91 protein-coding genes and 1 pseudogene (2 of these 92 cut by a window edge) are annotated in these 115,343 nt (G+C 46.7%); 42 read left to right on the forward strand and 50 right to left on the reverse strand.

Features of this window, described 5'->3' with window-relative positions; all coding sequences use genetic code 11:
* Nucleotides 1-470: the 5' portion of an acyl-CoA dehydrogenase family protein gene (locus tag GWP43_RS05205; RefSeq protein WP_162663229.1), read on the reverse strand. Its footprint begins 700 nt before the window's first position; 470 of the gene's 1,170 nt are visible here — the first part of the coding sequence; its start codon is at nucleotides 468-470; its stop codon lies off the left edge, out of view.
* A gap of 606 nt (nucleotides 471-1,076) precedes the next feature.
* Here GWP43_RS05205 and GWP43_RS05210 point away from each other — a divergent pair.
* The 6 genes from GWP43_RS05210 to GWP43_RS05235 all read left to right on the forward strand — a co-directional run bounded on the left by GWP43_RS05210 (nucleotide 1,077) and on the right by GWP43_RS05235 (nucleotide 8,055).
* Complete coding sequence (locus tag GWP43_RS05210) at nucleotides 1,077-2,546, forward strand: sigma-54 interaction domain-containing protein (RefSeq protein WP_162663231.1); 1,470 nt, start codon at nucleotides 1,077-1,079, stop codon at nucleotides 2,544-2,546.
* Nucleotides 2,547-2,879: 333 nt separating this feature from the next.
* Nucleotides 2,880-3,683 (forward strand): enoyl-CoA hydratase-related protein, encoded by an 804-nt coding sequence (locus GWP43_RS05215; protein WP_162663233.1) that lies wholly within the window; start codon nucleotides 2,880-2,882, stop codon nucleotides 3,681-3,683.
* 50 nt (nucleotides 3,684-3,733) lie between these two features.
* On the forward strand, nucleotides 3,734-5,062 hold the full coding sequence (locus GWP43_RS05220) for a GntP family permease (RefSeq protein WP_162663235.1): 1,329 nt from the start codon (nucleotides 3,734-3,736) through the stop codon (nucleotides 5,060-5,062).
* Between the two features lie 62 nt (nucleotides 5,063-5,124).
* Nucleotides 5,125-6,366, forward strand: coding sequence for a CaiB/BaiF CoA transferase family protein (locus GWP43_RS05225; RefSeq protein ID WP_162663237.1), 1,242 nt, complete (start codon nucleotides 5,125-5,127; stop codon nucleotides 6,364-6,366).
* 11 nt (nucleotides 6,367-6,377) lie between these two features.
* Nucleotides 6,378-7,520 (forward strand): acyl-CoA dehydrogenase family protein, encoded by a 1,143-nt coding sequence (locus tag GWP43_RS05230; protein ID WP_162663239.1) that lies wholly within the window; start codon nucleotides 6,378-6,380, stop codon nucleotides 7,518-7,520.
* On the forward strand, nucleotides 7,513-8,055 hold the full coding sequence (locus GWP43_RS05235) for an electron transfer flavoprotein subunit alpha/FixB family protein (RefSeq protein WP_162663241.1): 543 nt from the start codon (nucleotides 7,513-7,515) through the stop codon (nucleotides 8,053-8,055). Before GWP43_RS05230 ends, GWP43_RS05235 begins: the two co-directional genes overlap by 8 nt.
* 106 nt (nucleotides 8,056-8,161) lie before the next feature.
* Here the strand turns inward: GWP43_RS05235 and fliJ are convergent, their stop codons facing one another.
* The 10 genes from fliJ to hslV all read right to left on the reverse strand — a co-directional run bounded on the left by fliJ (nucleotide 8,162) and on the right by hslV (nucleotide 17,348).
* Complete coding sequence (gene fliJ, locus GWP43_RS05240) at nucleotides 8,162-8,611, reverse strand: flagellar export protein FliJ (protein ID WP_162663243.1); 450 nt, start codon at nucleotides 8,609-8,611, stop codon at nucleotides 8,162-8,164.
* A gap of 6 nt (nucleotides 8,612-8,617) precedes the next feature.
* Nucleotides 8,618-10,057 (reverse strand): flagellar protein export ATPase FliI, encoded by a 1,440-nt coding sequence (fliI, locus tag GWP43_RS05245; RefSeq protein WP_162663245.1) that lies wholly within the window; start codon nucleotides 10,055-10,057, stop codon nucleotides 8,618-8,620.
* A 3-nt stretch (nucleotides 10,058-10,060) separates the two neighbouring features.
* Nucleotides 10,061-10,999, reverse strand: coding sequence for a flagellar assembly protein FliH (gene fliH, locus GWP43_RS05250; protein ID WP_162663247.1), 939 nt, complete (start codon nucleotides 10,997-10,999; stop codon nucleotides 10,061-10,063).
* Between the two features lie 41 nt (nucleotides 11,000-11,040).
* Nucleotides 11,041-12,102, reverse strand: a complete 1,062-nt coding sequence (fliG, locus tag GWP43_RS05255) for a flagellar motor switch protein FliG (RefSeq protein WP_162663249.1) — start codon at nucleotides 12,100-12,102, stop codon at nucleotides 11,041-11,043.
* Nucleotide 12,103: 1 nt separating this feature from the next.
* Nucleotides 12,104-13,810, reverse strand: coding sequence for a flagellar basal-body MS-ring/collar protein FliF (gene fliF, locus GWP43_RS05260; protein ID WP_162663251.1), 1,707 nt, complete (start codon nucleotides 13,808-13,810; stop codon nucleotides 12,104-12,106).
* Nucleotides 13,811-13,985: 175 nt separating this feature from the next.
* Nucleotides 13,986-14,348, reverse strand: a complete 363-nt coding sequence (gene fliE, locus GWP43_RS05265; protein ID WP_162663253.1) for a flagellar hook-basal body complex protein FliE — start codon at nucleotides 14,346-14,348, stop codon at nucleotides 13,986-13,988.
* Nucleotides 14,349-14,365: 17 nt separating this feature from the next.
* A complete protein-coding gene (gene flgC / locus GWP43_RS05270; protein ID WP_016524168.1) occupies nucleotides 14,366-14,821 on the reverse strand; it encodes a flagellar basal body rod protein FlgC in 456 nt (151 codons plus the stop codon).
* A gap of 10 nt (nucleotides 14,822-14,831) precedes the next feature.
* Nucleotides 14,832-15,251 (reverse strand): flagellar basal body rod protein FlgB, encoded by a 420-nt coding sequence (gene flgB / locus GWP43_RS05275; protein WP_162663255.1) that lies wholly within the window; start codon nucleotides 15,249-15,251, stop codon nucleotides 14,832-14,834.
* Between the two features lie 75 nt (nucleotides 15,252-15,326).
* Nucleotides 15,327-16,787 carry an ATP-dependent protease ATPase subunit HslU gene (gene hslU, locus GWP43_RS05280; protein WP_162663257.1) on the reverse strand — a complete coding sequence of 487 codons (1,461 nt, stop codon included), beginning with the start codon at nucleotides 16,785-16,787 and terminating at the stop codon, nucleotides 15,327-15,329.
* 21 nt (nucleotides 16,788-16,808) lie between these two features.
* A complete protein-coding gene (gene hslV, locus GWP43_RS05285) occupies nucleotides 16,809-17,348 on the reverse strand; it encodes an ATP-dependent protease subunit HslV (RefSeq protein WP_162663259.1) in 540 nt (179 codons plus the stop codon).
* Between the two features lie 231 nt (nucleotides 17,349-17,579).
* On the opposite strand from hslV, the gene GWP43_RS05290 reads away from it, so the two are divergent.
* A complete protein-coding gene (locus tag GWP43_RS05290) occupies nucleotides 17,580-18,914 on the forward strand; it encodes a C1 family peptidase (protein WP_162663261.1) in 1,335 nt (444 codons plus the stop codon).
* Between the two features lie 310 nt (nucleotides 18,915-19,224).
* Here the strand turns inward: GWP43_RS05290 and yihA are convergent, their stop codons facing one another.
* The 4 genes from yihA to dpaL form a co-directional block, all read right to left on the reverse strand.
* A complete protein-coding gene (yihA, locus tag GWP43_RS05295) occupies nucleotides 19,225-19,866 on the reverse strand; it encodes a ribosome biogenesis GTP-binding protein YihA/YsxC (RefSeq protein ID WP_162663262.1) in 642 nt (213 codons plus the stop codon).
* A 24-nt stretch (nucleotides 19,867-19,890) separates the two neighbouring features.
* Nucleotides 19,891-21,465 carry a glucose-6-phosphate isomerase gene (locus GWP43_RS05300; RefSeq protein WP_162663264.1) on the reverse strand — a complete coding sequence of 525 codons (1,575 nt, stop codon included), beginning with the start codon at nucleotides 21,463-21,465 and terminating at the stop codon, nucleotides 19,891-19,893.
* Nucleotides 21,466-21,505: 40 nt separating this feature from the next.
* Nucleotides 21,506-22,588, reverse strand: coding sequence for an MraY family glycosyltransferase (locus tag GWP43_RS05305; protein ID WP_162663266.1), 1,083 nt, complete (start codon nucleotides 22,586-22,588; stop codon nucleotides 21,506-21,508).
* Between the two features lie 144 nt (nucleotides 22,589-22,732).
* Nucleotides 22,733-23,944, reverse strand: a complete 1,212-nt coding sequence (gene dpaL, locus GWP43_RS05310; RefSeq protein WP_162663268.1) for a diaminopropionate ammonia-lyase — start codon at nucleotides 23,942-23,944, stop codon at nucleotides 22,733-22,735.
* Nucleotides 23,945-24,223: 279 nt separating this feature from the next.
* On the opposite strand from dpaL, the gene GWP43_RS05315 reads away from it, so the two are divergent.
* The 4 genes from GWP43_RS05315 (at nucleotide 24,224) to rlmB (ending at nucleotide 30,199) form a co-directional block, all read left to right on the forward strand.
* Nucleotides 24,224-24,436: a hypothetical protein gene (locus tag GWP43_RS05315; RefSeq protein ID WP_044015951.1), complete on the forward strand. Its 213-nt coding sequence runs from the start codon at nucleotides 24,224-24,226 to the stop codon at nucleotides 24,434-24,436.
* Between the two features lie 187 nt (nucleotides 24,437-24,623).
* The gene (locus GWP43_RS05320; RefSeq protein WP_162663270.1) at nucleotides 24,624-27,818 is read left to right on the forward strand and encodes a hypothetical protein; all 3,195 of its coding nucleotides are present in this window, start codon (nucleotides 24,624-24,626) and stop codon (nucleotides 27,816-27,818) included.
* 114 nt (nucleotides 27,819-27,932) lie between these two features.
* Nucleotides 27,933-29,339, forward strand: a complete 1,407-nt coding sequence (locus tag GWP43_RS05325) for an MBL fold metallo-hydrolase RNA specificity domain-containing protein (protein WP_162663271.1) — start codon at nucleotides 27,933-27,935, stop codon at nucleotides 29,337-29,339.
* A gap of 2 nt (nucleotides 29,340-29,341) precedes the next feature.
* Nucleotides 29,342-30,199 (forward strand): 23S rRNA (guanosine(2251)-2'-O)-methyltransferase RlmB, encoded by an 858-nt coding sequence (gene rlmB, locus GWP43_RS05330; protein WP_162663273.1) that lies wholly within the window; start codon nucleotides 29,342-29,344, stop codon nucleotides 30,197-30,199.
* A 9-nt stretch (nucleotides 30,200-30,208) separates the two neighbouring features.
* Here rlmB and GWP43_RS05335 read toward each other — a convergent pair whose 3' ends face one another.
* The 4 genes from GWP43_RS05335 to cfpA all read right to left on the reverse strand — a co-directional run bounded on the left by GWP43_RS05335 (nucleotide 30,209) and on the right by cfpA (nucleotide 37,012).
* On the reverse strand, nucleotides 30,209-30,973 hold the full coding sequence (locus tag GWP43_RS05335) for a TrmH family RNA methyltransferase (RefSeq protein WP_162663275.1): 765 nt from the start codon (nucleotides 30,971-30,973) through the stop codon (nucleotides 30,209-30,211).
* 62 nt (nucleotides 30,974-31,035) lie between these two features.
* The gene (locus GWP43_RS05340; RefSeq protein WP_162663277.1) at nucleotides 31,036-33,714 is read right to left on the reverse strand and encodes a putative PEP-binding protein; all 2,679 of its coding nucleotides are present in this window, start codon (nucleotides 33,712-33,714) and stop codon (nucleotides 31,036-31,038) included.
* 9 nt (nucleotides 33,715-33,723) lie between these two features.
* Nucleotides 33,724-34,749 (reverse strand): hypothetical protein, encoded by a 1,026-nt coding sequence (locus tag GWP43_RS05345; protein WP_162663279.1) that lies wholly within the window; start codon nucleotides 34,747-34,749, stop codon nucleotides 33,724-33,726.
* Nucleotides 34,750-34,957: 208 nt separating this feature from the next.
* Entirely contained in the window at nucleotides 34,958-37,012 is a 2,055-nt protein-coding gene (gene cfpA, locus GWP43_RS05350) for a cytoplasmic filament protein CfpA (protein WP_162663281.1), read from the reverse strand.
* A 200-nt stretch (nucleotides 37,013-37,212) separates the two neighbouring features.
* Here cfpA and GWP43_RS05355 point away from each other — a divergent pair, with 200 nt between their 5' ends.
* Together GWP43_RS05355 and GWP43_RS05360 are read left to right on the forward strand one after the other, a co-directional pair.
* Entirely contained in the window at nucleotides 37,213-37,875 is a 663-nt protein-coding gene (locus tag GWP43_RS05355; RefSeq protein WP_162663283.1) for a vWA domain-containing protein, read from the forward strand.
* Nucleotides 37,876-37,907: 32 nt separating this feature from the next.
* Complete coding sequence (locus GWP43_RS05360) at nucleotides 37,908-39,341, forward strand: pallilysin-related adhesin (RefSeq protein WP_162663285.1); 1,434 nt, start codon at nucleotides 37,908-37,910, stop codon at nucleotides 39,339-39,341.
* Between the two features lie 120 nt (nucleotides 39,342-39,461).
* On the opposite strand, the gene GWP43_RS05365 is transcribed toward GWP43_RS05360, so the two are convergent.
* Nucleotides 39,462-40,670 carry an acetyl-CoA C-acetyltransferase gene (locus tag GWP43_RS05365; RefSeq protein ID WP_162663287.1) on the reverse strand — a complete coding sequence of 403 codons (1,209 nt, stop codon included), beginning with the start codon at nucleotides 40,668-40,670 and terminating at the stop codon, nucleotides 39,462-39,464.
* A gap of 296 nt (nucleotides 40,671-40,966) precedes the next feature.
* Between GWP43_RS05365 and GWP43_RS05370 the strand changes: the two genes are divergently transcribed.
* Together GWP43_RS05370 and metG are read left to right on the forward strand one after the other, a co-directional pair.
* Entirely contained in the window at nucleotides 40,967-41,368 is a 402-nt protein-coding gene (locus GWP43_RS05370; protein ID WP_162663289.1) for a DUF1284 domain-containing protein, read from the forward strand.
* Between the two features lie 194 nt (nucleotides 41,369-41,562).
* Nucleotides 41,563-43,950 (forward strand): methionine--tRNA ligase, encoded by a 2,388-nt coding sequence (metG, locus tag GWP43_RS05375; RefSeq protein ID WP_162663291.1) that lies wholly within the window; start codon nucleotides 41,563-41,565, stop codon nucleotides 43,948-43,950.
* Between the two features lie 326 nt (nucleotides 43,951-44,276).
* Here the strand turns inward: metG and GWP43_RS05380 are convergent, their stop codons facing one another.
* Nucleotides 44,277-45,392, reverse strand: a complete 1,116-nt coding sequence (locus GWP43_RS05380; RefSeq protein ID WP_162663293.1) for an ABC transporter ATP-binding protein — start codon at nucleotides 45,390-45,392, stop codon at nucleotides 44,277-44,279.
* 302 nt (nucleotides 45,393-45,694) lie between these two features.
* On the opposite strand from GWP43_RS05380, the gene GWP43_RS05385 reads away from it, so the two are divergent.
* The 9 genes from GWP43_RS05385 (at nucleotide 45,695) to GWP43_RS05425 (ending at nucleotide 56,170) form a co-directional block, all read left to right on the forward strand.
* Entirely contained in the window at nucleotides 45,695-47,650 is a 1,956-nt protein-coding gene (locus tag GWP43_RS05385; RefSeq protein WP_162663295.1) for a hypothetical protein, read from the forward strand.
* A 1-nt stretch (nucleotide 47,651) separates the two neighbouring features.
* A complete protein-coding gene (gene tgt / locus GWP43_RS05390) occupies nucleotides 47,652-48,791 on the forward strand; it encodes a tRNA guanosine(34) transglycosylase Tgt (protein ID WP_162663297.1) in 1,140 nt (379 codons plus the stop codon).
* Nucleotides 48,772-49,047: a cyclic pyranopterin monophosphate synthase MoaC gene (locus tag GWP43_RS05395; RefSeq protein ID WP_230978080.1), complete on the forward strand. Its 276-nt coding sequence runs from the start codon at nucleotides 48,772-48,774 to the stop codon at nucleotides 49,045-49,047. The genes tgt and GWP43_RS05395 overlap by 20 nt, the downstream gene beginning before the upstream one ends.
* Before the next feature lie 217 nt (nucleotides 49,048-49,264).
* The gene (locus tag GWP43_RS05400) at nucleotides 49,265-50,509 is read left to right on the forward strand and encodes an ABC transporter substrate-binding protein (protein WP_230978081.1); all 1,245 of its coding nucleotides are present in this window, start codon (nucleotides 49,265-49,267) and stop codon (nucleotides 50,507-50,509) included.
* Nucleotides 50,510-50,537: 28 nt separating this feature from the next.
* On the forward strand, nucleotides 50,538-52,670 hold the full coding sequence (locus GWP43_RS05405; protein ID WP_162663301.1) for a methyl-accepting chemotaxis protein: 2,133 nt from the start codon (nucleotides 50,538-50,540) through the stop codon (nucleotides 52,668-52,670).
* 258 nt (nucleotides 52,671-52,928) lie between these two features.
* Nucleotides 52,929-53,933 (forward strand): TAXI family TRAP transporter solute-binding subunit, encoded by a 1,005-nt coding sequence (locus GWP43_RS05410; RefSeq protein WP_162663303.1) that lies wholly within the window; start codon nucleotides 52,929-52,931, stop codon nucleotides 53,931-53,933.
* A gap of 12 nt (nucleotides 53,934-53,945) precedes the next feature.
* A complete protein-coding gene (locus GWP43_RS05415) occupies nucleotides 53,946-54,485 on the forward strand; it encodes a DUF1850 domain-containing protein (RefSeq protein ID WP_230978082.1) in 540 nt (179 codons plus the stop codon).
* A 278-nt stretch (nucleotides 54,486-54,763) separates the two neighbouring features.
* Nucleotides 54,764-55,540: an exodeoxyribonuclease III gene (locus GWP43_RS05420; RefSeq protein ID WP_162663305.1), complete on the forward strand. Its 777-nt coding sequence runs from the start codon at nucleotides 54,764-54,766 to the stop codon at nucleotides 55,538-55,540.
* Nucleotides 55,541-55,624: 84 nt separating this feature from the next.
* Nucleotides 55,625-56,170, forward strand: a complete 546-nt coding sequence (locus tag GWP43_RS05425) for a hypothetical protein (RefSeq protein ID WP_162663307.1) — start codon at nucleotides 55,625-55,627, stop codon at nucleotides 56,168-56,170.
* Here GWP43_RS05425 and GWP43_RS05430 read toward each other — a convergent pair.
* From GWP43_RS05430 to GWP43_RS05475, 12 genes are all read right to left on the reverse strand, one after another.
* Nucleotides 56,151-56,561 carry a YbaN family protein gene (locus GWP43_RS05430; RefSeq protein WP_162663309.1) on the reverse strand — a complete coding sequence of 137 codons (411 nt, stop codon included), beginning with the start codon at nucleotides 56,559-56,561 and terminating at the stop codon, nucleotides 56,151-56,153. The two genes, GWP43_RS05425 and GWP43_RS05430, sit on opposite strands and share 20 nt — an antisense overlap.
* Nucleotides 56,562-56,570: 9 nt before the next feature.
* A complete protein-coding gene (gene lptB, locus GWP43_RS05435; RefSeq protein WP_203232462.1) occupies nucleotides 56,571-57,302 on the reverse strand; it encodes an LPS export ABC transporter ATP-binding protein in 732 nt (243 codons plus the stop codon).
* 176 nt (nucleotides 57,303-57,478) lie between these two features.
* Nucleotides 57,479-58,183 carry an LptA/OstA family protein gene (locus GWP43_RS05440; protein WP_162663313.1) on the reverse strand — a complete coding sequence of 235 codons (705 nt, stop codon included), beginning with the start codon at nucleotides 58,181-58,183 and terminating at the stop codon, nucleotides 57,479-57,481.
* 51 nt (nucleotides 58,184-58,234) lie between these two features.
* Entirely contained in the window at nucleotides 58,235-60,940 is a 2,706-nt protein-coding gene (locus tag GWP43_RS05445; RefSeq protein WP_162664750.1) for a heavy metal translocating P-type ATPase, read from the reverse strand.
* A 198-nt stretch (nucleotides 60,941-61,138) separates the two neighbouring features.
* Nucleotides 61,139-63,898, reverse strand: a complete 2,760-nt coding sequence (gene ygfK, locus GWP43_RS05450; RefSeq protein ID WP_330997107.1) for a putative selenate reductase subunit YgfK — start codon at nucleotides 63,896-63,898, stop codon at nucleotides 61,139-61,141.
* Nucleotides 63,810-64,046, reverse strand: coding sequence for a hypothetical protein (locus tag GWP43_RS14730; protein ID WP_230978083.1), 237 nt, complete (start codon nucleotides 64,044-64,046; stop codon nucleotides 63,810-63,812). The genes ygfK and GWP43_RS14730 overlap by 89 nt, the downstream gene beginning before the upstream one ends.
* The gene (locus GWP43_RS14735; RefSeq protein WP_230978084.1) at nucleotides 64,021-64,170 is read right to left on the reverse strand and encodes a hypothetical protein; all 150 of its coding nucleotides are present in this window, start codon (nucleotides 64,168-64,170) and stop codon (nucleotides 64,021-64,023) included. Before GWP43_RS14735 ends, GWP43_RS14730 begins: the two co-directional genes overlap by 26 nt.
* A 252-nt stretch (nucleotides 64,171-64,422) precedes the next feature.
* Nucleotides 64,423-65,748, reverse strand: a complete 1,326-nt coding sequence (gene ssnA, locus GWP43_RS05455; RefSeq protein ID WP_162663315.1) for a putative aminohydrolase SsnA — start codon at nucleotides 65,746-65,748, stop codon at nucleotides 64,423-64,425.
* Between the two features lie 394 nt (nucleotides 65,749-66,142).
* Nucleotides 66,143-66,877 carry an alpha/beta hydrolase gene (locus GWP43_RS05460; RefSeq protein ID WP_230978085.1) on the reverse strand — a complete coding sequence of 245 codons (735 nt, stop codon included), beginning with the start codon at nucleotides 66,875-66,877 and terminating at the stop codon, nucleotides 66,143-66,145.
* A complete protein-coding gene (locus GWP43_RS05465; RefSeq protein WP_162663317.1) occupies nucleotides 66,840-67,781 on the reverse strand; it encodes an ABC transporter substrate-binding protein in 942 nt (313 codons plus the stop codon). Before GWP43_RS05465 ends, GWP43_RS05460 begins: the two co-directional genes overlap by 38 nt.
* A 105-nt stretch (nucleotides 67,782-67,886) precedes the next feature.
* Nucleotides 67,887-68,651 carry an ABC transporter ATP-binding protein gene (locus GWP43_RS05470; protein ID WP_006189453.1) on the reverse strand — a complete coding sequence of 255 codons (765 nt, stop codon included), beginning with the start codon at nucleotides 68,649-68,651 and terminating at the stop codon, nucleotides 67,887-67,889.
* A 1-nt stretch (nucleotide 68,652) separates the two neighbouring features.
* Nucleotides 68,653-69,696: a FecCD family ABC transporter permease gene (locus GWP43_RS05475; protein WP_162663319.1), complete on the reverse strand. Its 1,044-nt coding sequence runs from the start codon at nucleotides 69,694-69,696 to the stop codon at nucleotides 68,653-68,655.
* A gap of 288 nt (nucleotides 69,697-69,984) precedes the next feature.
* Between GWP43_RS05475 and GWP43_RS05480 the strand changes: the two genes are divergently transcribed.
* The 3 genes from GWP43_RS05480 to GWP43_RS05490 all read left to right on the forward strand — a co-directional run bounded on the left by GWP43_RS05480 (nucleotide 69,985) and on the right by GWP43_RS05490 (nucleotide 73,538).
* The gene (locus GWP43_RS05480) at nucleotides 69,985-71,211 is read left to right on the forward strand and encodes an SPFH domain-containing protein (protein ID WP_162663321.1); all 1,227 of its coding nucleotides are present in this window, start codon (nucleotides 69,985-69,987) and stop codon (nucleotides 71,209-71,211) included.
* A 282-nt stretch (nucleotides 71,212-71,493) separates the two neighbouring features.
* Nucleotides 71,494-72,642: a TFIIB-type zinc ribbon-containing protein gene (locus tag GWP43_RS05485; RefSeq protein ID WP_162663323.1), complete on the forward strand. Its 1,149-nt coding sequence runs from the start codon at nucleotides 71,494-71,496 to the stop codon at nucleotides 72,640-72,642.
* Complete coding sequence (locus GWP43_RS05490; protein ID WP_162663325.1) at nucleotides 72,636-73,538, forward strand: TPM domain-containing protein; 903 nt, start codon at nucleotides 72,636-72,638, stop codon at nucleotides 73,536-73,538. The genes GWP43_RS05485 and GWP43_RS05490 overlap by 7 nt, the downstream gene beginning before the upstream one ends.
* A gap of 271 nt (nucleotides 73,539-73,809) precedes the next feature.
* On the opposite strand, the gene GWP43_RS05495 is transcribed toward GWP43_RS05490, so the two are convergent.
* Complete coding sequence (locus tag GWP43_RS05495; RefSeq protein WP_162663326.1) at nucleotides 73,810-74,703, reverse strand: Rpn family recombination-promoting nuclease/putative transposase; 894 nt, start codon at nucleotides 74,701-74,703, stop codon at nucleotides 73,810-73,812.
* 220 nt (nucleotides 74,704-74,923) lie between these two features.
* Between GWP43_RS05495 and GWP43_RS05500 the strand changes: the two genes are divergently transcribed.
* Both GWP43_RS05500 and GWP43_RS05505 read left to right on the forward strand, forming a co-directional pair.
* Nucleotides 74,924-80,539 (forward strand): alpha-2-macroglobulin family protein, encoded by a 5,616-nt coding sequence (locus tag GWP43_RS05500; protein ID WP_162663327.1) that lies wholly within the window; start codon nucleotides 74,924-74,926, stop codon nucleotides 80,537-80,539.
* Nucleotides 80,540-80,879: 340 nt separating this feature from the next.
* Nucleotides 80,880-81,239: a hypothetical protein gene (locus GWP43_RS05505; protein WP_162663328.1), complete on the forward strand. Its 360-nt coding sequence runs from the start codon at nucleotides 80,880-80,882 to the stop codon at nucleotides 81,237-81,239.
* Nucleotides 81,240-81,361: 122 nt separating this feature from the next.
* Here the strand turns inward: GWP43_RS05505 and GWP43_RS05510 are convergent, their stop codons facing one another.
* From GWP43_RS05510 to GWP43_RS05575, 14 genes and pseudogenes are all read right to left on the reverse strand, one after another.
* The gene (locus GWP43_RS05510) at nucleotides 81,362-82,234 is read right to left on the reverse strand and encodes an Rpn family recombination-promoting nuclease/putative transposase (RefSeq protein WP_162663329.1); all 873 of its coding nucleotides are present in this window, start codon (nucleotides 82,232-82,234) and stop codon (nucleotides 81,362-81,364) included.
* A 156-nt stretch (nucleotides 82,235-82,390) separates the two neighbouring features.
* A complete protein-coding gene (locus tag GWP43_RS05515; protein ID WP_414162720.1) occupies nucleotides 82,391-83,059 on the reverse strand; it encodes an RNA-directed DNA polymerase in 669 nt (222 codons plus the stop codon).
* Between the two features lie 201 nt (nucleotides 83,060-83,260).
* Nucleotides 83,261-83,611, reverse strand: coding sequence for a hypothetical protein (locus GWP43_RS05520; RefSeq protein ID WP_230978087.1), 351 nt, complete (start codon nucleotides 83,609-83,611; stop codon nucleotides 83,261-83,263).
* Nucleotides 83,574-84,038 carry an HRDC domain-containing protein gene (locus tag GWP43_RS05525; protein WP_230978088.1) on the reverse strand — a complete coding sequence of 155 codons (465 nt, stop codon included), beginning with the start codon at nucleotides 84,036-84,038 and terminating at the stop codon, nucleotides 83,574-83,576. The genes GWP43_RS05520 and GWP43_RS05525 overlap by 38 nt, the downstream gene beginning before the upstream one ends.
* 267 nt (nucleotides 84,039-84,305) lie before the next feature.
* Nucleotides 84,306-84,431 (reverse strand): annotated as a pseudogene (locus GWP43_RS05530) (SUMF1/EgtB/PvdO family nonheme iron enzyme); the annotation flags it as partial.
* A 138-nt stretch (nucleotides 84,432-84,569) separates the two neighbouring features.
* Nucleotides 84,570-85,604, reverse strand: coding sequence for a formylglycine-generating enzyme family protein (locus tag GWP43_RS05535; RefSeq protein WP_162663331.1), 1,035 nt, complete (start codon nucleotides 85,602-85,604; stop codon nucleotides 84,570-84,572).
* Nucleotides 85,605-86,669: 1,065 nt separating this feature from the next.
* Nucleotides 86,670-87,722, reverse strand: a complete 1,053-nt coding sequence (locus GWP43_RS05540) for a KamA family radical SAM protein (RefSeq protein WP_162663332.1) — start codon at nucleotides 87,720-87,722, stop codon at nucleotides 86,670-86,672.
* A 13-nt stretch (nucleotides 87,723-87,735) separates the two neighbouring features.
* Nucleotides 87,736-88,971, reverse strand: coding sequence for a M20 family metallo-hydrolase (locus tag GWP43_RS05545; RefSeq protein WP_162663333.1), 1,236 nt, complete (start codon nucleotides 88,969-88,971; stop codon nucleotides 87,736-87,738).
* Nucleotides 88,972-89,087: 116 nt separating this feature from the next.
* A complete protein-coding gene (locus tag GWP43_RS05550; RefSeq protein WP_162663334.1) occupies nucleotides 89,088-90,902 on the reverse strand; it encodes a DNA topoisomerase IV subunit B in 1,815 nt (604 codons plus the stop codon).
* 185 nt (nucleotides 90,903-91,087) lie between these two features.
* Entirely contained in the window at nucleotides 91,088-94,186 is a 3,099-nt protein-coding gene (locus tag GWP43_RS05555) for an insulinase family protein (protein ID WP_162663335.1), read from the reverse strand.
* Complete coding sequence (locus GWP43_RS05560) at nucleotides 94,174-95,235, reverse strand: flagellar motor switch protein FliG (RefSeq protein WP_162663336.1); 1,062 nt, start codon at nucleotides 95,233-95,235, stop codon at nucleotides 94,174-94,176. The genes GWP43_RS05555 and GWP43_RS05560 overlap by 13 nt, the downstream gene beginning before the upstream one ends.
* 168 nt (nucleotides 95,236-95,403) lie before the next feature.
* Nucleotides 95,404-97,542 (reverse strand): methyl-accepting chemotaxis protein, encoded by a 2,139-nt coding sequence (locus tag GWP43_RS05565; protein ID WP_162663337.1) that lies wholly within the window; start codon nucleotides 97,540-97,542, stop codon nucleotides 95,404-95,406.
* Between the two features lie 42 nt (nucleotides 97,543-97,584).
* Entirely contained in the window at nucleotides 97,585-97,734 is a 150-nt protein-coding gene (locus GWP43_RS05570) for a hypothetical protein (RefSeq protein WP_162663338.1), read from the reverse strand.
* 316 nt (nucleotides 97,735-98,050) lie between these two features.
* Entirely contained in the window at nucleotides 98,051-98,404 is a 354-nt protein-coding gene (locus GWP43_RS05575; RefSeq protein WP_162663339.1) for an ISAs1 family transposase, read from the reverse strand.
* Between the two features lie 188 nt (nucleotides 98,405-98,592).
* On the opposite strand from GWP43_RS05575, the gene GWP43_RS05580 reads away from it, so the two are divergent.
* The 4 genes from GWP43_RS05580 to GWP43_RS05595 are packed head-to-tail and all read left to right on the forward strand — an operon-like array spanning nucleotide 98,593 to nucleotide 102,763.
* Entirely contained in the window at nucleotides 98,593-98,847 is a 255-nt protein-coding gene (locus GWP43_RS05580; protein ID WP_162663340.1) for a hypothetical protein, read from the forward strand.
* Nucleotides 98,848-98,871: 24 nt separating this feature from the next.
* Nucleotides 98,872-99,843, forward strand: coding sequence for a TRAP transporter TatT component family protein (locus tag GWP43_RS05585; RefSeq protein ID WP_162663341.1), 972 nt, complete (start codon nucleotides 98,872-98,874; stop codon nucleotides 99,841-99,843).
* Nucleotides 99,844-99,889: 46 nt separating this feature from the next.
* Nucleotides 99,890-100,921, forward strand: coding sequence for a TRAP transporter substrate-binding protein DctP (dctP, locus tag GWP43_RS05590; RefSeq protein WP_162663342.1), 1,032 nt, complete (start codon nucleotides 99,890-99,892; stop codon nucleotides 100,919-100,921).
* Nucleotides 100,922-100,936: 15 nt separating this feature from the next.
* Nucleotides 100,937-102,763 (forward strand): TRAP transporter large permease subunit, encoded by a 1,827-nt coding sequence (locus GWP43_RS05595; protein ID WP_162663343.1) that lies wholly within the window; start codon nucleotides 100,937-100,939, stop codon nucleotides 102,761-102,763.
* Nucleotides 102,764-102,784: 21 nt separating this feature from the next.
* Here the strand turns inward: GWP43_RS05595 and pcnB are convergent, their stop codons facing one another.
* Nucleotides 102,785-103,972: a polynucleotide adenylyltransferase PcnB gene (pcnB, locus tag GWP43_RS05600; protein WP_162663344.1), complete on the reverse strand. Its 1,188-nt coding sequence runs from the start codon at nucleotides 103,970-103,972 to the stop codon at nucleotides 102,785-102,787.
* Between the two features lie 260 nt (nucleotides 103,973-104,232).
* Between pcnB and GWP43_RS05605 the strand changes: the two genes are divergently transcribed.
* From GWP43_RS05605 to GWP43_RS05635, 7 genes are all read left to right on the forward strand, one after another.
* Nucleotides 104,233-104,751 (forward strand): bacteriohemerythrin, encoded by a 519-nt coding sequence (locus GWP43_RS05605; RefSeq protein ID WP_162663345.1) that lies wholly within the window; start codon nucleotides 104,233-104,235, stop codon nucleotides 104,749-104,751.
* A 130-nt stretch (nucleotides 104,752-104,881) separates the two neighbouring features.
* A complete protein-coding gene (locus GWP43_RS05610; protein WP_162663346.1) occupies nucleotides 104,882-106,939 on the forward strand; it encodes an alpha-amylase family glycosyl hydrolase in 2,058 nt (685 codons plus the stop codon).
* Nucleotides 106,940-107,094: 155 nt separating this feature from the next.
* Nucleotides 107,095-108,324: a sugar ABC transporter substrate-binding protein gene (locus tag GWP43_RS05615; RefSeq protein WP_162663347.1), complete on the forward strand. Its 1,230-nt coding sequence runs from the start codon at nucleotides 107,095-107,097 to the stop codon at nucleotides 108,322-108,324.
* A gap of 125 nt (nucleotides 108,325-108,449) precedes the next feature.
* On the forward strand, nucleotides 108,450-110,357 hold the full coding sequence (locus GWP43_RS05620) for a glycoside hydrolase family 13 protein (RefSeq protein WP_162663348.1): 1,908 nt from the start codon (nucleotides 108,450-108,452) through the stop codon (nucleotides 110,355-110,357).
* Nucleotides 110,335-110,529 carry a hypothetical protein gene (locus GWP43_RS05625; RefSeq protein ID WP_162663349.1) on the forward strand — a complete coding sequence of 65 codons (195 nt, stop codon included), beginning with the start codon at nucleotides 110,335-110,337 and terminating at the stop codon, nucleotides 110,527-110,529. Before GWP43_RS05620 ends, GWP43_RS05625 begins: the two co-directional genes overlap by 23 nt.
* Before the next feature lie 54 nt (nucleotides 110,530-110,583).
* Nucleotides 110,584-111,966, forward strand: a complete 1,383-nt coding sequence (locus tag GWP43_RS05630; RefSeq protein ID WP_162663350.1) for a carbohydrate ABC transporter permease — start codon at nucleotides 110,584-110,586, stop codon at nucleotides 111,964-111,966.
* Complete coding sequence (locus GWP43_RS05635; protein ID WP_016524050.1) at nucleotides 111,966-112,850, forward strand: sugar ABC transporter permease; 885 nt, start codon at nucleotides 111,966-111,968, stop codon at nucleotides 112,848-112,850. Before GWP43_RS05630 ends, GWP43_RS05635 begins: the two co-directional genes overlap by 1 nt.
* 97 nt (nucleotides 112,851-112,947) lie before the next feature.
* Here GWP43_RS05635 and GWP43_RS05640 read toward each other — a convergent pair whose 3' ends face one another.
* The gene (locus GWP43_RS05640; protein ID WP_230978089.1) at nucleotides 112,948-113,565 is read right to left on the reverse strand and encodes a DUF4143 domain-containing protein; all 618 of its coding nucleotides are present in this window, start codon (nucleotides 113,563-113,565) and stop codon (nucleotides 112,948-112,950) included.
* 294 nt (nucleotides 113,566-113,859) lie between these two features.
* On the opposite strand from GWP43_RS05640, the gene GWP43_RS05645 reads away from it, so the two are divergent.
* Both GWP43_RS05645 and GWP43_RS05650 read left to right on the forward strand, forming a co-directional pair.
* Nucleotides 113,860-114,939, forward strand: coding sequence for a leucine-rich repeat protein (locus GWP43_RS05645; RefSeq protein ID WP_162663351.1), 1,080 nt, complete (start codon nucleotides 113,860-113,862; stop codon nucleotides 114,937-114,939).
* Nucleotides 114,940-115,081: 142 nt separating this feature from the next.
* Nucleotides 115,082-115,343 carry the 5' portion of a hypothetical protein gene (locus GWP43_RS05650; protein WP_162663352.1) on the forward strand. 329 nt of this gene lie beyond the right edge of the window, so the window shows 262 of its 591 coding nt (coding positions 1-262); it begins with the start codon at nucleotides 115,082-115,084; the stop codon falls past the right edge of the window.

Raw genomic sequence — 115,343 nt, forward strand, 5'->3', positions numbered from 1 at the left:
TTTGAACCGTTCAGAATATAATTGGTTCCGTCATCGATATATTCGGTTTCGGTGCCGCCGGCGTCGCTGCCTGCATTGGGTTCTGTCAAACCGAATGCACCGATTTTTTCGCCCTTCGCAAGGGGAATCAAATATTTCTGCTTTTGCGCTTCCGTACCGAACTCCGCGATCGGATATGCGCCTAACGACGTATGAGCTGAACAGATTACGCCGATACCGCCGTCCACGCGGGAAAGTTCTTCAACAACAATCGCATAACTGATAACATCGAGTCCTGCTCCGCCGTAGTCCTTTGAATAGGGAACTCCAAGCCATCCGTGAGCAGCCATTTGCTTTACCTGATCTTCCATCCACGCCTCTTCAACCGGGCCGCGGTCTTTTTCGAGCACGATCGGTTTTACTTCTTTTTCCGCCCATTCACGAACTTGCTTTCGCAAGGCTTCGTGTGCTTCTGTCGTTTTGAATAACATAATACCTCCTGATTAGGGGCAAACGCATCAGATACTTTCTGAATAACCAAGCAGAATAATAGGTCGGTCAACCAGAGTTGAACCTCTCCACGGTTTAAATGGTCTCCCAACCTATTATTCTGCGATTTGCTGCTACACTATCTGGTGCGTTTGCCCCTTTTTTACAATAAAGTGCATGAAATTTGTGAAAACTTTATGCAATGCATTATGAAGTTGCACTTCATTCTTATTTTAAAGCAGGTATAAAAGATTTGTCAAGTAAAAATTAAGAATTGTTCTTATTTTTTAAATCCTCGGTGTTATTCGTGCGCTTTAATTCTTCGATGATCTGCGCTGTGGTTGTTGATTTAAAAATATCGGATGGGGCAATTTTTTGATGTATTTTGATATGGACTAAGAGTATAAGTTTTGGTTTTTTCTATATTCGCGGGCATTGACGATGTACTCACCTCCTGTTTGTTCCAGTTCTTCAGAGAAGGTCGCTCGAAAGCGATCGTAAACGGTACGAACTTGTTGACAGATATGGTATGTGCCTTCTAAGATTGAAAGAAATAGAAGAATTATAATCCGGCAGCACACAGAAATGCGGGAAAGGATTCGGGTAATATGATGGAAATGGAATTTTACAAAATTATTTTTGAAGAAGTGCTTCGCCTCTCGGACGACGGCTTTATCGTGGTGGATAAGCATGCAATCGTCACGGACATCAACGATCGCTACAGCGCCTTTTTAGGAAAACCTAAGGAGGAAATCATCGGCAGGCCGATCACAGACGTGATTCCCAACAGCAAGATGGCGGATATCATGCGGAACGAGTACAGGGAGGAGCTGGCCATGCACAAATATATACCGGGCTATGTGCGGGATGCAACCAACGACTTTGTACTGGTAAGCCGTACTTATGTGAAAGATTCGGCGGGCGACACGATCGGCGGTGTAGCGCAGGTCCATTTCCGTGAGCAGGCGATACAATCTGCAAGACGGATGCTCAAAGAGTATAACGAACTTGAATTTCTGCGCGAGCAGTATAAGCAGTTCAATGGATTCCAGTTGGGATTCAAAGACATCATCGGCAAAAGTACTGCGATTCAAAGTAAGAAGCGGGAGGCAATGCGGGCGTCTAAAACAAACTTCTCCGTGCTGATCACTGGAGAAAGCGGCACCGGAAAAGAAGTGTTTGCAAAAGCGATCCACTACGCCAGCCGTCGTTGCCGTCGGCCGTTTGTAAGCGTAAACTGTGCAGCCATACCAGGGGAGCTTTTGGAAGCCGAGTTATTCGGCTATGAGGAGGGGTCGTTCACAGGGGCTAAGAAAGGCGGCCGCAAGGGCAAGTTCATCCAAGCAGACGGCGGAACCATCTTTCTGGATGAAATAGGGGATATGCCGCTCGTGATGCAAGCGAAAATATTGCGTGTCCTACAGGAACGCGAAGTGGACATGGTGGGAGGAACAAAACCTATCCCAGTGGATATTCGCGTGATTTCGGCAACAAGGAAAAATTTGGAGAACATGATCCGCGAGGGAACATTCCGCGAGGATTTATACTACCGGTTGAATGTAATCAATATTCATTTGCCGCCGCTGCGAGAGAGAACCGAGGACATCCCCTGTCTGGTTCAATATTATATGGACAAACTGAACAGAGAATACAAGCGGAATGTGGGAATATCCAAGAAGGTGATCGAAGCCTTCTACCGCCACAGTTGGAACGGAAATGTGCGAGAGCTTGATAATGTCATCAAAGGGGCTTATGCCGTTTGCGATGATTTGGAAATCCTTCCTTCCGATCTTCCGACTAAATTTGAGTTCAAAGATGAAAATGAACCAGAGAAAAAGATACCCCAGACAGCGCCTCCACCGGAACGGACAGGAAAGCCAAGAGAGGGAACGCTGGAAGCTGTTCGTATTGCAGGATCTATGAAGGAATTTTTGAAAAGTCAGGAAAAGGAAATGATCTTAGCCGCCTATGAAAAATTTCATACCGTGCGCAAAGCCTCGGCCTATCTAGGCATGAGTATGCCAACCTATGTCAGAAAGAGGCGGGAATATTTGAGCGAAGAGGAAATGACTGTCTAGGCATCTTTAGCAAGAAAAGAATCAATACCCCCGCACGAATAGATCGCTCCATTTTTAAAGCGCTTCAAATTTGATTGCTTTAAAAATGGAGCGTTTTTTTTGTTTTGCACATCTTTTACACCTTTATCAAAAAAAATAACAGGGATTATTCATTGAAATGCACGATTTTCAAGCTCCGGCAAAGAAAAGAAGTTGGTATAACAATTGCTATCTATAATTTAATAGCGAGTCACGGGCGCAAAGTATCCGGAGCTTGCGGGAATCCGTGACGCAGGACATGTCTGGCAAAATCAATGCCGCCCGGCCAGGCGGCATCAAAACGGAGCGTAGAAAATGAAGTTTACAGAAGCGGCAAAAACAACAGAGTTTGTGAAAGCGGAACTGGAGGGAAAGCTCGCGGTACTGACAATGAACAGGCCAAAGGCTTTGAATGCACTGAATGACCAGACGCTTGACGAGTTGGAGAGGCTGTTTACAGCGATCGAAAAAGACCGTGAGGTACTTGGCGTCATCCTAACTGGCGAAGGGCGTGCCTTTGTTGCAGGTGCGGATATCTCGCAGATGTCCGGCTATGGCGTGGAAGAAGGTCGTCTTTACTCAGATAGAGCGCAGAAGCTTTTCAACAAAATCGAGATTTTGGAAAAGCCGGTAATCGCAGCGGTGAACGGGTTTGCACTGGGCGGAGGCTGCGAGTTGGCTATGAGCTGCGATATTCGCATCGCTTCCGAGCAAGCGATTTTCGGGCAACCGGAAGTCAATTTGGGACTTATGCCCTGTTTTGGCGGAACTCAGCGTCTTCCCCGACTGGTTGGTACTGGCATTGCCAAGGAACTTATCTACACCTGTCGCCAGGTGAAGGCGCAGGAGGCAAAGGAAATCGGTCTTGTCAACAAAGTAGTGCCAGCCGAATCTCTGCTGGGGGAGGCAAAGACCATGATGGCGATGATCCTTTCCAAATCTCCCATTGCGATCGGCTATTGTAAGGCGGCCATCAACCGCGGGGCAGATACAGACCTTCGTAATGGCCTTGAAATCGAAAAAGAATGTTGGGCGATCGTGTTTGGTACCAAGGATAAGGAGGAAGGTATCAGTGCCTTCTTGGAAAAACGCATGCCCCAGTTCCCAAATCAATACTGAGAGAACAAAATGATTTCGTCCTTTCGGGCGAATGAAAAAGGAGATCTTATATGAACGCAATAAATATATTGGGGATAGTAGGGATTATAGCGGCATTTATTTTGCTAACGATTCTCATCATGAAAGGCCTCAACATTTTTCTGACTGTATTTATCTGTACTCTTGTGGTTGCAGTTACAACACGTATGCCTATTTATGGAGCCTTCAAAACAAATTTTATGGTTGGTTTTAGTAGCTTTTTCCAGAATTATTTCCTGTTGTTCTTAACAGGCTCGCTACTGGCGAAGGCCATGGATATTACCGGTGCCGCCAAGTCGATCGCAAAAGCGATCATTAAGCTCATGGGCGTCGATTTGGCTTTTGTATCTGTGCCCCTTGCATGCGGTGTGTTGGCATACGGCGGTGTTACCGCCCATGTGTGCGCTTTCTGTGTGTTTTCGATTGCGCTGCAGGTGTTTCGGGCGGCGGATATTCCTCGAAGGATAATTCCCGGTGCCCTCTGCTTTGGATGCTCTACCTTCGCTATGATCTCGCCAGGTGCCGTACAAATCCACAACGCAGTACCTGCCAATAACTTGGGCACACCGTACACGGCAGGGTTTGTGAACGGCTGGATTTCATGTTTATTCATGCTGGTTATGGGGCTTATCTGGTTGAGCATGTACATCAAAAAGGCAAAGGCAAACGGTGAGCACTTTGCCCCCATTGCAGGAGATGATATCTCCGATGATCCCAATGAGAGACTGCCCGCCCCTCTTCTCGCTTTGCTTCCCCTCATCGTTACCATCATACTTGTGAATATTAAAAACGGAAAAGGGGCTGCGTTGATTCCGGTGGAAGTTGCGGTATTGGCTGGAACCGTTTTTGCAGTTGTAGTGATGTACCCGTTTGTAAAAAAAGGAAGCCTCGGCAAAACTTTTACGGATGGTGTTCAGATGTGCTTAGTCTCAGTAACAGCCACCAGCGCGGTGGTGGGCTTTGGTTATGTCGTTTCCCATTCGGCTCAGTTCTCGCTTATTACAAATGCTATGATCAACGTCCCCGGTCCGAAATTGCTGTCACTCTTTATAGGAACGACAGTTATTGCGGGCGTCTGCGGAAGCGCTTCCGGTGGCTTGGGCATTGCGGTACCGATTCTTGGGTCGGTTTACACGAAGTTGGGGCTTTCTGCCGCGTCGGTTCACCGCGTGATGGCCTTGTCCTCCTCGGCGCTGGATTCTCTGCCGCACAACGGCTATATCGTCACTGTAACAAACGGTCTATGCCGCGAAACGCACAAGGCTTCTTACGGACTTACCTTCCGACTGACGGTGGTCGTTCCGTTTCTTGGCTCGCTGCTCGGCGTGCTGCTGTTTACGCTATTCCCCAATCTGCCGTAACCTAAAAGGGGAAAATATTCAAGTGCCGGCTGTAAGCCGGCCACATCGAAAGGAGAAAAATCATGTTTAAACCATTGACGGGTATAAAAGTTATTGATCTGACCTATTTCATTGCAGGACCCGGTGCTGCCAAGATTCTTGCGGACTGGGGCGCTGACGTTATCAAAGTAGAGCCGGTGTTCGGCGATCCGGGGCGCACAACGGGTAAGCCTATGTGCATGCCTACTGAGGACGATTGCAATATCCTTTATAACATCTACAACGCGAATAAGAGAGGACTTTCCTTGAACCTAAAGGCAGAGGATGGAAAAGCTGTTTTGGAAAAAATTCTGGAAACGGCGGACGTCTTTGTAACCAGCTACAGAACGGGTGCACTTAAACGTCTTGGACTGGATTACGAGGCTATGCACGCCAGGTATCCGCATATCGTATGGGGGCAAATCAACGGCTATGGAGATTTCGGTCCCATCAAGGATAACCCCGGTTTTGATACGGTTGCTTTCTGGGCTAGAAGCGGAGCCATGATGGATCTTGTCGAGAAAGGAACTTCTCCGGTTAATCCGCTGATCGGTTTTGGAGATGCCACAACGTCTTGCTCTCTTGCTGCCGGTATCTGCGGCGCGCTGTATAATAAAGCAAAGACCGGCGAGGGGTGTAAGGTCATGGTATCGTTATTTGGGCAAGCGATTTGGAGTGGGAGCGCCGGTGTAGCATCGACGCAGTATGGTGACAGTTATCCTAAGACCCGACTTATCCCCGGGACACCCGTTATGAACACCTACAAGAGCTCGGACGACATTTGGTTCTACATGAGTATTCTGGAGCCGGATCGGTACAATCCTTTGCTTCTCAAAGGGCTGGGCAGGGAGGAATTGATCGCGGATCCCGCCTATGGAACGGCCGCCTGTAAGGAAAATGCAAGGAATATGACAAAGATGCTCTCGGAGGCGTTTGCCGAATACACTTATGTCGAGATCGATAAAATGCTGACGGATGAGGACATCGCGCATGAAAAAGTACAGGGCTTCCATGATATTGCTACCGATCCGCAGGCAGTCGCAAACCTGTTTGTTGCGCCGGTGAAAGAGTGGAACGGCACGGAAACTCAAATGGCTATGACCCCTGTTCGCTTTACACAAGTTGAACCAAAGACCGTACAGGATATTGCACCAACTGTGGAACGCACTGCGCCTAAGGTGGGAATGCATTCCGTGGAGATTCTAAAAGAATATGGCTATACGCAGGATCAGATCGATGCTCTTTTGGCATCGGGCGCAGTAGCTGTGAATATCCAGAAAAAGTAAGGAGGATAAATATGTATAATTTTGAACTGACAGACTACCAGAAAGAGATTCGGCGGCGTGCCGAAACATTTGCGCAGAAGGAACTGCTTCCCGGTGTGATCGAGCGAGATAAAACGGAAACGTACGATATGAGTATTGTAAAAAAACTGGGGGAGGCAGGGCTGATCGGCCTGCAATTCGATCCAAAGTATGGGGGTCACGGTAACGATTACCTTGCGTTTCTAATCGTGGTAGAAGAATTGTGTAAGGTGGATTCGGCCTTCGGCATTTCCTATGCAATCTCATCTACTTTTACAACGGGCATCGACTCCTTCGGCAACGAAGAACAAAAGATGCATTGTATGCCGCGTCTCTTTGCCGGAGATGCAATCGGCTGCTTTGCACTGACGGAGCCGGACGCAGGTTCCGATGCGGGTTCTGCTAAAACGCAAGCGATTCGTGATGGAGATAACTTTATTTTGAACGGCAAAAAGCACTATATTACCAATAGTGCCGTTGCCGACTACTGTATGCTGATTGCAAACACAGATCTTTCTAAGGGCTCAAAGGGTTTGACTGCCTTCCTAGTAGACATGAAGAATACGCCAGGTATTAGCATCGGACATATTGAAAGTAAGTGTGGTATCCGTTCGGCCAAGGTTGCGGAGATCAACATTGAAAACGCAGTGATTCCTGCAAGCCGCATGATCGGCACGGAGGGGAAGGGATTCCGCTATGCACTAAGCGCGCTCAATGCCGGCAGGCTCGGTGTAGCAGCGCAGGGGCTAGGCATTGCGCAGAGCTCCTTTGATATCTGCAAAGATTACATGAAGGAGCGCATGCAGTTTGGTAAACCAATCTATAAGAACCAGTATCTGGCTTTTAAGATGGCCGAACTGCAAACGGAGATCGATATGTGTCGTCTTTTGCTTTATAAGGGAGCATGGGAACAGCAGCAGGGAATGGATTTCTCCATATCGGCCTGTAAAGCAAAGCTTGCCTGCTCAAATCTGGCCATGAAGGTCACCACGGAGTGTATCCAAAATATGGGCGGGGCCGGATATATGCGCGAAAATCATGTAGAACGAATGTTCCGCGATGCGAAGATAACCCAGGTCTACGAAGGAACGAATGAGATACAAAGGCTGATCATCAGCGGCGCTATCTTTGGCTGATCGTAGTAGTAGTACGGTAATACCAACCGTACAAAGCGCAGGGCTGACGGTTTTTCACCCCAGCCTTGCGGGAAATCCGCATACAGCCGCCGTTGTGCTGGCTGCCGGCAGGGGGCTGAAAACCACCGCCTGTTTTGAAAAAATGCTTACTCTGGCAGACGCTTTGCAGGGACAGGTGGTGGGCACCAGAGGGGCGGTGGATATGGGCTGGATTCCCGCCTCTAGGGAGGTCGGGCTCAGCGGCCTCCGCCTTGCGCCGCGGATCTATTTTGCGCTTGGTGTTTCGGGAGCCAATTTCCACACAATCGGAATGTATCGCTCTAAGCTGATCGTTGCCGTGAACATTGAGGAGAATGCCCGGATTTTTTATATGGCGGATTACTGTATTTGTGCAGAGGCGGAAACGGTTTTAGATGGACTATTGGCAGCTTTGCCCGGTAGGACGTTTCAAGGGACGGACAAGATCGAAACCTTTCTCTTGACGCAGCTGCAAGCCTACCCGTTCCGGTATAATCCAGTGCGTAAAAACGAATGACGTGTCGTATCCATGCAAGGAAAATCAACAACCCCGACGCTTGCGTCGGGGTTGTTGATTTAAAAATATCGGATATATCGGTTTTTTTGATGTATTTTGATATGAACTAAGAGTATAAGTTTTGACTTTTTCTATATTCGCGGGCATTGACGATGTCGTCGAGGATTGCATCTTGCTGTTTCAGCCCCTCAGCTTTCCATTCGACTTCTTTCCGCTCCCGCAGCTTCGTTACGATGAGCCGCTTCTGATGTGCTTTGATATAGATTTTCCGCATTTTTTCGATGACGAGTTCCGCCTCTACCAATGCTTTTTCTTGCTTTTCGCGGTCGATACGGAGCCGTTCCAAGTAGTTTTCGTGCAAGGTGAGCTCAGCAGGGGTTTTAAGGCTTACCCCGAGCGATCGACGAGTTTTTATTTCTTCCTGTGCGATTTCGGTAAGGCGCAACACAATCGCTTCGCGGGCGGCAACGGCACGTCCGAGGTTGGTTTCCGCTTCTTTTTCGCGGAAGGTTCGGATATCCAAGAGCTTTTGAAGCGAAAACTGAAATTTCTTCATAGGGGATTATTCTTCCGCGTAATCTTCAGGCGGCTTTTCAATTTCGGCTTTGTACAGGTCGGCGGCTTCCGACGGCATCAGGTATTTTTTTGCCGCACCTGCCCCCGCTTGGAAGCTTTCTTCATTTGGTATGTCGATGTGGGTAATGGCGCTGAGTTGTTCCAGCGTTTTTTCGATGGGTGCAGGATCGTTTACCTCTTGCTGTAAAAAAGTTTCGATTTTATCATGGTGTGCGATCGCCTCGTCGATGGCGGGATTGCTGCCTTTTTGATACGCTCCGACTTGAATCATATCTTCGGCATCGGCATAGACTGCCATCAATTTACGCATATACTGTGCTGCTTTTTTACTGCATTCCCCTGCGACGCGGTTTGCCAAACGGGAAATACTGCCGAGTACGTCGATGGCAGGGTAGTGCCCGCGCTGTGCAAGTTTCCGGTTAAGCACAATGTGCCCGTCCAAAATACCGCGTACCGCATCGGAAATAGGCTCGTCCATGTCGTCGCCGTCAACGAGTACGGTATAAAACCCGGTAATCGAACCTTTTGAGGAAGTTCCGCTCCGCTCGAGCAGTTTAGGCAGCACCTCAAAAACGCTCGGAGTGTAGCCGCGGGTTGCCGGCGGTTCCCCAATTGCGAGGCTGATTTCGCGCTGCGCCTTGGCAAAGCGGGTAACCGAATCGAAAAGGAGCATCACATCCTTTCCTTGGTCACGGAAATACTCGGCGATTGCCGTTGCCGTATATGCGCCGCGGATACGGGCGAGCGGGCTGGTATCCGATGTAGCGGTTACTACAACCGAATGCTTTAAACCTTCCGGCTCGAGGTCGTGTTCCAAGAAATCGTTTACCTCGCGGCCGCGTTCGCCGATAAGCGCAATGACGTTGACGTCGGCGCTCGTGTTTCGCGCAATCATGCCCATCAAGGTTGATTTACCGATACCAGAACCGGCAAAGATACCAATACGCTGCCCTCTGCCGACGGCAAGGAGCGCGTCGATGGCGCGGATACCGGTTACGATTCGTTCTTTAATGGGACGCCGTTCCAGTGGGTCAGGTGGCGAAGCAAGGATAGGGTAGTGAAGGGGAGAGTAGGGTTCCTGTTTGCCGTCCGCCGCCCTTCCGAGTGAATCAACGACACGGCCGAGCAGTACCGAACCGACTGGTACGGAAAGCATCGTTCCGCTCGCGATAACATCACAGCCGATTTCCACTCCCTGTATATCTTCGTAGGCCATCAACTGTACGGTTGAACCGTTTAAACCGATAACCTCGGCGATGATACTCTCTGTGTTATCTTTCAGATTGATTCTGCATAATTCCCCGACGGAGGCTTGCGGGCCGCGACTTTCGATAAGGAGCCCTTGCACCCGGCTAACAACACCGGTGCGCTTAATGGGTTCCGTTTCGGAAACTGCGTCAAGGTATTTATCAAAAGGCGACGTCATAAGCTACTTTCGATTTGAAGATCCGTCGGAGGAAGCCGCCCGCGTCCGTATCGGAGATATTTCGAGGATGCGTTGTTCAAGTTCATGCAGCTGGGAGGCGATACGTGCATCTACCGAACCGAAGTCGGTTTCGATAATACAGCCGCCCGCATCGACCGATAGGTCTTCCACAACGGTGATGTTTTTGATATTCTCTGCCGCTGCCAAGAAATCCTTGGTATGCTCGCTCGTTAAACCGACATCGGCGAGGTTTACCCGTATAATGACATCGGCGCGTCCCTTTACCTTGCGCAGCGCATGGATAATATTCGATGTTACGACATTCCGCTGATTTTCTGAGATTACTTTTACAATCTTGCGGGTCATCAACAGCACGAGGTCAACAATCTGCTGTTCCGTCTGCGCTAAAATCTCCTCGCGTTTATCCATCGTACGTTCGATCATCGTATGGAGACGTTCTATCAAACGGGTTACTTCGACTTTTCCTTCTTTGAATCCCGCTTCCCGTCCGGCATCGAAACCTTCGGTAAAAGCTTTTTTCTGCGTAGCCGCTTCGGTTTGTTCGGCCTTGTCGACAATGTCTGCGGCTTTTTTTTCCGCTTCGCTGACGAGTTCTTGTGCTTGATCGCGAGCTTTTTGCGCATCAATCTGAGACACGTCCATCTGTCGCTTTGCTTCTTCAAAAGCGGTTTTCTTTGCGTTTTCGATAATTTCATCGGCTTCGCGGTGAGCGTCGGCTATGAGCTGCTCTTTTTCAATTTCCCACTGACGTTTAAATTCTTCCGCTTCGTTTTTGAGATCTTCAAGTGTCGGCCCCTCGGGAACCGGAACGGCTTCTACCACCTCGGTAGTAGTTTCCGGTTCAAAGGTTTTCTCTAAGGTGAGTACCATGTCTCCGCTGAGTTTTTTAACTTCAAAATCGTGAAAAATATTTTTAGCCACTTTCAGAATCTCCTTTTGCCGATTTGATTATGCTGTTTTGGTTAGACAATCATCTCGTCTTCGTCGGAACGTGCAATAACAATATCGCCGTTGTCCTCCAAGTGCCGGATAATCGAAACAATCTTCTGCTGCGCTTCTTCGACGTCCTTCAAACGAGTCGGCCCCATGTATTCCATTTCTTCTTTTAACATGCTTGCCGCACGTTTGGACATATTTCTGAATATCTTATCCTGTACTTCGGTATCGACAATCTTAAGCGCTTTTGCAAGCTCTTCACTGTTAACCTCACGCAGCACCTTCTGAATGGAACGGTCGTCGAGCATAACAATATCTTCGAACACGAACATTCGCTTCTTGATCTCTTCCGCCAGGTCGGGGTCTTGATCTTCAAGCGATTCGATAATCGACTTTTCGGAAGACCGGTCGACAAGGTTGAGGATTTCAACGATGCTTTCGACACCGCCCGCTGCCGTATAATCTTCGCTGGAGAGGGTAGAAAGCTTCTTTTCGAGTACCCGTTCAACCTCGCGCAAAACATCGGGCGAGGTTCTATCCATCGTTGCGATACGGCGGGCTACGTCGCTCTGAATTTCATCGGGCAGGTTTTGCAAAATGACTGATGCTTTCTGCGGTTCCAGATACGCAAGGATCAGCGCAATGGTTTGCGGATGTTCCTGCTGGATAAAGTTTAAAAGATGCGCCGGATCGGTACGCCGGATAAAGTCGAAGGGACGTACTTGTAGCGAGCTGGTGAGCCTATTGATGACCTCAATTGCCTTTTGGCTCCCTAAAGATTTCTCCAATAATCCGCGCGCATAGTCGATACCGCCGGTCGTAATGAAGTTTTGAGCTGCCATGAGCTCTTGGAACTCTTGTAATACCGCTTCTTTCAGCTCGGATTCAACCGTTTCGGTACGAGCGATTTCGAACACGAGTTTTTCGATTTCGTCCTCGCGCATCTGTTCCATGATTTTAGCCGAGATTTCCTCTCCGACTGCAACCAAGAAAATTGCCGCTTTTTGACGTCCGTTCAGTGATTTTATATCTTTCTGCTTTTTACTGTTTGCTGCATTCGTTTTTCCTTTTGCGGGTGATACTGCCATACTATTCCTCCATCAACCATGTGCGTAGCAGCAATGCAACATCTTCAGGATGCTCACGCGCATTGTTTATCACATTTTCCAACAGTTCGCGCCGTTTCATCTCTTCTACGGACATTGAAACTTCCATACCGGCCTGTTCAGCCTCCCACAGTGCTTTTTCGCGTTCAAGCTGATGCTGCCGCAAAAGCTCTTCTTCACGGAGCCGCTTTCTACGTTCAATTTCGCGGCTGACAATACGGTAGATAATAAAGACGAGTAACAGGAATGCCAAGCCTGCTAGGCTGATCAGCAATATCCATCGCCGTTGAACGGCTCTAAAATAAGCTTCATCTTCTTTTTCAAATTCTGCCATGCGGTCGAATTGAATATTGAGGACGCTTACCGAATCGTTCCGGAGTGCATTGTATCCGATTGCGTTTTGTACCGCTTGTGTCGCTTTCTGCAATTCTTCATCTGAAATTGGGATATACTCACGCTCAATCTGTCCGTCTTTAATGATGAGATTGCCGTTTGCATCTTTCTTTTTACGCCATTGCCCGTCGATATTGACCGATACGGTACGGCGTCCCATTTCAGGACTGACAATCTCGGATGTTCTCCGACTACCGATTTCTTCATTTGTCTTTACAATCGACTGCGTAGACAAACCTGTTAAATTGCTGGTATCCCGATATGAAGGAGCTGTTTGTCCTTCCACACCGGCGGGGCCTTCGGGATTAAAGCCTGTCCCCTGATAGGTTGTTGTTGCCGTTTCCGAAGAGCGGGTTACCGAAGCGCGAACCTCGGATTCATCGTATGGGGTTTCAGGATTGTCCGGTTTCAGCTGGAAGGGCAGGAATTCTACCGTTTCTGCGGTCTTTTCCGACATATCCATATCGATTTTAATGCTGAGGTCCCTGACACGATCGATTCCATACGTCTGCTTTAAGAGATTGAGTATTTTTGCCTCATACTTCATTTCCAGTTGTGAGATAATCTTCTGCTGCTTCTCTATAATGGATAAGCGATCAAAGTCTTTCATGCCGCCAAAATCGTTGAGGATATTCCCGTTGTTATCGGCTATGGAAATATTCTCATCTTTTAAGTCCGAAACGGCATATTTAAGCAGCTTTTGAATGCCTTCAATTTTTTTGCGGTTTGTGCTGATGTCGCTGCCCGGCTTAGGATACAGTATAACGCTGGCAGTCGCAGGCACTTCTTCACCTTTCAGAACGGTTTCTGTTTGAGCAGGGTTGATAACAACATTTACATCATCGATGTCATCCAATGCTTTAATGTGTTTGCGGATTTCTTCGGTGATGGCGCGCCGCTTATCGATATTGCGTTCAAAGTCCGTCCGTGTCCAGCGCTCTACATCGAACAGTGCCCACGGGTCGGTATTTTGCGGAATAAGGTCTTCACGCAAGAGAATGGCACGCATCCGGCGGGCGGTTTGCTCGTCGTTTACTGAAATAACACCCGATTGCGAAACGGTTGCTTTTACATTCTCTTCGTTGAGCCTGAGAATAATGCGTTCCCTCACCGTTGCATCCGTTACCGGAGTATCGATGAGCGGTACGAGCGATGGTTTAGCCGACCATGAAGTAAGCAAGACGATAATGACAATCGCTGCAACGACGACAGCTGCCAATATCCCTTTTTGAATAGGCGTCCACTTACTCCACAGTGTTTTGATTTGCGTTACTGTCTTTTTAAACCATTCGTTCATGTGTCCTCCCCCTTACTGAACGAACCTGCTACAATAGACCTGTTCGATAACTCTGTTGTCGAACAGGTCGACGAGTTTTAAATCGCGCAAATAGCACGATTTAAAACATCGCATTCCAAGGAACCTGCTCTGAAACTGAAGTTTCCGAACACGTTTAGTAATTATAACAGCTCCATTATCTGGTTATGGTAATATCATTCCAACTTTTTACGACGCGGTCGATCAGCGTCTGTGCAATTTTCAGCGACATGCCGGCTTCCGCCATTGCGATGGTAATATCGTGTACATCTACGGATTCCGGATCGACAATCATTTGTTGTCCGAGTTCCGCAGTCCGCTGCTGTTTTGCATTTACTTCGTCAAAGGCCTTGAGCAGGGTTTGCTCAAAACTCATGGCTTTTTTATTTACTGCCGTGTCAACTAAATCCGTATCCGAAACCATGCGGCTGCGGAAGTTATCGACGGCGATCGGCGTTATTGCCGGATTTTTCATAATAGCCGGAATCTTATACAAGGTTGCCGTATTGGTAATAGTCATAGGTGCCCCTTATCTCGCTAGCGTCCAATCTCGAGCGCACGCTGAAACATTTCTTTTGAACCCTGAACAACTGCCGCATTCGCTTCATACGAGCGGGAGGCGGAGATCAGGTCAACCATTTCCGTTACGATATTCACATTCGGATATTCCACGTAACCCGCTTTCGGCCCAGAAAGTATTGCATGGGGATGGTCGGGTTCATAGGAAAGCCGCGGTTCGGAGTTATCTTTTTCGATACCGGTTACACGAACCCCCGTTCCGACACCTCTATCCATATCGGAAGAAACAAAGGGAAGCCGCCAATCGATGCCGTCGTTTTTCTGCGCAAGAACGACGCGGCTGCGGCGGAAATAGCCGCCTTCCTGTGAACTGGTAGTGGAAGCATTGGCGATATTATCGGAAATAACATCCGTCCGTAACCGTTCGGCGCTCATGCCGGTCGCCGCTATGTTTATACTGCTGAAGATACCCATTTACTGCTCCTTATTTCAATACCGACTGTACTTGGCTGTACTGAAAACCGGTCATCTGACTCAACAGTTGATACTGCATCTGAATCTTGAGGATATTCATCGCTTCTTCTTCAGCATCTACGTTGTTGCCGTTCGCCTTTGCCGTTGTCATGTAATCCAATACACGCCGCGGAGAAACCGAACGATAGTCGATAACGCCGTCCGACTTAATATGACGGGGATCGGTTACCGCTAACTGAAACTGACCTGCAGCCCGTTTTTCGGAATCGAGCGCATGTTTTAACTCCGTTTCAAAATTGACCGATGTCCGCTTGAAATCCGGTATCTCCGAGTTTGCAAGGTTATTTGCCGACACGGTATAGCGAAGGGCGTTTACATCAAGCGCACGGTGTAAAAGATCAACTGTCTTTTGAAAACTGTTTATGTGCATCTCAACTCCTCTTTATTTCTATTAAGCTATTCGTATACTCATATATCGGCATTATAAAAATTCCCTTGAGAAACGTTACAGGATATAACGGGATAAATCTTGATCCTGTACGATGTCCTTCAACCGTTCGTCGACGTATGCGCGGTCTATTTCGATGGTTTTTTCGTTCATATCGCTTGCGTTAAACGAAATATCCTCCAGCAACATTTCCATAATCGTGTGGAGGCGGCGGGCACCGATGTTTTCCATTGTCGAGTTGACTTCCGCTGCGAGATTGCTCATGCGGTCGATTGCTTCATCCTTAAAGATGATGGTCAGCCCTTCGGTTTCGAGCAGCGCTTTGTACTGTTTGGTTAATGCGTTCTTAGGTTCAAGCAGAATCCGCTTAAAGTCTTCCGCATGGAGTGATTCCAGTTCCACCCGCAGCGGGAAGCGTCCCTGAAATTCGGGAATAAGGTCGCTCGGTTTTGAAATGCTGAAAGCCCCCGCCGCGATGAACAGGATGTGACGGGTATCGACGACGCCGAACTTCGTGTTGACTTTGGAGCCTTCTACGATTGGAAGGATGTCGCGCTGTACGCCTTCACGGGATACGTCGATGCCGCTGCTCCGCTCGCTTTTGGAAGCAACTTTATCGATTTCGTCGATAAAAATGATGCCCATCTGTTCAACTCGCTCTTTTGCTTCTTCTACAATCTTGTCGTGATCGACGAGCTTATCGAGCTGATCGTTCATAATGATCATACGGGCTTCTTTTACGCTGGTCGTTTTACGCTTGTTCTTACCGGCGCCCATCAGCATACTGCTGATATTCGACATCGCGCTTTCGAGGTCTTCCATGCTGGAACCGCCGGCAAAGATTTCAAAACTCGGCATACCGGACTGCTGTACGGAAACTTCTACCATTTTATCTTCAAATTTGCCGTCTCGCAGCATCTTGCGGAACTTTTCCCTTGTTTCGTGCATATCGTCTTCAGCTTGATTGTCGTCTTCTGTCGAATTGACTTCCACTCGAATTTCCCTGCTGTTTTCATCCTCTGCATCATGTTCCGATCCGGCGATTAAAAGCGGCTTAGGGCTTTCTTTCCGGTTTCGCTTCTTTTTGTTGGAGCCCGGCAGTAAAAGGTCGAGGAGAATTTCCTCCGTGTTTTTTTCCGCCTGTGCTTTCAGCGTTTCTTGCATCTCGCTTTTTACCATAGAATAGCCGACAGCCATCAGGTCACGGATCATCGATTCAACGTCGCGGCCGACATAGCCGACTTCGGTGTACTTTGTCGCCTCTACTTTAAGGAACGGCGCTCCTGAAAGTTTTGCAAGGCGTCGGGCAATTTCGGTTTTACCCACACCGGTCGGCCCGATCATCAGAATATTCTTAGGCGCTATTTCTTCGCGGATTTCTTCGCTCAATTTGAGCCGCCGTGTCCTATTCCGCAGGGCGACGGCGACGGCCTTCTTTGCCTTTGTCTGCCCGATAATATATTTGTCAAGCTCCGCCACAATGTGCGGAGGGGTGAGTTCATCCAAGTTGATTGTCATAATCGTATTTTCCTCTCGTTATCAAATTTCTTCTATATGTACGTTTTCGTTGGTGTATACGCAAATCTGTCCGGCGATATTTAAGCTCTTTTCAGCAATTTCGCGGGCTGATAAGTCCGTGTTGCGGAGTAAGGCGAGTGCTGCGGCATACGCATAATTGCCGCCCGATCCGATAGCGAGTACATCTTCCTGCGGTTCAATGACATCTCCGTTTCCGGAAATCAGCAAAATAGTCTTTGCATCCGCAACCAACAGCAGCGCTTCAAGATTTTTCAGCATTTTATTGGTGCGCCACTCTTTGGCAAGTTCAACCGCAGCGCGGGTAATGTCGCCTCCGTATTCCTTGAGCCGCCCTTCAAACTTTTCGAGCAGTGTAAAGGCATCTGCCGTTGCACCGGCAAAACCGGTCATCACTTTGCCGTCGTAAATCTTGCAGACCTTGCGGGCATTGCCTTTCATCACCGTTTGCCCCATCGTAACCTGCCCGTCACCTGCCATCGCAACCTTTCCGTTGCGTCTGACGGCAATAACGGTTGTACTCCGCACCTTCGTGTTTCCCATGTATAACCTCATCAGCAATATTAAAATACATTGATATCGCTTTCCATTATACCATACTATACTTCTTTTGAAAATATACGGCATATCTGCGTTGGCTCTTTTCAAAAGTGCTGGGCTGGATACGGCGCAGTCGATGTGCTGCATTGCTAAAAGGTTGATTTTATAGCCTATGCGATGTATTATGATTACCATCAGTTTACATACGGTACATCAAACCGAGAGGAGTTATATATGAATATTTCACCTGAACTTTTAAAAAAGTTTGAAAGTGACTATCGTGCAGACCCGTCGAATGCGATTATTGCAGGGGCTGTCGCCAAGAGCGGTATTGAGGATGCTTCGTTTAACTATGATGTCCGCCGCCGTCACAATTTTTGTTTTTCTCACGAGACAAAACGCGGAGAAATTACCAATCAAAAAAAGAGCGGACGCTGTTGGATGTTTGCTTCACTAAATGCCGCCCGTGTAGAAATAATGAAAAAGCTCAACTTGGAAACCTTCGAGCTTTCCCAGAACTACACGTTGTTTTGGGATAAACTTGAAAAATCCAATTACTTTTTTGAAAGCATTTTGGAAACCCTTGACGAACCGCTCGAAGGGCGGCTGATGGCTCACCTGCTCGACGCGCCTATTCAGGACGGCGGACAGTGGGATATGTTCTCCGGTATTCTGCAAAAATACGGCGCTGTGCCTAAGGATGTGATGCCCGAAACCTTCCATTCTTCCGATACGCGCTTCTTTGTTGCCGAATTAACCCATCGCCTTCGCAAATATGCGCAGCTGTTGCGGGACGGGCACAAGGCAGGAAAGTCTATCAAAGAGCTCCGCGCAGACAAAGAAACCTATCTTTCGCATGTATATAGCTTTTTGGTTAAGGCGCTCGGCGAACCGCCGCGCGTATTTGACTTTGAATGCCGCGATAAGGATAAGAAGTTTCATAAGGCAGAGCAGATTACGCCGCAGCAGTTCTTTAAGGAATATGTCGGCTGGGATTTAAACAATAAAATCAGCTTAATCAATGCGCCGACGGCGGATAAGCCTTACGGCAGAGCCTACACGGTAAAGTTTCTCGGTACCGTGAAAGAAGCAGAACCTATTCACTACATCAACGTACCGATTGATGTGCTTAAAACGGCGGCTATTGAATCGATTAAAGCCGGTAAACCCGTCTGGTTCGGCTGCGATATGGGGCCGTATATCTGCCGCCCCGAAGGCATTATGGATACTGAAGTATACCTCTACGATAAAACACTCGGCGAACTGCCTGAGTTCACCAAAGCGGAACGGCTCGATTACGGCGACAGCCTTCTTACCCACGCAATGGTACTGACCGGCGTCGATCTGGATAAATCAGGAAAGCCGATTAAATGGCAGGTAGAAAATTCGTGGGGTGATGAATCAGGCAAAAAAGGGATGTTCTCGATGTCCGATGCGTGGTTCGATGAGTATACCTATCAGATTATGGTAGAAAAGACCTTTGTCGATCAAAAATGGCTTGACGCCTTAAAGCAGCCGCTCGTACAGCTTGAGCCGTGGGATCCGATGGGCGCGCTGGCACGGGTATAGGACGCTGCTCTCATATACACAAAGGCAACCGCATCAAAAATATTTTAGGCGGTTGCCTTCCCTCTATGTGAAATTTTAGATAAAATTTCGTATATTTTTTTAATAGGCTGTCTAATGCATCAGGCAAATATGGGGTGTGTCTGTTAAGACAAGCTTTTCCGTTAGCCTTTTAAAAATAGAGATGCCGGATACAAGGCGCCAGCAAAAATAAAGCAGAGACGTACTTGTTGTACGTTGAGTATTTATTTTTGTGCAGCAACGCCGTAGACGGTATGCATATTTTTAAAAGGAAAGGGTTGGCCAGCCTATATTATTTTGCGGGACTGCTAAAAACGTCCTGATGCGTTAGACAGGCGGAGAGATGCTGCAACAGCTTTTCTCTGCCCGTTTTTTTTGTAGCAGAGGTTACGATTATTTTATCCTTGCTGCATTCAAAAAAGGACGCAAGGGCAAGGAGCTGTTTTGTCTGTTCGTTTTTACTGAGCTTGTCGGCTTTGGTTGCCGTCAAGACAGCGGGTATGTTGTGCTCCCGGAAAAACTGCAAGGTTTGCAGTTCTATTTCAGCAGGATCCCGCCGGATATCCATCAATAAAAATACCGTTTTAAGTGTGGAGCGGGTTGTGCAGTAATCATACAGCATAGCGTCAATCCGCTTCCGTTCCGCTTGGGATACTTGCGCAAAGCCGTAGCCCGGTAAGTCGGCAACACAAAACGATTCCGCGCTTGGCGGCTTACCCGCAGGGGCATTCACCGCAAAAAAATTGATTTCGCGTGTCATGCCCGGCTTTGAGCCTGTTTTTACGAGGTTCTTTCTATTAAGGAGCATATTGATGAGCGAGGACTTTCCCGCATTGGAGCGTCCGAAAAAAGCAAACTCGGGAACGCCTATCTGCGGGAACTGCTTACTGTTAATTGCCCCTTTGATGAACTCGGCGGATACGATCTTGAGCATACCGGTTGTGCTAATTCCCTCAGCCTATAGTCCGAAGAGGCGGGCGTAGGCGGCGAGTTCGGGCGGCATATCGTGCGATAAGACTTTTTTGGCAAGCACCTTACCGAGCTGAACCCCTTCTTGATCAAAGCTGTTGACATTCCAGATAAAGCCTTGAAACATAACCTTGTTTTCGTAGTGTGCAAGCAGCGCACCGAGCGCTTCCGGCGTAAGCGCCTTTCCGTAGATAAGGCTTGAAGGCCGCCCTCCGGCAAAGCTCTTATTCGCATTTTCATCCTGTTTACCGAGCGCAAAGGCCGTTATCTGCGCGGCGACATTGGCAAGCAGCTTTTGCTGACTGGTGGAACCTTCCACGGTAATGTCTTTGCCGTATTGACTTTCTTCAAAGCCGATAAACTGGAGCGGCACAATATCGGCGCCTTGGTGCAGCAGCTGATAGAACGAGTGCTGCCCGTTGGTTCCCGGTTCCCCAAAGATAACCGGCCCTGTTTTATAGTGAACCAGTTTGCCGAAGCGGTTCACCGACTTTCCGTTGGATTCCATGTCGAGCTGCTGCAGATGAGCAGGGAAGCGGGAAAGCGCTTGGCTGTAGGGCAGAATAGCGGTGCTGCCGTAGCCGAGGATATTCCGTTCATAGACACCGATCAGCGCATCCATGAGGGCGGCATTTTCGGTATGGCTCGGATCGAGGGCTTGCTTGTCCGCTGCGGTGGCTCCGGCGAGGAGGACGTCAAAGGTATCTGCTCCGAATGCCAACGAAAGCACCGCACCTCCGCATACAGAGGTGGAAGAGTACCGCCCGCCGATAAAGTCATCCATATAGAAGGATGCGAGGTATGAAGGATTGTTGGCAAGCGGACTGCTTTCGCTCGTTACGGCAACCATTTGCTTTGCAGGGTTTAGTCCCGCCTCCTGCAAAAATTGCCCGACGAAGCGCTCATTGGTGAGCGTTTCGAGCGTGGTACCGCTCTTTGAAACCAAGATAAACAGCGTTGTCGATAAATCCAGCGCGGAAAGTACTGCCGCCGCATCGTCAGGGTCTACATTCGATATAAAGTGAGCGCGGAGTTTGAGCTTGTTATGCCGCTCCCCCCATGCTTTTAGCGCAAGGTACAACGCGCGCGGGCCGAGATCCGAACCGCCGATACCGATCTGTACAACATCGGTGAAAGGCTTACCGGACGGAGCGGTAATGGAACCGTTTCTGATAGCTTCGGAAAACTCACGGACTTTCTTCTGTTGTTCCAAATAAAAGGTACGCATATTTTTGCCGTTGTAGATAACATCGTCGCCAAGCTGTCCGCGTGTCAGATGATGCAGAACTTTCCGGTGTTCTCCCGTATTGACTTCTTCGCCTTCAAGCAGCTGTTGATATTTTAGTATCAGCTGCTGTTCGTCTGCGAGTTTTTGAAGTAAAGACAATAGTGTATCGTCAACCTGTTTAGCCGCGTAATTGTAGTGCATACCGGCAGCCATCGGTATGGAGTATCGCTCGATTCGGTTTGCTCCGCTCTCTCCTTTCAGGCACTGTCTTAGATCAGGTATTTGTGCTTCCTGTAAATCTCGAAACAGGGAACATTCGTCTAAATTTTTCCACATAATCGTCTCCTTTGCAGCCGTGGCCTACAGATGGAAGCTCTTAAAAACTATCGCTTTTCAGGTGTTTTTCCTTTTCACAATGAATAAGCGTAAAAAATAATATTCCCACCAGTAAAAGCCCGATAAGCGTTACCAGCGCCATAAGCCCTTGCAAAATGATGGCAAGCGTTACGAATATATCTATAATAATCTGTAAAATCATCACAGTAACCAATGCGCCTCGCGGCGAATAGCCGATGAGCATCAGCTTATGATGGAGATGCATTCTGTCGCCTTCCCGTATCGGTTTTTTATCCCGTAGCCGCCGCCAAATTGCGGCGATCATATCGAAAATAGGCAGCATCATAAAAATAATTGCGAAAGGGATCGCTACGGTTTCGGATCCGGCATTGTTTGGTACGAGTGGAAGTACTGCAAGCACAAAGCCGAGAAACTGAGAGCCGGCATCGCCCATAAATACCTTTGCATGAGGGCGAGAAAGATTAAAAATTAAAAAGCCTATAAGCGTAGCAGCCAATATAATGCAGGTGTAAGTCATAGAAAAATGAGGCGGCAAATCTTTAAAAAATAAAACGATATAGCTGATTAGCAATGAAACACTCAAACAGCCTACTTGGCCATCGATACCGTCCATTAAGTTTACGGCATTGGTAACCCCTGCAATCCAGAGCACCGTTATCGGATATGCAAAAATGCCAAAGGAAATGAAAAGACCAACGGGGGCAAAGCTGATACGGGTAAAGCGGAAACCCGCATAGGCAACGATACATCCTGCAATTAATTGAACAATAAGTTTATAGATAGCCCGCCAATTTTTTAGATCGTCCCATAGTCCCATAAAAAAGATTAAGAGACCTCCGATGATAATGGCCGTGAATTGGCGGGTTATAACGATACTGCCCGGAAATTTGAAGTAGATGATAAAAATGCTCAATACAAAGGCGGAAAAGAAACCGATACCGCCTAGACGGGGAATTTTCCCCGAATGAATTTTTCTACCGCCGACATCATCGTATAAGTTGTGCCGTTTTGCAAAAAGGATTACGAGGTACACAAAGAAGGCTGATATGGCGCAGGGAATTAGCATTGCAAATATAATAAGCTGCATATTAGTCAGTTGCATTAAAACCTCAACGGAAACATTAACTTTTTTACCTGTATCCAGAGATACTGCAAATCATGAGATACGCAAAACTCTGTGCGGGATATGATAGCCGATTAAGCCGCAAGATACAAGTATCATGGCTTAACCGACTTTTACATTTTGTTATAGTGATGGATAGGCGCCTTCCCAGACGATTTTTTTGTACATGTCGGGATCGGTATCACCTTCCGTAGAAAAGCACAATATTTTTGAGTTCTTGTCGAGCTTTAACGCTGCGCGTAAATCCTTCATATCGTCGTGCTGCATAATTGTAGATAACAGGCCGAAGGGGACGGCGCCCGATTCTCCTGAGGTAACCGGCGAATCTCCTTTAATGGGAGCAGCGAGCATACGCATACCGCGGGCAGAAACCCAATCGGGCGCGGAGACGAAGCAGCTAGTATTATTCTTGAGAATATCCCAAGAAATGGTGTTCGGTTCGCCGCATGCGAGCCCTGCCATAATGGTTTTCAAGTCTCCTGTGACAAAATGCGGTTTACCGTCTGCCGCCGTTGCCGACCGATACAAGCAGTCTGCAGCGCGAGCTTCCACTACGACGGTAATGGGGCAATTGTCGGGGAAAAGGTTTTTAAAATAGCCCTGTATAGCTCCTGCAAGCGAACCGACCCCCGCCTGTACAAAGATATGGGTTGGCCGGTCTACGCCTGCCGCTTTGAGTTGTTCTGCGGCTTCAAGTGCCATGGTGCCATAGCCCTGCATAATCCATGCGGGAATTTCTTCGTATCCTTCCCATGCAGTGTCCTGTACCATAACACCGTGTTCCGTTTTTGCGGCAAGCGCGGCAGCCATACGTACACATTCATCGTAGTTGACGTTTTCTATAGTAACCTTTGCGCCTTCTTTTGCGATATTATCGAAGCGGGTTTTAGTAGAGCCTTTGGGCATCAGCACGACCGATTTTTGACCGAGTTTATTTGCAGCCCAGGCCACGCCTCGTCCGTGATTTCCGTCGGTTGCGGTAAAAAACGTAGCCTGCCCGAATTCTTTCCGCAGTTTTTCGCCGGTTAATACATCGTAGGGGAGTTCCGAAACATCTTTTTTAAGCTGCTTTGCAATATACTTTGCCATCGCAAAGGAACCGCCGAGTACTTTAAAAGCATTTAAACCGAATCGCCATGATTCGTCTTTGATAAATACCGACCCGACGCCGAGCATATCCGCCATATTTTTTAATGGAACGAGCGGTGTCGGTGCATACTGCGGGAAGCTTTTATGAAACGCATGTGCCTTATTGATTTCGTCTAAAGCCATTACCGCGAGCTGTTTGTTGTCCGTTTTCGGAAGCTTATTTTCCGACCAAAGAATTTTTTCCATAGATAACTCCTTTCAATCGAGAGTGAGGTTGTTCCAAAAACTTTCATTTTTGGACAAGGTTCTTAATGTTAAGCGCGATTCTGATGCAAAAAAAAATTGTTAGAATCAAAATATTTATGAGCTAATCATAGCACAGATACAAGATATGTCAAGTTTCTCTGTGGTCTAAAGCTCTTTGAGGCGGTGCCGAAACTATAAATAGATGCCGTCTGCTGCAAGCGAATAATTTTATGGAGAGCGGCACACTGCATCGTTTTTCGTTATAGTGGAGGGTAATGTATGAAATTGTATTCGATTAAAAGTAATCCTGGTGATGTATCCTATTTTTCAATTCTGAACGAAACGGATAAAGGATATTTTATCCGCATCTGCCATGATAAAGAAGGATATGAGAAAATCAGCGAAGAATTTCTTGATAATGATATGTTTGCACTCTGCCTGCGTACCGGATATATCAGCGAAGTTCCTGCCGAAGCTCACGGAGTCGCCTAATTGGTTAACAATGCTGCACCTCTCTAAACACCGAAGCTTTTAGAGGGGGTCGGGTATACACGGCGGAAACGCCGAAATTCTTATCTTTTTCTCTTGTCATTTGTATAAAAATAGTACATAGTAGGCCGTAATACGGCTATTTTATCAGCATCATTGTCAAAAAAACGGGTAAAAGAAAGGAGCGTGTATGCGTAAACTTTGTACTATTATAACAGGAATATTTTTAACTCTTTTATTTACAAACTGTCAGCCGTTTAAAGACAATATAGAAGACTATTTAAGTTATTGGTCGGCGGAGGTGATCGCTACGGACTACCGCATCAATCCGTCGTATTCAACGAATGCTGCCGGTGTATTGTGTGTGCCGTCCATTGCTGCTAATGGATCCGATACCGATGTAACGGTTACGGTTAACCTGCACAATCCTAAAAACTTTACCCTCAAGACGCCGTCCTCCTCCGCCGATGCAGGAAAGGTTATCCGCTTTCCCGGGCTTTCGACTCAGCCGACGTACGGCGATACAAAGGACTATAGCTTAACGCAAACGGCACTCGATACGCTTACCCTCACGTATAAAAGCAGCTTTTTAAAAAAGTATGAATGGGGTACCGGAGATATCAGTCCCGAAATTACCTTTCGCACTGCCGATAACGACAGAGTATTCCGTCAGAAGTTCCGCCTAAACCTCAAGGCTGACACTGTCCCTGCTTTGGAGTACAAAGGTGTCGGGAAAACACTGGTAGACGGCGAACGGTACTATGTGCTCATATTCCAAGCGAAGGGCATGGATGCTATGATAGGTACGGAGTATGTACACAGAGACATTAAAAAGCTGCACATTACAAAAGAAGGCGGAGCAAGCGCTGTTTACACCATTCAAAATATTAATTTTAGCTCCCAAACATTCAGCTGGAGCCTCGGTGATCCGTTTTTAAATACTGCAGATGACTTAGAGATTGGTGACTATGAGGGCTCCAAGCCTCCTTTCCCGGCGCCTACGGATAAATGGCTCATATACTATAAAACGGATATCGAAATATCTCCTTCGTCGGCGGCAAAAACATACACCGCACAGCTCAGCGATGCGGCGGGGCTTCGTTCAAACGAGGTTGAATGCAGTACCGTTAAATGGAAAGTCGGATTTATAGACCTTGTCGTAACAAATCCATCTTCGTATCTTCCTCAATCCGGAGAAACCGGCGAACATGATCAGCCGTATAGCGTAAGATGTGATGAAAACGGTGCAATACTCCAAGCAACATGCAATACGCCGCCCGGCGTTACTATTTCGTACACGGTTTACGACATAACAAGCAGTCCAGCGGTAGAAACAGAAACAAGCAAGGGTTCGGGTGCTTCGCCGCTTACGGGGATACGGCTTATCACGCCCGCCACTGTTGGGGGCACAAAGAACTATAAAGTTGCTCTTAAAGCAACGGCGCCGGGATTTACCGAATACACCCGTGATGTGTACTACACACTGACCCGTGCAGGAGCCGTAACTATAGACGCTAGTAGACTTAGGGAAAATGAAAAATGGAAAAAACTGAGAGAGGCTGTTGAAAACGCTACCGCAGGCGACATTATCACCATAAAGGGAGAAATTAAGGCAACGAACGATACCGGTAACTATGGTGAAATTACCATCAATAAAGACCTCACGATACGGGGCAAAAGCGGCAAGGAGACCGATATTCTCAATGCAGATACGGCTGCAACCGGCAAAACACACCGTATTTTCAACGTGCAAACAGGTAAAACACTCACCCTAAGCGGTCTGACACTCAAAAATGCTACGGCTTCCTCAGGCGGAAACGGCGGTGCCATTTTGGTTAATATCACCAACGGCAAGGTAGTGCTTTCAAATTGCACGATTAAAGACTGCAAAGCAGGTACCAACGGAACCGGCGGCGGCATTTTTGTTCAGAGCAGCGGAAGGGCAGAGCTTTCAAACTGCACGATTGAAGGCTGCAACGCGAATGGGGGCAGCGGCGGAGCCATTGGAAGTCAGGGAGGAACCGTTACCATAACCGGCTGTACGCTTACCGGTAACTCGGCGACTGACGGCGGCGCCGTGTATGTAACCTCCAGCGGGGTATTCACCATGCATAGCGGCACCATCAGCGATAATATGGTGCAATCGACGGCTTCAAAGACGAGGGGCGGCGGTGTATTCGTTAGCGTCGGTGCAACCTTTACGATGAAAGGCGGCACGATAAGCGGTAATACGGCAACTACACAAGGAAGCACCGGTACAAAGGCCATGGGAGGCGGGATCTGCGTCAGCGGGGACGGACAGCTCACTAAGTTCATTATGGAAGGGGATTCCCCTAAAATTACCGGCAACAAAGTTAAAACGGCAGCCGGCTCGAACCTTTCGACAATAGGCGGCGGTGTGTGTGTATATGATGGTGCAACGTTCGAGATGAAGGCCGGTTCTATAGAAAACAATGAAGCGCGTGATGGAAATGCACAATACTTTGGGCATGCAGGTGGCGGCGTATGCGTAGGGGACAGTGTAGCAGGCGGTACTACCGGTGCTTCGTTTACAATGACAGGCGGTACCATCAGCAAAAACAAAGCCGGATATGGCGGCGGTGTTGCCGTTACAAGTAAGAGCACCTTTACCATGAAAGGCGGCACTATCGGCGGTGCCAATGAGGATGATAAAAATACGGCAACAACCGAATCGGGCGGCGGTGTTGCCGTTATGCACGGTACCTTTACTATGGAAGGCGGTATGATCAGCAAAAACACAGCTGCCGGATATGGCGGTGGCATACACAGCATGAATTTTAACGGCAACAAGGGCGTCATTACCGTGAAAGGCACGAGTGTTATTAGCAACAACACGGCAAACAGCGGCGGAGGCGGAATTTCTTCAAGCCATCAGCTTACTATTGAACCTATAGATAGCAACTCGCCGGTCATAAAAGAAAACACAACCGGTTCTTACGGCGGTGGAATATATCTCCCCTACAATAGCACATTGACCTTTACCGGCGGCACCGTAACCGATAATACCGCTTCCAGTCATGGAAGCGGTATATACCTGCAAGATAAGACGACGACTGTTAAAATGTCCGGCACCGCAACAGTTAAAGCAGGTAATGATGTGTATTTGGGTGGTACTACTAGCGATTATTCGTTTATCACCGTTACTGGAGCGCTTACAGGACAACAGGCGGCAATGCTCACAATGCAGAACGATAATGCTGGTTACAATGAGGGGCGGGAAGTTGTAAAAGGAAGCAGCTCTTATACGCTTGGGGGGGAGAATGTTAACAAGTTCCCTATAACCAAACAGACCGTGCCAAGTGAGCAGAAATGGACGACGGAACTGGGCACCAATGCGCTCAAGCTGAAAAAGAAGACATCATAAATCAACATACCCCGACGCAGAGCGCCGGAGTATGCCGATTCAAAATGATGAATGCGTGATGTAAGGGATTTTTTAAAAATTGACATTTTCAAAAAATCCCTGTATCATTTTTTTATGAGCATCAACGTGTATTCTCTGGGAGCCGCAGAGGAAGTAACCGGTTCAAAGCATATTCTCGATGTCGATGGGTATTTGTATCTTTTTGACTGCGGGGCTTTTCAAGGGAAACGGGCGGAAGCCGATAAAAAGAACCGCGATTTTAATGTTCCCGCCGATAAATTAACCGCCGTTGTTCTTACCCACGGGCACTATGATCACTGCGGGCTGTTGCCGCTGTTGGGTATACACGGGTTTACCGGCAATATCTATGCGACGCCCGCGTCACGGGATATCGCCAACCTCGTGCTGATGGATTCCGCCCGAATACAGGCGCGGGATGCCGAATATCTCCAAAAACAGGCAATCAAAAAACACGAAAAATTCGACTGGAAGCCGCTTTTTACCGAAGAAGATGCCGTACAAACCATCAATCAATTTGTAACGGTTTCGTATCATCGTCCCGTGTGGATCGGCCCGAATGTTCAGCTTGAATTTTATGATGCGGGGCATATTCTCGGTTCCGCAATCGCGTTTATTACGGCAAAAGATTCTACCGATAAGACTGTAAAAATTGCCTTTACCGGAGACCTCGGCAGAAAGAATAAATCGATTATCCGCGACCCTGATATTATCCCTGCTGCCGATTATATTATGATAGAAAGTACGTATGGAAACCGCCGGCATGAGGATATTCACAATGCGATGGAGATGCTGGAACATGCGGTTAACGATGCGGTAAAGATGCGCGGTAAAATTATCATCCCCGCCTTTGCCGTTGAGCGGACGCAGGAACTCATCTATTATTTCCATCTGCTGACGGATCAAAAACGGATTCCGCAAATTCCCATCTATGTCGATTCACCGATGGCGGTGAACGCAACGACCATCTTTCAGGTGCATCCCGAATGCTTTGACCAAGAAACACAGGAAGCCTTTGTTAAACATCACAAAAACCCGTTCGGTTTTAACGCGCTCAAGTTTATTACGAGTGTCGATGAATCGAAGGCGCTGAACGCGATGGAAGAGCCGATGGTTATTATCAGTGCGGACGGTATGTGTGAATTCGGCCGCATTACGCACCATCTTGCAAATAATATTTCAAAGCCTTCGACAAAAATTATGCTGGTCGGCTATATGGCGGAAAATACGCTCGGCAGACGGCTGATGAACCGTGAACCGGAGGTAAAGATATTCGGAGAATGGCATCAAGTCCGCGCTGAAATTCTTCAGATTAATGCGTTCAGCGCCCATGCCGATTATGTCGAAATGGTCGAATGGCTTGACAGTCTCGACACCGGAAGCTTGAAAAAGCTGCTGATGGTTCACGGTGAACCGGACGCACAGAGTTTTTTTCAAGCATATTTACAGGAGCATCGCTATGAATCGCATATTATGCGGTACGGCGATGTGATAGAGTTATAGCGATGCAGATTATTACCGGTTTTCATGCGATAGAAGAATTACTGCGCTCGGTGGAAGCGCAGTTGGAGAAAAAAAATTCGGAAACAAAAAGCTCCGCAACAAAGAATTCCGATGCGGGGAAAAAGATTGGCGGCGGAAAGGCTGCCTCCGGCGGAAAGGCATCCGGATTGCGGCTCAAGATCCTTTATGCCAAGCAGGGGCCGCGCGTAAAAAAGATCCTTGCGCAGGCGGAAAAACTTTCCGTAACGATAGAGCAGCGGACTGACGCCGAGCTTGACAAATTGACGGCATCCCTGCCGGAATATCTGCAAAATCACCGCGGGATTATCCTAATCGATGAACGTCCGCAGGATCAAGCGCCGAAGCTTTCTGCCGATGCGCTGCTCGCTGCGCTGGCTTCCCGCGAAAAAGCCTTTGTGGTCGTCCTTGATTCAATCACCGACCCTCACAATACCGGCGCGATTATCCGCAGCGCTGATCAATTCGCTGTGGATGCCGTTGTGCTGCCCGAACGGAGATCTGCCGGAGACTTTCAGACCGTCAGTAAAATCAGTGCGGGGGCGGCGGCGTGGGTGCCGCTTTTATACACGGCGAATTTGGTGCGGACGGTGGAAGAACTTAAACGCAACGGCTTCTGGGTATTCGGCGCCGACGCCCAAGGCGACCTGCTGCCGCACACCAAGTTCCCCGACAAAACCGTGCTTATTATGGGCAGTGAAGGGTCGGGCATCAGCCGCTTGTTAAAAGCCTCCTGCGATTCTTTTACGGCAATCCCCACCTCCGGCAAACTGGACAGTTTGAATGTCTCGGTCGCCGCCGGTATTTTGATGTACGAGGTACGCCGGCAGCAAAACGGGTAGGGGAGTGTCCTATTCCCGCCGGAGTTCGGCAAGTGCGGAACAGAAGAGGGTAGCAGCTTGCGCTACGTTCAGGCTTTCGATTGCTCCGCTGCCGTTGATTTTAACCAGCACATCACAGAGTTTTTTCGCTTCGGCAGAAATGCCGTGTTCTTCATTTCCTAAGACTATAACGACCGCTTCTTCCGGCTGTACCACTGACGGAATATCTTTTAGACTGCGGTATGCCCGATGATCCGCCCCTATCCGTACCAAATATCCGCTGCTCATCTTTAAAAAATGTTCGGCGGAAGGAGTGGTATACAAGGTGATAAATTCCATACCCCCTTGTGCAATCCGGTAGGCGCTCGGTGTCAGCTGCGCTTGTGCATCCTCTCCGCTTATCACGATATGCTCTATGCCGAAAAAGGCTGCGCTGCGGATAACTGCGCCGAGGTTATTTGCATTACCGACACGGTCGCACAGCAACACTGCGGCTTTTTCGGTTTCCCACCGTTTCATCTGTTCCGGTGTTACGGCAGCAATCTGGGGTTCTGCAATCATCGCAACCACTCCTTGGTGGTGAACGGAGCCGCAGAGTTTTTCCAATTCCGCATCCGACTGCACGAGCCGGTAGAGCCGTTTCCGCTGTGCAAGATATTTGCAAAGGCTGCCGAATGTTTTTGCCCTGCTTCCGGCAAAAAAAAGTCTTGAAATTTTTTCAGGATGTTCGGCGGCGAGCGCTTTTACCGCTTCAAAACCGCACACCGCCAATTCTTTTTGATATAATTCACTCATAGTGCACGTTACGGCAAGGCAACCGCAAAAATAGATACGGCTGCCTTGTTATACCTCTTTTTTTACCTTGAAACTGCTTTACGCGTGAGCTTACGCCCTTCGTTTTCCGCCTTTTCCAATTCTGCCTGTGCAATCGACAAAAGTGCGATCGGCACCGAATAAGACGAACAGGAAACATAGTTCAAACCTGCCTTCATACAGAAGGGGATGTTTTCGGGGCGTGCGCCTTGTTCTCCGCAGAGTCCGAGTTTAATGTCGGGGCGGGTGAGCTTGCCGCGTTCAATTGCGATACTGATAAGTTCCCGCACACCCGGATCCAAAATCGCAAAAGGATTGCCGTCGATTAAGTCATACAACGTGTAATCCGGCATAAAGCTGTTAAAGTCATCGCGGGAAAGTCCGAGCGTCGTTTGCGTAAGGTCATTGGTTCCGAACGAGAAGAATTCCGCATAGCGGGCAATTTCTCCTGCAGATAAGGCCGCAACGGGCAATTCAATCATCGTGCCGATTTTGAAGTCTATCGGTTTTGCTTTGAACTGTGCACGCATTTCCTGTTCAATCGTACGGATACCGAGGTAGGCATGTCCTTCGATCTTCTTTCCGTATGCAATTTGCTTGAGCTCACGGAAGTTCATGACAATCGGAACCATGATTTCAACGTGCGTTTCAACGCCTTCTTTTTGCAGTTTGTAGGCTGCTTCAAAGATAGCGCGGATTTGCATTGCGTAAATTTCAGGATACGAGATTGCGATACGGCAGCCTCGGTGTCCCAGCATGGGGTTTACTTCCGCACAAAGTTCGATTTTTTCCAACAATGCTTTTTTAGTAACGGTCTTTTTGGTCTCTTTTTTAAGATGTTCGATAAATTCGTTCAGTTCCGTATCATTATGCGGTAAGAATTCGTGTAACGGCGCATCTAACAGGCGGATGGTAACTTCACGTCCTGCCATAGTCTTAAAGATACCGTAAAAGTCTTCCATTTGGACTTTTTGGAGCTTGTTTAAAACTTTAATACGCTCTTCCGTTGTTTCGGAAAGGATCATCTCTCTAAAGGGATTGATACGTTTTGTTTCAAAGAACATGTGTTCGGTACGGCACAGCCCGATACCTTCAGCGCCAAAGCTGACTGCTAAGGCAGCATCGCGGGGACTGTCGGCATTGGCACGGACATGGAAGTCTTGGATAAACGAACGGGTAAGATCGATAAAGTCAAGCAAGCCGGAGGTTTTGGGATCAGGTTCGATCAGTTCTGCCGCTCCGAAGTATACGGTCGATTCGCCGTAGTAGGGTACTTGCAAGGTGATGTAATCCCCTTCCTTAATGGTAATACCGTTGATGATAGCTTTATTCGCCATAATTTTCATGTCGGGGCGTACCAACGAGATTTTCCCATACTGACGTGAAACAACGGAGGCATGTGCCGAATAGCCGCCTTCATTCGATAAAACGCCGGTAGAAACTTCAATCGCCTTTACATCGCCTGCATAACTTGCCGGTACGCAGAGAATACAGCGGGTGTCGGCACTTTGCAAACGTGCAATATGCTGGGCTTCAATCAGTGCGTCAGCACTAAAGTATACACGGCCGACTGCCGCACCCGGCGCGCCTGCGATACCGCCCTTTGAATGCTGGAGATTTTTGACGCTCGTCATATTGATAACAGGATGCAGTATTTCATTTAACTGTCCGGGCTTGACATTTTTTACGACATATTCAGCATCAACGATTTTTCGATTGTATAAATCGAGGAGGAAGTGTACCAATGCAATCGTGCTTTTTGCTTCAACGGATTTTTGCTCGATAAGCCATAGTTTTCCTGCTTCAATCGTAAACCGGATTTCGCGGACATCTTTACTATGATCTTCCAACCGCCATGCAATAGCTTCCAATTGCTCAAGGTATACCGGCTTTATGTCGTTAATATCTTTTCCGAGGGCATCCACTTCATCAAATTTTTCTTGGAAGAACATACCCTGTAATTTCTTTTCACCGGTAACGATATTGCGGCTGAAGAATCTGCCGGAAAAGGATTCCTTGTCATAGTTACCGTATACTAAGGGCTGAATCAATAATGCGACATCATTTTCATTATCAGGTTCAAGACTGAGCAGGGTGCTGATGAGCTGGATGGTTTGATTGAGCTGTACTTCTGCGGTGCTAAAAAATTCTTGCGGCAGATACGGTTGGTACTTATCCATAACGGTAGTACCGGATTCGTTTCGTTTTTCTTTCTTCAGTTCACTTTCAATTTTTTCCAGCTGTTCTTTATAGAGGTGCTGTTTTGCGTTGTCTTCCTGTAACTCTGCAATCTTAAATAAAATTGAAAAGATACCGCGCAATAAGAACAGAACTTCGTGACTTGCAAAATCTGTTCCGACTTTCTTTTCAAAGCCGCCGATGGTTGTTTTTGCCAACCCGAAGTTATGGAGCGTCGGATAGTTGGCGATAACAAGGTTGGGCGAAATAACGAGCTTTAATAAAAGAGGATTTTCCGGATCACCGAATTCTTTTTTAACCGCTTCGCCCATTTTCTTTAAGAACGGCCGCAGTGGCGATAGCACATTTGCCTGTTGCAAGGTTTGTGTAATAGTTGCATCCATGACAAGACCCGGTACGATAGGTAATCCGAGTTCCGAAAATTCATTCAGTTGGCGCCCGCGAATACCGAGGAGCGTTTTGTCAATATTACTTTTAAGTGTTTCTTTATTACTGAAAAAATGGATCGATTTAGACATATTCATAATAGACTCCTAGAAAAGGTTAAGAACGGTACTGGGTGAACCGCGCAAAAATGCTTCAAAACGCGGACTTGCGCCTTCTGCAAAATATTTTGACAATTTTGACAAGTCTTTAATCTCTTCGCCTGAAACGGCAAATTGGATACTACTGCCGTGTTTTACTTTTCCCCACTTAAACAGCGTATTGATATCGACAATCTGTTCGCCATCATAGAATACGATAACTCTATTATGCGGATAGCGTGCATTGTAGCTACGGATAATTCGCTTCCATGCTTCAACGTTCCCGTTATGAAACAGCTCGTTGGTAACAACAACCGAAATTTGTTGAGAAATTCTGGTTTTTCCTGATGGTACTTGTATTTGAGCGGAGGCTGCCGCTTGTTTTGCCTGTGCAATGTTTTTTGTCGTAGACTTTACTTTTGCAGTCGCCGAATCTTTTACCGTTTTTCGTTTTTGCCCTTTTGCCTGCTGTTTTTTTGCTTTAGGTGCAGTGAATACGAACGGACCGTTCAGAAGTTTTGTAGGGACTGACGGCTTTATACCGCTTAAAAGATCAAAAAATGCATTAAATACCATTTCTGCAACAGAATCTTCTATTCTACCTTTATCTTGCTTCCCGACGTAAATATTTAAGAGCTCATTTTTTTTCAACATTTCAAAGAGGGAAACATTTGCCGGATTCTTAGGGTTTATCACCAAAAAGCCTAAGTCAGGGTGATGGTAACCGATTACAACATCAACGCCTTTCCATTTTGCCATTTCTGTGATGATAGTTGTAGGTGTTGTAGTGATTTCTCGAATGTTTTTAGATATCGACTTATATCCCCACATATCGAGTAGTATAACAGATAAAAACGCCGGAATTTCTTCATTTATTAATTCTTTGTTTTCAAGTAATATACCAATTTCATCGGCAATATTTTTTTTAACATTGCTGGCATCCAGAAGCGATAAGGCATTCTGAATATGTGTTACAGAGGCATTAAAACCCTGCTTTGTAGCAAGCGGTACATAAAATCCTAATGAATCGAGCATTCACTTCTCCTTTGCGTAGCAAGGATGATTTAGAAGTATTATCAAAAACTTTCCTTGCATTTACTTTTAGACTTGCGGGAAACAATTCCTTGAGAGGTATTTAAACGACGCGGAATCCAAGTTCCCCCCTATGCATAAAAGCCCTCCGAAACGGGTGTTTCAGGGGCCTTTTATACTATAATCTTAACTTATTGCCATACGGTAAGCTTTACAGAGTTCTTACACCGGATTTGCGTCCCCGGCGTCCTTTACTTGCCGTACTATCAACAGCACCCGCTTTCTTTGTTTTGGATGCCCCTCTGCGGCTGCGAGTTGCGGCCGGTGTTCTGCTAACGGTTTCTGCGGCAGGCGCTTCCAAACTCGGAGTATTGTTCAGTGCATCCATAAATTGGGCGCGTCCATTCGGGGTTATCGCAGCAGGTTCATCATCTCCGCCTGAGCTGAATGTCTGTGCAATATCCGCACGAACCGTTGAGCGGCGGCGGCTGAATGAAGCAAATGCCTGATCCATAAAGCCTTTGGAAACGCCATGGAGGAATTCGTTTAAGACGTTTGCCATACCGTCAAGGGTTGCCTTCTTGCGTTTGATGGAAGTGATGTCTACATCCAGCAAGAGACCCGGCTGCATATGGAACGGGTTGATGAGGTAGTCGAACTTGTTGAATTCAGCCTCGAGGAAGGCGAGCCGTTCTTCCATAACACGGCGTTCAACAGGGTACTGATAGTCGTACATTTTCTTGAGCCGTTCACGCATGATTACAAGCTTCTTGCGCATCTTGTCTTTTTCGTAGACAAACGTGCGGTTCATTTTTTCAACTTCCGTTTCGGCTGCATTGACAAACGAAATTTCGTCCCAGACTTTTGCGATATCCTTGTAGGCGGGTTCACCCTTCGGAATTTTGTATTTTTTCTGGATGTGCTTTTCGTAGATTTTTGCCAAATCGCCGAAATCGGTGATACGTACCATGAACTTCGATTTGTCATATTGGGTCTGTAATACGTCCCATAGGTGCTCGACTTCAGTTTCGAATGAACGGATCATGACCTCATACGCTTTGCGCTCTTCAAGCAGCTGGGCATTGTCGTAGTAGCGTAAACGAATCTGGTAGCGTTCATCAGGAAGGTTTGCAACGTTCGTATCGTCATATTCGCGCAACAGCAGCTCGCGAGCATTTTTTAAGTTTTCAATGTACTGGTACCCCATTTTAGAGGTATCGAGAATTGAAGTTAACGAGTTGATTGCCGTATTGAAGCCGCGGTTACGGATGTTTTCGATATCGATGATGTGCTTGATATTCTCACGGATATTGAGTTGATCGAAGGTCTCCGGATCGATTTCCGCTCTTAAGTTTGCAATGCGTTCCATCAATTCCTTTGAAACTACCGAATAGCGTTTGCTTTCGGGGTTTTCAACGTCATCATCGGTAACATCGAGAACTTTTCCCATCTTCTTGAAGATGATTTCGCTGTCGGTCATTTCTTCTTTGCCTTCATCGATAAGCTCATCTTTTAATACTTCGATTTCTTTATCGATAAGGTTCATCAGATGGTTGGAGAGCAAATCTTTGATTAAGTATTCAACCGTTGCCTGATATTGGAAAATAGGGCTGATAAGTTCGGTGTCGAGGATATTGACTGAAAGTTTTACATCCGTTACCGTTTTGGGCTTAACGATGTTGTCTTTGAACGCACACTTTACAATCGAGTAAGCGTTCTCACCGCGAACAAAAGCACCGACGTCGGTTTTCTGGCGCAGAAGTGAATTGGTCAACGTTTCGAGATCATTGATTCCGCGCTGTACGTGTCCTTGCAGGTGTCCGTACATATTAACGATCGATTTTTCGATTTCACCGGTATTGAACTTATCGGCACCGCCGACTTCATCCAGCAGAGTTGCAATCTCTTTCGGAGTGTAGCGGTTCAGAACTTTCATTTCTTCCCTATCGATAAATCCACGGACTTTTTTGAGCATTTCGTCTTCTGCGGTTACCATATAGCGATTGAACATATTCTGATAGTTCTGGTTAAAGTAGTTGTACAACTTTTCTTTTAAACCACCCATTACATCCAATCTTTCCAGAACATCTTTGGGTAATTTCGTTGATAAGTGGTGCAATACTTTATTGGTCTCTTCTTCGATCAGCTGATTCACTTCTTTTTGCTGATCGCGATAATCCTGCGCCAACGAATTCCTTGAACCGACAGCACTGGGCTTTTCGGGATGGAATACATTTGGACTTTGAGGTAAATCTAAACTTGCCATCTTACTGTCTCCTTATTGCAGTAGATTTATATCCGTAACGGATATATCAATACGGTTTTTATTATAAGGCTATTTTGCAAAATGTAAAGCCACTTGCCCCCTTTTTACTTTCTTTTTTTTATAATATTATGAATTATATCTAAAAACACGGTCTGTTTTTGGAAGTTTGTTATACAATATCTGTAATTAAGGGAGTTATTATGTTGAAAATCAAATCCATTCTCTTTATCATTTCTTTTTTTATTATTTCTTTTACAGCATTTGCCGGCGAAAGAACTATTCCCGTTGATGTTTTTTTGATGATTGATAAATCACAATCAATGAATGAGCCCGGGAAATTCGACAGTTTGCATAAATGGGTACGCGATACGCTCGTTACCGAAATGTTAATACCTGATGATTGGGTTACTATCTGGGAATTTTATGAAAAACCGTATGAGCTGCAAACATTAGTTATTAAGAATGAAAACGATCGTAATTCATTGATAAAAACAATCGACAATATTACCCCCAACGGTGCGTTTACCGATATCGGGCGTGCTCTTGATGCAATTCAAGATTCTTTGAATAAACGAGGAAAAAATAATCGGTATAAAATTTTATTATTAGTAACGGATCTTGAACAAGATGCTCCGTGGACATCAAAATACCGTGGAAAACAGGAATCGTTTAAAAGTCCGTATCTTGCAGAAGCGCGCATTATCAAACACGATAATTGGTACGAAATAACACTCGATATGGATATTCAGGATAAGGTCGTTAAAACGACAAAAGATCTCTATACAAATATTATTGATAATAGGGGAGTTCCTCGTAGTAACGATGATCAAAATAAAGTGCTTATTACCGAAGAAAAAAAATAAACCGAGGAATTTTAAAGTAAGGCGTTTTAAATATGAAGAAATTGTTTTATATGCTTTGTATTGTGGTGATCATCGTTATTATTGGAATATTGGCTTATCAGCGTATCGTTCACCAACGGACTCAGGTGATACCACAGAATGCTCAAACAATTATTCCTACTGCGCCGCAATTGCAGCAGCAAGAGGTCTCAAGTTCGGAAGTAATACCTGAAAATATACAATCGGGTATTACGCTGCTCAGTGATGAGGTTCTTGTCGAAGATATACAAGCGGATTTGAATGGTGATAATAAGGAAGATAAAATTATTGCAGCCAAAAAATTATCCGATCAATTCATCTATCTTTTCATATTTTTACAGGATAGTGAAGCGCAAACTTTTACAAGAGCCGTAGAAATAAAAACGGAAGCAACACATGCAAAAACGCTCTCTGTTTATACATTAATGGTACAAGAATATACGTATCCCGTTATAGTATATAATGGAATGAATGCCGACAGTATGCAGGTTTTCGGTATGTATAGGTTGGGGATAGATGAGGATAAAATAATCAGTATCTATTCTTTAGCCGACATACAAGCGGACGGTCAAATTATACTGAAAAACGAACAGGATAATTCGATCTCCGATTATACGGTATCTGCATATTATTCCGATAAAGATGCTCCAAATACACTTAACCAAATAGAAAAGCAATATACATGGAATGCAAAAAAAGAATTTTTTGTGCAAACAAAAGAAACAAAAATTCCCGGAAAAAAAATTGAAAGTCAATTTCTTCAAAAATTTCAAACGGGGGATAGTAATTCTTTTCAAGAATTTCTTGACGGATTATGGTATCAACCAAGTGCAAAAAGAGATCAAAACCGGAGTATCTTTTTTAACCGGTCCGAAAACGAAATTATTTTTTCTGTCAATAATATTCAGGAACTCTTTACTATCGATTCTATAACACCGCGCAGATTCGGTATTTATTTTTCTACAAAAAATGCTTCTATTTCGAGTATTCATCGGCGCATCAGTATTGAATTACTTGGAATTGACGAAGTGCATATAAGAGTCATTGATGATATTGCGCGTTTAAAAATCGGTGTAGCATCAAACTGGGACGGATCATACCGAAAAATAAGTAATACTGTTCGCGAAGTACAAAGCAGTATCACGTTTGACAATATAAAAAAAATATTGACTGCAGATGAAAAAATATGGACAAGTGCAGAAGGATATTCTTTATATTTTTCGGATAATTCATATCGGTTCTTGCAAGATACGGCGGAGAATTCGGGATGGTATACGATTTTACAGATAAAAGGCAATACTGTTTTACAGCTTAAAGATACCGAAAATAATGAACGTTTTTTTAATCTTATACTTGATAATGCCGGTAAACGATTAAGCTTAATAGAAGTTTCCGTTACATTGAGCGGCATTATACCGATTGGAAGTTCGCCGCTTATATTTAAATAAACCTTTGTTGAAATATACCATAACATAAATATATCCGCGAAGCAAAGTGTATAAAAAAACTTTGCCTCGCGGAATACCGCGACTTAACTTTGACTGTTATGGCTGCGGATGTTTTTGATTTTATCGTTTTACAATAACGGCCGTTCCTTGCCCCCCTCCGATGCATAAAGAAGCAAGTCCGATCTTTTTATCCGTTTTGATCATTTCGTGGAGAAGAGTTACTAAAATGCGGTTACCCGAAGCACCAACCGGATGGCCGAGCGCAATAGCGCCGCCGTTGACGTTCGTTCGCTTTAACAGTGCATCGCGATCGACTCCATGCTCGCGTACCAGTTCATGGATAACGCCTAAAGACTGAGCGGCAAATGCTTCGTTCAATTCAATCAGTTCCATATCGGAGAGTTTCAGCGATGCATAGTTTAATGCATTACGGATTGCCGGAACGGGACCTAATCCCATTACGAGCGGGTCGACACCGCCTTGCCCGATGCCGATAATTTCCGCAATAGGTTTGAGGTTATATTTCTTTACGGCTGCTTCACTTGCAACCAGCACAAAGGAAGCCCCATCATTTATGCCCGATGCATTGCCTGCTGTAACAGTACCGTCGCTTTTAAAAGCAGGTTTCAGCTTGGCAAGTTTTTCGAGGTCGGTGGTACGATTGGGATATTCGTCGGTATCGAAAACAGTATCGCCTTTTTTTGAATGGATAGTAATCGGAACGATTTCGTTTTTAAATTTACCTGCATCGATAGCGGCAATCGCTTTTTGCTGGGAGGCGAATGCAAATTCATCCTGCTGCGCTCTGGTAATATTAAATTTTGCGGCGATATTTTCAGCCGTAATTCCCATGTGGATATTTGCACGGGCATCCGTTAAGGCGTCATAAATCATGTGATCGACCGCCTGCCAGTTTCCCATCTTATTTCCGCTGCGGGTATTTGCGGGTACGAGATACGGTGCGAGTGACATCGATTCTACGCCGCCTGCAAGAACAATGTCGTTAAAACCTGCTTGGATGGACATCACTGCTTCCATAACGGATCGCAAACCGGATCCGCATACCATGTTGACTGAGTGAGCACACACCGTTTCGGGAATGCCGGCTTCCAATGCGATGGTTCGGGCGATATTTTGACCGAGTCCGGCGCCGAGTACGTTACCGCAAATAAGCTCCGAAACTTGGTCGGGCTTTACCTTTGCCTCTTCCAGCACCGCTTTTACTACCGTTGAACCCATGTCCTTAGGCGGAACGGTAGACAGGCCTCCGAGAAACTTACCGATAGCAGTGCGCTTTGCACTGATGATGTACGATTTTGATACAGCCATTTTTGACCTCCTAGAAATACGGGAATATGTTCACGTTAAAGAAAATTTCTAAAAACTTCGATCTATGAAGTAATTTAGAGATATCCTTTAATCAAGATTCCCCTACAGTTTCTATCATATCACGCTTAAAACAATCTGACTATATTAGGCGATCGGGGTAAATGCATCAAGCGGTTTTTTATCAGGCTGCAGAATAATTGGAAATGAGATTTTCTTGCATTACGATTTTTCCTTTGGTATAATTCGGAATAATTCAGAACGAACTTCTAAAATACACACTGTAAGGAATTCTCTCAATGGAAACACTCAGTCTGCGTCCGCACCATCTGTTATGTACTCGTGCATTTAAAGGCAACGGCTATTCTCCTGTATTTGTCGAAAATATGCAGCGTGTTATCGATTTGTTAAAAAACGGCTGCTATATTACCTTAGTGACAGGCGTTGATGCCATTTGCGACCCATGTCCCGAAAGAGTCGGAAATCACTGCCGCTCGGAAGTAAAAGTAACGGGCTTTGATGAGGCTGTCCTATCGCAGCTTGGATTGGAAAGAAAAACCTATGCTTATACCGAAATAGAAGAGATACTTACAGCCCGATTAACCGAATCCGTATACGAGTGCATTTGCCGCGGCTGTGAATGGAAGCAAACCGGCATCTGCTGCTATGTCGATGTAAAACGCTCTTTATTCACAAAATAAAATAAGAGGTCGTGCCAGTTGAGCATTTATTTCAGTAGCGGCACGGATGCCGCTGGTTATATCAGAAGCGATGTTTCGGCAACGTCGAAAACTCGCAGCCAAAAGTGTACAAGGATGTACACTTTTGGCGTAGATGCGCCGTATATTTTCAAAAAGATTGACTGATTTTGTCCCGAACACTATAATAGCCGGATATGAAACGAAAATTGATAACTTCAGCTCTCCCTTATGTGAATAATATCCCGCACCTCGGGAATTTAATCCAAGTTTTGTCCGCCGATGTCTTTGCACGTTTTTGCAGACTCCGCGGATATACAAGCTTATATGTATGCGGTACCGACGAATACGGTACGGCGACCGAAACAAAAGCCCTCGAAGAAGGGAAAACGCCGCGTGAATTGTGCGATTACTACCATGCGATCCACCGCGATATTTATCATTGGTTCAATATTGCATTTGATTACTTCGGACGCACCTCCACACCTCAGCAGACCGAAATCGTGCAGGGGCTTTTTAAAGATATTGATAAAAACGGTTTTATAAAAGAACATGCCATAGAACAGCTCTACTGTGCACACTGTAACCGCTTTTTGGCAGACCGCTATGTACGTGGTACCTGTCCCCACTGCGGCTACGAAGATGCGCGTGGCGATCAGTGTGAAGCCTGCGGCAAGCTGCTGGAACCGACCGAGCTGAAAGCTCCCCGCTGTTCAACCTGCGGTGCTACTCCGGAGCCGCGCAGTACCAAGCACCTCTACATCGACTTGCCGGGCATCGTGCCGCAGTATGAACCATGGATGCAAAAGGCAAGCGTAGAAGGGCAGTGGAGCAACAATGCCGTGCAGATGACCAAAGGCTGGCTGCGCGACGGTTTACAGGAACGCGCTATCACCCGCGACCTTAAATGGGGCATCCCCGTCCCGAAAGCGGGCTTTGAAGATAAGGTGTTCTACGTTTGGTTCGATGCCCCGATCGGGTATATCTCAATTACAAAATGCTTTACCGATTTAACCGGAGCCGATTGGAAAAACTGGTGGCTTGAGCAAAACGACATCGAGCTGTTTCAGTTCATCGGAAAAGACAATATCCCCTTCCATACGGTGATTTTTCCCAGCTCGCTCATTGCGTCGGGAAAGGATTGGGTAAAGCTCCATCATATTTCAAGCAGCGAGTACCTCAACTATGAGTCCGGCAAGTTTTCCAAATCGAAGGGAATCGGTGTGTTTGGCTCCGATGCCAAGGATTCGGGGATTCCGGCGGATATGTGGCGTTTCTACATCTTCTATAACCGCCCTGAAAAGAACGATGCCCTGTTTACGTGGAAGGATTTTCAGGAGCGTGTAAACAGCGAGCTGGTCGGGAACCTGTGTAATCTGATAAACCGGACGCTCACCTTTGTGTCGCGCTATTATGACGGCGTTATCCCGCAGCGGGATGGGATGGCTTCCGCCCGTGAAGATGTCCGCGCGGTTACGGAAGGCTTGCGCGCTGCAGCAAAGTACAGCATTGAAAAAATCACCGCACTGCTTGAAGAAGCGGAACTGCGCGATGCCTTCCACGAGCTGTTTGCGCTTTCCTCCGTTGCCAACAAAGCGTTCCAAGACGGAGAGCCGTGGAAAAACCGCGAGGCTGATCCCGAAAAAGCGGAGGCGCTCCTCTTCGAACTGTGCTATTTAATCAAGGATTTGCTGATATTGATGCACCCGTATATGCCGGAATACGCCGATGCAGTTGCTTCGTTCTTAGGTATTAAGATATGGTCGGGCAATATCTTTGACTGGGAACATCCCGTGCAGCCCCGTCCCGAAAATGTCCTTGCGTGGGACAATCTCTTAGAGCGGCGTGGTTTGGAGCGGGTACAAAAGCCTGCAATCATCTTTAAAACGCTGGAAAACGATGCGATTGCAGCATATCGCGAACGCTATGCAGGAAGTCAGAAGGAACGCGCCGCGCAAGCCGGAAAACAGGCAGCGGGAAAGCAAGCCGGCGGGGAACAGGGCGGAAAAAAACAGCAGAGTGCGGGAAGCAAAAACGAGAAGCAGAAAGCCAAGCCGGAATGGGCGGATGTTCCTCCCGAAAAGCTGTTTACCGATTATATTTCGTTAAAAACCGCGAAGATCATTTCCGTGGAAAAACATCCCGATGCGGATAAGCTCTTTGTGGAAACCATTGACGACGGCTCGGAAGGCGAGCGGGTTATCCTGTCCGGCTTAGCGCCGTATTTTGCGCCGGAAGAGCTGGTTGGTGCGGATATTATTCTCGCAGAAAACTTAAAGCCGCGGAAAATGCGCGGAATTGAATCGAAGGGAATGCTCTTAGCGTCCCATTATACCGATGCGGACGGAACCGAGCGGGTTGAACTGGTTGGTATGCCCGGTGCGGCTGCCGGTACGCCGGTAACACTGGAAGGCGCTGAAGCAACTACGCCGCCAGTACAGAAACCTCAAGCCATCGATGCGGAGTTGTTCTTTGCAGTGCCCTTTACGGTAGAAGATTTCCGGGTATGCGCCGCCGGAAAACAGCTGTTGGTAAACGGCAAACCGCTCGTAATGAAGCACGTTAAATCCGGGACGGTACAGTAAGCAGTAAGGGCGGGAAAGACAAAGACACTTTTTTCGGATGAAAGTGGTCTTTCCTGTCCTTCGCCCCTTTCTACCTTCAAAATATTCGGTGGTGTCTCAAAATCCGATTACTTTTTTGACATCCCCGCAAGTTTAAGATTAGAGCCGTTATCTTGTAACGCCTTAAATTGGAACATCTCAAATACGTCTACGGAAAACCTCTAAAAACCGATTCGTAATCCACGTTAGCGGATACGATAATTATTCCTTTTAGAACAAACCGATAGGCTTGCAGTTTTTAGAGGTCCCTTGTTCAATAAACCGGATAAATATGCCTGTGCAGTTCTTTATTGCTTTTGAACATCTTCACAGATATTTGCTTCCGTTTCGTTATCGAAGAAACGTGCTTTTTCCATATTAGGAACAAAGTGAAGCGATTCTCCGATGCCTGCTTCGACGGTATTGAATGTACGGGCGATGACCTGCTGGTTTTTTGAGGCCAGATAGAGGTGTGTTTCTGCTCCGAGCGGTTCTTTAACGGTTATCTTGAGTGTCATGCTATTTTTAGCGTTATCGCTTTCGGCAACAAGCTGTAAATCTTCCGGTCGAATACCGAAGAATACGTTTTTACCGATATACTTCTTTAAGTGTTTTTGCTGATCTTCGGTAGGTTGTAAGACGAAGGTACCTTCATCGATAGCAATGCTGCCATTTTTTTCTATTACTTTAACATTTAAGAAATTCATAGGCGGCGAACCGATAAATCCTGCTACGAATTTATTTACGGGATGATTGTAGAGGTAGAGCGGAGAGCCAATTTGCTGTACCTTTCCATCTTTCATAACAACGATTTTATCTCCCATTGTCATCGCTTCAACCTGATCATGCGTAACGTAGATCATTGTGGCTTTTAAACGGTTATGCAAGTCGGAAATTTCGGCGCGCATTTGGACGCGGAGCTTTGCATCGAGGTTGGAAAGCGGTTCGTCAAATAAGAATACTTTTGGGTTACGGACAATAGCACGTCCTACCGCAACACGCTGACGCTGCCCGCCCGAAAGAGCCTTAGGTTTACGGTCAAGAAGCTTTTCAATGTCGAGAATGCGGGCAGCTTCATGCACGCGGCGTTCAATTTCTTGTTTATCAACTTTACGTATCTTCAATCCGAATGCCATATTGTCATAGACAGTCATGTGCGGATACAGTGCATAGTTTTGGAAAACCATTGCGATGTTGCGGTCTTTGGGTGGAATATCGTTCATACGTTCACCGTCTATGTACAGGTCACCTTCACTGATTTCTTCAAGCCCTGCTATCATGCGGAGTGTTGTCGATTTACCGCAGCCGGACGGTCCGACGAATACAACAAATTCTTGATCTTCAATAACGATATTGGCATTTTCTACTGCACGGACATTTCCATCGTAAATTTTGCCGATACCTTTCAATTCAACTTTTGCCATTACGGCCTCCTAAAAATTATCCTATACAGACAGTATATCGTCAAATTCCGCATCTGTCAAACAAAAATATATCTGGTGTCAGGGCAGCAAAAGGATATCCGCCGATAGAAAATATCATTTTTAACTTTCATATCTCTTACGAAAACCCACAGCAATAGTGATTTCCGTAGAATGAACTATGGAGGGGCTGTTTTTACAGGCGAGATACTTAATATGTAATATTGCAATATGGGGAGTAATGCTTAAAGAATTTCTTTCAAATCCGATAGCCGAATAAAATGTAATAAGATACAATAGAACCTATGCTTGAAAGTGTAAGTCCGATAATACTACATCAGATAAACGGAGCGGCGTATTGCTGTCTTGCTTCGGGGATGGAGCCGCGTGCTTTTGCGCATTCGGCTGTTACCGATTATCTTCACGACGCCTGTTTGCGTATTGCGCCTGACGGGACGGTGCAGGAGTTTTATCTTAACGAGACCGTTACATTTTTTAATACGGAAAAAGGACGGGAAGAGGTTGGGATTGTGCTGCCGCTGCGGGAAGCGCAACCGCTTATCGGTTTGGCTTGTCTCGATACGGATGCTGCTGCCGGTGCATTCTGCGATCCGCAGGCGCTTTTTCGTGCAGAGGCTGTATTACGAAAGTTATACCGGCTTTTTTCTTACCTTATCGCAGCGTATAAGCAAGGCGCAGTAAGTGAAGATTGTTTCCGAGTAGCTATGTCTGCCCCCTTGTGTTTGCTGGCGGAGGGAGGAATAGACGGTGGCGCTCAAGACCTTATCGTACTTCCGCCTCGATTAGTACTTCGCTGCGTTACTGCCGAAACCGCGGCGGCGCTCCGCTTCCATTATCCGTGGGTACATCCTGATGCGGAACGAGTGCCGCTTGACGATGCTGCGTCCTTTTTCTTAGCAACGCTCAGCTATGCCTGTATAACCGGAGCGCCGCCTTTTAACAGCGCCGCCGTCCCATTCGCAGCGGTAGACGGGGATGAGGCTTGCGGTAGCGGTGCGGTGGAACAGCTTGTGCAGAATATACGGGACGGCGTGTATGTGCCGGTTGAACTCCGCTGTCCGGCGCTGCGTCCGCAGTTTGCGCGGCTTATCAATGGCGGGTTAGCCATAGCTGCGGGGCAGGGGAGTACTAAAACTACAGGACAGCTTGGTAGTGTCGAAGCCGCCGGACATAAGAGTATCGATCTTGAAAAAACTGCGGACGGCGATATAATGCCTAACTGCTGCACCGCGCCGATGCTGCCGCTTGTAGAACAGCTCTGCAGTCATTGCGATGAATCGCTGCCACTGTTCGCCGGTATACAGGCGGATGGAGGACCGGCGCAGCATCCGGACACGCAGAAGGCCGGTATGCAGGAGCAAGCGGCGCTAACCAAAGAGGCGGAAGTGCAAGCAGCTGAGGATTCAGCGCAACGGGCGGCGCTTGAGGCTTTTATTCAAACAGCGAGGAAACGCATCAGCCGAAAACGCTTTGTTAGACAGAACTCCGGTAAAATTGCGGCAGCGGCGGTACTGTGTGCCGCGCTTATTGCCGTAACGGCAGCGGTTGTAGTTCATCTCCGTAAACCGCCTGAAACGGCAGGTATGTCAGCGGAAGCGGTAATACACGGTTTTTATACCGCCGTCGGAACACTCGATCAAACGATAACCGGCGCTTATACCAAAAACAAAGCCGCTGCCTTATACGACGGTCTGATGGTGCATTTGTATGTAACCGGTAAAACACGCGAGGCCTACGAGCGCAAAAAGATTTATTACACGCCTCAGGAGTTCTTCAACCTCTGTGAATCTGCGCGGAGTGTCCATGCCGTACCCGCTGTCGATGATGAGCTCATTCGCTATAAAAAAGCGGTGATCAAATTGCTGGGCGGAGGTTCCGTCTACGGTATTTCCGGCTTAGAGATTGTTCCCGCTGTCCAGACCGGCTGGTTTGACGTGAGGTTTTATCACTGGCTGCCGATTTTTTCATCGGAAGAAGCTGAGGCGGCGGCAAAGGCTATGGAAAGAGCACTTGAAGCTTCTGTAAGCGCATCCGATACGGAGTTTTCGGAGCGGAGCGCTTTTCCCGTACAGGTACTCTATAAACATGACAGTGTACAAGTCATATCGGTTAAGGGCAGCTTTTTTATTGGGGCAATCGAATCGGCGGAAAGTACGGTTGCCGCCGGTTCCAGCGATGCACTGCTCGAAGATTGTGCGTTACCGTCCGCGGACAGGCCGGCCTATTTAAAAGGATTGTAATATGAGAGAACGAAAAAATATCTATACGCTTTTACATCAGGATGCAGGTTCAGCTGCCCGCACGGGAGTGATACGCCTGCCTCACGGTACGGTGCAAACCCCCGCCTTTATGCCGGTGGGAACGGCCGCGACGGTAAAAGGTATAACCAAGGATGATTTACACGAAATAGGTTTTGAAATCATTTTAGCGAATACCTATCACCTCTTTTTGCGGCCGGGTATGGACGTTATCAAGCAGGCGGGCGGGCTGCACGGATTTTCCGGTTGGAATAAAACCTTTTTGACGGATTCGGGCGGATTTCAGGTATTCTCGCTGTCTCAGCTGCGGAAAATCAAGGAAGAAGGCGTAACATTTCAGAGCCATATCGACGGCAGCAGGCAGTTTTTAAGCCCCGAAATCGCGGTGCAGGTGCAGGCCGCCTTTAATAGCGACATTCAAATGCAGCTCGATATCTGTTCCCCCTACGGTATTCCCAAAAAGGAAACCGAAAAAGCGCTGACGCTCACAACCGCGTGGATGCATCGGGCGGTGCGGGAATGGGATCAAACGGAAGGGTACGAGGGAAGCCTTTTCCCGATTATACAAGGCGGCTTTTTTGAAGATCTCCGCCTCAGAAGTATCGAATCGATTATGGAATGTGATCCGCACGGTATCGCAATCGGCGGCCTTTCCGTCGGCGAACCTGAGGAGGTATACAAGGAATTTTTAGCCTTTACCGCCGCGCATGTTCCCAAACATAAACCGCTCTATGTGATGGGCATCGGCACCCCCGATTATATTTTAGAGGCGGTAAAGAACGGTGTCGATATTTTTGACTGCGTGCTTCCGTCGCGGAATGCACGGAACGGAAACTTGTTTACCCGTACCGGTCCCATCTCAATTAAAAAGAAAGAATATGAATACGATTTCGGCCCGATCGATCCGAGCTGCTCCTGCAAGGTATGCCGGAATTACAGCCGCGCGTATCTGCGGCACCTGTTCCGCTGTAAGGAGATTCTGTATTCAATGCTTGCAACCTACCACAACTTAGCATTCCTCCATCGAATGGTTACCGAAATCAGGGAAGCAATTACCGAAGATCGCTTTTCGGAATACTACCGCCGCTTCCTGAAAGACTATTATGGAAAAAAAACAACTTAATCACTTTGACTCCTCCGGTAAAGCCGTGATGGTGGATGTCGCCGGTAAGGATGAGACAAAAAGAATAGCGGTTACGCACGGCTTTATCAGCATGAATGCGGAGGCCTTTCTTGCGGTACGCGAAGGCAGCGTTAAAAAAGGCGATGTGCTGGGAATTGCGCGGGTTGCCGGAATTATGGCGGTAAAAAAGACGCCGGAGCTTATCCCCCTCTGCCATACGCTGCAGGTTACGAGCGCCGGTATTGACTTTCCGTGAAATGAATCATTTTCCGATTGTTATATTTTACCGCTTATGTTAAAATACTCAGATTGATCAGAGAGTTTGTTAAAGTTTTCTGTGTAAGAACATCCCTTGCTGGGGTAATTTTAAAATACAATACCAAGGTGTTATAATGATTAAAATTTTTCACGGTTTATTGCAAAGAAGTTTGTTCGTGCCATTTGTGTTATCTGTTGTTTTGTGTATGGGCTGTATGAATGCTAAAAAAGCCGATGTCGCTGCGGATATTGAATTTTGGACATTTCCCAATTTTACCTCCGAAACCGGCGTCGAAGGAGATTTTGAAAAGAGTTTAATTGCCGCGTTTGAAAAAGAGAATCCTTCTATTAAGGTACATTTTACATTGATAAGTTTTACCGATGGAGCGGAAAAGATTGAAAAAGCTATAGCGGAAGGCAATGCTCCCGACATTATCTATGATGCGCCCGGTCGCATCATCGGTTGGGCTGGAAAGGGCTTGCTTGAACCGCTGGATGATGTGCTCGCAACTGAAAAACCGTATATTACTACCGAGCTTTTAACGGTGTCTGCCGGTAAGGATAGACGCACCTATATGTACCCCATGCATGAAGGTGCTTTTTCGATGGCGTTTAATAAAGAAATGCTCGAAGACCTTGGCCTTATCAATTTATTGCCGTATAAGCGGAGAGACCGCCAGTGGACGGTTGAGGAGTATGAAAGGCTTTTAACAGCCCTTAAAGAGAAGCTTCCTGCAGGAACCGTCCCGGGCGTTTTCTATTATAAAAATATGGGTGGCGACCAAGGTACCAGAGCTTTTTTGGTCAACCTTTACGGAAATGCAAATCTGTTAAATGGAGATTATTCAAGTTACATTTATAATTCCACCCAAGCGGTACGGAATGTAGACTGGACGGTACGTGCAATGAAACGGGGGCTCTTGCTCGACGGAAAGGATCTTACTTCAAATGATGCGATTGCAATGTTCGTTTCCGCTAAAGCCGCTCACACTATCTTGTATTCTCCTCAACTTAATAAAATGAATGACGGTAAACGGCGGTATAAAGGAAAAGATTTTACGCCGATCTATATGCCGTTTCCGAATAATGCCGACGCTCCGCTCCTTGAGTTTTTGGCGGGCGGTGCTTGTGTCTTTAACAACGGCAATGCAAATAAAATAAAGGCCGCAAAGAAATTCCTACATTTTGCCGCAACCGACGAAGTATGGGCGCCTAAGCTTATAAACGCAACCGGCGGTTTTCCTGCAAGCTCTAAAATTCAGATAGAAACTGAGGATGCCGAAATACTGTATAATTCGGTGCTTCAACGGTTCTTTGGTCAGTATTACAATAATATTACCGGTTTCGGTCAGATGCGCGGATACTGGAATACGCTTTTAAAAGAAGTCGCCTCGGGGAATGATATTCAAGCTGCACTGAATCGCTTTGTGCAGAATTCCAACGCTGCGTTGAAAGAATAGAACATCTTTAAAAACTTTACAGGGGAATATGATGATACATACAGTTTCACATAAGCAAAAAGAAACGAGTTTTTTTTCCATTAGAAATAAGATGATTACATCCTTTGCCGTATTTGCCGTCTCCATTTTAACAATTGTTTATATTGTTGCGATATACTTTGCTTCCGTTTCGCTTTTGAATAATACCGAATACTTCTTAAAAGAACTCGTAAAAAGTTCGTCAAAAGTTTTAGACGAACGCTCTCAGGCCTTGTTCGGAAAGTTGGAAGCGTTTTCAAACCTGCCGTTTATTCAAGACGACACCGTATCGTATCAAGAAAAAATAGAATTATTTAAAAATGAGATACAAATGCAAAAACAGCGCGGCTGGCTCAGTTTCGGTATAAGCGGACTTGACGGTATGTTGTACCGAACGGATAATACGGTTGAAAAAGTCGCAAGCGCCGATTGGTTTCAATCGGCACGTAAAGGAAAGTATATTATTACGGAACCTTCGCAGTCCGCTACCGATCGGAGATATATTTTTATCGTGGCAATTCCTATGAGGGACTTACAAGGGAAAATTACCGGCGTTATCAATGCGACGATTTTAGGTGATGCACTTTCAAATTTAATAAGCGATATTATTGTCGGCGAAACGGGCACTGCGTATTTGGTGAGTTCATCCGGAACCGTTTTAGGCAACCGCCGTCCCGAAATTCTGTATAAGAGTATCTACAATGAAATAATCGGAAGCGATACGAGTGCATTTGCAAAATTTCTTAAGCAGGCGCTTGCTTCGCATAAATCTTTGGTCAACGTATCCGAAATAAAAGGAGTCGAGTATATATCTGCCGTTGCCTCGATGCGGTATGCGGATTGGACACTCCTATTAACAGCTCCCATCTCGGAGTTTATGGCGGAGAACGTGACAAATCTTATTAAGACATTTATCATCATTGCGTTATGTCAATTGATTATTGCTATCGCGTTAGGTGTTCTTATTGCGCGTAATATTACCCGTCCGATTAATCATGTGATAGCAGCACTGAAAAATATTGCGCAGGGAGAAGGAGACCTTACGATTGAGCTTCCTGCAAGTGGTAAGGACGAAACGAGCGTATTGTCATCGTATTTTAATCAGACGATTTTAAAACTAAAAAATTCAATTCAAAAAGTCGGGGCGGATTCCCGCGAAATGGAATCGGTCGGTTCTGATCTCGAAAGCAATATGATGTCGGTCAGCGAAGTGGTCTCAAATATTACTGCCGGTATTGAAGATCTGAAAAAGCGGTTTGTCGAACAGGAAGAAAGCGTATCCGGCACGGCTGCCGCTATCGAACATATCATCAAAACGCTAAGGGGGTTGGATGAAAGTATCGGACAGCAAGCAGCTATGATTACCGAATCCTCTACCTCTTTTGATAAGATGTCGCACAGTATCAACACCGTAGGGGAAAATGTCGTGGAAACCCGTGAGGCTATCCGGAATCTTTCTGCGGCTACCAATGACGGCAGGGAAACACTTGTTAAAGCGAATGAGGTGTCGCAACGGATATCGGACGCATCGGGTGATTTGATTGAAGCGGGTGCCGTAATAGAAAATATTGCAAGTCAAACGAACCTGCTTGCAATGAACGCTGCTATCGAAGCAGCCCATGCGGGAGAGGCGGGGAAAGGCTTTGCCGTCGTCGCTTCGGAAATAAGAAAACTTGCCGAAGAATCGAGCGCTCAGGGTAAAAAGATTTCCATAACGCTTAAAAATCTCTCCGCCGAGATCAAAGCGCTTGCGGATTCCGCATCGGGTGCCGTTGAAAAGTTTAATATCATTTCGGGATACTCAAAAGGTTTGAGCGGCTCCATCGAAGGAGTGGTTCAAGCGATGGACGAGCAGGAAGAAAACGGAAAAATCATCTGGGGTATTATCAACGATGTTACCGGCGTGACAAACGAGGTAAAAAGCGGTTCCGGCGATATGCTTGCCGACGGTGAGAAGGTCGTTTCAGCAACAAAGCGGCTGGACGATTTAACGCGTATCTTGCGGGAAAATATCGAGAATATCGCTTCTCAGACGGAGCTGATCAATGAAGCGGCACAAGAGTCTCTTGAAATTGCCGTAAAAAATAAGCAAAGTATAGACGGTCTTGTCTTGGAAGTAGGCAAGTTTAAAACAGAGAAATAATCACAGAAGGTTTGCGTTGCAAACTCGATTATTTACGGATGCGCGTAAGGCGCATGACTAAAGGTTTTTTCGGATGTTGAAACATCCTGCAAAACCTTTTATAGGAGATATGATAAAAGTACCGTCTGAAATGGCGCCGGTACTTTTTATCTCAAGTTTGCGTTGCAAACTCGATTATTTACGGATGCGCGTAACGCGCATGACTAAAGGTTTTTTCGGATGTTGAAACATCCTGCAAAACCTTTTATAGGAGAAGGTATGAAAACAGTAAGAGTAACTTTCGGCCTGTTGTGTATGGTAGCATTGATTGTACTGACAACGATAGGCTGTGAAAAGAAAGAAAGCGGAGAGAAATCCGAGCATCACCTTGATAGGACAAAAGAGTTCGTCACGGTTGCAACAGGCCCGACAAGCGGTATTTATTTCCCGATCGGCGGAGCTTTTGCCGAAGCCTTAAAATCGGCTGGGTATAATACCAGTTCACAAGCGACCGGCGCGTCAGCCGAAAATATTTCGATGATCTCCAAAGGAGAGGCTGAGCTTGCAATCGCAATGCAGGACTCCGTCATGCAAGCATATAAGGGCTTCGGCGCCTATGAAGGTAAAGCAAATCCTAAGCTGAGAGCATGTATGCGTTTGTGGCCGAATTACGTACAGCTCGTAACGCTGCGTAAATCCGGTATTAAAACCGTCGCAGACCTGAAGGGAAAACGTGTCGGTGTCGGTGCTGCAAACTCCGGTGTTGAGTTAAATGCCCGTATGATTTATGAAGCCTATGGGTTGACATACTCCGATAGCAAGGTTGACTATTTGTCTTACGGTGAAGCAATCGATCAAATGAAAAACGGTCAGTGCGATGCAGCTTTTGTTACCTCCGGTTTGCCGAACGGAACGATTATGGAGCTTGCTACCAGCTATGATATGGAAATTGTTCCTATTGATGGGGCAGGTAGAGATGCGCTGATTCAAAAGTATCCGTTTTTCTCGCAAACGATTATTCCGGCAAACACTTATAACAACACAACAGATGTAGATACTGTCTTTGTATATAACATCATGTTGGTAAACAGCGACCTTTCCGAGGATGTCGTGTACGATATGCTGACTGTTATCTTCGATAATATTTCGACGATTAAAGCATCGCACAATGCGGCAAATAAGCATATCGATTTGTCCTTCGGTGTAGAGGATGTAAAAATTCCACTGCATCCGGGCGCTGCAAAGTTCTGGCAGGAAAAAGGCTTTAAGACTCCACAGAATTAACGGATACGTTGGATGGAACGGCTTTTTGTTGTATTGCGGCTCATGCCTATGCGGACATCCTTGCATAAAGCGTGTCCGTTTATTTTTTTCGTATTGCTGCTGACAAGCTGTTCCTCCAGTGAGTCTGTCGAAATTTCAAATCAGGTAACGAAAGAACGATATTGTATACAGACAGTGCAGATAGGCGATGTTCTTTCGTTTGAGTGGGAACATTCGTTTGAACATATCTTATGGAAAGAGTTTTATCGGGTAACCGATGAACATACGTTTAAACTTTTTACCATTGCCGTTCAAGGTTTCGGTGCCGGTATTCCGGCGGAGATGGACTGTACTTACCGATATGAGGACGGGTTTATCTATATGGAACATATAGAAGGCAGCGTGTTCAAAGAGTTTAATTGGATCCATTCGCAAAAGCATCTCAAAAATATCACGATAAATGATACCGTGCTCATACGGGGAGAAGAACTTCCCCAGCGGGCAAAAATACGGCTAAGCTTACAGAGACTTAGAAAGCCTTCCTATAACCAAAATAACAAAACGATTCTGTAATTTTGCAGGCTTTTTGGTTTTTAGATAGCTAAAATGAGGAGCGATGCCGTTGGAAATAACAAACAGCTTTGACTTATAGTCATGTGCCGTAAGTTGGTTTGCAATATTGCGCATAAAGGACGGTATCTTAAGCGGCGGAACCACGAATTTGTCAATAGCCTCTTTCCCCGTACTTATAATTTTTACTTCGTATCCGATATTTCGGAGTTTTTATTGTGTGAAATTCCGATGGAGAATACCTCATTGCATATTTTACGATTTTATGGCATATACCGATTATGACTTCAATTATTTCGTGGAACGTAAACGGCATCCGCGCCGCCCAAAAAAAAGGTTTTTTGGAATGGCTTTATATCGAAAACCCTGATGTACTGTGTTTACAGGAAACAAAGGCTCGGAAAGAGCAGCTGACTTCAGAATTGATCAACCCTGTTTGGAAAGAAGGCGTCTATAAAACATATTGGCAGGCAGCAAAAAAGCCCGGCTATTCGGGAACCGCCGTCTTCTGCAAAAAGGAACCGCTCAATATCCGCACGATGAACATTCCCGCCTTTGACGATGAGGGACGAGTGCTGGTAGCCGATTTTAAGACGGTATCGGTTATTTCCGCCTATTTTCCTAATTCCCAAGAAGGAGGAGCTCGGCTCGGCTATAAGCTCGATTTTTGCGCTGCGATGCTTGAGTTTTGTAATGCACTGCAAAAAGAAGGTCGGCATATTGTACTCTGCGGGGACTACAATATTGCGCATAATCCCATAGATCTTGCCAATCCAAAGGCAAACGAGCAAAATCCCGGCTATCTACCCGAAGAGCGGGCATGGATGGATACCTTTACGCAGGCGGGATACACCGACACTTTCCGGCATTTTTGTGCGGAACCTCATCAATATACGTGGTGGAGCTACCGTTTCCATGCCCGCGAGAAAAATATCGGGTGGAGAATAGACTATCACTGTGTAGACAACGCCTTTTTACCGAATATTTGCGAATCATCAATTAAAGCCGATGTATTGGGTTCCGACCATTGCCCCATCAAGTTGGTCTATAAGGAATAATGCGGCAGGCTATGTTTGCGGTATCGTGTACAATGCTTGTAACCGTACCTTGACATTTTTTATGTCATTATTATGATACAACACATGAAAATTTTATTAACTTTTTTTTATTTGAGTGCCGCTGCTCTTGTATTCAGCGCTGAAAGTACTGTGTTATATCGTCAAATAGTCAATGTTAAGGCTCTTTCCAATGGAGCAGAAAAAACGATTTACAGTACTATAGACAAAGAATCAGTTGAAAACAAAGTAATGCTGATCGTAACGGCACTCCCATCGGGAGATATTGAAATACGGTCGGATAAATTCAAACTGGGAAGGATGCCCTTCTCTTCATCTTTTCAATTTATTATTCCTCAAGAGGAAATAATACAAAATACAGTCGGCGGATATATTATTGACGGTCTTACCGGAATCTATAAGGTCGCGATGTCAAAGCCGCAGGCTGTATTGACGGGTACGCTCAGCCCTTTTACCTGTGACCTTACCTTAGCAGTAGACGGTATGGGGAAGAAACTTACCATGCAGCTTTATTCCGTAAAAGTTCAAGCGTCTAATTCTAATAATGAAGAAACCGAACTTCCAGTGAATGAGGGGGAAGACTCGTCCGGCTCTACCGATCAGAATCAATAACAATCGCTTCCTGCACCTTTTCTTTTGTCGGGTCGGGGGCGGTTTTTATCTTAAAGATAAATACATAATATTTTATGCATATCAGCAATATGATGATAATACGGGCATAGATATTCTTTGAAAAATAAAACCCGGCAATCAACATTGAAGAAGCGAACCCTAAAATAACTATTTTACTTTTGAGCGTCATTGTACGGGTTTCATTAAACTTTTTAACATGCTTTTGATACAGCTTCGTAGAAAGGAGCCATCTATGCATACGATCTGAACCTTTTGCAAAACAAAACAATGCGGCAAGCACGAAAGGGGTGGTTGGCAAAATAGGCAAAGCCACACCAAGTACGCCAAGCCCTAAAAAAAGGCATCCTGCTACAAGCCAAATATATTTCATAATATTTCCCTACATTCTAAATTCTTCACCGAGATAAACCTTCCGCGCAATCTCGGAGTCCAATATCTTCTGACGCGGCCCTTGTTCCACGATTTCACCTTTATTGATGATATAGGCACGATCGGTAATTTCCAAGGTATCGCGGACATTGTGATCGGTAATAAGCACTCCGATATTTTGGCGGGCAAGTAATCGAATAATCAGCTTAATATCGTGTACAGCGATCGGATCAATACCGGCAAAGGGTTCGTCGAGTAATAAAAACTTAGGTTCGATAGCCAGTGCCCGTGCGATTTCAGTACGCCTGCGCTCTCCACCCGACAAAGTATAGGCAGGTTGTTTTCGATTGGCGGTTATACCGAATTCTTCCAGTAGCGCATCCAGTTTTGCCTTTCGTTCTGCACGGCTTAAGTCTTTTCGTGTTTCCAAAATAGCATCGATATTTTGCTCGACGGAGAGTTTACGGAATACGGAAGCCTCCTGCGGCAAATAGGATATACCGATGCGAGCGCGCTTATACATTGGAAGATCGGTTATACGGTGATCGTCAAGGTAGATACTACCGGAGTTTGGCGTATAGAAGCCGACAATCATGTAAAAGCTCGTCGTTTTCCCCGCACCGTTTGGTCCGAGCAGTCCGACGACTTCTCCCTGTGCCATAGAAAAACTGACATCACGGACAGCTTGTTTTTTATGGAACGATTTATTCAAGCCTTCCACACGTAATATGCTTTTAGACATATAAGCATCTATAGAATACCGAGAGGCATACAAGAAATCGCTTCGTGCCGGCTTATCATTACTCTCGGCATCTTGAAGCGGTTCGGCGTTAAGCAATGCCATTTCCGTATTTTGTTCGGAATGCTCAATATCATGCTGCAGTACATCTTCTTGGAGCAAATCGTTAAGGTCGTCACTCATGGTGTTTTGGTTTCTTCCTTTGACGAAATCGCTCCCTTTGGGGGAGTTTCCGTTTTTGTTGTTTCTTCTTCTTTTTCTTCGGTAACCGAGCCGCTCACCTTTCCTTCAAGTTTAATATCCTCGGTATCAAGATTGACTGAAATTCGAGCAGCCTTAAATTCATCTTTTCCTTTCTTAACCGTAGGCTTCCCCGTTAATTCAAGCATAGAAGTATTCCGGTTATACACGGCAAAAAGCGAATCACAAGCAATACCCTTGCTCTTTAATTTTACAGCCATTTGCAAAAGAATAATTTCATTCTTTTGATTATACTCAATACGTTCGGCGGATGTTTCCACCTTATTTTTGGTATCCTCAACCTTCGCTTGTCCCATGAACTCAGCGACTTCCGTTTCACGGTCATAAGATAACGAAGCGGCGGAAAACGTAAAGCCTTTTTCGGCATCTTCTCCAGTCACACTCCCGCTCGCTTTAATATATCGGTAATCTTTACCGTATAGTTCGATACGTTCCCCATAAATATTGAGGGAATCAACGCTTACCTTTGCGTTACCGGTCAGCGAGGTTGAGGTTTGTCCTTTTCCGCCCGATCCTTGCAGCTTATCGGCAGAAAAAGTAATTTTTGCCGGAGCTGCCGATACAAGCGAGGCAATCAGAAAAAAAGAAACAAGGACACAGAGCTGCTGCCGTAATCTATACATAGTGAAAAAATGAGAGTCGATATACACCGTAGATAATCTTATTCATTTGCTTTAGTGTGAGCCGGTTACCGAATAGCCTGCATCCGTTACGGCAGCTTTGAGCGCATCGATTGTTACGGTATCGGGATAGGTAACAGAGGCAGCCTTTGCATCCAAATCGACTTTTGCCGATACCCCTTCGATAGCGTTCAACGCTTTTTCAACCCGAGCAGAACAATGCCCGCAGGACATCCCTTCAACAGTCAATGTGATATTCTTCATATCGATATGCTCCTTATCAGTTATATTTTCAGGCTTTGCCGGCGATTTTACTTCCGTTTGCGATTCCGGTTCGGCGGCAGAACAGATACAGGCATCAGTTTGTACACTACACGCAGCAGGCTGTGCATCATCGTACTTTTCACCGGTAGGAACAGCTCCGCAGTATTGCATATTATGAGCCTCCTGTGCAATACGTTTCGGACGGAATCTGTTCAACCGCAATGCATTGGTAACCACCGACACCGAACTAAAGCTCATTGCGACGGCGGCAAACATGGGACTGAGCCTGAGTCCGAATAGAGTATAAAAGAGACCTGCCGCAAGCGGGATACACAGCGAATTGTAAAAAAGCGCCCAGAACAGGTTTTGTTTAATGGTACGCATAACGGTTTTACTGAGCTGAATCGCAGTAACCGCCGTTTCAAGACTGTTATTCATTAGGACGATATCCGCGCTTTCTATCGCGATATCCGTGCCGCCGCCGATTGCGATACCGACATCCGCAGCAGTCAGTGCGGGAGCATCGTTAATACCGTCGCCGATAAAAGCCGGTGAAAAGCCTTTCGACCGATAATATTCGACTTTTGCTTTTTTGTCCTGCGGCAACAATTCCGCTACGACATCTCCGATACCGACAATCCTTTGGATAGCCTCTGCCGTCCGTTGATTATCTCCGGTAAGCATAACCGTATGGATGCCCATTTCATGGAAATCGCGAATGGCTCGAATGCTGCCTTCCTTTACCGGATCGGCGACGGCAATAAGCCCGACACATTCATCCCCTATTATAACCAACAACGGAGAAGCGCCTTTTTCGGCAGCTTCCGCAAGCCGCGTATGGATCGCTTCCGATATGGGAATAGCCAATTCCTTGCAGAGTTTCGTATTTCCGGCGCCGATTCTTACATTTTCGATTAACGAGATTCCGTTAAGCTCATCGACTGTAGCCGTTCCGCAGATTCCCTTTCCATGTATCGCCATAAAATCACTCACTTTAAACGGCGATAGTTTTTTTTCTTCTGCTGCCCGGATGATTGCATGGGCAAGCGGGTGTTCGGATAAATGTTCAAGGCTGTAGGCAACCCACAGGATATCATTGTCGGTGTAGCGTTCGGAAAATACTTCAATGCGCTGCAACGTCGGTTTTCCTTCCGTAATAGTCCCTGTCTTATCGAGCAAAACAGCGGTAATGCGGTGAGCGAGTTCGAGTCCTTCCGCGGAACGGATAAGGATACCAAGCTGAGCACCCTTGCCGGTACCGGCCATAATCGCAGTCGGCGTTGCAAGGCCAAGCGCACAGGGACAGGAAATAACCAACACGGAAATAGCGGTCGAAAGTGCAAACTCAAAAGTCGCCCCTGCGATAAGCCAAGAGATAAAGGCAACAAGCGAGATCAGCATGACAATCGGCACAAAATAGCCGCTGATAACGTCAGCCAGCTTTGCAACCGGAGCCTTTGATGAGGACGCTTCTTCGACAAGCGCAATAATCCGCGCCAATGTCGTGTCATTCCCTACTTTGTCCGCCCGGAAAGTAAAGCTACCCGATAAATTATGCGAGGCGCTAATCACCGAATCTCCAACAGTCTTTTCGACCGGGATGCTTTCTCCGGTAATGGCCGATTCGTCGAGCGATGTGCTTCCTTCTATTATGGTACCGTCAACGGGTAAGGTTTGCCCCGGGCGGATAACGATGGCATCGCCAATCACAATATTTTCGACGGGAATTTCAATTTCCGTACCATTCCGTAATACATGAGCTGTCTGCGGTCGGAGCTGTATCAATTTTTGTAATGCCTCTGAAGTCTTCTTTTTTGCCCGTGCCTCCAAAAATTTTCCCAAGGAAATCAGCGTTAAAATCATTGCTGAAGATTCAAAATAGAGATCCTTCATATAGAGCTGCACGACATCTAATTGACCGTGCCCTAGGCCGTATCCGATCCGGTACAGCGCAAAAACTCCGTAGATCACTGCGGCGCCGGAACCGACAGCGATAAGACTGTTCATATTCGGTGCGCGGTGATATAAGCTCGTAAGTCCGTTAGTAAAAAAACGGCGGTTCAGTATGAGAACCGGCAGCGTGAGCAGAAATTGCGTAAAGACAAAGATGAGAGCATTCTCGGCTCCTGCAAAAAAGGGGGGAAGAGGCAACTTGAGCATCCGTCCCATTGACACATACATCAACGGAATCAGAAAGAAAAGGGAGAAGATGAATTGTTTTTTTTCAGCATCGGCGATTTCAGAATCAGTCTTTTGAACAGACGGTCGCACCGTATTTTCTTCAGACAGCGGAAATGCTCCGTAACCGATTTTTTCTATCGTTTGTATGATGGTATCGGTATTAAGGGTATCGGGATTATAGGTGACGGTCATCCGATTTGTTAAGAGATTGACCTGCACCGTCTCTACACCGGCAAGACGACTTACCGCCTTTTCTACATTTGCGGAGCAGGCGGCACAGCTCATACCGGTAACGGTAAAATAGCGCGTTTGCATATCGGTAGTATAGTAGAATACGGGGCTAAAGGCAAGCAAAACGCATTGTTAAGGAATGTGAGAAAAGATACAGTCACTGTTTTGCCGAAGACGAGGCAACCGCATCTTCCGATACGGTTGCCTTTTAATTTTTTTCACCTCGTTATCAGCTGTGCTGATGAAGTATTTCCAAAAACTAATCACGTTTTTGAAAATACTCTACAGTAAATACGCGTACTGCGTCTTTACCGCATTGATAATCTGCAAGAGCTCTTTGGGAAGAGCGGTTTCCGTTGCAAGCGTGATGTCGCGGACTTCTCCGGCAAGCCGCACCCTGCATCGGCTGCGTGCATCATCAAGATAGAGGAAGCCTTCATTTGTGCTGTCGAGGAAGTCTTTTTCCGAGTGGAACAGCGTGAATTTATCCTTGTACGGAGCGCTCTCGTAGGGGCAGAATGTCGCGCAGTTGCCGCACTCGTTACACATACCGTCCACGTGAACAATCTGCTTCATACACATACCGGGTACCGTGAGCGCAAGGTTCGCGCGGTTCGGGCACACATCGACGCAAGATTCACAGACAGTCGAGCATTCCAAACAGCGGACGCTTTCTTTCGCAACGCCGTCGGAGGCGGCAAGGTTCATCGGCATTAAAATTGCCCGCTTTGAGTACGCCGATGCGGTAACGGGGTTGTAGTTCAGCATTGTAAACTGAGCCGTCCACGCCTGCGCCTTTACCGACTCGATAATCGCCTTCGCCGCTTTGGTTGCATTGGCAATAGCTTGTACAACCGTGGCAGGCCCCGCGGCGCAATCCCCGATGACATACACGTTCTTCACATTCGTTTCAAACGTAGCGGGATTGTATTGCGCTCTTCCTTTTCCGTCCAGCGCAATGCCGGATTCTGCAAAGAGATCGGTGTCGATTTTTTCACCGATAGATGCAATTACGGTGTCGGCGGGGATGTCTACAAACTCACCCGACGGTACCGGTTTTTGCCGGCCGTCTGCGCCCCGTTCACCGAGCTTCATCTTTTCGCAGCGCAAAATTCCGTTTTCATACGAAACAGGCGCAAGCAGTTCTTTAAATTCAACCCCGTCTTCCAAGGCGAGTTCCAGTTCTTCCGCATCGGCGGGCATAAACTGCTTGGTTCTGCGGTATACGATAAAGGAATGTTCAACCCCCTTCGTACGCTTTGCAACGCGGGCGGCATCCATCGCGGTGTTTCCCGCACCGAGGATCACGACGTTTTTCCCCAGCTTGAGCGTTTCGGGCGCTTGCTTCGCCTGTTCAAGGAATTCGATAACGTTTGCTGCCGCTCCTTTTTCCAAAGCCAGCGCACTCTGCTTCCACGCGCCGATAGCAAACACGACATGGGTAAAGCCCTGTTTTTTCAGCGCTTCAACGGAACGCTGTTCGCTGTTATACACGAAGGAAGCGCCGAAGGAAGATGCTAGCTCAACATCCTGCCCGATCGACGCAGCAGGGATTCTGAACTCAGGGATGACGTACTGCACGATACCGCCGGCGCGCGCTTTCTTTTCAAACACGGTAACGTCCGCTCCGTCGCGAGTTAAAAAATAGGCGGCTGCAAGACCGGCAGGGCCGGCTCCGATAACGGCAACCTTCGCTCCGTTTTTCTGCGCCGGTTTTTGTGTCTTTATGTTTTGTTTCAAAGTCTCGATCGCATGGCGCGCCGCTTCGAGTTTAACGGCACGGATATGCACATGATCTTCATAGAAATTGCGGGTACAGCCGGTCATACAGCGATGGTTACAGATCGTACCGGTGATGAACGGCAGCGGGTTTTTATCGGTGATAACACGGAGCGCTTCTTCGTATTTTTGCTCGCCGGTCAGCCTGATATAGGCGGGAATATCCTGATTGATGGGACAGCCGGAAATACAGGGAGCGGCAAAGCAGTCGGCAAGCGGCACCTTTGCAGGAATCTTGAGGAACGCTTCAGGCTTAACCGATTTGCGATTGCGCGGGTTTTCAACAACGGCATTTGAAAGGCGGCGCAGTTTTTCCACGTCGATAGAAAAATCCTTGTTAAACGGCTTGGCTGTCAGCTCGCCAACCAGCTGCTGGCAACGGGCATATCCACCCGGCTTCAAAATTGTTGTTGCAATCGTAATGGGGCAAATTCCCGTTTCGTAAATATCGGCAATGTTAAAATAATCCGCGCCGCCCGAATAAGAAATACGGAGCTTTCCGTTAAAGACTTCCGACAATTTCAGCGCAACGGCGATAGACAGCGGGAACAGCGACCGTCCCGACATATACATTTCCTGTCCGGGTAGCTCCCCGCGGGCAATGTCTACGGGGAAGGTGTTGGTAATCTTAACCCCGAACATCAGTCCGCGCTTATCAGACTCCTGCAGCAAACGCTCAAGCATGGGTACCGCATCGCTGAACTGTAAATCATCTTTAAAATGATGATCGTCAAACTGAACGTACTCATAGCCCATCTTGTTCATACGATCGCGGGCAAATTCATAGCCGAGCAGCGTGGGGTTACACTTGATATAGGTATGGAGGTGTTTTTCCGTGATGAGGTACATCGCGATGCGTTCGATTTCGGCAGGCGGACAGCCGTGCAAAGTGGAAAGCGTAATGGAGGTACACACCTGCGTCGGCAATCCGCGGAGGAAGGCTTCCGACACGGATGGGAACAAATCGGTATGGCTTAAAAGGTAGTCGGTACATTCCTTCCACACCGGCGTATTCGAGGCGTTCCGCATCCCTTCGATAAAGGCGTCAACTTTCGGGGTCTTAATCCCTTCAAGGTCGTAGCCGACGCTCATGTTAAAGATAAAACCGTCGGGGCTGCCGAGACCGTATTCCTGCGAAATCACTTTAAGCGCAAACCACGCCTTTACATACTCGTCAAAAGCCTGCGGTACGCGCAGCTCGGTAGACCATTCGACATTGTAACATTCGTCCGCCGCATTGATACACGGCTTTGCAACCGGCAGGTCTTTCTCCGTCTAACTTTTGGACAGTCTTTAGCTCGAAGAACCGGCAGCCCGCAGCATACGCAGCAACGATATTTTGCGCCAACTGTGTGTGCGGCCCCGCAGCCGGCCCAAGCGGGTTTTCAAACCGCTGCCCGAACAGTTCCAAATAACGTTTGGAATCGGCGCGGTACAGTTTTTTTAACGCCGAAAATCGTCCCCTCGGTTTGATACTCCGTTCTAATCCATTCCATCAAATTCTTGAACGGTATCGGGTTCATTCTATCACTCATACTCTATTTTCTCCCTTGTATCATCATAAATTCGATACAATTGCAGTGTGAATAACTGCTCCGTTTACCTCTAAAAACTTCAGTTTTTAGAGGTTTTCCTTAAGCTTATTTGCGATGTTTTAATTTAAGTTACTGTACTATAAGGACTTAAATTAAAACTCGCTGGGCATATCTAAAAATCTAACCGAGTTTTTAGATATGCCCAGGTATTCCTCAGATGCATACTCTTGTGAATACCGGGGAGATTACTTTCTACAACCTCTTCCACAGGGCGGCGCTGACTTCCCGCGCTTTGGCAAAGACGGCTTCTTCGTCGGCGACGGTAACAACGCGATCCTTCATCAGCACCTTGCCTGCCGCGATGGTCGTTACCACGTTACGGCCATTCATACCGAACAGAATGTGGCCGTTCGCGTTACCGGCATGGAGAGGCGTCAGCGGGTTATAGTCGGTAACGATTACGTCAGCATTCGCTCCCGCTTTAAGGACGCCGAGCTCACCGTCAAAGTAGCGCGCGGCAATCTTTGCGTTATTGGTAAACAGCATTTCGGGGATTTCCGTCCATGCGGCGGTGGCATCGCAGGTGTTGTGCTTGTGCAGGATATTTGCAACCTTGTACGATTCAAGCATATCGCTCGTATATCCGTCCGTACCGAGCCCGATCAAAATGCCGCGCTTAAAGATTTCCAACACCGGCGGACAGCCGACCGCATTACCCATATTCGATTCGGGGTTATGCACGACCATCGTATCGGTTTCTTTCAATAAATCCATTTCCAAAGGATTGATGTGGATACAGTGCACGGCAAAGGTATTTTTACCGAGGATATCAAAATCGTAGAGGCGCTGTACAACCCGCTTCCCGTGTTTCTGCACCGAATCGAACACATCGGACATACCCTCCGCAACATGGATGTGGTATCCTGCGCCCGCCGGAAGCTGAGAAGCGCAGTATTCGAGTGTTTTATCCGACAGTGTGAATGCGGCATGGAGCCCCATCATCGCCGCCTGCTTGGGATTTTTCTTCTTTTGACAAGCGCGGATAAATTCGGCATTTTCTGCAACCGCTTTTTTCATCTCAGCCTCGCCGTTCCGGTCCGAAACTTCATAGCAAAGGTTCACCCGCAACCCGAGTTCTTCGGCAACATCCGCAAGAGTAAAAAGGCTCCCCGTTGTTTCGCCGTAGCTTGCATGATGGTCAAAAACCGTCGTTACGCCGTTTTTAATACAGTCGATCAGCGTCGTGTAAGCGCTGTATTTCGTATCCTCTAAAAGGAGATTATTATCAAGATGCCACCACAGCCCTTCCAAAATATCCAAGAAATTCTGCGGATTGTAATTTTTTAACGCAATGCCGCGGGCAAAAGCGCTATAAATATGATGATGCGTGTTAATAAAGGCAGGCATGATGCACCGCTTTTTTGCATCGATATATTCCGCTGCGGGGTACTTTGCCCGCAATTCGGCATCGGTACCGACCTCTTTGATTGAACTTCCCTCAATGCAAACACAGCCGTTTTCGATAAAAGGCTTGTTCGGATCGCGGGTAATAAGCATACCATTTCCAACTAATAACATAGAATGATCCCTCCACGCTTGGGTAAACGCATCAGATTTAGGTTTTAACAGCCCCGCAGAATAAGTGAGTTCGTCCAACCAGAATTTCGCCGCTTCACGACTCAAATGGTTGTTCGTCCTCACTTATTCTGCGGATTTTGATATTAGCCATCTGATGTGTTTACCCTTCTTGTAACATAAAAGTGTGCGAAATGTTATCGAAAATTTCGCACACAAGGAAGGCAACCGTTTGAAATAGTTCTGCTACGGTTGCCATGGATACACAACACAAAGATATTTGCACTTTCTTCAGTATCCCATAGAATTAGATAAAACGCAAGAAAAAACTAAAAAAAATTTGGAAGGCCTAAATTTTTTTATGACTAACTGATTCTCTGCACGAATCAATATCGCTCTACAGCTGCCAGCATTCGGTAAGCCACTGCTGTACTGCCCTAAAGCGTTCAAGCATTTTATCGTGATGCCCGAACGGATCGAACACAACGGTTGTATGTGCTATCTGCACTCTAAGCGCCTGATGTACTTCTGCTGCGTATTTCGGCGCATTCTCTAACCGGTTGCCGTGTTTTCCGCCCTCTCTCTTTCCATTCAGCAAATAGACAGAGGCATTGCTATGCAAAACTTTGTGTTCACGGCAGTATTCCGGAAATCCGGGATACCAAAACGAACCGCAAAGGGAAAATATATACGGTATATCGGTATATTCGAATAAACTCCACACGGCAGCTAAGCCGCCGAGGGAATGGCCGCCATATGCAAGCCTCGAATCGTCAAGGGGATATTTAGTTTTCAGTTCGGGCAGTAGTGTCTTGAACAATAGATGATGATATTCCGCGCCCTTGCCGCCAAAAGGAGGACAATCGGTACGGAATGACTCGGCAGCCCATGGTGTATAGTCGTCAAATCGGCTGCGTGCGTGCAGCCCGAACAAAAAAATACTCGAGGCCAGTGATTTCAGATATTCAATCTGTCCGTCGTTGACAAAAACCGCAGGATAACGGTGCTGCAGGTTATATTCTGCAGGTTCCGACACGGTAATGTCTATACCGGACAGACTGATATGGTTCGTTATATCGCGTTTCGTGCTGAAGCTACTTCCGCAGGAAGGCATCAACAGCTTCCAAGGCATTCAGCACAGCCGTACCATAGTCCATCAGCTCATCATAGGAAATCGTCATAATTTTACGCTGAGCAATAGCGGGTACGTCAACTAGTACTACATTTGCCTGCAAAGACGAAATCGCATTTGCGTCTAATTTTTTATTCCGGTCGCTCGTTACATAGATGATCAGTTCAGGATTCATAGTTATCAGATTTTCTGTCGTAAGCCCTGACGTACCCGTTGCAATATTGGTATAACCGAGTACATTCAGGAGACTTTCTTGCAATGCAGATTTATACGCCCCGAACGTTGTGCCATTATATGCACACATAATAAGCGCCTTCTTAAAAGAAGTCCCCTTTGTTGAAATATGTTGCAGCACAGCATTCAAACGCTGTTCGAGTTGCTTTGCATACGCTTCTGCCTTGTCCTGTACATTAAAAATAATGCCAAGATTTCTCACATCTTCGATAATATTTTGAAGGTCTTGCTTGATATTTAAAACCGAAGCTTTTTGTGCATATATCGGGATACCGTTTTCATTCCAAAAGCTCACCGTACCCAAAGATTTTTCGGAAAACATCATGTTTCTACCGAGCACTGCATCCGGTTCATACGAAAATACCACTTCCCGGGAAACGGTTTTCTTATTCCCGATATGAGGGATAGAATCGATCGCTTTCTTATACTTACCGGTCACTGCATTATCCGGATCCAGCATACCGATAATACGATCCTGCAAGCCGAGTTCAATCAGCATTTCCGTCATTGAAAGATTATTGGTAATAACCTTTTTAGGCGCTTGCTTAAAGACCTGTGTTATTACTTTGCCATCTTTGTCATAGGTGGTAACGCTGACCGGATATGCCGTTTCCGCACTCACTGCGGCAGCAAGAAAAAGAGCCAATGCAATACTAATACATTGCTTCATTTGAATAACCTCCTGAGAGTTGTGTGACTCTCTAAAAACTGAGATATAGATTTTTAGAGATGCCGATGTCTTTTCTATCTATCAAAGATAGCATAGCCAAAGATATTATAGCGGCCCCCTATAGTGAATCATCGCCTGCGAATCCTCTGTCCAGCTGATATTGCAGCGAACACCGTAGATCGTCAGCATGGATTCTTCGGTAATAGTTGTGCGAGGACTTCCTTCATATAAAATATCCCCGTCTTTCATCAAATACAAATAATCCGAATACCGGCATGCCAACTGTATATCGTGCAGCACAGCCAGTACGTTAATCCGTAAATCTTTTACAATCTGCAATATCTCCAGCTGATATTTTATATCCAAATGGTTGGTCGGTTCATCCAGCAATAAGAGAGAAGGTTGCTGAGCGATTGCACGGGCAAGCACAACCCGCTGTTTTTCTCCCCCTGATAGCGATTGATACGGCTGATCTTTTCGAGTCAACATCCCGACCTTTGCCAGTGCATCCTGTATAATGGTAAAATCCTCTTCTCGTTCGGTTTGCATAAAGCGGATATGAGGTGTCCGCCCCAGCATCACAATATCCTGTACCGAACAGTTGAAATTCAGCGTATTAAATTGTGCGACAACCGCCATTTCCTTTGCCGAATCCTTGAGGCGGACAGCACGGATGTCTTTTCCGTCAAGATACACGGCACCCGAGTCCGGTTTGATAATCCGGTAGATATTTTTTAAGAGCGTCGTCTTACCGCACCCGTTTGGTCCAAGTATCGTATAAAATTTATGCCCGTCCGCATGGAGCGATATACCTCGTAAAATTTCTTTATGAGCGATACTGCAGTGGACATCCTTGCACATCAAATCCATATTACTGCCCTGCTCCCCGTTGGTGCTTTGCAACAATAAAGATAAAAAACGGAGCTCCAACCAATGCAGTGAATATCCCGATCGGTAATTCCGCATTTTGAATCAATATTCGCGCACATACATCCGCCCAGATAATAAAAAGCGCACCCAAGAGTGCTGCGACGGGAAAGAGTCTACGATGGTTTGCTCCCACAAGTGCACGGGCAATATGCGGGGTAATCAGCCCAACAAACCCGATGATTCCACAGACAGACACCAATACACCGGTTATTACCGCAATGACTGCCATAAAAAGATACCGATAGAAGTAGAGCGAAATCCCCAACGTTATCGCGACTTCATCGCCCATCATCATTGCATTAAAAACGCGGTACTGTAAGAAGAAAAAAAAATACGAAAGGCTGACTACGAGCAGCGGTAACGGGAGTGATGACCATGAAGTACCGGCAAGAGAACCCATTGTCCAAAACTTAACCGTCATAATACTGTCAGAATTTGCCCCAATTGAAATGATAAAATTGGCAAACGCCGTAAACAGGGCATTTACCACGGTACCTGATAAGATGAGACTTGTCGTGGTCATCTTTCGCTGTGATGAAGCGATGATCAGCACCAATATGGTCGCGGCAATCGCGCCGAGAAAGGCTCCAAGCCCTACGGCAGAAATAAAGCCGAGAATGATACTGACAACAGCCCCAAATGTTGCACCGGCAGAAATACCCAAAATGTACGGCTCAGAAATCGGGTTGTTGACCGTTGTCTGCATAACGCATCCACAAACGGCAAGCCCTGTACCGGTAAAAAACCCGAGTAAAACCCGCGGTACACGCATATTCCATACAATCGCAATAGCAGCGTTTGAAATACCGGTCAGTAAATTGGGGACAACTGCTTTTCCCAGCATAATCCGGTATGTATTTGCCAATCCGATTTTAACAGGGCCGAGCGAAACAGCAATAAATATGGAAAAAATCGTTATCGCTATCAGGAATAAAAATAAAACAAGATGTTTTACTGTTTCAACAGAGAATTTTTTTTGCAGCATCAATGTATTCTTCTTGTTTACCTCGGTTTACAAGCTAGTGCTGTTATAGCATATTTTAATACATTCTGCAAGAAGTTTACCTCCCGGCATTCCATGAGACATCATTCGTCGCAAACGCGCCTCTCATCCCATGCTTTTATTATTGCTTATTTTTTGAGTAGCCTTTTTAAAAACTTGAGTTCCATGTTCTACTTACCGCCCCCTCTTTACCGATTCTTTCTTTCTATACTAATATAGATCTCATAAAATATTAGTATAGAGATCTTACAAACAGAGAGGAGTAATGCAATGGGATTGATAACAGCAGCGCTCAGCGCAGTAGGCGGCGGTTTAGCGGATCAGTGGCTTGAGGTTGTCGAAGCGGATGATATGGGTGAGGGCATCGTACTCGCAAAGGGTGTACCGGTGCGCACGGATAAGCGTAATAGGAATACCAAAGGCTCAAGCGATGTGATTTCTAATGGGTCGATTATCCATGTTAATCAAAATCAGTTTATGATGCTGGTAGACGGCGGAAAAATTATCGACTACACGGCGGAACCGGGATATTTCAAGGTTGATAACAGTTCGGCTCCCTCTCTTTTCAGCGGCGGCTTCGGCGATGCCTTAAAAGAAACATTCAGTCGTTTTAAATTCGGCGGAACAACACCGATGAAGCAGGAAGTTTTCTACATCAATTTGCAGGAAATCAAGGGGATTAAGTTCGGCACACCTAATCCGCTTCAGTATTTTGATAATTTCTATAATGCGGAGCTTTTTTTGCGGGCATTCGGAAACTACTCCATCAAGATAACCGATCCTATCAAATTCTTTAAAGAAGCCTGCCCCCGAAATGCAACGCACGTACATATCGATGAAATCAACGAGCAGTATTTAACCGAATTTTTAGAGGCATTGCAGGCGGCCATCAGCCAGATGTCGATGGAAGGCGAGCGGATTTCGTTTATTCCGTCAAAGGGAACACTCCTCAGTAAGCACATGTCACAGATTCTCGATGATTCGTGGAAAGATCTGCGCGGTATGGAGGTGCTGGCAGTCGGTATCGCAAGCATCACGTATGACGACAGCTCCAAAGAACTCATCAATATGAGAAACAAAGGTGCAATGCTCGGCGATCCTTCTATCCGTGAAGGGTTTGTGCAGGGTTCTATTGCGCGGGGTATGGAAGCAGCAGGTTCCAATCAGGCAGGCGCCGGTATGGCATTTATGGGCATGGGGATGGGCATGAACGCAGGCGGAAACTTTATGGGACAGGCAAGCCAAACCAATATGCAGCAGATGCACATGCAGCAAGCAGCTCAACAACAGTCTGGGCAGCAAACCGCCGCAGCGGGACAAGCCGCTCAAGGAAAAGCGGCAGGCGAATGGTTCTGTACCGAATGCGGACACAAGAATACCGGTAAATTCTGTGCGGAATGCGGCACGCCGAAACCCGCAGGAAATAATTGCCCTTCATGCGGCGCAGAAGTCAAACCGGGAACAAAATTCTGTTCGGAATGTGGCGCTAAACTCTAACAGAACTGCAAAGCTGTAGCTAAGAGAAATCGATGCAACCGCCACAAAATCTCCAAAGCGGTTGCCTTCTTGTCCCGCGAAATTTTAAAAAAATTTCGCTTTATCTATGTTTCAAAAGAAGGGCAAACACATCAGATGGATAGATCAAATGCCACAGAATAGTTAGGCTGTGAATACCCCTCTTGCAGCCACAAAGTGGCGAAAGGCGGGTTGAACAGCCTAGCTATTCTGTGGGGGTACTAAACAACTTCTGATGTGTTTGCCCTCTAAAGGGAAACAACTATGAGTGTGATGAACTACAAATGCCCCTCATGCGGGGCGCCGATTGAGTTTAATCCGCGATTGGGCAAATTTAAATGCGGATACTGTTTTACCGAGCATACGGAAGAAGAACTGACTGCCTATCTCGAAAAACTGCAAGCTAAAACTACTGCAGCAGACGAAAGCGCCGGTGATGCTTCTGCCGGCCATAATGTCGCACCGGAATCCGGTACGGGAAATGACAGCGGAGGAACTCCTGATAAAGATACCGCTTCCGGCAACAGCAGCGGAAAAAGCGGACAGACCGTTAAGGTGTACCAATGCGCCAACTGCGGCGCGGAAGTTGTTGCGGGCGACACCTCAACGGCGGCTTTTTGCTACTACTGCCACAGCCCGGTGGTTATAACCGACCGGCTCAAGGGCGATTTTAAACCCGACCGCATTATCCCGTTTAAGATTGATAAAAAGACCGCTGTGCAGAAATTTCTGGAATGGGCGGGCAAAAAAAAATTTACACCCAAAGGCTTTACGAGCGAAATGCAGCAGGAAAAAATCACCGGCATTTACCTCCCCTACTGGCAGGCGGATATCGATGCAAAGGTTGACTACCATGCGGTCGGTGTGAACGTTACCCGCTGGTCAAGCGGAAACCGGGACTATGTAAAAACCGATAAATACAAAATCGACCGCACCGGTGATATTTCCGTAAACAATCTACAAAAACTCGCATTTTCCAAAATCGACGAATCGTTACTCAACAGCATTACTCCCTACGATGAAGCGGAGATGAAAAATTTTTCTGCAGGGTATTTAGCAGGATTCTTTGCCGAACAATACACCGAAGATAAAGAAGCAATAAAGCCCGCTTTAATGACACAGGCAAAACAAGCCACAGCGGCGCTGATAAAGGAATCTACTTCTTGTACTCATTTTGAATCGGAAAAAGATTCAACCGCGTATTCTGTCCGTGAGCAACGGTATGTGTTACTCCCTTCGTGGATTCTTACCTACGTCTATCACGGTAAGCCGTACGTTTTTGCTGTAAACGGACAAACCGGTACAACCTGCGGCGAACTGCCGCTGGATAAGGCAAAAGCAGCACTGACATCGGGGCTTCTCGGCGTCGTATTCGGTGCGCTTATGTTCTTAGGAGGGATGTTTATATGGTAACGATGGCGACGTCGGCATGTTCAAAAAAATATGCCTACAGAAAACGGCTCATTACGACTCTTTTTTGCTGTTTTCTCCCCCTTATACTTCTTTATGCAGAGACGAGCACTTCGGACGAGGCTGATTGGAGCGAAACCGAATGGGATGCAGACGAACTTTTTATTCCGATAGAACAATTTGCCGGACGACCGGTCGTCGATATGGCGGGCATTCTGACTCTTAGCGAACAACAGGAAATAGCGGCACGCTTTACGGAATTTTCCGAAAGCCTCAAAACGGATGCGTCAGTGGTACTGGTTGCCGACACCGGTGATTTGACAGCGGAAGCTTATGCAGATGATTTCTTTGATTACGGCGGCTACGGCTACGGAGAAGACCGCGATGGAATCTTGCTGTTAATCGTAACAGGATACGGCGACGGCAGCGGAAGAAAAGCGCATATTTCAACCTCAGGTAAGCGTACGATCAATACCGTTACCGATTCCCGTATTGATGATCTGCTCGATGCGCTCATCGACGGTGGAGCAGCGGATGGAAATTATGCCGCCGGGATCAATGCATATATCGATAAGCTGCACACCATAATCCAATCACCGGAACAAGCGGCCGCCGCAAAGCTGAAAAGCAGCCTCTTATTTGCCCTCGGTACCGGTGTTTTCGTGTTTTTAATCAGCTTTTTGATTCTATTAAAACGCTATAAAATAGCCGGTGCAAAACCGTACTACGATCGGGCGAAACAAACACAGGTACGCTTTGCTTCTACGAACGACCCGCTTATCAGTACCAATACGATAAGTACCGTACGGCCTAAAAGCAATTCAAGCGGCAGTTCCGGAAGCTCCACTCATACATCTTCAAGCGGGCGCTCTCACGGCGGAGGCGGCAGGTCGTTTTAAGTTTTAAGCGGGTGCCTTTCGGGCATCCTGATTGCATTCACCAAGGCTGGAAGTACGTCACGGCATTTTGAGCAGCTCAAAATAGAACTGCTCAAAAGCTTGTTATAAAGTTTTATACCGACAAATACTGAAAAGATATAAGCGATCTACCATTTACCGGTCTAAAGCGGTTTTAATGTATACTCTACTTCAATAGTTTTCTTGCCGGACTTTTCAACTGCATCGGCAGCGTTTACCGTATAGTTACGGTACTGAATTATAAATCTATGAATTACTGAAGACTCTCAACTTCTTCTTTGGAGAGTTCGACAATTTTGCAAATATCACCAAGGGGGTAGCCCATAGTAAGCATCATTTTCGCTGTTTGAAGAGCTTTTTGGTGGGAACCTTCAACAAGTCCGAGGGATTTACCTTCTGTATAAGCAATCTTCCGTTCTTCTGCCCGTTGTACTGCTATATCTGTTGCATAATCATATTCGGCTATCAACATATTTATGACCTCCTTTGATTTACGCTGCAAGTATTCTTTTAAGATACCATTTTGTATGCATTCTTTTATGGCATTCTCAAAACCGTACTCTTTATCCCGTTCAATATTCCGTCGTACAATTTCCACAAACGTACTGTATTCTTCTAGTGGCTTACAATGGTGCAGTATTGTGTGCGCTTTATTTTTATTGATATTTAATACTTTTACTTCCAGTTCTAATGGAAGACGCTCAGGCTTGGTCATAAAGGCATCGGAAAGATGCAATACCGTTTCGGTGGAGTATTCTTCTTGCCCATTGTAAAAAATATAAAATTCAGGAGTCGGAATTTTTATAAGGCTGCGGGCATACCGCTCTTGTGCATCTAAAATACGTTCATATAAGCGTACTACATATTCAAGACAGCGTATCGGCATATTGGGGTTGATCGTTGACTGATGTTCCGCCAATATAATCATCTTATTATCAACTAAATACGACACATCATTGTAGAAAGACATATACATCACTTGCTCAAGACGCAATGGTGTTAATACGGATACGGTATCCAGATGCGTACTATGTAGGGCATTATATAATGAGAGGAAATTTTCTTTTGCTTTTTTATCTTCGCTAAACAGATCTACAAAGACGGAATCTTTATAATTTCTGTTTACCGCCTGTTTTCGCTCTTCCATGTCATTAAGTATAGCAGAAAACGTATAAAGTGCAAACAGATTTATTTGCCAAGCCGCTTTGCGATGGCTCTACTGATAAAAAAGTCAATACTGTTTATATGGTGTTAGCATAGAGTCCAAAATCCGAAAACGCAAGAAAAAAAAATTGAGTACCTGCATGCGAAATCCGTAATTGACCGCTGGATAGATTTGATTTATTATCTATTTCAGGGAGTGTACTATGAACCATACCGGCCTTTTTTCCTACATACTGACAAGAAACGTCAAAACCAAAAAAATGAGATGTATACCCATTGCTGCAGCGCTGTGTCTCGCTGCAATGTTTATATTCGCAGTTATGAGCCTTACCGGATGCGCCGATAAGCGGCAGACGGCTGCGGACAGCGGAACGGAGGAATTTGTTACGGCGATTTCTCCGACCAATATCGGAAGGCTTGCTCCTATTGCCGTCAGCTTTGCCTGCGATGTTATCTGCGAACCTGAACAGGCTTTGCAGTTTTCTCCCCGGCAGACGGGAACATGGGAACTTCAAGACAGCAAAACGGTTGTGTTTACGCCGTCCGTTCCTTATTCTTTCGGTCGTAAAATCATCTTATCTGCAGACTGCGCAAAGTTGTTCGGAAAAGATACGGCACAAGGAACATATCGCCATGTCTTTTTAGCCGATACCCCTTCCTACGAGGTCGCGCTGGATACATTAACTCTTGATCAGTATGAAGAGGCATATTCGCTCAGCGGCAGCATCACTACGGATATTCCCGTTACGGCGGACACCATCCGGCACTGCGTTTCGGCAAAAGCGGGAGGCTTTTTTAAAAGATCCTGCGCAATACAATGGGAACAAGGCTCGTCGGGAAAGGTATGGAAATTTTTTATCCAAAATATCAGTATTAAAAAACGGGCACGGAGCTTATCGGTTTCGTGGCAGGGGCGGAAGCTCGGTTTGTCGAAAAAACAGGATGCGGCATTTGCGGGCGAAAAATTATTTACTATTCCGCCGGAAAATGAATTTTCGATTATCGATATCAATACTTCAAAAAAGAACACCATACTGGTAAGTTTTTCGCGAATGCTCGACACATCTCAAGATATACAGGATTTTATTTCGACTCACAATGAAGACGGTTCTCGGAGCGACGATGTTAACGTATCAGCCAGAGGTAACGTACTGACGATTTATGACGATTCAAATTGGCGGAATATCAGAACTATCCGCATTTCAAACGGAATCAAAAGCTCGAACGGCATCTACCTTGCCGCAGCGCGGACTATCACTCTTTCGGATAATTGGGAACTGCCGTCCGTGCGTTTTATGACCGACGGAACTATTTTACCGTCATCACAGGGGACGGTGCTACCGGTCGAGACACGGAACGTAAGCGGTCTTTTAATACAAGCTTTTGCTATTTACGATCATAACATCGTTCAATTCTTGCAGGTCAATGAATTGGACGGAACCGATGAACTGTACCGCGTGGGCGAGCCGGTGTGGACGCAAAATGTTTCATTCGATTGGGACGATTCGATGCAGAATAAATATATTCCGCGTGGAATCGATGTGTCGGCGCTCACTAAAAAATATCCTCATGGGATGTTTCAAATACGCATCTCATTCAGAAAAAAGAATATCAAATACCGTATTCCCACAGATGCCGATGAAGCGTTTGCTTCGCTGCCGCAGCCTCCCGATATAATCGAAGCTGATTTGCCGCCCGACGAAAAAAGTTGGTGGAATTACTGGGAAGATTTGGATTATGATGAACGGGATACCTATTGGTCAAATAAAAACAACCCCTATCATCCGGCCTTTTACATTCCGCGTTTTAATAGTAAGAATTTGATAAAGCGGAACATTCTTATCTCGGATGTCGGCATTATGGCGAAAAAGACAACGAGCGGGAAACTGTACGTCAGTGTTGCCGACATCAAAACGGCGCAGCCTATCAGCGGAGCGGAAATTACCTGCTATTCGTATGTCGGCTCAAAAAATGCCGAACTCCGGTCGGATAAAAACGGTTCCGCAGTACTCGAAGACGCTTCCAAGGCAGTATTCATCGCGGCAAGCTACAAGGGACAGACTTCATATTTGAAAATTGGAGCCGGAACGGGATTGAGCGTCAGTCATTTTGAAACCGGCGGCGAAAAAACCGTAGGCGGCGTAAAGGGATTCATTTACGGAGAGCGCGGCGTATGGCGGCCGGGTGATCCGCTCTACCTGACCTTTGTGCTGCAGGATTTACAGAAAACCCTGCCGGCGGATATTCCGGTCTCTTTTGAACTTTCCGACCCGCTCGGACGGGTAACGGAGTCGCGCCTCCTAACCCACTCGGTAAACGGCTTTTATCCGGTGGAAACAAAAACCGCCGCAGGCGCGGTAACCGGTCTCTGGCAAGCAAAGGTAAAAATCGGCGGACAGGAATGGACGCGGCCGCTCCGCATTGAAACGGTCGTCCCGAACCGCCTGTCGGTTAAACTGGAACCTGAGAAAAAAATGCTTACTAGCGGTACGAACAACTTTACGCTTTCGGGGGCATGGCTGCACGGTGCGCCGGCACCCAATTACAACGCAGACGTTGCCGTGTTCTTTACCTCTGCGCCGGATAATTTCGGTTATTCCGATTTCAGCTTTACCAATCCGTCGGTAGAAATGGAACTAGGCCGCTCAACCATTTGGGAAGGAACACTGAATAGCGCCTCAAAGGCAACATTCAGCGAGCATTTCACCATCGGCGCAGATGACCCCGTACCGGGAAAACTACAGGCGCATTTTGTCAGCCGCATCTTTGAGCCGTCGGGAGCCTTTTCTACCGAACAAAGCGCTTTCCCGTATTCGCCGTACAGCCGCTATGTCGGTCTGCGGCTGCCGAAAGGAGATGCCGCCCGCGGAATGCTTTTAACCGATGTTCAACATACCGCCGATGTACTGCTGATAGACCAAGACGGTAAGCCGGTTCCTTCCGGCGAACTGTCATATACGATTCATAAATTGGATTGGAAATGGTGGTGGGAAAAAGACGCCCTCACCGACGCAACGTATGTCTCCAGCAACTCGTCTTATGAAATTGTACGCGGCTCGGTACCCGTTACAAACGGAAAAGGGAGCTTTCAGTTTGAAATAAAATATCCTTCATGGGGACGTTATCTTGTTACGGTCTCCGATGGGCGGCGCGGACACAGTGCGGCAAAAATCGTGTATATCGACTGGCCGGGATGGGCCGGACGCGCTCAAGAAAGCGGTTCGGGCAGCGCGGCGATGGTTACGCTCATCACCGACAAACGGCAGTATAGCACGGGCGAAACCGCTTCTGTTTCGTTTGCCTCAAGCGCCGGAAACAGAGCCCTCGTTACGGTAGAAAAGAACGGCGAAATTCTCAAACAGGATTGGCTTGAAACCGCTAAAGATACCACGGTGTATAAACTGAAATTGACGGAGGCAATGGCGCCGAATGTGTACGTGCATATCACGGTATTGCAGCAACACTTGCAAACGGCGAACAGTTTGCCGATCCGCCTTTACGGTATCGTACCGGTGATGGTCGACAATCCCGCCACGAAACTCAATCCGGTGATTACCGCTCCGGCCGTCTATGCGCCCAACGAAAAAGCGGTTATCTCCGTATCCGAACAAAACGGAAAACCGATGACATTCACGCTGGCTGTTGTCGATGAAGGGCTTTTAGGATTAACGAACTATCACGGGCCGGAACTGAGACGCGAATTCTATAAGAAAGAAGCGTCACAGCTTTCGAGCTGGGATTTATATCAGTATGTTATGAACGCCTATAGCGGAAAGCTTGAAACACTGCTCGCAATCGGCGGTTCCGAAGACCTTGCCGATAACCGCGAACGGGGCAACAATCGGTTCAAACCGGTGGTACAATACCTCAGCCCCTTTACGATCGCCGCCGGTGAAAAGAAGCAGCTTTCGTTCGATATGCCTGAATATGTCGGAGCCGTGCGGGCGATTGCGGTTGCAGGCTTTAACGGCGCTTACGGTATTGCGGAAAAAACCGTTCCCGTAAAGGCCGACCTTATGATACAGGCAGCGCTCCCCCGCACACTCGGTGTCAATGAGCGTATCGATGTACCCGTTACGGTATTCAACGGGACGGACTCTGCACAAAATGCAAAAATCACCTTGAATACAAAAGGCGCCATTCCGTCCTTTAACGCTGAAAAAAACGTAAAGGTTCCCGCTTCTTCGGATATGACTGTTACGTTTACGGTAAAAACGGAAGCAGCCGGTACTGCCGACTTCACCGCCGCCGTAAAAACGGACAAAGGTTTTGCGCAGTCGATAACGCCGGTAGAGGTACAGGCACGGGGTATTCCCGTTACCTACCGTACACCGTTTACGCTGAAACCTTCGGAGAAAACGATTGTGAGCGTGCAAAGTCCGGGAGAAGTCAGTTCGACAACACTTTCGATGGAGCTTTCTTCCATACCGGCGCTCAATTTAGCAAGCAGACTCGACTACCTGATTCGGTATCCGCACGGATGTATCGAACAAATTACCTCCGGCGGCTTCCCGCAACTGTATCTCGCAGACTTTGCACAGCTTTCGCCGCAGGAAAAGACGCGCATTCAAAAGCATATTCAATCGGTTATCGAACGGTATCCTCAGTATCAAACCGCATCGGGAGCCTTTGCGTACTGGCCGGGCAACAGCGCTCCGTCCGCATGGGGTTCGAGCTATGCGCTCCACTTCTTAACGGAGGCAGAGAAGCAGGGCTATGCGGTACCCGATTCGATTAAAAAACCGCTGACCTCTTGGCTCGCTTCCTCGGCGGCGGAATGGGAATCCTATAGTGAAGATTCGGCTGAAATACAGGCATACCGGCTCTTCTCGCTTGCGCTTGCAGGCAGCCCGAATATCGGCGCAATGAACCGGCTGAAAAATGAACAGCTTGATGCTTCCGGTTCGTTGCTATTGGCAGCTGCATACTCACTTACAGGCAGAGATGACACGGCGGAGGACGTATTTGCAGATGCATTGGGCGCGTTGACTAAACAGGAGACATCCTACCGGTATACCGGCGGCTCTTTCGGTTCGTCCACCCGCATACAGGCGCTCTATTTGATGGTATGTACGCTGCTGCAGGATGATGTAAAGGCGGCGAAAGCAGCCCGCGAGGTTGCATCCGTACTTTCTTCCGATGATTGGTGCAGTACGCAAGAGACCGCGTGGCTCCTATTCTCGCTTTTACCCTATTACAAAAACCGCGATGCAGCCTCGTGCAGCTATACCGTTACGGCGAACGGCGCGGCACGGCAGGGACAGCTTAAAAACGCCTCGATTATCGAAACCTTGCCTGCGGGAACGGCGGACAAACAGACCATCGAAGTAACGAACACCGGAAAAGCGATCCTCTACGGCATTTTAACCGCAGAAGGCATGTCCGTACCGGGAACGGAACAGCGGCAGAATGAAAATATCGACCTTGATGTTTCGTACTTCAATTCCGACGGATACATGATTTCTCCTACCAATTTGAAGGTAGGGGATTCATTCGTCATAAAAATTCTTGTCGCGAACCAAACATCGAAGAAGATCGAAAATATCGCGCTGACGTTCCCGATTCCAACCTGCTGGGAAATCAGCAACGATCGGATAGCCTTGGACAGCAGCGACGGTTCGGATTCTTTTGCCTATCAGGACATCAGAGACGACGTCGTATATACCTACTTTGATTTAGCGCGTAGGGATTCGGTAACCTACAAGTTCTATGCGACGGTTGCCTATAAAGGAGAGTATTTTATACCGGCTATCCATGCGCAAGCAATGTACGATAATAAGATTAGAGCGGTGGTGCCGGGTCTCAAAGTGTCCTTTTGAAAATATGCATACCGTCTACGGCGTTGCTACACAAAAATAAATGCTCAACGTACAGGAAGTACGCCTCCGCTTTATTTTTGTTCGCGCCTTGTATCCGGTACCACTATTTTCAAAAGCGCTGGAGATACGGCGCATCTACTTCGCTACTGTTTAAACCAGCGGCATCCGTGCCGCTTCTGAAAATCCTCAACGTATCAATTCCGCCAAGGACGGCGGTGGCTCTAGTCAGTAGTGTGTTTGCCCTGCAAACACGCAGGTAAAAAATGTACAGGGATGTACATTTTTTACCGTGCCTGCGGTTAATTTGTGCTTGCGCCTCGTAATTTCAAAACGGACAGGGATGTCCGTGGTTCTACGCAGCAGCGATGTTTTTGCAACGCAAAAACTCGCCGTCAGAACGCCCAAGGACGGGCGGGATATTAATCAGAAGCGAGTTTTGTATAAAACTCGTCTTTTCCCGACATACACGGAAGTATGTCGGGAAAAAGTGTACACGGATGTACACTTCTGGACAGTCTATTTCAAAAGGCTTACGGAAAGTGTGTTTTACGATATGCTGCTGCTGAAAATGCTCAACGTATCAGAGCGGACAGGGATGTCCGTGGTTCCGCGCAGTAGCGACGGGGATGTCTCAAAAGTTGGTTACTTTTTCGACATCCCCGCGAGTTTAAAATTAAGTCTTTATACAGCAACGACTTAATTCTAAACATCGCATCTAAATCTAAGGATGGTGGTGGTTCCCCTTAGCGGACGACTTAGGTAGATTGCGAGCCGGTGCAGCAATCTATCCTAAGGACCAGCCTTTGTTCCAAAGCTTCGTTCTTATAGTGCTTCCACTTCTGCTGGAGAGAGTCCGGTTGCTTGCGCGATATTTTCCCGTGATAACCCAAAATGCAGGAGATTTTTCGCGGTTTCCAGCGCCTTTTGGCGGGAACCGCGAGCTTCGCCTTCAGCTAATCCGCGCTCAAGGCCTGAATTGAATTGAACCTCTGAAATAGTCGCAATATCGCTTTTCAACTTCATCCGTGATTCATACAATTTTCGTTCTTTGGGGGTAAGACTGAGTACATCTATTTTTTCATTCAATATCTGTAATACGGGTGATGTGGTCGCTATCATGGCTCTTTCCTCCTTATCATCGGTATTTATAAACTGTAACCAGTTTATCAGTTTCTCTTGATTTCCGATAGGCTCTTGCTGCATCGTTACTTGACTTGCCAGCAAGAGATTCAAAAAATGTATCTCAAGCAAATCAGTGAGCTGCTGATAGCTTTTTTTCTCCAAGATACGATAAACAGAGTGTACCAGATTATTCAACTTGAACCCCTGCGAAACCAAATTGATCGCAATACACCTGGTCAGGCTCGTATATGCCTCGCCTTCTTTAAACCCTTCAACATATATTTTAGCCCAGTAGAATAAGGTGCGAGGAATAAATTCCGCGGACCAGCTATTCTGGATTTCAATGTCGATGGTTGTTCCGTCTTTCAATCGGAGCTTAACATCCAAAATACCGGTTTTATCGCTTATGGTATCTTTGGCAAGTTCCTTATCCAGCAATTCAAGACCTTCAATCCGATCGGTAGGGATATCCAGTACGCATTCAAGGAAATCTTGTAAACAAACTTTATTTTCTTCCGATCCGAGCAAGAGTTTAAACAGATAATCATTTCTCAGTGTAAGAGTATCGTTCATTTTTTTCGCCTCCGCGCATATACCTCTCTTATAAGGCACGGATGCAAAAATGGCTAAGAATTTTAAGAGAAAATCACAAGTTTTTATTAAATGCTTATTTTATCACGCCCTACACATTTTGCCGGTTTGGTTTTACCACGTACTAAACACTCTCCACTACCCCTGCAAAATCCTATTGCAATACCTCCTGCACCGGCTGATTGCAACATGAGCAAATACCGGCGTCACATGCAGGGCATAGTCCTCTTCATTCCACACACCACGTTCAAGCTTATAGCGGTATTCTTTAATGCGCTTTTTAAGACGTTTTTTCTTCTTTTGCGCAAGATATATCCCTTTCGGCTTGAGTAAAAAACCAAGAAACGGTACACCATTCGCAGTTTTGCCGATTGTTTCTTCCTTTAAAGTTAAAAGCAATTCATCTTCCAAAAAACGCTTTACAGTATGCAGCATGTCTTTTATTTCCTGCATGGTATCGGCAAAGAGCAACACGTCATCCATATAGCGGACATAGCCTTTTACCTGCATCTTTTCTTTTGCATAGTGATCAAAAAAGCCGAGATAAAAATTTGCAAAGTATTGGCTCGTTAAATTTCCAATCGGTAACCCTCTCCCTTCCGTTACACAGTAAGAAGCCAGCAGTTTATCAAATAAGTTGAGCAAGGCTTTATCTTTAAACTTAGCTGTCAACAATGCCGTAAGTTTACTGTGTGAAATGGAATCAAAATACTTTTTCATATCAAGCTTGAGGAAATAAGGATATTGTTTGGTAAAATGCAACGCGCGCAGTAAGGCAGCTGTTAAGCAGTGTACCTCCTTGTACACTGCTTAACGTCGAGTTTTTTGCAAGGCAAAAAACATCGCTATTGTGTTGAACCACCGCCATCCGTGGCGGTCCCTTTCCGGCAGGCATAACTTTCTTTAAAATGCAGCAACTGAACAAAGTCTGAACTTTGGAAGTTGCTGCATTAATGCGCAACAGCGCATACGTCAATAAGCAAGTTTTCGCTTGAGAAAACTTGACGGTTAACGAGGCAGCCTTATTGCGGCTGCCGAAGTTATACCACCGTATATTTGAAGCCGCTCAAACACCTGTCCGGTGATATTGATAATAGCGTGGTGCAGTACCCGCTCCTCAAACGGGGCAGCACAGATAAGCCGCTCTTTCGGGTCGTATATTTTAAAAAACCGGTAATTGCCGAGCGGAATAGTTTGGTTGATAAGATGAGTTTGTAAAGTTTTTAGATTTTCGTATAGATTTTTCTCATATAATACTACATCGGGTCTTAACCGTTTACCGCGAGCTGCATTATAAAAGGCAATGAGCAGATTGTCCCACTCAGCTATGTGCCGGTACAGCTTGCCGCTTCTTTTCATAGTCTTGTATCGCTTTTAGAAACGCTGCTCCGAATTTTTCGCACTTTCCCTGCCCGACACCTTCAATTTGCCCCAATGCGGTTATCGTCTGCGGTTTCTTTTCCGCTATTTGTGCAAGTTGAGCATTCGTTACTACGGCATAGACAGGAATCCCCGCTTGCTCAGCCAGTTTTTTCCGTTCATCCCGCAAGTAAGAAAACAGTTCAAAAACTTCGGGCTTTAATACTTCTTTGTAATCTACCGAAGCTTTTCCTTTATCGGCAGCAGGCGCAAAAGAAGTGTCTATGTATTCGGCAATGATTGAATAAAAACTGTTTTCTCCCGTTGCAACAAATTCTTTGGTAACGGCGATAATTTTATGCCCGCGTAAAAAAGCATTCATTTCGGCAACCGCTTGTTCGCAATTAGCTATCGGTATCGTTAACAAATGTACCTCCGTGTACATTTGTTAACTGCGAGTTTGTTTTCACAAACTCGTTTCTGCTTAAAACTACGCCCATCCATGGGCGTTCTGAATAAGTAATATTGACCTGTTTGATTTTATGCACAGCAAAATTGGTTTTTCAGTAGCGGCACGGATGCCGCTGGTTCCATATAGAAGCGATGTTTGAGGCGAAGCCTCAAACTCGTCGATGAAAAATGTACACGGATGTACATTTTTCATCAGGGACGGTTCACACCGTTTGAGTGAGCTCTAGGGACGCGAAACCACACGAAAGCCAAGATTGTCGTTGCTGTTGTCGGGGTTGTCGTTGTTCCGTTTACCGACGACGCAGTTCTTCGCGTTATTGTTCCAGCTACCGCCGCGTATGACGCGGTTATTACCGGAAGCAGCACCTTATTAATGTCCCTACCGTTTTTTAGTCAAAAAATTTTCGAGCCGCTAAAGCGGCTACTCGGTGCCGCTTTAACTTATTTTCAAAACTATACTGCACCTCACAGGCAAAATGTGTGAACCCTAGGGGCGACAAGCCACACGAAAGCCAAGATCGTCGTAGCTGCCGACGCAGTCCTTCGCGAGATTGTTCCAGCAACCGCCGCGTATGACGCGGAAAATACCGGAAGCAGCACCTTGCGGGTCAACTACGAATCCGCCGGATGTATAAGCATCGTCGTTTGCTGTAGGATTATCATCATACCAATCAAAACACCATTCCCGTACATTCCCGCTCATATCGTGTAAGCCTAGTGCATTTGACCGTTTTTCTCCTACAGGATGGGTCTTACTGTCTGGATTATTCCAATACCACGCAACCGCTTTTGTCTCATCCGCATTATTCCAGTCAGCTTTTGCTCCGCTTGCACTGTTTAGTTTGGTCAGCCATACTTCTCCGTATTGTTCAGCATTCGTACTTTTGTTTTGCCACCGGGCTGCATATTCCCATTCCGCTTCCGTCGGCAGCCGATACCCTTTTTTACTCATATCGGCATACGCCGCATCACACTTACTACCTTTCGTTGCGTCTTTTAATACCGTAGTATCGGTTTTACTTTTGCGGTATACGCACTGCTCATCAGAGCTATTCTTCATTTGGGTATACGCATTGCACCATACAATACAGTCTCGCCAGCTTACACTCGTTACCGGCTCTTCTTCGCTCCCGTTTCCGTCTTTACCTTTTACTCCTGCATTGGCAAACGTATACCCGTTTTCAGCTTTTACCGCCCAGTCGTATACTTCTTTCCACAGCTTATACGTCACTTCCGTTTTGCCAAGCTTATAAGGGCTCAATGTTACCTCCCGCCCTGCGCGAAATACCCCTTTCCAATACTCATCCGCTCCCGGCAAAGACGCCGTATCCGGATCCATACCGGTAATCCCCGCTGCAGACGGGGTTATCGTTACAAAATTGCCGGAAGATGGTGTAATTTCTCCATTTCCCGAACCGCTACTCCCTACAGTACCCGGGCAGCCGGTACACACTAACAGTGCAGCGAGCAGCAGCACTATCGAAAAACCTAAGACTTCTGTCTTTCTATTCTTTCCTTTCATAACATTTCTCCTTCAAATAGATGGTTTTAGTTAATAATTGATAATTACGGCTCCGTTTACCCGCTATCAAACCACACTGCCGGACGGCTCCTACGATAAAAAGCTGTGTTGATGATATGTTTACAAAAGCGGCTTCTTTGCATACCTAACGCACAAAATATGCCCAAGGCAGCAAAGTACCGTTTTTGTGTAAAAGTAAAAACACTAGCACTGCTTGTGCCGTCCGCAAAAATTGATGAGAAAAAATAATAATGTCGTTGTCTGACTGAAAAGGCTGCCCGTTTTTCAGGGCGCAGACAGACTTTACGCCTGAGTTGCTGAGTTGCTGAGTTGCTGAGTTGCTGAGTTGCTGAGTTGCTGAGTGATTATGCCGACAAAACTATGTGTGTCAAGTATCTTTTTAAAATATGCGGGTATCTGCGCTTTTAGGGGAGATAATCGATACTGTAGTAATCCGGTTCTGAAACTCAGCATAGAAATAGTATAGGGGCAAAAAGGGAAAAGTGCAAGTTCTTTTGAAAATATGCATACCGTCTACGACGTTGCTCGTTCAGCGAAGTACATTGCTGCAAACAAATTAATTGGTGATGTGCAATTTGTAATTAAGAATTCATAATTCATGAATTACACATTACCAATTAGTTAAGCGCTTCCACCTCTTCTTGAGTGAGGCCGGTCTTCTTTTCTATAAATGAAATTTCGCAATTTGCTTGTTTCATCAGCCATAGCAGTTCTGATACGTTGAGGATTTTTCAGAACGGTATTAAGCCTTTCCGTTAGCCTTTTGAAATAGACTGTTAAAAAGCGTACGTCCCTGTACGCTTTTTAACGACGAGATTTGTGCATAGCCCAAATCTCGCTACTGTATAAAACCACCGACGTCCATGTCGGTTCTGAAACACCATTTGGCGTATCTTTGATACGTTGAGGATTTTCAGCAGTGGCACGGATGCCACTGGTTTATATCAGAAGTGATGTTTCGGCTGCTGCCGAAACTCACAGTCAAAACTATACACGGATGTATAGTTTTGACGTAGATGCGCCGTATATTTTCAAAAGTGCCCCTTACCTCGGATAAGTATAGCTCTTTCCGTCGATACCCCGTGCCGAAAAGCGGCCGTCTTTTAATGGAGAAACAATATCCTCATAGAGCAGTAGGGCGGAAAGCGGGAATTTTCCGCCGCCGTTCGGTAAATCGACTGCAAATTGCGGTAACGATAAACCGGAAAGGCGTTTACGTAATGCTTTCCATATAAGCGCAGCTTTTTCAAGCGGTACGCGAAAATGCGCCGTTCCCCGTGCCAAATCCGTTTGAAACAGATACCCGGGTTTTATCCCCATACATACCAGCGCGTGGAAAAGCTCCGCAAGAACGGCAGGCTCATCATTAACGCCGCGCAGCAATACGGTTTGGGTTTGCACGGGAATCCCCGAATCGATACAGCGGGTTAAGGCTTGCCGCTGCGCCGTGCCGAGTTCCGCCGGATGGTTTATATGTGCAATCACCCAGAGCGGGCGGACGGAACGGAGAAGCGCCATAAGGTCTTCGGTAAAAAGCTCCGGTGCAAAAACCGGCGCACGGGTGCAGAGGCGGAGCAGCAAATCGGGACGGACGGAACGGAGGCATTCCAACAGATGCTTTATTTGCTCAAAACAGCCGCTCATCGGGTCTCCCCCCGAAACCAGAATTTCCTGTACTTCGGGATGTGTTTTAAGATATGCTGTTACCGCTCCGATTTGCTCATCGGAAATAAAGCCGCTTGAGCGGGCGGTAAATTCACGCCGGAAACAGTACCGGCAATACGAGATGCAGCGGCCGGTACTCAATAGCAGCACGCGGTTCGGATATTGGTGTACCAGATACGGGGTAACGCAATAGCGCGCTTCGCCGAGCGGGTCGCCCCGCTCTTCCTCCGACACGACCAGTTCGTCGTCGGAGGAAAGCACCTGCCGGCGCAGCGCAGCGTCGTCGGCAGGTGCTGCGGAGGTAATCAAGGCCTTAAACGCCGGCGAAACATATTCCGGCAAGCGGATAACCGTATCGGAAGCACGCTCATTTCGCCAATCATCATTCCAACGATTATCATCCCGGCAATCATCATCCGGTGCGGCGTTCATACCTCCGTCACACTTACAGCGCATCGACTCCGTACATCAATGCCGCCAGTACCTGCGTATCGTCGATTAAGTTTTTCATAATGCAGTATTCATTCGGCTGATGCGCCATATCGTCGAGCGTGCTCCATACGACGGCGTTAAAGCCTGCCTGACGGAGCGGAGCGGCAACGGTTCCTCCGCCGATACCGATGGTTTGCGTTTTTTTGCCGTGTACTTTTTCGATAGCCTTTGACAGCATCGTAACAACATCTGCATCAACAGGCGTTGCAGGCGATTCCGCCGAATCATCAATAATAAGCTCAACCTGTACGCCGTACTTTGCTTCTATTGCACTCGCCTCGACTTTTATCTTCTCCATCACTTCCGCAACAGTGTAACAAGGAAGGATACGGCAATCCATATAAAACACATCGTCGCCCGGAATGGTATTGATGTTCGGAATATTCGCTTCTTTTTTTGTCGGCTGCAAGGTCGAATACGGCGGTTCGAATAAATTATCCTGCTTTGAAAACACCTTTTCCAAAGCATTCAACCGGAGCGCCAAATCCGCCGCCGCAATGTGTGCATTCTTTCCTAAATCGGGACGTGAGGCGTGCGTTTGCACTCCATGCACCACAACCTTTAACCACAACAGGTTCTTTTCCGCAACTTCAATTGTCTCGCCCGAAGGATCTCCCCCATCAGGGACGACGATAATATCCTGCGGCTTAAACAGCTGATGATTATTTAAAAGATAAATAACGCCGTATCTCGATCCCACTTCTTCATCGGCAACAAACAACAATTTTACGGTGTGAGCAGGCTGAATCTTTAATGCAAGAAATGCATAAGCGGCGAATACCGCTCCGGTCAGTCCTTGCTGGTTATCCTCGACGCCGCGCCCGATAATTTTATCACCGTCCTGCTTCAATACCCACGGATCGCTTTCCCATTTTGCCAGCTCTCCGGGCGGCACCACATCGGTATGCGCCATAATCCAAACCCGTTTTGAATCATCTTTGCCCGGAATGGTAACGACAAGGTTCGGTCTGATACCGGAGGAGACCCGCGTATCGGGTGCATCGAACCGTTCAAATTGAGTAAAGCCGAGCTTTTTTAAATATGCTTCCAGCGCTTCGCATTTTTTCAATTCCCCGTCGCCGTCCGACTCCGGAGCCATGGCTGGAATGGAGCACAAAAGCCGTTCAAGCTCAATCATCTTATCTTTTTGTTGAGCGATAAAATCTTTAACCGATAAAAAATTTGACATACAACCTCCACATACGTAATGAAATTAAACTCTCTTCAAAAGAGCAAAACACTCTCAAAAGAGGCTTCTACTATACCATATTGATAGCTATTCTGCAAACAAGAAGATTGATCATTCTACGCGTCGACTTCCGCAAGAAGATTTTTCATAATAAAGGCTTTGCGTTCGGGGGTATTCTTTCCCATATAAAACTCAAGCACGCCCGGAATTTTTTTCACGGTCTGAATACTGACCGGTAAAAGGCGGATATCCTTTCCGATAAACTGACCGAATTCGCTCGGGCTTATTTCTCCCAATCCCTTAAAACGGGTAACCTCCGCCGCTGTACCGAGCCGCTTCATTTCGACATCCCGCTCTTTTTCCGAATAGCAATAGCAGGTCTCTTTTTTGGTGCGCACCCTGAACAGCGGCGTTTCCAAAATAAAAATCCGCCCACTCAGCACCAGCTCTTCAAAGTAGGTGAGAAAAAAGGTGAGCAAAAGATTTCTGATATGAAAGCCGTCGTTATCGGCATCGGTTGCGATGATGATCTTATTATAGCGGAGGCTTTCAAGGCTGTTTTCGATACCGAGCGCCATCATCATATTGTAGAGCTCCGCATTTTTGTAGATGGCGGCGCGTTTTTTGCCGTGCATATTTTCGGGCTTACCGCGCAGCGAAAAAAGCGCTTGCGTAAGAACGTCGCGGCTCGAAACCATTGAACCCGAAGCCGAATCTCCTTCGGTAATAAAAATCATCGACTCATTGCCGTACTGCTTATCCCCAAGGTGAAACTTGCAGTCTTTAAGTTTCGGGATTTTCATTGCAATTTTTTTTGCAGCGGCCTTCGCTTCTTTTTTAACGCTGTTCAGCTCTGTCCGCAGCCGTTCGTTTGCGAGGATTTTTTCTTCCAGCTTCCGCGCGGCTTCGGCATTTTTTTGCAGCCATTCAACCACAGCGGCTTTGGTACCGTTGACAATCCACGGCCGCACCTCGGTATTGCCGAGCTTATTTTTTGTTTGGCTTTCGAACACGGGCGCTTGCACCTTAACCGCCACCGCCGCGCAGGTGCCTTCGCGGACATCCTCGCTCTTGTAGTTTTTGCGGTAGTATTCGTTAATACCTTTCAGCAAGCCTTCTTTAAAGGCGGAAAGATGCGTGCCGCCATCCGAGGTGTACTGTCCGTTGGCAAACGAAAAATAGGTTTCGCCGTAGTTGTTGGTATGAGTAAAGGCAAATTCGAGTTTTGCTTCCTTAAAGTGAGCAATCGTGTAGAGCGTTTCTTCGCCGATTTCCGCATTGAGCAGATCGAGTAAGCCGTTTTCCGATATGTATGAAGCGCCGTTAAAGGTGAGCGTAAGACCGGCATTCAGATAGGCGTAGTTCCACATCCGTTTTTCGATAAAGTCGAGATTGAATGTATAGTCGCCGAATATTTCCCTGTCGGGAATAAACTCGACGAGCGTGCCGTTCTTAATCCCTTTTTTGGCATCTCCTTGTTTTTCGTGCTTTAGCACACCCCGCTCAAACACCGCTTCGGCGTATTTCCCGTCACGGACAGAAACCACTCGGAAATATTCGGAGAGTGCGTTCACCGCCTTGGTGCCGACGCCGTTCAAGCCCACCGAAAACTGAAAGACTTCATCATTGTACTTCGCACCGGTGTTGATGACCGACACGCATTCCACGACCTTCCCAAGCGGAATACCGCGTCCGTAATCCCGCACAGTAACTTTATTGTCCTTCAACAGCGCGTCGATGCGGTCTCCGTTTCCCATGATGAACTCATCGATGGAGTTATCGAGCACTTCTTTTAACAGGATGTAAATACCGTCGTCGGGATTCGAGCCGTTTCCGAGCCGACCGATATACATACCGGTGCGGAGCCTGATATGCTCCAATGAGCTCAGCGTCTTTATTTTCGATTCATCATACGTATTCTTTGCAGCCATGTTGTTTTAAATTCCTTCCATAAAAAGTCAAGAAGAAAGTTTCAATTTTCGATTGACTTTTTACGCATGTTCGCAACGAAGTGAGAACATGCAGATGATATACAAGTTTGCGATTAAGCAAACTTGAGTAAATAAAAGTCGTGCCATTTGTACGGCTTTTATTTAACACTCCAAAAAAAGTTTTTTTAAATTGAAGACAGAACGGTGAGCGGCGGAAGTCCTAAGTTGTCTGCCGTTTGCCGGAGCGCAGCGTCGGAGCAGATTACCGCAGCGGTACCGCCGGATATACCTTCCGCCGTCATTGCCGAAAGCGCGGCGCTTCCCGATACGCTTGCGGCGAGCTGCTCGGCAAGCCGGTTCATGCGTTCCCGTGTACAAGAGATAATACCTTCGATTGTTTGCATGCGCGCCTGATGGGTTATCCCGTTTAAGAGACGCGAGAACGTCGCCGCGCTTCTCTGCGCCGGGGTTCTCGGCTGGAGCGCTGTGCTGTACGTGCCGGTAATCAAGGCCTCCAGTTCGGAGTCGGTAAGCGGAGCCGCGATGCTCTTTTCGATACAATCCCGTATACTGCGCAAGGATTTAAGCGGCGCAGGGTCGCGGTAAGTAGTCATCGTAAACAGCGCCGTTGCGGAATCGGGATATGCCGAAACGCCGTACGCGCCACCTTTTACGCGGATTGCCTCCCACAATGCCCCCGTTTCAAGCCACTGGGCATAGACGATAGCAGCGCCGTATTCCGTTTCATCGAACGTAACCGGCAGAAGCTGTGCCGCAAAGCCTACCTGCACGGCGCTGGGAAAGGCCGAAAGCACCGCCGGTTTTTCAAAGGCTTCGGTTCTAAAGCCGCCGGTATTGCGGTGCGGAAAATCAAATCGCAGTAAATGGGAAGTGAGCGCCTTTTTGATAACGCTTATATCGGCGCTCGTTCCGCACACCTTCACGATAAGGCCGGAGCGCATCAGCTTCCGGTGTATTTCTTCAAGTTTACGGGTAAGTTCACCGATTGCCGCCGGTTTTTGCTCCAGCGCCGCATACTGCCCGCGCAGAAAACGCAGTTGCGGAATCCCCATCCAGAGATTTTCCGCCCGTTTTGAACCGGAATAGGCAGAAGCTGCGTACAGCGCAGTCAACGTATGCCCCGAATACGACGGCAGCGGGTCAAGATCGTTTTTCAGCTGGATAAAAACATCCTTCAACCGCTTTTCGTCGGCAAAAGAAATATCGTTAAGATACGAAAAAATTCGGTTTACCGCGGGTTCGATATATTCGGGCAGCATTTTGGAGCGGATAAAAATCCAGTCCCGATCCGCCACATCTTCCGTGCGGAGCGCATTATCGAAAAACACCGCGGCTTCGGATGTCCGGTGTCTGCCTGCGGAAAAGGTAACCGCGGAAAAGCCTCCCGTCAGGTAAGCGAATTCCGCCGCAACGGCATCCCAGCTCTGCGTTTTTGTTCCCATCGAGGAAAGCGCCGACGTATAGAGCGTCAGGTATGTATAGTCCTCCGCCGAAAGCGAATCGACGGGAACTGCGATGTCCATATAGGTGATACCGTTTGTCGGCTGTTCATGGATGATAACGGGAACCTTGCCGAAATATTCGAGGCATTCGGGTATCGGCGGTTCAACCGGCGGCAGCTCCTCTTTTGAAATATGCGGAATAAGATGTTGCGCTTGAGCATCCGCCTCAGGATTCATGCTCCTATCGGGATGAGGATCCACATCGGTTGCCGCATCGGTATTAAGCCCCGTATCCGCATCCGCTTTTTGCCCGCTAACGGGTACGGCCGTCTGTTCGGCGGAACCCGAATGGTGTTCTATGCTGCCAAGGCTTTGCGCCGCTTGGTACGCTTCTTGAGCAAGTCTCGCATCGATGTTCTCGCAAAAGTGAATGTCCGGCCGTACGGAAACGGTTGTCCGATGGGGATTATCAAGCAGCAGCGTACGGATAAGGTCTTGAGCGTAATGCGGGCTTTCGGAAAGCCGCTGTTTCAGCCGCTGAAAAGCAGGTATGGAACGGAGCGAAGCCTCCGGCGCGAAACCGTGTATCCAGCCGCGGAGCGCCCGCCGCATCAAAACCAGCGAAAAAGGGCCGCCGGAACGGGTAATTTCTCTGTTATAAAAATCGAGGGAATTGAGCGCGGTTTCAATCAGCTGAGGTTCAAAACCGTCTCGCGCAATTTCTTCAAGGCCGGAAAGGATAAAGGCTTCAAACCGTCCTTCCGCACTTTTATCGATATCCGCAAGGCCGAGCGTAAAGCAGATGTTTTTCAGGTCTGCCTGTCCGCCGTTGTACGGATACACATCCTCGGCAAAGGGGCAGTCGAGCAGTTTTTTTTGCAAGGGCGCTCCGTCGTGTCCCAGCAACAACTCCTCCAAAAACATACAGTCCATCAGCCGGTCGATGTCGGCGCTTTCGGGCAGCAGCCAATTCATCGTTACCGTGAGCTTGTCGGGATTTTTTCCCTCTCCTGCGGGCGCCGTTGCCGAAAACACGCGGGGTGCGGGATAGGGTGTAATAGCCGGGATGAGCGGCGGCTTTTCCGCCGGTTCAAAAAACTGCAAGAAGCGTTCCTGTAAAAAGGCAAGCTGTTTTTCGGTTTCGATGTTACCGTACAAAAAGACCTTGCAGTTTACCGGATGATAGTATTTTTTATGGAAGGCGCAAAAATCCTCATAGCTGAGCTTGACGATATCGGGCGGAAAGCCTCCTGAATCGTGCGCATACACCGTCCCCTGCAAGAGAGAATGCCGCAGCTCACGGTCTACACCGGAATCGAAATCCGCATACGCGCCCCGCATCTCATTTAACACCACGCCGGAAAAATACGGATTTCCTTTTTCATCTCGTTCAAGCCGATGACCTTCCTGTTCAAAGGTTTCCCGTTTGAGCAGCGGAAAAAACACCGCATCGCCGTACACCGACATCAAATTAAAATAATCTTTTTCGAGGATGCTCGACGCAGGGTACACGGTCTTATCGGGAAATGTCATCGCATTCAAAAACGTTTTAACGCTCTGCTTTGAAAGGATTAAAAAAGGATCTTTCAGCGGATAATTTTTAGAACCGCAGAGTACCGAATGTTCCAGAATATGCGCAACGCCCGAACTATTTTCAGGCGGGGTCATAAAAGCAAATGCAAATAAATTTTCGCTGTCATCGTTATGAATATGATAAACTTCAAGTCCGGTTTCGCAATGCTGCGCAAGAATACCCTCCGCCTGCATTTCGTCAAGCGCTGTTTTTGAAATAATTTTAAACCCGTGGATTAGGTTATCCATACGTCATCTCCGTCCTTTCCGAATAAGAGTAGCTCGCCGTCTTCCCAGCTTTTCCGCAATTCCTGTAAAAAACGATTGGTAACTTCGCGGCATTCCCGCACGGAAACGGGGTTCGACGCCTGATCGTCAAGGATGAACTGCTGTCTGTTTTTAGAAATATTATCGAGGATTTTTTTGACAAAGACTTCCGGTTTATAAGAAATCAATGCGGCAATTACTGAGCTTTCCATACCGGATAATTTTTTCTGTAAAAAACGGTCGTCTGCAATGAGCACATCTTCAAAAGTAAAAAGCCGTTCGCGGATATTTTGTTCAAGTTCGGGATTGGCTTCTGCGATGTTCTGTAAAATAAACTGTTCCGTTTCGGAATCGCTGCGCCGTAAAATAGCGGCAAGTACTGCGCGGCCGTCGATCGCTTCGGTAGCCGAGCCTGTCCGTATGCGGGTAAACTTTTCGCGCATCGAAGTGCTTACCGTCTGTAAAATTTCAGGACTGATGGTTTTAAGCCGCGCGAGGCGGAGCACGATGTCTTTCTTTTCCGCATCGTTTAAACCGGTAATATAGGCGGCCGCTATTTTCGGTTCCAGCTGAGAAAGCACGAGCGCCTGTGTTGCAGGCATTTCGTCTGCTAAGAGCCGCTTGAGCTTTTCTCCGTCGATACCGTCCAAAAAATCGAACGGCCGTTCGGCAGCAGGCGGTATTGCCCGCTCGATAATCTCCCGCGCTTTTTCCCCGCCGAAAGCCGCCGTCAGAATCCCTTGAGCGGTTTCCACGCCGCCGACGGAATTCTTCGCTTCGTTATAAAGCGCTGTAAATTCGCTTAAAATATAGGCGGCTTCGTCCTTATCGACATAGCGGATGGTCAACATTTCCGCTACTACTTTTTCGATTTGCTCGCGGGTAAGCTTTTGCAGTACCTTTGCCGCTTGCGCCTCTCCGATTAAATATAAAAACTTTGCAACGCGGCGGTAAGGACTCTCTTTTTGATCACCCTCACGCGATACCTTTATTAATCCGCGCCGCTGTATCTCACTCTCCAGATCACTCATACTGTCTCCCAATATAATGGAAAAACAGCCGAGTATCAACACACTGCATTTTTGACATACGATGCAACTGCACCGCATGTTTTTTGAATACCTTCACAGAATAAATAAATGTGTATCGCCCTTCCCGAAAAGTATCCATACATCCTAATAGCAAAGGAAAAAAGATACCTACACTTTAAACTTACCGACTTCTATCGCAAGATTTTGAATACTCGCTTTATTTTTCTGGGTGATCTCGTTGACCTCCTGTACGGCATTGTTAATCTGCACCGCACCTGCAGCCATTTCGTTCATGCTCTCGGTGATGATGCGTGTTAAATCATCGAGCTTGCGCATTTCTTCGGCAACTCCTTCACCTCCTTTCAGCATTTCTTCCGAGCCAGCCAGTACTTCAGTCGTTACCGTGTTGATGTTCTTGATGGCAATAAGAACATCATTACTGCCGTTTTCCTGCTCGTGCATTGCTTCGGTCAGGTGAGCACTCATCGACTTGACTTGCTCGGCCAAATTAAAGATGGTGTTGAACTTTTCTTCAACGGTTTTTGACGAGGAAGAAAGCATTTCGATTTCTCCTGATAAGGTCTTTAGTGTCGCCGTAATGGTTTTTCCCTGCGTTGCAGAATCTTCTGCAAGTTTGCGGATTTCATCGGCAACAACGGCAAACCCCTTACCGGCTTCCCCCGCATGAGCTGCCTCGATCGCGGCATTCATCGCCAAGAGGTTTGTTTGACTGGCAATGTGCTGGATAACGCTTGATGCTTCCATCAGCGAGCCCGACTCCTCGGCGATTTTCTGTGTGACGCTATTCGAGGTAATGAGTGTTGCCTTACCGTCGCCCGTTGCGGTGGTCAGCTCTTTGATGGCTGCATCGGTTTTGCTGAGTGTCTGTCCGATTGAGGCGATATTCGAAGCCATCTGTTCGATGGAGGCGGAAGACTTGGCGACGCTTGCGGTTTGTATTTCGATGCTGTTGTTCAACTGCTTAATCGTGCGGACAATTTCCTCGATGGTAGCGGCCGTTTCGGTAACGCTGGCCGCTTGTGTAAGCGCCTGCTGTTTGACACCATCAATGTTTACGCTGATTTGGTTTACGGCACTGGCCGTTTCGGTCATATTTGAAGCGAGCTCATTCCCGATATCTTCCATCGTATGTGAGTTCGTACCAACGTTTTGTATCGATGAGCCGATCTTCGAAATAGTTTGATTAAAGTATTTTGACATATCAGCGATCTCGTCGTTGCCACGTACGGGTAGACGCACTGTCAAATCACCCTCACCTTGCGCAATATTTTTAAGGGCGACAACGGCCGAATTCAGTGCTTTTGTAATATGAAATACAAACACCAAAGAGATAATTAAAAAGATTATTAATAGTGTGAAACCGATGACCAATATAGATTGTAATATCTGATAAAATTCAGAAAAAACCTCATTTTCCTGCATCAGCGCTATTAGCTTCCAATTTAAACCATCAATAGTGTACACTTCAGCCAGCCATTTTTTATTATCTATGTTTACAGTCATGCTTCCCGAATCAGCTGCTGCAAATTGTGCAAAAGCGGGAACGTTTGTATCTTCTATTTTTTTGAAATTAAAAGAATCGTCTTTCGGATCGGCCAATATTGTTCCATCTCCTTGTACCAGCATGATATAACCTGTTTTTCCTATTGCCAGTGCTTTTAACATTTCGGTCAGTGTTTGTAATGTCACTTCTATACTGACATTGCCGATATGTTCATTTTGAAAGGAAAAAACTCCCTGTGAAAGACAAATAACCGTATCGCCTGCTGTGGAACGATAAGCCTCCGTAATGATCGGGTTTTCGGGAGTTTTTGAGGCAGCTTCATACCAAGGCCGTTTTCTCGGATCATAACCGCCTGAAAGCGCTTTGTCACACGTTGATGTATAGCCGCCCCACTTAGTTCCCATAAACACACACATATAATACGGATAGCTTTTATGAATATTTTTGAATAAATTAAATACAGCTGTTTCCGTTGCGCTTTTTTCTATGGTATTGATATCGGATACTTCAGTCTTTGATATATATTCGTTAAAAGAAGTATCAGCATTCCGCACAGCTGAGTGACTGGATAGCATACGTAACATGTATTTTGTATTATCGAAAAATAAATTGATATCATATTCTATTAATTTGATATTTTGTTGCATGTTTTTATGAAATCGCTCCCGATCTGTTTTCCGAATTTGAAAACCGATAATGGTAATAATAAAAAAAATAAGCGTTATAATAAAAACAGCAAAAATCGAAATGAGTTTATAACGGATTGAAAATCGTTTTTTCATTTGTGTTACTCCTATAAGTTGCTTTTTATTCGTGCGAAAGCTTTAATACTTGCCGTTTCTCAGTGCACTCTGCATCGAAGGTATTTCGTTGAGGGTGTTTATCATGATGAGGATTTCCGGTAGCGGTATGGATGCTATCGTTTGGGGAAGTACAGCCTTATACATCCCTGCACTACGGTTTTGCTTTTGCATAGAACCACTGACCTCCTGTCAGAGAGGTAAAATCACTTCTGCGTATAATGACGGACGGGGATGTATGGTAGAAAAAAGAATTTAAGGAGGTATGCTTTTAACACTGTGACGAAGTAAACATCTGTGTATGTCTAAGAGTTGCGGGGTATCAATAAATCAGTATATGAACATAAACCGATATATAATAATCCTATTATTGGATATTTTTCCATACTCAGCCCTCTTTTACTCCATATTTAAAGTATTCTGCTATAGTAATGTAATAATTATAAACCGATAGAGAAAAGATTGTCAAGAAATTGGTATCAACAGGGCTTCAGCATGAAAAAAGGATCTGAGCTCTAAAATTATCGTCGTAGATGCAAGCGCGCTTGCCCATACTGAGCGTATCCATTTTAGAGAGCATCTTAATTCTGTTGTAAACAATTCTTCTGATAATAGCTAGGTTTTCTGCTGCATTCCGGTCAACAACAGTACAGGCATCATCAGAAAACAACACATCTAAACACCAATGTAAGTTATTTTCTATCGCCCAATGACTGCGTACTCCCTTTGCAAATTGTTTTACATCTGTAACACTCGTAATGAAATAGCGAATTTCACGGCATTCTTTCCCCTTCCTCGTTACAATGCTTTCAACCATGCCGAATGCAGCAAGGTGCTTCCACACATTACTACCATCAGTATTTCACTTATCGAATGCTTTACTTTCCAGTCTTGCCGACTGTCTTCTACTTGTTCAAATAATATCCCTTCCACCATAACATTACTTTACTATACTTTTCTTTCATGCTGAAGCCCTGTTGTATTGCTGCTATCATATTGCATTCAACGATAAAACATTCTATAATCAGCTTTATGTCTGAGACTGTCGACTGGGAAGAGAAAAGGTATCGGGATATTTTTGATGACGAAACACGCCTTCTTGTTAGGCGGAGAGCTGCCGATGCAAGCTGCAGTATCGAGGATATACAAGGGATTCTTGATTCGCTCTATGTCTTGGATGGTAATAATGCTACAGGACGGAGTTCCGTGCAGCAAATCGCGCTTTCCGCAACCATCGCCGCTTATGAAGCCTTTATTCATCAATGGCAAAAAGAATTAACCGTTTAATACGATAATATAGAGGTTCCTTTTATGACCGTAACTCTAAAAAAAATATATATTTGTGTAGCGGGATTATTCCTGCTCGTGAGTGGTTGCTCCATTAAACGTATGGCCTTTAACGGTATCGCGAATACGCTTGCCCCCTTTCCTGCGCCGAAAAGCGGTGCCTCAGGCGGAATTGACGCAGCGGCTGCGCTTACCGGTGAAGATGATGTAAAGCTGGTTTCGGAGGTATTTCCGACGGTATTAAAAACGTATGAGATACTGCATCTCAGTAATCCGCAACATCGCGGTTTGGCTGTTATGTCCGGTTCTCTCTATATTATGTATGCAAACGCTTTTGTTCAAACACCTGCCGACTATATTCCCGAAACTCAATTTCAAAAAAAGAATCTTGAGTATTTGCGGGCAAAAAAATTTTACCTTCGCGGCGCCGATTATGTGATGCAATCACTCGATGGCGCTTATAAGGGTTTTGCTGAAGCGATGGCGCATTATACAGACGATAAAGGTACCCATTTTCTTACCCGCTGCAGAGCCGCTGATGTTGAATCACTGTATTGGTCCGGCTGCGGTATACTTGGGGCATTCTCGCTTGATCCGATGGATACCAATGCGCTTGCTGCAGTTCCGGGTGCCGTAGCGATGCTCGAGCGGGCAGCGGAACTATATCCGACGTTTAACGACGGCGCTATTTGGGAAACGCTTACGGCTTTTTATGCTGCCGCACCTGAATCCTTGGGTGGCGGCGCGGATAAGGCGCAAGAGGCGTATCGTAAAACATTGGAGTTGAGCAGCGGGCAGCGACCGTCGGTGTATGTCCTGTATGCGCAGTCGTTTTGTGTTCCTGCACAGGACAGCGCCGGTTTTGATGAGGCTTTACGCAAAGCATTGGAAATTGATCCGGAAACGCAGCCGAGTAATAAACTCACCATTACCCTCAGCCAAACAAAAGCACGCTGGTTACAAAAAATGAAAGGTGATTATTTCCTAGGCGATTAGTTTATCTTTGCATCAGTTATATTCAGTTATATAAGGAGAAGATACTGTGAGAAAATTTTTGACGCTGTTTGTTGCCCTGTTTATTGCTTCAATGACTCTTGTCAACGCTGAAGAAATCGTACTAAAGATAGCAACCGTTGCTCCTTCCCGTTCTCCGTGGGATATTGAACTTAAAAAAGTTGCCGAAGAATGGAACCGCATTACCGACGGGCAGGTAACGGTAAAAATTTATAACATGACAACTCTCGGTGGAGAAAAGGCGGGCATCCAAAAGCTCAAAGCAGCGCGTCCCGGGCAGCAAGCTCCTTTGGATGGGGCAATCTTTACGATGATCGGTTTACATGAATTGGTGCCCGATGCGTATATCTATACGCTTGCACTTCCTTTTTTGCTTCAAAATCAGCAAGAGCTTGACAAAGCGCTCAGCGTATACGGCAATAAAATAGAATCGAGAATTAATGCTGCCGGTTATGAGTTGATTGCATGGTCGAACGTCGGGTGGCTTTCTTTTTATACAAAGGAGCCGTATAAAACTCTCGGAGAATTAAAAAAGATAAAATTGGCAGTCGCCGGTTTGGATAGTCCTATTTTGAGCGATAGTTTTAAACTGAGCGGTTTTAATGTCGTTGATGTTGCAAGTCAAAAATTCTCTCAAATGCTAAAGAGTAAAAACGGTATCAGCGGTTTCTTTGCAGTGCATCTTTTAACTTATGTAGGAGGGTATTACAAGGATATCAGCTACGCACTTGATACGAAATTATGTCCTATCATGGCGGGTTTTGTTATTTCCAAGGCTTCGTGGGATAAGATTCCTAAGAAGTACCATGCCGCTATGAAGGAGGCAATGGAAAAAGCTCGTAAACGGCTCAACGACGCGCTTGACGATTCTGATGCCGACTGTGTCCGTAAAATGGAAGCAAGCGGTGTTACGATGATTCATCTTTCTAAAGATGAGCTGAAAAAATGGGAAGCAGAATTCAGTATGAATATTAGCGATATCCATCGGGCTTTTCCGAATGCATTTGATATGGATATGTATCAAAATATTCAAAAGCTCATTGCTCCGATGCGTAAATAGCTGTGCGATAACAATATGAGAAAGATTGTCAACGTATTTGTACTTTTTCTGGTCGGTATATTAATCACATTACCGATCGTATTTTTTCTCATTAACGATATCGGCGGTATTCCGGTGTTGGACGGGGAACGGGTGATCATCCATGCCGTTTTTATTTTTGCGTGTTTTGCAGGTATGATTACCAGTGCAGATCACAAACAGTTGAATATCGAGGTCTTTAACCTTAAACTGTCCGCTCGACTGAAAAGCATTGTTAGCCAAATCAATAACGGTATAATGACAGCCGTCCTTACGGCAATCTTTTTTGCCTGTTTTCCGAATATCTTAGTCGTAATAGACCCTGCCGATCTTGTGTGGGGAATACCGGTACGGTTTATCTTCGCTGCGCTGCCGCTCATGTTTTTTGCGCAGCTCTTTTTGTGTTTCAAAAAGAGCGGAGCGCTTATATCCTCTTTGGTAGGGTTTATTTTCGGTTTATTCATCAGCTGCGGTTCGATTGCCGTTATTCTTTATGCGCTTTTAGGCAGGGATAGCCCGTTTCTTACCGTGAGCGCCTCCCTCTGGCAATCTTTCAGCGCTCCGTTAATGATACCCCTTATGCTTGTGTTGATTGCTGCGGGGCTTTTCGGGTTACCGCTTTTTATCGTATTGCTCGGGATTACCTATACGGCATTCAGCCAAGGCGGCGGATATGTCGATGTGATTCCGCTGGAAATGTATCATATTTTAACGGATACCAGCATTGCAGCAATCCCTCTTTTTACCATTGCAGGGTGCCTGCTGGCGGAAGGGAGCGCCGGTAAGCGGCTAATGGAACTTGTTCGCGGTACTGTCGGTTGGATTAGAGGCGGAGTAATTATCGCTTCCGTACTCGTTCTTACCTTTTTTACTACTTTTACCGGTGCATCGGGCGTAACTATTTTAGCGCTCGGCCCGCTTATCAGTGTTATTTTAACCGGGAATGGTTATTCGAAAGATGAATCCGAATCGCTTATTACCGCTTCCGGTTCTCTCGGTATACTCTTTCCTCCCAGTATGGCAATTATTATCTTCGGCGTAACCAACATCATGACCATTGATATCTTCGATGTATTTAAAGGGGCGATCTTCCCTGGGATATTGCTTACGCTGTCGATGATCGTTATCGGTGTAATACGAGACCATTCAAAAACACGGATACCGTTTTCTTTGACTGTATTAAAAAACGCTTTCTTCGGTAGTTTTTCCGAATTGTTATTGCCGGTGTTTATTATCATTCTTTATTTTTCCGGCCTTTTTTCGCTCCTGCAAACGGCTGCGTTTACCGTGCTTTATACCTGTGTATTGGAAGTTATTATCCGTAGGGATTTTTCATGGAAGACGGCTGCCGCTTATATATTGAAAAGTATTCCCATCGCAGGAGGTGTACTGATTATCATTGGCGCAGCAAAAGGGCTGGCTTATTATTTAATCGATGCAAACATACCATCGGTTCTGACGGATATTGTGCAGACGTATATCCACTCAAAATATGTGTTTTTGCTATTGCTGAATGTGTTGCTGATTTTTGTCGGCTGCATTATGGATTTATATTCCGCTATTTTGGTTGTGTCTCCGCTCATTATGCCGATCGCCGAATCCTTCGGAATCCACCCCATACATACCGGCGTTATTTTTTTGATGAATTTAGCGCTTGGGTTTTTAACGCCTCCGATCGGAATGGACTTGTTTATTGCAAGTTATACGTTTAATAAGCCTGTTATCAAAATAGTAAAGAATATTCTTCCCTTTCTCGGCGTTCAAAGTATTATTTTACTGCTGGTTACCTATATTCCGTGGCTGACTACCGCTTTGCTTCAATAAACTGTTTGTTTGGCAAGGCTGTTATCGAACAGGTTTAGTAGCCGGAACAGCGGGTTTGGAGCCGCGCTTTCCCACTGCTCGTGTTCCTTGTTTTGCAACGGTATTTTGCCGTGCAGATCCGCGCGGCCGACGTTTGGACGGCTCTTTTGCTTTGGCGGTACCGGTAAGTCGTATATCCAAGCCGCCTTTTCGAAGGCAGTATTTTACCGCATATTCAAGCTCTGTCCGCTGCGGGTTCATCGGCAAGACAAAATGGCGACACTCGGCATATACCGCCTTATAAACAGCCCGCGGTTCTCCTTCCCAGTCGGTAATCAGCTGTAAAAAATTACGGATGAGGTAAACAAGCGCCTGTCCTTGCCTCTGAATCTTGTGCTCTGCAATTAATCCGTCCAGCTCTTGCATGCTTGCAAAATAATGTTCGGAAAAATGAGGCGAATCCTCGATAAATGAGAAAGCCAAAGGCTGTAAATAGAGGAAAAGGCGATAATGCAGAAGTGTTTTAAAAATGTCCGCCGCATGCCCGCTCATTAGTATTTTGCCTATCTCTTCGGTTAAGCGGGAAGGGGATACATATTCAAGGAGCGGCGCATCACGATGAATTCGACAGCGAAGAAGCAGCGGGATTGCGGCGCCGGTGATAGTCGCGTATTTGACGGCGCGAATCATCCGCACCGGATCTTCTGCGAAAATGTGAGAAAGCTCGATAATCGGGCGCAGCCGCTTTTTTCGGATATCTTCCACGCCGCCGACATAATCGACGATGATATTTTTTATCGGATCGTAGTAGAGCGCATTTAATGTAAAGTCGCGGCGCCGCACATCTTCGTCGATAGTGCCGAAGCTGTTTCCGACCGATCCCTCCTCCAGTGATCGAAAGGTGGAAACTTCATATATTTTAGGACCGTAAAAAACATGCACCAATCGGAATCGCTTTCCGATGAGCCGGGAGTTTTTAAAAATTTTACGGATACGAGCGGGTTCTGCCGATGTTGCGATATCGAAGTCCTTCGGTGTTTTTCCGATCAGCAAATCGCGAACAGCGCCGCCGACAATGTAGGCCTCATAACCTGCATTATGTAATCCATTGATAATACGGATCGCTTCGCCGTCTACCTTACGGGGATCGATGGAATGTTCCGTTGCCGTATATATAAGCGCCTTTGACAGTTTTTTATTCGTATTATTTCGAGTATATCTTACTAACATTACAGCGAGATATTGTGCCGTGAATTTCCGATTCTGTCAATCTTGCATTGACGGGTCTGCATCAATGGGGATGACCTTAAAGTGCGAATTTCCATTTGACATTATAGCTATATCGTTTTATCCTAATAATGATTACTAATATATAAATTGGGGATACCTAAAAGCTAACCGAGTTTTTAGAGATACCCAATCGTCTAAGAATAACCGATTCTTGGAAACGATTCAGTATGAGTAATCGGCATAATAAGGATGAAAAAAGTATGATAACAGGAACAAAAGAGACGGAAGAATTGAATACCGCTTGGGTCCAATGGGATAAAAGACTGGAGCTTGGTATTCCTCGAATTGATTGTCAGCATCGTAAGTTGGTGGCAATGTGCAATGAGCTGCGCGAAGCGCTGATGAACCGCCAAAAACGGAGTAAGGACGAATGGTTGGTAACCGTAGGCAATGTACTGCGGCAAGCGGTTAGCTATACCAAAACACACTTTACCGATGAAGAGAAATTGATGAAAGCATGCGGTTTTTCCGGCTACGAAGCTCATAAGCAGCGACACAAGGAGTTTGTCCAAACAATTACACAGGTATTGATGGGTTTTGACGAAATGACTTTGACGCTCGGTTTTGATTTTGCCGACTACCTTAGGGATTGGATACTTTCGCATATCGCCTGCGAAGATAAGCAGTACTGTCCGGTTATGCGCTCCTTTTATCGTGCATTGCAGGAATACAGCCAACGGAATCATACGATCGGTACAAATAGTGGAAACCAACCTTAGATTAGACCCTTCGCACAAAAATATTTGGGAGTCTCTGAAAATCTAACCGAGTTTTTTGCAGATACCCATTTATATATTGGCGATTCAAGGGGGAATATGCTAATATAAAGTATCGATATATGGAAGGTTTATGAGATCACCCGTCAAAGCTCTTGAACAGACAATTCCGCCTCGCGATACCCAGCTCGGCGCCGTGTATGATGCCGCCGCTCAAAGCTGCCGTTTTTCTTTATGGGCGCCGACTTCCCGCGATGTGTCGGTAAACCTCTATCAAAACGCCGGTGATTCAACGCCTGCTTTTACGGTTCCGCTTCAGTATGACGATGCAACCGGCCTGTGGTGCGGCATCTTTGCGGAGCGGGATCCGGAACAGTTCTTTTATGATTACACGCTGACAAATGAAGCGGGAACGCATACTGTGCTTGATCCGTACAGCCTCTCGATGGCTGCTTGTACCGGCAGCGACGGTATCGGACGGGGCGCTATTATCAACCTGCAAAAAGAAACACTCAAACCGGAGCGGGAATATCCGTATATCGCCTTGCAAAAACGGGAGGATGCGATTATTTACGAAGTGTCCGTCCGCGATTTTACCGCAAGCCCCGACTCCGGCGTTAGAAATATCCCCGGCACGTATAAAGCCTTTATCGAAAAAATTCCCTACTTACGCGAACTGGGCATTACGCATATTCAGCTGATGCCGGTGCTGAACTTTTACTACACGGACGAGACAAACCAGCAGTATGAAGATGCCGGTACGGTACATAACAACAACTACAACTGGGGCTACGACCCGCATAACTATTTTACGCCCGAAGGCTGGTATGCAAGCGAGCCTGAAAATCCCGAAAGCCGTGTACGCGAATTGCGGGAGCTGATCAACGAGTGCCATCGGGCAGGGCTCGGTGTAGTGCTCGACGTGGTGTATAATCATATTGCGCGTACCGATCTTTTCGACATGATTGTTCCAGGCTATTACTTTCGGACAAATCCCGACGGCAGCTATACCAACGGCTCGTGCTGCGGGAACGATATTGCTTCGGAGCGGCTGATGGCACGAAAGCTTATTGTCGATTCGGCTGTACACTGGGTGAAAAACTATAAGATTGACGGTCTCCGGTTTGATCTGATGGGACTGCTCGATACCGAGACGGTGCTGGAGGCGTACAATCGCTGCAGAGAGCTTAATCCGTCCGTACTGTTCATCGGGGAAGGCTGGAAGCTGTATAACGGAGCCGAAGGTACCGTCGGTATGGATCAGCGGTACATGACCGAAACCGACAGCGTTGCCGTCTTTAACGATGAATTTCGCGATTTGGTGAAAGCAGGCGGTGTGAATGAGGAAGGCAAAGGCTTTTTAACCGGCGGCAACGTCGATCTTAGACAGCTCTTTTGCGACTGTATCGGTTTGCCTCAGTGTAATTACACCGCCGACAGCCCGGGTGATAACGTGCAGTACCTTGTTTGCCACGACGGGCTTACGCTGCACGACTGCATCGCCCATAATGCCGGGCTTGATGAACGTATTCCTGTACAACGGCAGGAGCTGATTGCCCGTATCAAACTCGGCAACGCGCTGGCGCTTACCTGTCAAGGGATCGCATTCTTACACGCCGGACAGGAGCGGGGGCGTACCAAGCCGAATGTGCACGGAGCGGCGGAAGAATGTATCGGCGCTTTTGTGCGGAACAGCTATGACGCTTCGGACAGCGTTAACCGCATTGTATGGACGCTCGATGAGGATTACGCCGAGCTGCTCGCATACACGCGCGGGCTTATCGCGTTGCGGAAACGGTTTGACGTGTTTAGAATAGGAGACGCCGGACGCATTGCACAAGCCGCCGCATTTTTGCCCGCAGAAGATGCAGCGGTTGCTGCATCGGGGAATTGCAGCGGTAACCGATGTGCCGTAAAAAGCGTCAGCGGAGCATTGTCCGAAACGGAGCAGCAGTACGGGCAGGCATTCGGGTACACACTCGACTGGACGGATGGCACGTGGTTTTTGTTGTTTAATGCGGCGGGAACGGAACAATGCTTTGTGCTTGGCGGCACATTACAAAAGCCTGTGGTTTTTGTCGATGGAGCGGCGGCATCGCCGGACGGCATTGCACAGCTCTCCGGTATACGATTTGAGCAAAAACGGATCATACTAGATCCGTACACTGCGGCTATTGTTCGCAGTGAATAGACCTGTTCGATAACTTCGTTGTCGAACAGGTCGGCGAGTTCTAAATTGTACAAATAGCACGATTTAGAACATCGCGTTTCAAGGTAACCTGTTCAGAAACGGAAGTTTCCGAATAGGTTTAGTAGATTTTTTTCATAACAGACTGGAGGTGTTATATGAAAAAAGCAATTATAGGGCTTTCTGCCTGTGTATCTTTGGTGCTTCTTCTTGCTCTTACGGGGTGCGGCGGAGGTTCCGAGAAGAAGGACGATAAAGCCGGCGCTATGAAAGGCGAAACGGTTACCATCAAAATATGGGAATCCGAAGGCCGCGAAAAAGATTTTATGCTGTTCGCTGCGGAAGAATACAAGAAAACGCATCCGAACGTATCCTTTGTGTATGAACCGGTTCAGTCGACCGATGCGCGCACAAAGATTGAAATGGACGGCCCCGCTGGTGTAGGCGCAGATATCTTTGTTGCACCGCACGACCATATCGGCGCCCTTGTCGCAGGCGGTCATATTCTCCCCTTCGACGATGCGTCCGTCCTCGACAACTTTATCCCCGCTGCATTGACATCCGCCGCGTATGAGGGAAAAAACTACGGGTATCCGCTCGCAATCGAAACCTACGCATTGTTCTATAATAAAGACCTTTTACCGGAAGCCCCCAAGACATGGGACGCGGTGGAAACGTTTGCAAAGACATGGAACGATAAAGCTCAAAATAAATATGCATTGGTCTGGGGTGTCGGAAACGCATACTTTAACTACATCTTTATGAGCGGCTTCGGCGCACCGCTTTTCGGCCCGAACGGCGATGACCCCAAACAGCATAACGTCAATAGCCCCAATGCTATTACCGGCTTAACCTATTTCCAGAGCCTGCGCAAGAAAATGCTCGATGTTCCGTCAGGCGATATTACCGATGATTTCTGCAATTCCTCGTTTACGGAAGGTAAAGCCGCGATGATTATTACCGGCTCGTGGAAGATCTCCGATTTTTCAAAAACAGGCCTTAACTACGGTATTGCACCCATTCCGGTATTCCCCGGCATGACCAATCCTCCGGCATCATTCTCCGGTCTCCGCTTGGCCTTTGTCAGCGCCTACAGTGATCATCCGGCGGAAGCGCAGGATTTTGCAAAATTCCTTACCTCAAAGCCGATGTTGGAAAAACGGTACGAAATGACCAAACAAATTCCGCCCCGCTCCGATATCACCATCACCGATCCGTTAAGTCAAGGTATTTTAGCACAGGCGCAATACGCAACACCGATGCCCACCATTCCCGAAATGGGCAAATACTGGTCTGCAATGAATGCAACTTTTGCGAATATCTGGGACGGCGGCAATGTTACGGAAAAACTGAATGCTGCTGCGGCTACAATGGAGTCGATACAATAGGGTATTTCTAAAAACTCACGTTTTTAGAGGTTCCCAAACGGTATCTTTTAAAACCCGATTCACAGTCTGCAAAGCGGATTGCGAATCGGGTTTTTGGACAGTTTTCTTGGATATAGGTGCTTGGTATGCAGTTTTCTGCAATAGAACATCGCAGTACGGATAATTTTTGTTATCCGCTCAATGAAAATGAACTTATGATCGGCATTAAAACCGGCAGCGACATACGGCGTGTATTTATTGTATACGGAGATCCGTTCGACGGTTCGGTAACACCGGACGGATGGGCATGGGAAGGCAAACGGCAGGAAATCACCCGCAAAAAAGATCTTCCGTATCATACATGGTGGCAAGCAACGGTTATGCTTCCTTATGGACGGTGTAAATACTGCTTTGAACTGCACGGTCAAGATGAAGGCGATGTCCGCTACTGTCTGGAAAACGGGTTTTACACGGCAGATGAGCTTGTTACGCTGCGCCGGATAACCGGTAATTTTCCCGGTTTTGAGTTTCCGTGGCTGGACGGCGCCGAATGCGTCCGCGTACCGGATTGGGTACCCCGCACAGTGTGGTATCAAATTTTTCCCGATCGGTTTTGCAGGGATACCTCCTCGCAGAAACCGAATGATCTGCCGTGGCCTGCTGCCAAGGATGTCGTTACCAACAATGAACACTATGGCGGTACGCTTCGGGGTATAACCGAAAAGCTCGGTTATCTTGCCGATTTGAATATTACCGGCTTATATCTTAATCCGGTTAATGCTTCACCGAGTGTGCATAAGTATGATACATCCGATTATCTGAATATCGATCCTGCATTCGGCAGCGCAGATGATCTGCATACGCTGGTGAAAGAAGCTCATGCGCGCGGTATAAAAGTGATGCTGGACGGCGTCTTTAACCACTGCGGCTGGGACTTTGCACTGTGGCAGGATGTTGTCCGCAACGGAAAAGTCTCGCCGTATTTCGATTGGTTTATCGTACAAGAATGGCCGTTTGAAACCGTTGTAGAACCGGAATGTGAAGCCGTCGCGAGCCGAAGCCGACCGTCCGGTACAAACGGAAAGAGCGGAAAGTACAGTACGTTTGCGTATGTCGATACGATGCCGAAGCTGAATACCAATAATCCTGCCGTCGTCGATTACCTGCTGAACGTATGCGAAACATGGGTGCGCAGTTATGATATTGACGGGCTCCGGCTCGATGTTGCGAATGAGCTTTCGCACACATTTTGCAGGCAGCTTTATCGGCGGATGCGCAGTCTTAAAAAAGACTTTTACCTGCTTGGAGAAATATGGCGCAGTGCCTTGCCGTGGCTGCGCGGCGGCGAGTTGGATTCGGTAATGAATTATCCGCTCGCGCTGTGTTTCTGGAAATTCTTTTACGATAAAACGCTGCCCGCCCTGACTTTGGAGCGGGAAATAAATGCCGTTTTTACCGCCTATCCCGAACCTGTTACCGTAGGCCTGTTTAATCTGCTGGATTCCCATGATACGCCGCGCCTTTTTACCCGCAATGGCGGTGATGCGTTCGCCGTATGGCAGCAATACGCCCTGTTGTTGAGCCTGCCCGGTTCGCCGTGTATCTATTACGGCAGCGAGGTTTTGCTTGCAGGCGGAAATGATCCCGATTGCCGCCGTTGTATGCCGTGGCAGGCTATCGAAGCAGGTGAATACGCCGAACCGATGAGCATGATGCGGCAGTTGATTGCTTTGCGCCATACGCATCCGGCAATGACCGCTTCCGGTTACTCATATCTGCATGACGTACCGCTTGCCGAAAGCGAACCGAATAGAATTATTCATTTGCAAAAGTATGCCGAAACGGTAGAACCTGCGGAAACTACGGAGACCGTTGAAACCGCGGAAGTGCCGATTACGCGGAGCATAGACCTCATTCTCAATTGCGGTACGGCTCCGGTATCAATCGCGCAGATAATAGATGAAAAGGCACGGGTATACCTCTCCTTGCGCTGCAGGGATAAAACGGTACAGCCCGGCGGCTTTATCTTTTTTGAACACCTCATCAACCGATGAACTTCCGTGTACATCGGTTGATGGCGAATTTTGGCAATGCCAAAATATCGCTTCTGTTATAACCACCGCCATCCGTGGCGGTAAAGTTTGCGGTGCAAACTCGATTATTTACGGGTGCGCCGTCCTGAACTTCGAAGCAAAGCTCCTCGTTGCGGGATATGCGCACGGCTAAAACCTTTTTCGGATGTTTAAACATCCTGCAAAGGTTTTTATAGGAGGAGTTTTAATGGCTACAACGACCTTACAAGGCGCTGCCGTTATCGACAAATCAATTATCAAAAAGACATCAACCGCATCGACGTGCTTTATGGGGCTCGGTCAGATCCTCTATTTAAAGCAATATGTGCGCGGCGCCTTTTTCGCTTTGATGGAATTGGCGGTCTTATTTTTGATCTTTTTTGATCAGACGGTTATGCAGTTCAATGGAAAAGGCCCCATCGTGCGGAGTCTGATCGGCCTTATCACACTCGGAGATGAAAAACCGAATGTCCCTATCAAGATGAAGGATCATTCCATCTTTATGATGATCGGCGGTCTTATTACTGTGCTGTTACTCGTCGTGTTTATCGGCGTATATGTTGCGAACGTGATCACTGCCAAAAAAACGGCGGCCTATATCGTGGAAAAGCAGCGCTATCCGTCTACTGAGGAAGCCCGTAAGAAGTTTGTCGAATCGGCGTTTCCGTATCTCGGACTAAGCCCTGCGATCCTGTTGATGCTGTTTTTCACTGTTTTGCCGCTCATCTTTTCGGCGCTGGTTGCCTTTACGAATTACTCATCGCCCAAGCACATCCCGCCGAACAACCTTGTCGACTGGGTCGGTTTTGAAAACTTTATCACGATGTTCAATTCCAAGCTGGCGAATAGTTGGTTCTCCGCTTTCGGGCGCGTTGCACTGTGGACGGTTATCTGGGCGTTCTTTGCAACTACGACCTGTTATTTTACCGGTATGATCTTTGCGGTTATCCTTGTCGACAAGCGCATCAAGCTGCCGAAATTCTTCCGAACCGTGTTTATCCTGCCGTATGCCATTCCGGTTATGCTGAGCTTGTTCATTTGGGCGAACCTTTTGAACGGAACATTCGGCCCCATCAACCGGTCGCTGATGCAGTTCGGTCTTTTGAGTGAACCGATTAAGTGGCTTTCCGACCCGTTTATGGCAAAGATTACGATGCTGTTGGTTAATATTTGGATCGGCTTTCCGTATAGTATGATATTGATTACCAGCAATATGACAGCCATCCCTGCGGATATTTATGAGGCGGCAACCATTGACGGCGCGAATAAATTGCAGCAGTTCTTCCGCATCACCCTTCCGTTGGTACTGTTCCAAACAATGCCCATTCTCATTATGCAGTTTGCCGCCAATATCAACAACTTCGGTGCGGTATTCTTCCTTACTGCCGGCGGCCCGAATCTTGATGACAGTATTCAGACAAAGGCGGGCGCAACCGACCTGTTGATTTCGTGGATTTATAAACTTACGTATGATACGCCGACTTTGTACAACCTTGCCTCGGTACTTTCGATCCTCGTGTTTGTCGTGCTGGTACCGTTCGCAGTCTATAATTTTACGCATACCAAGGCGTTTAAAGAAGGAGAACTGTAATGAAAAAGCATTCTCTGAGTACCATACTGGTGCTGATTATCCTGTATACCGTCCTTATTTCGACGGTGCTCTTTGTCCTCTATCCCGTTGCCTTTACGGTCGGCGCAGCCTTTACCAAAACCAATTCGTTGGCGGCAACAAGCATTTCTCCTATCCCCAAGGAACCGTCGGTGTATCAGTTTAAACGGCTTTTAACACCCGCGGACAAAATCGTCGAAGGTACAACCGATGTACGCGGTACAAACTACGTTAAATGGTACGGCAATACCCTCAAAATTGCGGTGTTCAATGTCCTTTTGACCTTGGCTGTCTGCGTAACCGCCGCCTATATCTTTTCCCGTTTTAGGTTCCCGCTGCGAAAGCCGCTGCTCGCTTCTATGATTGTGCTGCAGATGTTCCCAAGCTTTATCGGAATGGTTGCAACGTATGTGCTATTATGGAAGATAAACGGCTTAAATACCCATTGGGGACTCCTTTTGGTATATGCGGCGGGCAGTGTGCCCTTTAACGTATGGCTGATGAAAGGCTATTTTGATACGGTGCCGAAAAGCGTTGAAGAAGCCGCCCATGTCGACGGCGCCGGTTCGTTTACCACATACGTGAAAATCGTACTGCCGATGGTAAAGCCGATGATTATGTTTCTTGCGCTTACCAGCTTTACCGCACCGTGGATGGACTTTATCTTCCCGCGTCTTATTTTGCGCAGCGACGATAAAAAGACCTTAGCGCTCGGCCTTTTCGAGCTGATTAACGGCCGCGCAAACGACAACTTTACGATGTTTGCCGCCGGAGCGCTGCTCGTTGCAGTGCCGTTTACGCTGCTGTTTATGGCAGGGCAGAAATTCCTGCTCAAGTCCCTTGCCGCCGGAGCGGTAAAAGAATAGAAAAGGGCAGGCCAAAGAATTGGCAATGGGTAATTGGTGATGCGTAATTATATTTCCAATTACCCAGTTTAAAACCAGGTAGGGGATATCCGGGGCGCTACTTGTAGAGAGGCGCTAGATAGTCTTTGATGCGGAATAACGTATACAGCGGAAGGCTCCACACACGGGTAGAGCCAATCACATTACTACCCACATTTTTAAGGGACGTTTTAATCGCTGTCTTAGGTTCGTATCGGGAACAAAACAGCTGGAGACTTTTTGCTTTGGTATTATCCGCAGACTTTACTTCAATAGGGACGACGGCGCCTGCATAATCGGTTAAGAAATCAAGTTCCGCATCAGCCTTTGTCCGCCAAAAATAACTTTCTATGCCCAGACACTTTAGCTGAGTAAGGCAGTAGTTTTCGGTCAGTGCACCTTTGAAATGTATATAAGCGGAATCTCCTTCAAGAATAGTTTTAAAATGGATATTCGATTTTTTACGGAGCAACCCGACATCGGCCATATATACCTTAAAATAGGTGTTATCCGCCATTCCCGATAAGGGGAGTTCCGGCGTTGGCGTCATATTCAGTTTATAGGCAATACCTGCGTTTACCAACCATTCAAGCGCATCTTCAAGATCTTTTGAGCGCGCGCTTTTTTTTACGCGGGAAAAAATTTGATTAGTTGATGTAATATCGTACGTTCCATAAATACGGTACCTCTCCGTCAAAGATAGCGTTTTTCGACCGAATATTCAATAATTTACTGCATTTTTCAACCGAATAAATGTATTTTTATTGCATTATTAAACCGAATAAGTGCGGTATATACGAAGACGTTGCAGATGGTCTAGATTCATAATTCATAATTCATAATTAGTTATAAATTTTACTCCGCCTTGTACTGCAATTCACGGCAGGCGGTTTGGTTCGATACCGGATGAAATCAAATCAGAATTATGAATGCATAATTCTGATTTTCTTTCTTCCTAATTATGAATTTTAGAAACTTAAAGGAGAAACGTATGAAAACCATACATAAAAAGAATACTACATTTTTGAATTTGGCAGCGGCAGCGCTGATGGTTGCTGCTTTGGTACTGGGCTGTAAGCCGAATGTAAGCAACGGAGGCGAAGTACAACCGCCGGTTACAGACGGCTGCACGATAACGATGAGTGCAGGTGCAAACGGTTCTATAACGGCAAGTCCCGTTATTCCTGCCGGGGGCAAGGTAGCAAAAGGCACCGAAATTACCTTTACCGCGACTGCAAATCCCGGATATCGAGTTGATACATGGACAATTACCGGTGGTACAATACAGGCCGGCGGACAGCAGGGAGATACAACCGCAAAGGTGAAGGTTATAGCAGACACAACGGTCAATGTAATGTTTAAGCCTATAGTATATACGCCGGTCGCATACGCTGACTTGCCTAACCATCTTACCACCGCACAGCCTGAAACCAACGGCATCTATTACATCGAGGTAACCGGTCTTACGGCGCCAGACGTAAAAGGAAACTTCATTAGTGATAGTGCAAGCCCGCTCGGGCAAATACTGAACAGCAACAAACGGAAAAAGGTAGCGCTCAAATTCGGCACAATGCCATACGTTACGAATATGACCGGCTGCTTTAACGGTTGTACAAGTCTTGTTCAAGTATCGTACATCCCTGATAGTGTTACGGATATGAAAAGCTGCTTTAAAGGTTGTACAAATCTTGTTCAAGTGTCGAACATCCCGGATAGTATTACGGATATGTGGGGCTGCTTTGCCGGTTGTACAAATCTTGAGCAAGTATCGAACATCCCTAATAGTGTTAAGGATATGGGCAGCTGCTTTCGCGGTTGTACAAAGCTTGAGCACGTACCGAACATCCCTGATAGTGTTACGAATATGGGCAGCTGCTTTTACGGCTGTACAAGTCTGACATCCGTTACGCTCAAATGCGAGTACCTCGATGGTAAATTTAATTATGCGTCTTACGGCTGCAGCAGCTTAAGCGTAGGCAGTATTAAGGTTCCGGAGGATTCGTTGGATGACTATAAAGATAATGCAGACAAGATGAAAGCAGAGGCGGAATGGTTTGCAAAGGATGAATAATCCGCTGCACATATAACTAAAAACATCGCAGGGGAACCGTAATAAATAGGGATACGCGGTTGCCCTGCGATTGTCTATAACCGCAACAACGGTACTGCTAACGTTCCGGTGTAAGCGAGAACAATATTAAAGAGGTATTTTTATGAGTGATGAAATGATTTGTTTGGAAGAGGAAGCAAATGTTGCGGTAAAGCATGTGTTCCGCGCAGAGCTTTTAAATGCAATCGCAAAGAACGACAAAGAGGCGTTTAAAACTCTCGTAGAACAGATTGGAAAAGATTGGCACGTCAGCCGCACCGTCGAAACGGAGGAGAAAGAGGAGTTTCGTGAAGATCTTTGGAAAAACAAAGAGGCAATACTGTCAAATAAATATGAATGGAATAAGTCTCAGTATAGCGCTTATA

It is taken from the genome of Treponema vincentii (genome assembly GCF_010365865.1).
Lineage (GTDB): Bacteria > Spirochaetota > Spirochaetia > Treponematales > Treponemataceae > Treponema.

Coding starts and splice junctions, on each gene's coding strand:
- GWP43_RS05210 (WP_162663231.1), top strand. CDS start 1,077: ATGATGGAAATGGAATTTTACAAAATTATTTTTGAAGAAGTGCTTCGC.
- GWP43_RS05215 (WP_162663233.1), top strand. CDS start 2,880: ATGAAGTTTACAGAAGCGGCAAAAACAACAGAGTTTGTGAAAGCGGAA.
- GWP43_RS05220 (WP_162663235.1), top strand. CDS start 3,734: ATGAACGCAATAAATATATTGGGGATAGTAGGGATTATAGCGGCATTT.
- GWP43_RS05225 (WP_162663237.1), top strand. CDS start 5,125: ATGTTTAAACCATTGACGGGTATAAAAGTTATTGATCTGACCTATTTC.
- GWP43_RS05230 (WP_162663239.1), top strand. CDS start 6,378: ATGTATAATTTTGAACTGACAGACTACCAGAAAGAGATTCGGCGGCGT.
- fliJ (WP_162663243.1), bottom strand. CDS start 8,611: ATGAAGAAATTTCAGTTTTCGCTTCAAAAGCTCTTGGATATCCGAACC.
- fliI (WP_162663245.1), bottom strand. CDS start 10,057: ATGACGTCGCCTTTTGATAAATACCTTGACGCAGTTTCCGAAACGGAA.
- fliG (WP_162663249.1), bottom strand. CDS start 12,102: ATGGCAGTATCACCCGCAAAAGGAAAAACGAATGCAGCAAACAGTAAA.
- fliF (WP_162663251.1), bottom strand. CDS start 13,810: ATGAACGAATGGTTTAAAAAGACAGTAACGCAAATCAAAACACTGTGG.
- fliE (WP_162663253.1), bottom strand. CDS start 14,348: ATGACTATTACCAATACGGCAACCTTGTATAAGATTCCGGCTATTATG.
- flgC (WP_016524168.1), bottom strand. CDS start 14,821: ATGGGTATCTTCAGCAGTATAAACATAGCGGCGACCGGCATGAGCGCC.
- flgB (WP_162663255.1), bottom strand. CDS start 15,251: ATGCACATAAACAGTTTTCAAAAGACAGTTGATCTTTTACACCGTGCG.
- hslU (WP_162663257.1), bottom strand. CDS start 16,787: ATGACAATCAACTTGGATGAACTCACCCCTCCGCACATTGTGGCGGAG.
- hslV (WP_162663259.1), bottom strand. CDS start 17,348: ATGGGAAACACGAAGGTGCGGAGTACAACCGTTATTGCCGTCAGACGC.
- GWP43_RS05290 (WP_162663261.1), top strand. CDS start 17,580: ATGAATATTTCACCTGAACTTTTAAAAAAGTTTGAAAGTGACTATCGT.
- yihA (WP_162663262.1), bottom strand. CDS start 19,866: ATGCTCAAGATCGTATCCGCCGAGTTCATCAAAGGGGCAATTAACAGT.
- GWP43_RS05300 (WP_162663264.1), bottom strand. CDS start 21,465: ATGTGGAAAAATTTAGACGAATGTTCCCTGTTTCGAGATTTACAGGAA.
- GWP43_RS05305 (WP_162663266.1), bottom strand. CDS start 22,588: ATGCAACTGACTAATATGCAGCTTATTATATTTGCAATGCTAATTCCC.
- dpaL (WP_162663268.1), bottom strand. CDS start 23,944: ATGGAAAAAATTCTTTGGTCGGAAAATAAGCTTCCGAAAACGGACAAC.
- GWP43_RS05315 (WP_044015951.1), top strand. CDS start 24,224: ATGAAATTGTATTCGATTAAAAGTAATCCTGGTGATGTATCCTATTTT.
- GWP43_RS05320 (WP_162663270.1), top strand. CDS start 24,624: ATGCGTAAACTTTGTACTATTATAACAGGAATATTTTTAACTCTTTTA.
- GWP43_RS05325 (WP_162663271.1), top strand. CDS start 27,933: ATGAGCATCAACGTGTATTCTCTGGGAGCCGCAGAGGAAGTAACCGGT.
- rlmB (WP_162663273.1), top strand. CDS start 29,342: ATGCAGATTATTACCGGTTTTCATGCGATAGAAGAATTACTGCGCTCG.
- GWP43_RS05335 (WP_162663275.1), bottom strand. CDS start 30,973: ATGAGTGAATTATATCAAAAAGAATTGGCGGTGTGCGGTTTTGAAGCG.
- GWP43_RS05340 (WP_162663277.1), bottom strand. CDS start 33,714: ATGAATATGTCTAAATCGATCCATTTTTTCAGTAATAAAGAAACACTT.
- GWP43_RS05345 (WP_162663279.1), bottom strand. CDS start 34,749: ATGCTCGATTCATTAGGATTTTATGTACCGCTTGCTACAAAGCAGGGT.
- cfpA (WP_162663281.1), bottom strand. CDS start 37,012: ATGGCAAGTTTAGATTTACCTCAAAGTCCAAATGTATTCCATCCCGAA.
- GWP43_RS05355 (WP_162663283.1), top strand. CDS start 37,213: ATGTTGAAAATCAAATCCATTCTCTTTATCATTTCTTTTTTTATTATT.
- GWP43_RS05360 (WP_162663285.1), top strand. CDS start 37,908: ATGAAGAAATTGTTTTATATGCTTTGTATTGTGGTGATCATCGTTATT.
- GWP43_RS05365 (WP_162663287.1), bottom strand. CDS start 40,670: ATGGCTGTATCAAAATCGTACATCATCAGTGCAAAGCGCACTGCTATC.
- GWP43_RS05370 (WP_162663289.1), top strand. CDS start 40,967: ATGGAAACACTCAGTCTGCGTCCGCACCATCTGTTATGTACTCGTGCA.
- metG (WP_162663291.1), top strand. CDS start 41,563: ATGAAACGAAAATTGATAACTTCAGCTCTCCCTTATGTGAATAATATC.
- GWP43_RS05380 (WP_162663293.1), bottom strand. CDS start 45,392: ATGGCAAAAGTTGAATTGAAAGGTATCGGCAAAATTTACGATGGAAAT.
- GWP43_RS05385 (WP_162663295.1), top strand. CDS start 45,695: ATGCTTGAAAGTGTAAGTCCGATAATACTACATCAGATAAACGGAGCG.
- tgt (WP_162663297.1), top strand. CDS start 47,652: ATGAGAGAACGAAAAAATATCTATACGCTTTTACATCAGGATGCAGGT.
- GWP43_RS05395 (WP_230978080.1), top strand. CDS start 48,772: ATGGAAAAAAAACAACTTAATCACTTTGACTCCTCCGGTAAAGCCGTG.
- GWP43_RS05400 (WP_230978081.1), top strand. CDS start 49,265: ATGAATGCTAAAAAAGCCGATGTCGCTGCGGATATTGAATTTTGGACA.
- GWP43_RS05405 (WP_162663301.1), top strand. CDS start 50,538: ATGATGATACATACAGTTTCACATAAGCAAAAAGAAACGAGTTTTTTT.
- GWP43_RS05410 (WP_162663303.1), top strand. CDS start 52,929: ATGAAAACAGTAAGAGTAACTTTCGGCCTGTTGTGTATGGTAGCATTG.
- GWP43_RS05415 (WP_230978082.1), top strand. CDS start 53,946: ATGGAACGGCTTTTTGTTGTATTGCGGCTCATGCCTATGCGGACATCC.
- GWP43_RS05420 (WP_162663305.1), top strand. CDS start 54,764: ATGACTTCAATTATTTCGTGGAACGTAAACGGCATCCGCGCCGCCCAA.
- GWP43_RS05425 (WP_162663307.1), top strand. CDS start 55,625: ATGAAAATTTTATTAACTTTTTTTTATTTGAGTGCCGCTGCTCTTGTA.
- GWP43_RS05430 (WP_162663309.1), bottom strand. CDS start 56,561: ATGAAATATATTTGGCTTGTAGCAGGATGCCTTTTTTTAGGGCTTGGC.
- lptB (WP_203232462.1), bottom strand. CDS start 57,302: ATGTCTAAAAGCATATTACGTGTGGAAGGCTTGAATAAATCGTTCCAT.
- GWP43_RS05440 (WP_162663313.1), bottom strand. CDS start 58,183: ATGTATAGATTACGGCAGCAGCTCTGTGTCCTTGTTTCTTTTTTTCTG.
- GWP43_RS05445 (WP_162664750.1), bottom strand. CDS start 60,940: ATGCAAACGCGCTATTTTACCGTTACCGGTATGAGCTGTGCCGCCTGC.
- GWP43_RS14735 (WP_230978084.1), bottom strand. CDS start 64,170: ATGAGTGATAGAATGAACCCGATACCGTTCAAGAATTTGATGGAATGG.
- ssnA (WP_162663315.1), bottom strand. CDS start 65,748: ATGTTATTAGTTGGAAATGGTATGCTTATTACCCGCGATCCGAACAAG.
- GWP43_RS05460 (WP_230978085.1), bottom strand. CDS start 66,877: ATGCCTTGGAAGCTGTTGATGCCTTCCTGCGGAAGTAGCTTCAGCACG.
- GWP43_RS05465 (WP_162663317.1), bottom strand. CDS start 67,781: ATGAAGCAATGTATTAGTATTGCATTGGCTCTTTTTCTTGCTGCCGCA.
- GWP43_RS05470 (WP_006189453.1), bottom strand. CDS start 68,651: ATGGATTTGATGTGCAAGGATGTCCACTGCAGTATCGCTCATAAAGAA.
- GWP43_RS05475 (WP_162663319.1), bottom strand. CDS start 69,696: ATGCTGCAAAAAAAATTCTCTGTTGAAACAGTAAAACATCTTGTTTTA.
- GWP43_RS05480 (WP_162663321.1), top strand. CDS start 69,985: ATGGGATTGATAACAGCAGCGCTCAGCGCAGTAGGCGGCGGTTTAGCG.
- GWP43_RS05485 (WP_162663323.1), top strand. CDS start 71,494: ATGAGTGTGATGAACTACAAATGCCCCTCATGCGGGGCGCCGATTGAG.
- GWP43_RS05490 (WP_162663325.1), top strand. CDS start 72,636: ATGGTAACGATGGCGACGTCGGCATGTTCAAAAAAATATGCCTACAGA.
- GWP43_RS05495 (WP_162663326.1), bottom strand. CDS start 74,703: ATGGAAGAGCGAAAACAGGCGGTAAACAGAAATTATAAAGATTCCGTC.
- GWP43_RS05500 (WP_162663327.1), top strand. CDS start 74,924: ATGAACCATACCGGCCTTTTTTCCTACATACTGACAAGAAACGTCAAA.
- GWP43_RS05505 (WP_162663328.1), top strand. CDS start 80,880: ATGTCCGTGGTTCTACGCAGCAGCGATGTTTTTGCAACGCAAAAACTC.
- GWP43_RS05510 (WP_162663329.1), bottom strand. CDS start 82,234: ATGAACGATACTCTTACACTGAGAAATGATTATCTGTTTAAACTCTTG.
- GWP43_RS05520 (WP_230978087.1), bottom strand. CDS start 83,611: ATGAAAAGAAGCGGCAAGCTGTACCGGCACATAGCTGAGTGGGACAAT.
- GWP43_RS05535 (WP_162663331.1), bottom strand. CDS start 85,604: ATGAAAGGAAAGAATAGAAAGACAGAAGTCTTAGGTTTTTCGATAGTG.
- GWP43_RS05540 (WP_162663332.1), bottom strand. CDS start 87,722: ATGAACGCCGCACCGGATGATGATTGCCGGGATGATAATCGTTGGAAT.
- GWP43_RS05545 (WP_162663333.1), bottom strand. CDS start 88,971: ATGTCAAATTTTTTATCGGTTAAAGATTTTATCGCTCAACAAAAAGAT.
- GWP43_RS05550 (WP_162663334.1), bottom strand. CDS start 90,902: ATGGCTGCAAAGAATACGTATGATGAATCGAAAATAAAGACGCTGAGC.
- GWP43_RS05555 (WP_162663335.1), bottom strand. CDS start 94,186: ATGGATAACCTAATCCACGGGTTTAAAATTATTTCAAAAACAGCGCTT.
- GWP43_RS05560 (WP_162663336.1), bottom strand. CDS start 95,235: ATGAGTGATCTGGAGAGTGAGATACAGCGGCGCGGATTAATAAAGGTA.
- GWP43_RS05565 (WP_162663337.1), bottom strand. CDS start 97,542: ATGAAAAAACGATTTTCAATCCGTTATAAACTCATTTCGATTTTTGCT.
- GWP43_RS05570 (WP_162663338.1), bottom strand. CDS start 97,734: ATGCAAAAGCAAAACCGTAGTGCAGGGATGTATAAGGCTGTACTTCCC.
- GWP43_RS05580 (WP_162663340.1), top strand. CDS start 98,593: ATGTCTGAGACTGTCGACTGGGAAGAGAAAAGGTATCGGGATATTTTT.
- GWP43_RS05585 (WP_162663341.1), top strand. CDS start 98,872: ATGACCGTAACTCTAAAAAAAATATATATTTGTGTAGCGGGATTATTC.
- GWP43_RS05595 (WP_162663343.1), top strand. CDS start 100,937: ATGAGAAAGATTGTCAACGTATTTGTACTTTTTCTGGTCGGTATATTA.
- pcnB (WP_162663344.1), bottom strand. CDS start 103,972: ATGTTAGTAAGATATACTCGAAATAATACGAATAAAAAACTGTCAAAG.
- GWP43_RS05605 (WP_162663345.1), top strand. CDS start 104,233: ATGATAACAGGAACAAAAGAGACGGAAGAATTGAATACCGCTTGGGTC.
- GWP43_RS05610 (WP_162663346.1), top strand. CDS start 104,882: ATGAGATCACCCGTCAAAGCTCTTGAACAGACAATTCCGCCTCGCGAT.
- GWP43_RS05615 (WP_162663347.1), top strand. CDS start 107,095: ATGAAAAAAGCAATTATAGGGCTTTCTGCCTGTGTATCTTTGGTGCTT.
- GWP43_RS05620 (WP_162663348.1), top strand. CDS start 108,450: ATGCAGTTTTCTGCAATAGAACATCGCAGTACGGATAATTTTTGTTAT.
- GWP43_RS05630 (WP_162663350.1), top strand. CDS start 110,584: ATGGCTACAACGACCTTACAAGGCGCTGCCGTTATCGACAAATCAATT.
- GWP43_RS05635 (WP_016524050.1), top strand. CDS start 111,966: ATGAAAAAGCATTCTCTGAGTACCATACTGGTGCTGATTATCCTGTAT.
- GWP43_RS05645 (WP_162663351.1), top strand. CDS start 113,860: ATGAAAACCATACATAAAAAGAATACTACATTTTTGAATTTGGCAGCG.